This window comes from Candidatus Arsenophonus nilaparvatae, assembly GCF_045346035.1.
GTDB classification, from domain to species: Bacteria; Pseudomonadota; Gammaproteobacteria; order Enterobacterales; family Enterobacteriaceae; genus Arsenophonus; species Arsenophonus nilaparvatae.
This window is the reverse complement of record NZ_CP158507.1, coordinates 1,151,574-1,266,916: the sequence shown is the minus strand read 5'-3', so window position 1 is coordinate 1,266,916 and position 115,343 is coordinate 1,151,574. Positions and strand designations below refer to the sequence as shown.

The window sequence follows — 115,343 nt, the reverse complement described above, 5'->3', positions numbered from 1 at the left end:
TTTACCAAAACAGGATATATCACCTATTCAACTGGCTAAATTACAGGGTAAAAAAAGACAACGCGCATCTGGCCATAGAAAAAATAATATAGAGGATTTAGCAGAATGGTAATGGAAGTTATCAATGTCACCTATAAACAGCATGCCGTGGGTGCTGTAAGTTTTGATACCAGCAAAGGTTTAGGTTTCTTTGAATACGATACCGGTTTTATCAAACAAGGAATCGAATTATCACCGTTGAAAATGCCATTAGCGACGCGAATTTACAGTTTTCCAGAATTGGATTTTAATACTTTTAAAGGATTACCAGGTTTAATCGCTGATTCGTTACCAGATGACTTTGGTAATGCGGTGCTTAATGCTTGGGTGGCAACGATGGGTAAATCGCCTGATACCATCACACCATTACAGCGACTACAATATACCGGAAAAAGAGGAATGGGAGCTCTGGAATACATGCCAGCAACCAGGATAAAAAGTCTCAATGCTTCACAACAAGTTGAAATTAGCTCTCTGGTTGCCATCACTCAGGAGATCCTCGATTCAAGGCAAAAATTTACCGTTGAGCTACACAAAAATGGTCAGGAAGATCGCGAAGCAATGATGGCTCTACTTTCAGTTGGTATGAGTGCTGGTGGCGCAAGACCAAAAGCCGTCCTTGCTTTTAATCAAGATTTCACTCAGGTCCGCTCGGGGCAAACCAATGTTCCAGAAGGTTTTACTCATTATTTAATAAAGTTTGATGGCGTTAGTGAACATAACAAAAATCAACAAACCTTTGGTGATCCAGTCGGTTTTGGTGCAATGGAGTATGTTTATTATTTGCTGGCAAGTCGCTGTGGCATAGAGATGATGCCTTGTCAGCTATTGCCTGAAGGTAATAGACGCCACTTTATCACTGAGCGCTTTGATCGTTTTGGTAATAAAAAACGTCATGTACAAACTTTAAATGGCCTTGCTCATGTTGATTACAAAAAACCAGGTTCTTTTTCCTACGCTGAGCTATTCGGTGTTGCCAGACAATTAAAACTTTCAGCCAAAGAGGCAGAACAGCTACTAAAAAGAATGACCTTTAATATTGTCGCTCGCAACCATGATGATCACGCTAAAAATTTTTCTTTTATGCTAAAAGGAGATAAATGGATGTTAGCACCTGCCTATGATTTAGCTTATAGCTACAAGCCCGGTAGTAAATGGGTAAATAGTCATTGGATGAGCTTAAACGGAAAACCTGACAACTTTTCTCGCCAGGATTTTTACTCATTAGAAAAGTTAAGTCCCTTGTTTAGTCGAGAAGTGATCCACAGAATTATTGATGAAACGATAGAGACAGTTTCTGATTGGCGAAAACTGGCTGTTGAGTTTGAAGTGCCTAATTTGCTAGCTCAGGAAATCGACGGAAATTTATGCTTAAATATCTAGCATCGAGTCTATTAGTTAATCGACGCTCACTTAGCTGTCCGGAAATAATCCGGACAGTTTAGCTAACTTTTAATGCTTGATTGCCGTTGCTGTTGCCATAGCTGATAAAGTTCAACTTGTGGCGTTAATTTTAATTGAATAAACGCAAAATCTTGCTGTTGCTGCGGTGGTGATCTTAATTGTTGGGCTAGCTGCTCAGTAGAAAGGCCAAAAGGCGCGGCATCTTGATTGGAATAAGCATAAAAAACACGCTTGATCCCCACCATTCTTATCGCCGCTAAACACATTGGGCAAGGTTGTCCACTGGCATAAACCGTGCAATCGGCTAAATTAACTTTACCTAACGCTTTACTCGCGGCTCTTAATGCCTGTAGCTCAGCATGCGCGGTTGGATCACCTTGTTGTACTATCTGATTAACACCGCAAGCAATTATAGTATTATCTTTGACAATCACTGCACCAAACGGTCTGCCGCCTGCTCTAATATTCTCTTTGGCTAAATTAATTGCTTTTTCTATAAACTGTTGGTCACTCATTTTTTTGCTCCTGCATTTTGTGGCATTTACCCAAATTATTGATAATTTTTTATTTAACTAACCTCAATGGCCTATTGCCTAAATTATCAGTTAAATTAACATTAGCACCATTATTAATTGTTGTTGCACCATCCTAGCATAACCAGCCTCCGTCAAATTTTACTAATTTGTTAAAATAGCTATTAATATATAACGCTAAATTTCGATTAATTTTGTAAATTCAAATGACTATTGAGTATAAAAATAAGTCTAAATTCTCAAATACAATTAATTGCAAAAAATTTATTTTTTATTATTAAGTTTACGTTAATAAATAAAATTGAAATTAATTTTCATTTTATTCGATAAATTATATAAAAATTATTTATTTTCAATATGTTATTTTGATGGGAATTTTTGATTTTCATCAAAATAAAGTCAACATTCAGTATTATTAATAAAACTTTATGTCATAGTATTTACAGGCATAAAATCCTAACCTGCCTATAATTACTTCATTGATATATACATTTATAAAAATTTAATGTTATTCAATCGAATAAAAAAGTTTTACTTCAAAAAACTAACAATATTAATTACAGGATAAAATATGAAACATTTAAAACATTTTATTATTTGGCTATGTTGTCCGCTATTTTTTTTTATTATTATAACCCCAGCCTACTCACAGCAATCAGCAATTAAAGTCACCATCCTCGGTACTGCCGGGCCAGAATATTTTCCCGATCGTTCAGGTATTTCAACATTGATTGAGGCTAATGGCCAAAAATTTCTGTTTGATGTCGGTCATGGTACCAATGAGCAACTTTATAAAAGTCGCATTAATCCAAAAGACATTAATCGTATTTTCCTCACCCATTTACACAGTGACCACTATAATGGTTTAGCGGATGTTTGGCTTACGCCTTGGTTTCTTCTCGGTCGAACTAATGGGATTGAACTATGGGGACCTGATGGAACCTCGGAGATGGTTCAAGGAATGCGTCAAATGTTTGCTCATGATATGAACAAACGAGTAGATAAATATAATCTGTTAAAAAATTTAGAAATAACCATACATCCATTGAAAGATGGCGTTATTTATAACCAAGATGGTATTAAAATTACCGCATTTCCTGTAGAGCATGGCGATGGCAATCCTGCATTTGGTTTTCGATTTGACTATGCGGGCCATAGCGTCGTTATGTCGGGCGATACAACCTATCATCAAAATGTCGTGAAATATGGTACCGGAGCCGATCTACTTATCCACAACGTTGTGGCTTATAATGATCAACTAAGCAAATTACCAGAAATGAAAGAAGTGATGAAAAAACTGGCCACACCGGAGCAAGCAGCTAAAGTCTTTCTGGAAACTAAACCCAAAATGGCGCTCTATTCACATATTGTGACGAAAGGATTAGGTACTAAGCAAGGCGATAAAATAATCATGGAGCGTACACGCAAAGCTGGTTATACCGGCCCACTAATTATGGGTATCGATAGAATGCGTATATTGATTGGTAATGAAATAAAAATCTTACCACCTCAGTCCTTAGCTAATCTTCCCCCTCTTGATAGTAAAGAGCAAATTTTCCCTTAAAGCAGAGAAAATTTAGTAAAACATCACCAATATAGCCATATATTAACGGGAATTTTAATCGAACAAGGATGTTGAATAATATGGATATTTATTTCATCAGAATATTGATATTAAGCATTAGCTGAGCACAATAAAATTATTCACCCGGTTTGACCAAGAGCTAATATAGAAATACTCACTAGCTAAGATCAGCAATTAAATAGATGCTAAAAATAAAATTTAATAATAGAAATAAATTAAATAATAATATTAATGGCCAGTAATTTTTACCAATTAAAATAAATTACGTTTAATAATATACCTAATTTGAAATTATTATTTGTCAATTTCTGCAGAAAAACTCATCAAAAAAAAATCCAACCAATTCACATAACTACTTATTATTTGTTTATTAAATTTAAATCAACAAATAATCACTATACATAATACGATTGAAAAATAATAATCATCATGCATCTATCAATTGGTTAACAATTATTTATCAATAAAACACTATTTATTAATGATTATGATTTAATAAGGAGATTAACTATGGCGGTTGTTAGTAAATTTATTCGTGATCTTGATCCAAGAAAAGATATGGAAGAACAGTTGAAAGAGACACTCAATATTCTAGTCAAGTTGGGAGAAGCCAAATTAGAGAATTTCAAACATGAAATGAATAATTCTTGGCATCAAAGTGATGAAGATAGCCTAGCGCCAGGAGTCACCAAAGATTTTCAAACCGAACGCATGCATGTCATGACCAAAACAGATAGTAAAGATGCCGTTGGTAGTGCCATTGCTAAAACTATCGAATCAGCTTTTTCGCTTTCGAAAGAACCGAATGGCCAAAATGTAGGAAAATTTATCGAAGAGCTGGCAACAAATGGTTTAGATGCGGTATTAGGTTCTGGTTCCGCTTCTGAAGACCAATATAAACAGTATATTATTTATCCGGATAAGGATTTTTTATGTCGCTGTGACATCTGGTATTGGCGTTACAGTATTGAGTCGAAAGGCTTTCAAGAAAAACTAGAACATGTCGTTATTTATCGAATGCAATATGGTGCTGTTGATATTTCACGGGTCGATCCATTTGCTGTCGCCCACTGGTTTAATAAATGGAGCTTAGATACAGAATCGGCAAAAACAACACTTGATCAAGTGGAGGAATTGATGAAGGCTGCTGAACGAACCAAAAAATTATCCGCTCCAATACCTGCAATAGCAATGACAACACCGATCCCAGCTCTAACTTGCCCGCATGTTTCCTTAGAAGAACTACGCCATCAATTATTACGTACCAGAAACTTAAAACATAATTTAGATTTTATCGATTATCCCTAATGATAAAAGCCATCCATTGTTGGATGGCTTCTGGTCTCAACATAAACACAATATTAGTTCGATATCATAGTGATTAAAGCCTTTTAACTCCATTTTGAGCTATTAATATAGATACTTAAAATCGACATAATTAAAATAAATGGCCTATTAACCAGTGTATTCAATCACCGATATTTTTATAAAGAAAATTAATTGTTGCGAAATATTTACTATTGTTATCATTTGGTATATTAAATGTTATTATTTCCTGTTAAAAATAAAGGACTTTTAATGCCAACTATAGGCTCAACCCTACCACCTTCCTGGTTATCACCTACAGCAGACCTTTTACAACATAATAAAAATAACATTGAGAACACGGCGGGTGATAAAGTCGATTTGGATAACCCAATCCAACCAGGTAAAAAAACATCATTAGATACAGCAGAATATGAAGAACCAGCCACTTCAGCTGAAAGTAGCCGCAATATTGCTTTTGAGCAAGCAGATAATAGCACCAACACTTTGTTAATGAAGCCTACCCCGCAGGTTAATATTACTTTACCCGCTTCAGAAACCACCTTCTTTTATCAACTAGCCTATCGTGAACAAAACCGACTTTTACATCTATTATTGGCGCAGGAGAATGATAGCGTCAACCAGCAGAATAAAAGCCTGCCAGTAGGTAATCTGGTTAATGATGTCATTGATTATCTGACTAAATATAAAAACGATGAAGAAAAAATAGCAATCCTTATTAAGCAATTATTAATCCCATTAAATGAATATGGATCTGGTGAAGGAGAAAAAATTTCGCCAGAACGCCAACAAGCAATTATTGCAGATTGGTTACAATTGGCGGTATTAGGAATGTCTTCAGATAGATGGTGTGCCAAACAACTGACAGAGAATAAATCAAAGCCTATTTCATTACTAAATTATGCAAATTTTAAAAAATACTATTTGGACAAATTAAATAGTAAAACGGAATTTGGTTACCTCTCTGCTGAAGCTAAAAGCTATTATCAACAAAATATTCTGCATCGGGTCATGCCAACATTGATGTTGCAGCTTAACATTCCTCTTGAAGACGAACGACTACAAAATATGACGTTAGATCAACCGGAATGGGGATATTTACATGCCGGTGCCATGCTTATGGAAGAAAATGGCACTAAACTTGATCAAATGCTGCTGGATGACATTATCACCATTGGCATGTACTGGAAAGTCTTTTGCAGGCAGGAAAAACGCCAGCCGAATATTCCCACTATTTTAATTTACCTGCCATAATCCACAACCAATTAGATCCTGAGAACATAGAACAGCTAACACAAATAAGTGAACAAGAAAGCGGCGCTATTTATCAGCAATATTTTAATTACTTACATCAATTCAGCCAAAATAATCCTTTTATTCAACTCAGTCATTTATTGCAAGACTGGCAAAGCCGGCCTGAGCTCGCTCGCCAGCAATTAAAGCAACGTGATATTGCTGAAGATTGGTTAAATGACTACTTATACAAGAATAGAGAGGTTGAATATCGCAACACTCAAGATGAAATAACGTTATTACCCAATATCGATGAGATTTTTAAACAGCAAAATCAACATATTACTGATGCTTTTAAGCAAACAGAGTATGTTCTTTTACCTCAAGTGTTTAATTCACTGAGTGAAGAAAAACAACTATTTATGCAACAAGCAGAAATAAATCAACTCAAAGTTGAATATAATGCCCGCGATAATAACATTCATTCTCTGCCACCTGGCGTAGCTGGACTAGTGGCTGAAGATGGACTGATTATTCCTGTGCCTGATGCAATTGATATGCTGATGTGTTCGTTTAATGGAGAAGAGCGTATTTATGCCCTGGAAAAAGATCAAAAAATGGGGAACTATAAATTATCGCGAGTTGACCGCAATCGAGATCTAATCTTTAACTTGATAAAAGATCACAAAAATACCCGTAATAACAAAAATTTTGCTTTGAAGATCCACTCTCCTTCCTTACTAAAAAAAGCAACAGAACAGCCGAAAATAGCATTAGAAAAACTGGCTGAATTACATGCTAACAAGCTATTTAAAAAATTAGATGATGAAGGTTACCAAAAAACCACCCAGCAAAAAGTAGCGGCTTTTTTCTTAAGTCTCATTCCTTTTTATAGCTGCATTACCGAAGCGCAAAAAGGCAATATTAGAGAAGCTATCGTGGCTGGGGTATTTGATATCTTAAGTTTTTTACCCTTTTTGGGCAAAGGACTACAAATTGGTGGACGATTTAGTATTGCGATGGGAGAAGCCACCACTCAAGGGCTTAAAATCGCAGCAAAACAGGCAACGATTGCACAGGCCTTAAAGCAAGGTGGCAAACAGTTTGTAAGTGTTGGCATTCCTCATATAACAAAAAGTGTACCAGCAGAAGCCTACATTGGATTAGGTATTGATTTTATTCGTAGCGCAGATCCGGGATTTGAATTGCTGGCATCGGGAGGTTTAAAGGGTATCAATAGCTTAAAAGATGCAACAATTAAATTAAACCAAAAAAATTATCGCTTAGCTCCCCTAGTCGAAGCCCTGGAAAAACAAGTAAAAAATTTGCCGCAAACATCAATTAAATCATTCAAGATCGAAACAGCCTATCGCCCTGAGTTAAAAACAGAAGTTTTAGTCGTTAATATTGGTAAAAAACAGAATAAAGATATTTTTGTGCAGATAAACTCAGTAACCGGTGTCATTTATGGTCGAAAATATCACCGTGATGCTGCTGGTAATTTGGCATTAGCTCCCGTTCGACTGCAAGAACGCCTTTATCATTTAAAAACCCAAGGTTTGGGCGGTAAAGGATCTAAGATGGCTGCACAAAATTGGCGAACAGAAGAAAAAGCTTTGTCTAGCAAAAAAATACAGAAAGCAAGACTTAAGGGATTTAAAGCATTATATGAAATATTAACCACTCCTAATGACGTGATGGATCTGGCGGGAAAAAATTTAAGCTCTCTTGATCTGGCACGTATCTTAAAAGGCAAAAGAGATTTTTGTCAGGCTAGACTACATAACGCTGATTTTACTAAATCCAATTTGACTGAGGTTAACCTGACTGAAGCTAACCTATCTAACACTAATCTAACAGAAGCTAATTTGAGCAAAGCTAATCTAACTAAAACTGAACTAACGAAAGCTAATCTTACTAAGTCCAATTTGACATCAGCTAACCTAACTCAGGCTAAATTAATTGATGCCAAAATGATAGCGGCTAACCTATCAAAAGCTGATCTGACTCATGCTGTAATGATGAATGCTGATTTAGCTCACGCTGACTTATCTTTCACTACCATGTTAGCATGTCTAAGATTAGCGTCAGTCAAGTCAGCCATTCGCATTGTTGCTAATGTTAGATTAGCGTCAGATAAATTAGTTTCTATCATTTTCGCTTCAGTGAAATTAGCGTGACTTAGATTAACTTGCATCATCCACGCCTTGGTTAGAACACTTTTATTTAGGGTAGTTTCTATCATTTTAGCCCTAGTTAATTTAGCCTCTTGCAAGTTGGCATTAGCCAAATTAGATTCGCTTAGATTACTAGCAGTTAGGTTAGCTTTAGTCAGATTAGAGTCAATTAATTTAGCGACAGTTAGATTAACGCCGTTCATTTCAGCTTGAGTCAGGTTAGCATTCGTTAAGTTAGCGCCGATCATCTTAGCTTCAGTTAGAATAGTATTGTTCAACTGAGTTCCTAACATGATAAAAACTAACTTATCTCAGGCTAATTTAACTAATGCTAAGATGAACTCCGTTAATTTAACTGACGCTAATTTAACCGAAGCTAACATGCTAAGTGCTAAGCTAATTTTCGCTAAGATGATTAAAACAAAGATGGCGAGAGCTACCCTAACTAAAGCTAATCTAGCTCAAGCTGCAATGAACGGGGCAGATTTGTCCCAAGCTAAGATGATAGAGGCAAACTTAACCCAAGCTAACCTGACTGCAGCCAATATGACAGAGGCTACTTTGAATAAAGCTCACCTGACTGAAGTTAAAATGATAAAAGCAAATTTGAGTCACGCTAATCTAACAGAAGCTGATTTGACCACCGCTAACTTAACCCAAGCTAAAATGATAAAAGCAAATTTGAGTCACGCTAATCTGACAGAAGCTAATTTGACAAGTGCTGATTTGAAAGAAACTGATTTGACCACTGCTAATTTAACTAAAGCTGACCTAACTTATGCCTGGCTGAAAGAAGCTAACTTAACTAACGCTAACCTCTCTTCAGCCACAATGATAGCAACAAATTTAACTCATGCTAATCTAACCGGCGCTAAAATGATGGGGGCTAATTTGTCTAATGCTAACCTATTTTCAACTGATATGAATAGCGTTGATCTAACTGATGCTAATCTGACTCAAGCCTGGATGATAGAAACTAACTTAACTAATGCTAACCTAACTCAAGCTAAGATGATATTAACAGATTTGACTCACGTTAATTTAACTAAAGCTAAAATGAACGGGGCTAATCTGTCTCAAGCAACTTTATCTTCAGCTCAAATGAACTTCGTTGATTTAACTGATGCTAATCTGGCTGACGCTCGTTTGAGTGGAACTAATTTGGCAGGCGCTAACCTCAGCCACACTAATTTAACGCATGCCAATCTAACGGGCGCTAATCTAACAGATACCAACCTGACTAACGCTAATCTAACTAATGCTAATCTAACTAATGTTAACTTAAGCAATATTGATTTACATTCGGCCATTTTAGAAGAGCTCGATATTAATAACACTAATTTTGCTGGTGCTAACTTAAACAATACGTTAACTTTAGCGCTCCCTAACAATTGGAGTGCAAGAAACCTAGAGACTAAACTTAATCACTTCAATCATCAAGGTAGTCTATTAACCAGTATCGCAAGTATTGACGATAGATATAATGAATTAAAAATCAAGTTGGCTTGGCAGTTAATCAGTTCATTAAAAGCATCTAATGTTAATCTAAAAGAAGTTACTCTACCACTATTAAACATTTTTATAAAAACCCCGTTTAGTACCGATAAGAACATTAGCACCTTTGTGAATCAACTAATGAGTGAGCAGCAAAAAAACAATCCATCAAACATGCTAAGGACATTGGAACAACAAGCTGGCATGGCTAATGACTTGCTCAATTATTTCAACCAACAGCCGCAACTGATGGCATCCAAGGAATTTAATAATACCTTTATATCCGCCTTACTGACAGCCAGAACTCAAGGGATTAATATAGTAAATGGGATCACAATCGATAGCCTATATGAAAAATATTTAAACTTGCCAAAAATTCAGCAACTAGTCAAACAAGAGGAAATTAAAGGTGTTTTTGGTGATTATGAAGGCAATGCCGATTGGGCAGATACACATGCAGCAAATTACCTACTTTTATCACCGACAAAACCAGGAAGAACGTTAATCGTTTCTGAAAATATTCTCAATAACATGCTACACCCTAACCAGGACACAAAATGGGATAACATCGTTCTTTTTCAGGATGGTAAATGTTTAAGCCCGACTGAATACAATCTGACACAATGTTATCAACAAGAATTTCCGCTGTTCTCAATTCCCTTCAAAGATGGGCATTATCAGGACCCATTGCATAAGCTGATTGAAACATTGGATTTAGGTGAACGCTTTAAGCCACTATTTCTTGATGCGCTTAACTCCAAGAGCCATAACACCAAGCTAGTAGATGATATTGTTCAACAGGAATTAAATAAAATATTTTCTCGTGTGATAGATGCCGAAGAGTATCAATTAAAAGAGCAAAATTATGACCAAATTATCAATTTATTTCATTTAACATCTAGTACCAATAGAGAAAAAGCGGAGCATCTGTTCTCATTAGCCACTGTTTTTAGCCGGTATACAAGTAAGGTATTCTTTGGTACCGAAGTTAACTCCCCAATAATACTTAGATATTATGCCTACGCTTTAATGGAAAAAGCCCATCAAATTGATCCCTCTTTACTATCTGATAGGTTTGCTGAATGGAAGAAACAATTACTCGGAATCGGAGTAGCAAACAATTCCACTTGTACCAATATTTTATCTGACGATATGACTATTTACGCAAGACAGCATTGTAATGACACGTTTAAAAAAATTATTCCTCCCGCCTGGCGATAATGCTATTAAAGCTAAATGCTAATGAAACACTTAATAAAAAAAGCCCCCTCATCGAGGGGGCAATCGTTAAATTCAGTCGATATATCGTTATCAATATAAATAACTGTTTATTCCATTACATTCATCAGATAGTGACTAGCGCTAAGTGATGCCTTCGCCCCTTCTCCTGCCGCAATGATGATCTGTTTATAAGGCACAGTTGTGCAATCGCCGGCAGCAAAGATACCTTTTATATTGGTCTCGCCTTTTTCATCAACCTTGATTTCACCGATTGCATTACGTGCAATTACGCCATCTAACCAATGGGTATTAGGTAGTAAACCAATTTGGACAAAAGTTCCAGCAACCGCTAAATCATGGATTGAACCATCCTGCCGATTTTTATATTGTAAGCCAGTCATTTTGACACCATCCCCTTTGACTTCAAGGGTTTCGGCCTGCAAAATAATATCCACGTTACTTAAACTCGCTAGTTTCTGTTGCAACACTGCGTCGGCTCTCATTTCTGGAGCAAATTCTAATAAAGTAACATGCTCAACAACTCCGGCAAGATCAATCGCGGCTTCAACGCCAGAATTACCTCCACCAATCACAGCAACTCGTTTACCCTTAAATAATGGCCCATCGCAATGGGGGCAATAAGTTACTCCTTTGGTACGATATTCTTTTTCGCCTGGCACATTCATATCACGCCATTTAGCCCCTGTGGCAATAATAATGCTGCGGGAACGCAAAGTAGCACCCGATACTGTTGCAATTTTATGCAACTTATCAGCCGCATCGGCGGGAATGAGTTTTGCTACCATTTGTGAGTCGATAATATCAATATCATAATCATTGACATGGCCACGTAGTGCAGTAGCTAATTTGGGTCCTTCGGTTTTTGACACAGAAATATAATTTTCAATATCAATAGTATCTAAGACCTGCCCACCAAAGCGTTCGCCGATAATACCGGTACGAATACCTTTACGAGCCGCATAAATAGCGGCTGAAGCACCGGCCGGTCCGCTACCAACAATCAAGACATCATAAGGCAATTGCTGATTTAATTTTTGGACAGTATTTTTTTCAGCATTAACATCAATTTTAGTGACAATGTCACTTAAAGTCATCCGCCCCTGCTCAAACTCTTTGCCATTTAGAAACACAGCAGGCACTGCCATAATATTCCGTTGCTGAACTTCAGACTGAAAAATAGCGCCATCGATGGCAGTATGCGTAATATTAGGATTCAAGACCGCCATTAGATTTAAAGCTTGAATTACATCCGGGCAATTATGACATGACAATGAATAATAGGTTTCAAAATGAAACTTTCCCTCTAATTGACGGATCTGCTCTAACAATTCTACCGCTTCTTTCGCTGGATGGCCGCCAACTTGCAATAATGCCAAAACTAATGAGGTAAATTCATGACCTAATGGCAAGCCGGCAAACCGTAATCCGCTATTTTTACCTGGATTAGTAATTAAAAATGAGGGTTTACGTACTGTTAGATTATTGTCTTTATTAAAAGTTATTTTATCTGACAGTGTACTAATGTCCTGTAATAATGTGCTTATCTCGGTAGATTTTTCACTATCATCTAAGGTTGCTATCAACTCAACTGGCTGGGTTAATTTTTCTAAATATAGTTTAAGTTGAGATTTCATGTTGCTATCAAGCATTGCTTTATCCCCGAAAAAAACGGGTGCTAATGCACCCGAACACAGTAAAATTATTCACAAAAAATTTTAATTAAATTTTTCCTACCAAATCGAGTGAAGGTGATAAGGTTGCTTCCCCTTCTTTCCATTTAGCTGGACATACTTCCCCTGGATGGCTTGCTACATATTGCGCCGCTTTAATTTTACGTAATAAATCGGATGCATCACGCCCAATACCTTCCGCAGTAATTTCAACTGCCTGGATGATACCTTTTGGATCAACAATAAATGTGCCACGATCTGCCAATCCTAATTCTTTTTGTTCATCATTTTCTTGATATTTGCGCATCACTTCAAAATTACGTGTTAATGTCCAACTAGGATCGCCAATCATGGTATATTTAATTTTACCAATCGTGTCTGAATGACTATGCCACTCTTTATGAGTAAAATGGGTATCCGTTGAAACAGAATAAATTTCGACGCCTAGTTTTTGAAACTCGTCATAGTGATCAGCTAAATCACCTAATTCAGTTGGGCAAACAAAGGTAAAATCAGCAGGATAAAAGAAAAAAATGCTCCATTTGCCTTTAATATCTTTTTCAGATATATCGATAAATTTTCCATCTTTAAAAGCGGTATTTTGAAAAGGTTTAATTTCTGTATTAACCAAAGACATTTTGCTGCTCCCTTCTATTTGATAGGTATTTAATATATAAACATAAAAGTATTATGTCTAATTCCTTTTTACTATTAATTCAATAGGTATTACCTATTGTAAATAAATATAATATAAAAAAAACCGATGAATAAATCGATTTTGATTTGAGAAATAATGCGTCAGATTAACTTTAAGAATATCAATTAGAACATGATAAGCACCAGCGCAGACATGACTAATTACTGGCAAAGTTATTAGACGATTTATGTGCAGTGACCAGAATATTATAAGTACAAAAAAATGACTGCTTTGGCACATGATAAAAACTTTGAGGCTGGCTAACAGGTTGAATAACAATATCACCGGCACGCAATAATTGCTTTTTTCCCCAGCTATTAATAAAGGTAAACGCCGATTCGGTTTCAGGTACAATAAAATAATTCATCATTTTACCGGTCGGAATAAAACGTAAATAATTGGGCTTGCTTGATACGGTAACAGGATCATGATAATACTGGTGAAATTTTGCTTTTTCAACCAAATATTGCTCATTACCTGTGGCAGGACAAATATTTTCCACCACCCAATCACCCTCCTCGGCGGGCGACGATATTACCTCAGTTCCAACGCCTTTAATGATTGTCTTAATAATTTCACCCGGCGCCGCAAGTCGCGCATAGACCGACTTACTTTTTTGAGCAATGCCAGTTAAACCTTTTTGTTGTGCTTGCTTGAAATAAACCACAATATCTTTAGTTGGATACTGTTCTAACGAAGCTTGTTCATCATAGGCTAAAGCTGGTAAAGGTAATAATATTAGAAGTAATTTCAGGTAATTAGACTGTTTATTCATATAATTTAACCATAAATTTTTAACTACAGAGTAGCTCTCAATAAAGTGAAAATAATGCTTAAAATACCAATATTAAAAGTGTTCATTAACTAATACTAATTTACCAATTAAAGCTCCTGACTCCATAAAACGATGCGCTTTTTCTGCTTGTTCTAATGGATAAGTTTTAGCAATAATGGGTTTTATCTTACCTGAATTAATCAGCGGCCAAACCTTATTTTCTAATGCTGTTGCAATCGCTATTTTTTCCGCTAAAGTTCTTGCTCGCATTGTTGAACCAGTATGAACTAATTGTTTAACCATTAATGGCATTAAATTTAACTGCTGAGGTGCCCCACGCATCATACCAACTTGAATGATACGGCCATGTTTAGCGGCAATTTGATAATTTTTATTAACATAATCGCCACCAATCAGATCAACCACCATATTGACCCCTTTATTTTGGGTATATTCAGCTATTTTTTCAGCAAAATCTTCTGTCATATAGTTAATAACTTTATCAGCACCTAAAGAAGATGCCACCTTCATTTTTTCCACTGAACCAACAGTAGTAAATACTTTAGCACCAAAAATTTTTGCTAACATGATGGTAACACTACCAATACCAGAGGTGCCACCATGAACGAGAACAGTTTCATTTTTTTTGAGTTGACCAATTTGGAAAACATTAGCCCAAACAGTAAAAAAGTTTTCTGGCAATGCCGCCGCCGCTTCGATATAACTAAGATCACCAACAGGTAAAGTGATCGCTTCATGTACCAGACAATATTCAGCATATCCTCCACCGGCAACTAAAGCACAAATTTTATCGCCTTTTTTCCAACGCTGACAACCTTCTCCAACACTAACTACCTGACCGGCAATTTCTAATCCTGGTATTGGAGATGCATCCGTTGGTGGTGGATAAACCCCCATACGCTGAAAAATATCAGGACGATTGACACCCGCGGCGGCAACTTTAACAAGTAAATGTGATTTTGGTGGTTTTATTAGTGGTAATTGGGTGGGACTAAGCTTTTCCGGCCCGCCAGGTTCAATAATTTCAATAGCAAGCATCGTTTTTGGTAAAGGGTCTATGAGGTGCGGCATTCAGTAATAACTCCATTGCTGAGTCAATCAACTAATTATTGTACTTGAGAGCCGTAAAATTTTCCTCTAATAATTTAACCAATATTTAATATAATATTTTGGTAAAATAGAAAATAAAACAATAGTTTGATTAGAAATACCACTGCGCAATTAAATCAAATTCAGTTAATTTATAATTAATACCATCTATTTCATTAAGAAATCTCGTCCCAAAACTAACTTTATGATTTATTTTATAATTTATATTAAATTCAATCTCCATAGCATCAAAATTTTTCATTCTATTTAATTCTTTGTGACTAGAAAACTGGCTTAAATTATTAAAATAAAATTTCTTTGTGCTATTGGTAGTAATAAAATTGCCGTTCAACTTATCATTTATATTATTTTTTTGTTGTTTTAAACACCTTTTAGTGACGGCGTCACTTACCGAGTTACATATATTATTTATTGTTAAACTGGATAGCAGATTATATTGGTTTTTAATATCAATGAAATAACTTATATAACATTTCATTGACATGGGATTTATTTGCGTTTTTTGGTTAGTATGGAAAGTTGGCATTAGCCTTTTTTTTGACTAAAAATGTCTTTTTCATTACTAATCGAAGGATCAAAATTACCAGACCAGTGTTGCCGCTCTGAGAATGGACATGATATTGTTTGCGCAGAAGAAAAAAACAGCATTGCAGCATAGCAGTTGTTAATCTGCAACACGATGATAATAGCAATGCCTAATTGCCAACCTTTCACTCTTCACTACCTGTTTAGCTATTCTCTATAAAAAAATAATAAAAAACCAATAAAACTATTTCTATAAGTTATTAATTGATTAAATTTAAAAAAACGTCGGTTTTAATCATATATTGATTAATAAAATCTATCGATATCAATATGTTTTATAATAAAAAAACCTTATTAAGTAATATTATTAGAAAATAAATTTCACTAAAAACAAATAAATAAAGTTTAAAGTGAAAAATAATAACATTTTTAAAGCTAATTAAAATTTAATATATTATTAGACAAAATTTGATTTTATTTTTACTTTTCTATAAGTTATACAATTAGTTTAAGTAAAATAAATGACTGTCAAGTGAACTGCATATATTGATAATATTAGTTAAATAACAATACAACTAATTATTAATTCTTTTACTCAAGCTTAGAATATGTGTTAAAATTGACTAAAATCAATATTTCTTATCATAATGAGTCAAGTAATATGATCCCAGAAAAACGCGTTGTTCGCCGAATCCAGTCTGGTGGCTGCGCTATCCATTGCCAGGACTGCAGTATTAGCCAGCTTTGTATTCCATTCACATTGAATGAACATGAACTGGATCAACTCGATAATATTATTGAACGTAAAAAACCAATCCAAAAAGGACAGACTCTATTTAAAGCAGGTGATGAGTTAAAATCACTGTATGCCATTAGATCTGGTACCATAAAAAGCTATACCATTACCGAGGAAGGTGATGAACAAATTACCGGTTTTCATTTAGCAGGTGATCTTGTAGGTTTTGATGCTATTATCAATCATAAACACTTAAGTTTTGCCCAAGCTCTTGAAACTTCAATGGTTTGTGAAATTCCTTTTGAAACACTAGACGATCTTTCCGGTAAAATGCCTAATTTGCGACAGCAAATAATGAGGTTAATGAGCAGTGAAATTAAAGATGATCAAGAAATGATATTACTGCTTTCGAAAAAAAATGCTGAAGAAAGATTAGCTGCTTTTATTTATAATCTGTCACGCCGTTTTGCTCAACGTGGTTTTTCAGCTAAAGAATTCCGCCTAACAATGACTCGAGGTGATATTGGTAATTATCTTGGATTAACCGTTGAAACAATTAGTCGTCTGTTAGGTCGCTTCCAAAAAAATAATACTCTCAGCGTTAAAGGTAAATATATTACAATTAATGATATGTATAAGCTGACCCAAATTGCAGGTAAAACCTCAGCCTAAACAACAACATAAATGTAAGTCAGATCACATTAACATATTATTTTTTTGTGATTTGGCTATGTTACTATCTATTATCCCAACTCATATTGGTTTATCTTTAGTGATATAAATGTTGCCTAGCCTCTAAGAGGAACCATTATGGCTAATTACCGTAATCTGTTAGTTGCTATTGATCCAAATCAGGATGACCAACCTGCACTTCGACGTGCTGTATATATAGTACAACGCAATGGTGGACGCATTAAGGCTTTCTTGCCCATCTATGATCTCTCTTATGATATGACAACCTTATTATCCCCTGAAGAACGCAATGCTATGCGCAAAGGCGTTATTAGTCAGCGAAAAGTATGGATAAAACAGCAAGCACACTACTATTTAGAAACCGGTATTGATATTGAAATTAAAGTAATATGGCATAACAAGCCATATGAAGCGATTATTCAAGAAGTTATTGCTGACAAACATGATTTATTATTAAAAATGGCGCATCAAAATGATCGTTTTGATGCCATGATATTCACTTCCCTTGATAGGCATCTACTTCGTAAATGCCCTTGCCCAGTCTGGATGGTAAAAGATAAAGTATGGCCTAATGATGGCGCTATTGTTGTTGCAGTTAATTTATCTAATGAAGAATCCTATCACGATAAACTTAATATTAAACTCATCAAAGAAACGGAAAATATCAGCCATCAGATTGTTAAAAATCCACATATTCATCTCGTTAGTGCCTACCCTGTCGCGCCAATAAATATCGCTATTGAATTACCAGATTTTGATCCAAATATCTATAATCAGGCTCTACGGGCACAGCATCTTGTTGCAATGAAAAAATTAAGGCAAAAATTTACCATTGATGAAAAATATACCCATGTTGTTGAAGGATCCGCTGAGAAAAAAATCCCTGAAACCTGTGACGAATTACATGCAGGTATTGTTGTATTGGGTATTTTAGGCAGAACAGGTATTTCAGCGGCGTTTTTAGGCAATACTGCTGAACAGATCATTGATAAGTTAAAATGTGATTTATTGGCCATTAAACCGGATGGTTTTGTCTGTCCAATAAATCCAGCAAATGATTAACAACCCAATGGCCCATTCAAATAGGGCCATTATTATTAAAAAATTTATAAAGCACGCAAAATAGCTTCTACGCTAACTTTGGCATCACCGAATAGCATTTGGGTATTTTCCTTAAAAAATAACGGATTCTGAACGCCTGCATAACCGGTATTCATCGAGCGTTTAAATACAATAACATTTTGCGCTTTCCAAACCTCCAGGACGGGCATTCCCGCTATTGGGCTATTGGGATCATCTTGTGCGGCTGGGTTAACGGTATCATTTGCCCCGATCACTAATACCGTGTCTGTATTAGCAAAATCATCATTTATTTCATCGAGCTCTAACACGATGTCGTAAGGTACTTTCGCTTCAGCTAATAATACATTCATATGACCAGGCAGGCGTCCGGCAACAGGATGGATCGCAAAGCGAACATTAATCCCTTTTTCGCGTAATTTTGCCGTAATATCGTGAATCGGGTATTGAGCTTGAGCCACCGCCATACCATAACCGGGAGCAATAATTACCGAATGGGAGTTTTTTAACAACTCAGCTACTTCATCCGCTGTAGTTTCCCGATAATTTCCCAAGCTATGTTCATCATCGACTAATATCCCGTCAGTGCCAAACCCGCCGGCTATAACACTAATAAATGAGCGATTCATGGCTTTACACATAATATAAGATAAAATAGCACCTGAAGAACCCACTAGCGCGCCAGTAACAATTAGCAAGTCGTTACTTAGCATAAAGCCTGCAGCAGCAGCGGCCCATCCTGAATAAGAGTTTAGCATTGATACCACAACCGGCATATCAGCACCACCAATTGAGGAGACTAGGTGCCAGCCAAATGCTAATGCAATGATGGTCATCATTAATAAGACAAATACTTGCAAACCAGTAGCTGTCGTTTTTACGAAAATAAATAGCAAAATAAATGAAATTAATAACGCCAATAAATTAAGTTTATGACGATTAGGAAGCATTAAGGGTTTAGACGCTATTTTGCCGCATAATTTACCATAAGCAACAATTGAACCAGTAAATGTTACCGCCCCAATAAAAATACCCAGGAAAATTTCTGTCAGATGAATATTCTCCATGATCCTATCTGAGAATACATCGTGAGCAATAAAGCTATTAAAACCAACTAAAACAGCAGCCAAACCGACAAAACTATGTAAAATAGCAACCAATTCTGGCATCTCAGTCATGGCGACTTTATTTGCTAAACGCACCCCAATAAGTCCACCAATAACCATTGCAATAATAATCCAGCCAATATTATGCGCATCGGAACCTAAGATTATTGCAATTAAAGCGATTGCCATTCCGGTAATACCTAATATATTACCCCGCTTAGAACTTTCGTGACGAGACAAACCTGCCAGGCTGAAAATAAATAAGATGGCCGCCACGATATATGCCGCTGTTACCATTCCACTCGACATCATTTTAACTCCTTATCCTTTACGAAACATTTTCAGCATACGTTGCGTGATTGTAAATCCACCAAAAATATTGATACTGGCTATAAGTACTGCAATAAATGAGAAGAAAGTGACCCAACCTCCACTACCAATTTGCAGCAATGCGCCCACCACAATAATACCGGAAATCGCATTGGTTACTGACATAAGCGGTGTATGCAGTGAATGGCTGACGTTCCATACTACGTAGTAGCCAACAACACACGCCAGCGCAAACACGGTAAAGTGAGAAAGGAAGTCTTTAGGCGCTATACGCGCAAAACTACCAAAAAGTATAATCGCCAACAGCAGAGAAATATATTTTAACCAAGGAGAGATTTTTTTTACTACTGGTTTTTCTTCATATTTTATCAGTTGATTTTTTGTTTGTGGTTGTTGAGATACAGGAATAGGAGGAGACGGCCAGGTAATTTCACCTTCTTTAATAACAGTGACTGCGCGTACAACAATATCATCAAAATCAATGGTTAGTTGCCCATTGTTTTCTTTACAAAGCAACTTGATTAAATTAACAATATTAGTCGCATAAAGTTGTGAGGATTGTGTCGGTAAACGGCTGGGTAAATCGGTATAGCCAATAATTTTAACCTCATGATCAGTCACAATCAGTTTATCTGCCTGGGTTAACTCACAATTACCGCCCGACTGCGCTGCTAAATCAACGATTACACTACCAGGCTTCATCGAGTCAACCATCTCTTTAGTAATCAACTTTGGTGCAGGTTTTCCTGGTATCAATGCGGTGGTAATAATAATATCCACTTCTTTTGCTTGCTTAGCAAATAAAGCCATTTCCGCTTGAATAAATGCCTCGGACATCTCTTTAGCATAACCATCACTGCGTACCTGATCCTGTTTAAAGTCCAATTCAAGATACTCAGCCCCCATGCTTTGTACTTGTTCTTTTACTTCTGGCCTGGTATCAAATGCCCGCACAATAGCCCCTAGACTACCCGCTGCGCCTATCGCTGCTAAACCGGCAACCCCGGCGCCAATAACCATGACTTTAGCTGGCGGTACTTTGCCGGCGGCAGTAATCTGGCCAGTAAAAAAACGTCCAAATTGATAAGCAGCTTCTACCACCGCCCGATAACCTGCAACATTAGCCATAGAGCTTAAAGCATCAAGTGACTGAGCCCTGGAGATACGTGGCACTGCATCCATTGCTAATACAGTGATTTTACGAGCTGCTAATTTTTGCATTAAATCTGGCTGTTGTGCCGGCCAAATGAAGCAAATTAATATTGCACCTTCTTTAATAAGGGCAATTTCAGCTTCTAGCGGCGCATTAACTTTAAATATAATATCTGCATTCCATACAGATTGTTGCTCGACAATTTCAGCACCTGCTTGCTCGAAAGCAGTATCTTCAAAACTAGCAAGCTGACCAGCTTCTCGCTCAACGATGACAGAAAAACCTAATTTTATTAGCTGCTTTATTGTTGATGGTGTTGCTGCAATACGTGTTTCATTGGTAATTCTTTCTTTTGGTACACCAATATGCATAATGATCCCTTATCTAGTTCAAAATTGCTTGATGTTTATTCCCTACTAACATAACTAATTATATTATATATATCTGTCATATTGAGTGAAAAAACATTATTGAAACCTACTGAAAATAGTAATCATGAGCCATAATCTATCGGATTCCTACGACATTAAATTAAATTTTTTTGTCAAAAAATGATATTAGTCAAATAGCTTAAGACTTGATATTAATTTATAAAAATAATTAGCAAAAGTAGTGAGTATTCAACTAAATTAATAGTTTCATAAGAAAACAATGGGACAATTGCAGTTATTACATGTAATAATTATTATCTGTATGATACGACTATTAATTCAGCATTTTGATAGTAAATTGTGTAATGCGGAAGGATTTTGTATGAAGCTGAAAATAACGGCCATCACAACTGCGGTACTTTCACTAAGCAGTATAATAACTGTGCAAGCCGCTGTAGAATTAACACCGGAACAAGCTCAAGAATTAAAGCCTTATCAAAGGATCGCTGTCACAGGCCGCTTTAATGCCATCTATGAAGCATCCGATGCAGTTTCTCGTCGAGCGGATAAAGAAGGCGCCTACTCTTACTATATTCAAAGCCTAGATGATGTAGGCGATAGTGGTAATTTACGAGTAGTTGCTGATTTGTATCGTAAAGATGCTGTAAAAGTAACCAATCCCCCCTATCGTATCTTTGCTGGCATCAAAGAATTGCCGAAAGCAGAAGCAGTAAGATTATTGCCATTTGATACTGTTACTGTCAGTGGTTTGTATAGCTCTGAAGCCGCACTTAATGAGGCGCTAGCTAAAAAAGCCAAGCAAAAAGGTGCTGCTTATTTTTATGTCGTCCGCAATGTTGCTTTAAATGATGGCGGTAACACACTTGCTACTGCTTATATTTATGCCGCAGATGCACCAAAACGAATAGTGCAAAATGATAATGCCGTAGTACCTGCCGATACAGAAACGGGTAAAGCTTTATTAGCTAAAGGAGGTGAAGAAGCTAAAAAAGTTAAAATACCTGGTGTGGCTTCATCTTCAGCGCCAAAGGAAAACGTAGGCCGCTTTTTTGAAACGTCAATGTCAGGTCCGGGTAAAACGGACGTAACGCTACCTAGTGGATATCATATTGAAGAAGTAAATAAAGCAGCAGCTGCGCAAATGGTTCCTTTCGATTCAATTACTTTCTCCGGTTTCTATACTTCCACTCCAGAGATAAGATATCAAATTGCGAAACGTGCAGAGAAAAAAGGGGCAAAATATTTTCATATCACACGTGAATGGCAAGCTAATGGTGGTAGCGTTACTATTAGTGCAGATCTGTATAAATAATAAAAAATCACAATATTATCTTACAGTTAGATAAATAAGTATTTAACGGACTCAATTGTCCGTTTTTCTTTTCAGAAAGAGATAAAATAATAAATAACTGTGCTTTAATAACCAACAAAACGAATATTTTTTTCTTTTTTATGCATATTCAACGATTGCATATCATGTTCCATAACCGTAAAATTCTGCTAAATTTTCTCTTTCTATCTAATTCAAGTCAGTTTGGTTTTTTACTATCTAAACAAGTTGTTATTAATGGCATAAACCAAATTATGGCAAATAGATTTTAGGATATTTTCTTTGAACAATAAAAAATTAAATTTGACGGCTTTAACCGCATTAGTATTAAGTTCAATGGTTGGAGCCGGTGTGTTTAGTCTGCCGCAAAATATGGCTGAAGTCGCTAGCCCCCTAGCACTTATGATAGGCTGGAGTATCACAGGTATTGGTATTCTATTTCTTGCCATATCTTTGCTATTACTTTCACGTATTAGACCGGATCTAGATGGAGGAATTTATACATACGCCAAAGAAGGTTTTGGTGAACTAGTTGGTTTTTGTTCAGCCTGGGGCTATTGGCTATGTGCTGTTATCGCTAATGTTTCCTATTTGGTGATCGTCTTTGCAGCCCTGAGTTTTTTTACTGATCACTCAGGTAATGTGGTTTTTGGTGATGGTAATACTTGGCAATCTTTGATCGGTGAGTCTATCTTACTATGGATCATTCATTGGTTAGTATTAAGAGGTACACAGACTGCCGCCGGTATCAATAAATTAGCGACTTTAGCTAAATTAATTCCCCTGAGCCTGTTTATCATCCTTGCTATTTTTGCGTTTAAGATAGATATCTTTAAATTTGATTTTAGTGGTGCTGAAATGGGCATACCAATTTGGCAACAAGTCAAAAATACCATGCTAATTACGTTATGGGTATTTATTGGTATCGAAGGGGCTGTGGTTGTTTCAGCACGCGCTCAAAGACGTAAAGATGTTGGTTTAGCAACGTTACTTGCCGTAATCTCAGCCTTAAGTATTTATATATTAGTTACCTTGCTCTCCTTAGGTATCGTTCCCAGAGCAGAACTTGCTGCAATGAAAAATCCCTCAATGGCATCACTTATGATCCATATGATGGGAAATTATGGCGAGATTATTATTGCCGCTGGTTTGATTGTTTCTGTTTGCGGTGCATATTTAAGCTGGACAATAATGGCGACAGAAATTCCTTATATTGCTTCGCTTCATGGTTCATTTCCTAAAATATTTAAATCTCAAAATAAAAATAATGCCCCCTCTTCATCTCTTTGGCTTACAAACGGTGCTGTACAATTAGCGTTAATATTAATTTGGTTGAGTGGCAGTAACTATAATATGTTATTAACGATAGCCTCAGAAATGATTTTGGTGCCTTATTTTTTAGTCGGTGCTTTCCTAATCAAAATCTCTTTTGAGCGTGCTAGCAAAGGATTACTTATTATTGGTGCAGTAACTAGTTTATATGGCTTATGGCTACTTTATGCTTCTGGAACAATCAATCTACTGTTATCTGTTATTCTATACATGCCCGGTTTATTTATCTTCCTCTATGCGCAAAACCAAAACAATAATAAAAAATCACTCAGCCGATTAGAAAGAAATGCAATAATTATAATTATTTTCTCTTCTATCCCCGCATTTTGGTATTTACTTCATATTTAATTAACGAGATTTAACAATAACCAACATAGTTGCCATCAGGTGACTATGTTGATTTTTCTATTAATATAGTAAATTTTCAACTTAAAGGTTCCTGGCTAGAGGGGAGTTTATTTTTTTATCTGCAAAAGTATGTTGTAACTAAATAAAGGTTAAACTCTGATTTTGTAGGCCTTCTATTAATAACAAGCAAAATTGGCCATCTATTATAAATGGTATTAACAAAATAATTTTTTAGTAAAATTAAAATACATTAATGTCTATCTTGCATATTTTATAAAATAACTATTGTTTAATAACTACAGAAAAAAATTATTTTATAATTAGAAAATTAGTTTTTTAATTCAATGCATTTAATATTATTTTAATACCTTATATTCTTTATTTCACTCAGCCTAAAGAAAAAATAATTATTATTTCTATACTAAAATACCTCTTGTTTAAAATAAAAATAACAGTATTCTTAAAAAGAAAACAGCAATGATATTTTTATTCAAAAAATAAAAGGTTAAAAGTATGCGTAAATTACTAATGACTAGTTTTTTATCAATTTTTTATTTGACCCAATTTACTGCTCATGCATCAGATGGAAATATAAAATTCACCGGTGAAATTATTCAATCGTCTTGTACGTTTAAAGCACTTACTAAAGATCAAACCGTATCATTAGGCACTGTGGCAACAAATAGCTTTAAAAAAGTACATGACACAGCCTCACCAACCGTTTTTAATATTGAAATCAATAATTGCCCTAATAATAGTCAAGAGGTTTTTGTTATATTTGATGGTGTTAAAGATGAAATAAATAATGAGTTGCTAGCTATTAAGGAAGGAGATGGCTATGCAGCAGGTGTTGCTATTGGAATATATAATAATAATAGTGAACGTTATATTCCGTTGAATCATAAAACTGGCGTTTATCCTATTACCGATAAAACAGCTATCTTAAAATTTATTGCAAAATATGTTGCAACAGAAAATATTGTTTTACCAGGGAAAGTAGAAGCTAATGCTAATTTTACATTAGTATATAACTAATAAAACAGAAAAAATAGCAAAAATAGCAAAAATAGCAAAAATAGCAAATTTGCTATTTTTTCTGCGCTATTTATTTTTTAATTAAATAAAATTATCATATAGAAATAAGATTATTTTAGCATTTCCATATTTTATCATTTTATCATTTTATCATTTTATCATTTTATCATTTTATCATTTTATCATTTTATAGAATATAAACACGTTAATTTAATTCAAAAAGAAAATAATATTAAAATAAAAAATAAATAACTCAATATTAATTCACGGTTAAAATTTAACGTTACTCTATCTAGCTATAATTTCATTTTATTTTCTATAATTATATTTTTTTATGAAAAATAGCATTAATCATTAAATAAAAATTATGATCTATTAAAAAATATCTATTGTTTTTTAAAAAAAACATTAATATTCCCCTGATTGAAAATAATTTATTATGTTTTTACAAAATTAATTAGTTTTGTAATCATATAATATAAATCATTTAGTTGAATTATGTTTTTATTAAATAAAGGATAAGTAATAATATGCGTAAGTTATTTATGGCATTATCATTGTCAGTGGTTTCTTTGTGCCAATTTTCTGCTTATGGCAGTGATGGCTCTATCGTTTTCAATGGAGAACTTACTGGTTCTACCTGCCAGGTCACCGCAAATAGTAAAAATCAAACAGTTATCTTAGACACACTATCAATAAATAATTTTCAAAAGAAAAATGATACATCTATTGGCAAACCTTTCAATATTGCTCTATCCAATTGCCAATCAACAGACAATATCAGTGTTATATTCCATGACGCTACACATGGTCTTACAAATGATGGGTTGATAGCCAATCAAACTGGTGATGATTATGCAAAAGGTATCGCAATTGGTGTTTATGATACTAAAAATAACCTTATCAAAATGAATGAAAAAATATTTACAGATAATAACAATAATACCCACAATTTAGCACTTATCGCAAAATATGTCGCTACAGCAGATAAAGTTGAAGCAGGACTAGTCGCTTCAGCGGTCAGCTTTACCATAACTTATTAACAAGCTAATAGTAGGAACAATAAAAATTTTTTTATTGTTCCGATCTTACGAGATAAAAAGATGCGATATTTTTTATTATCATTAATTATGGCCATGTTTTCTTCGTTATCATTTGCTAATGTGATTATCGGAGGTACCCGCGTTATTTATCCTTCTGATATGCGTGAAGTTTCTATTGCGATAAACAATTTAGACAAAGAGGCTTTATTTTTAATTCAATCATGGGTTGAAGACGAAAATGGTAATAAAGTAGATGATTTTATTATAACACCACCGTTATTCAAATTATTGCAAAAAAAAGAAAATAAAATAAGAATTATAAATTCAACGAATAAATTACCAAATGATAGAGAGACTGTCTATTGGTTAAATATAAAATCAATTCCAGCATTGAAAAAAAGCGACCAAAACCGCTTAAGCATTATATTAAAATCACGAATTAAACTTTTTTATCGTCCTAAAGAAATAATTACAGAATTGGCTGAAACATATAAAAAAATAGAGTTTAAACGACTAAACAAACAACTTATTGTTCATAATCCTACTGCATTTTATATTAATTTTAATTCGATAAAATTAGGAAACTTTAAAATTGAATCGCCTGGTATGTTGCCACCTTACAGCCAGAAAAAATGGCCAATTAAGCAACATGGTAATAACAAAATTGACTGGTCATATATCAATGATTACGGTGCTGTTATCGAAATACATACTCTATTAAATGATAATAATGATGAATATAAAAAATAGAATTAAATATTACACCTCTCCAATCTACTTTAGTCTATTATTTAATATTTCATTTAATTTGCATGCTAAAAATGATGACTATTATTTTGATTTGGAGGCAATAGAATATGATAAAAAATCGCCCATTAATCTTACTCACTTTCTGAAAGATGAAAATCAATTACCTGGTGTATATAGAGTTGATGTTTTTCTTAACAACAAAAATGTAGCCACCCAAGATATTACTTTTATCAATGATGAACAAGGTAAGCTCTACCCTGTTGTCAATAGTAGTATATTAAATAGCTGGGGAATTGATGCTAATTTTATTAAGCAAAAAATTATCGATCAATTAGCTAACGATACCATGATTGATTTTTGGCAACAAAATAAACTAGCGATTAGTGCTGAATTTGATTTTAATCAGCAAAGTTTATATCTCACTTTTCCACAAATAGCAGTTATAAAAAACCAACAGGTATCATCATGGCAATCAGGGGTGCCAGTATTTTTTGTTAATTATCGTTATCAGGGTGCCAATACATGGATAAAAAAAGGTACTGATAAGCAAAATCATTTTATTGGCTTGCTCATCGGCGCTAACTGGCAAGCCTGGCAATTGCGCCATTATGGTAGCTACTCTTCTCATTATCGATGGCAAAATTATCGCACCACACTTTCCCGTGATATTCATGCAATCCATAGCCAATTAAATCTCGGTGAAAATTATACCTCTTCAATACTGTTTGATCGCTTTCAATTTAAAGGCTTACAATTACAAAGTGACGATAGCATGCTACCCGACAACGCCAAAGGTTACGCTCCAGTGATCCATGCTATTGCCGAAACATATGCAACTGTCACTGTATTGCAAAATAATATTCCCATCTATCAAACTTATGTGCCGCCGGGCCCTTTTGTCATTAACGATCTGCTTCCCTCTTATTCTAACGATAAACTTAAGATAATTATTGATGAAAGTAATGGTAAACAAAGAATAATTTATCAACCCTACGCAACTTTACCCAATATGCTACGGGTTGGTCGTTTTCGCTATGCACTTAATCTTGGGCAATATTCCCCCTCGAAGATCAATGCCTATAAAGCCAAATTTATACAGTTTGATTATCAATATGGTTTATCAAATTACCTAACTCATTATGGTGGAATTATTATTGCCAACAATTATTGTTCAAATGCGTTAGGATTTGGTGTTAATGTCGGTCAACTGGGTGCTGTTACTTTCGATGCTAGCTATGCAAAAGCAAAAGAAGTAATAGATTCATATGACGGAGGTTACGCCTATCGTTTTCAATACGGCAAGTATTTTTCTACCACCAGTACCCAATTAACGTTAGCAGGCTACCGATATAGTGAAAAAGACTTCTTAACATTTAGTCAAGCTAATCAACTTAAAAATGCCTCTTTTCCGCTTTATTACCACGCTAAGAAAAGCCAATTGCAATTTAATATTAGGCAATCTTTAGCTAGTTGGGGTACTCTATATTTATCAGCTTATCAGAAAAACTATTGGAACTATGATGATACAGAAGCAAGCTACTCGATTAATTATAGTTCTCGGATCTGGGACTTAGATTATACAATCAACTATAGCTATACTAAGTCCAGACGAGAACAATCAGCTGATCAGATCCTGTCTATCAACTTGCAAATTCCCTTTAAGCGATGGTTAAAGCGAACCTGGGGAAGCTATGGTATACAAAATAGCTTTAATCAGCGTCTTCTTCAGCAAATAAATATTCACCACTCTCCATTTGCTGATGAAAGCTTATTTTTAACCCTTCAACAAAACTATGAACAACAGTATGAAAATCATACTAATTCTATTAGTAGTGCACTTTATGGCCAATATCGAAATCAATATGCAATCCTCAATTTAGGCTACAATCACGACCCCCATCAAAACCAATTAAATTATGGTCTGCAAGGCAGCTTGGTTGCCCATCCTTATGGATTAACCTTAGCCTAACCTATCGGTGAAACAGCAGCATTAGTGATTGCAAAGGACGCAGTTGGGGTAAAACTAGAAAATCATTCAGGTATAAAAACTGACTATCAAGGTATCGCTATCATTCCCAATATTAGTAGTTATCGGACAAACCAAATTACTCTCGCAACCGAAACACTACCAGATGGTGTTGATATTGAATCTAATATACAAACAGTGACCCCTACTCGTGGCGCAATCGCCATAGCCCATTTTGCTACCCAAGTTGGCTATAGAGTAATTTTTAAACTTCAGCATCATAGTAAGACTATTCCATTTGGCGCAATTGCAACTTTAACAGATAAAACCACGATAGCGACTACTGGGATCATAGATGATCGGCAGCAGCTTTATTTAAGTGGGGTCCCCGCTCAAGGTGAATTCATTATCACAACTGGAGATAACAATTATCACTGTTCATATGCACTACCTGATGATGCCATACTAGCTAAAGTTCACAAAATTACCGCCATCTGTCAATCAAAGGAGTGAAAATGACAAGCCCTTCAACTAAAACAATGATCCTGGCTTTCTTGCTACTTGGATTATTCTCTCTAAACGCTCATGCCTCAGGCTGTAACTACATGTCAGGTTCGCGATCAGTAGACATTTTTATTCCCTTGCCAAATGAAATTGTGGTCTCACCTACATTACCTATAGGTAGCATTATTACGAAATCTTCTGGATCGATTTCAAGAAGCAATCATAGCGGTTTTATCATCTGCCAATCAGAGCAAATCAAACATCATTGGAAAAATAATAAGCATTATTCAATGATGTCATCATCCGATGATATTTACCCAACAAATTTAAGGGGTATCGGGTTAAAAATTATCTACCATGATGGCAATATGCAACCCTATGTTGTTCCGTGTTCTAGCCAATCTACTCATAAAGTATTTTGTGGAGAAGACTTCTATAGAATCGAAGTGCAACTGATAAAAACAGCTGAACAGGTAGAGGCCGGTGATATTCCCCAACATCAGCTCACTGAAGCAACTATTGGTAATTTACCGATAGTAAATTTCAAATTGAGAAATATTAAAATTATCGTTCCTAAAGTAAGCTGTTTTATCAATAATAAAGTATTAGAGATAAATTTAGGTCGCCTAAAAACAACTGTTTTTAACGGCATGTATAGTACGGCCAGCAAAAAAACATTTTATCTCGAATTAAGCTGTACTCAACCATCAACAGTTGAAATAAAAATGGAAGGAGATACATTACCGTCAACTGATGATAAAATTTTAGCGTTAAATAAATATAATGCGGCAAAAGGTATTGGCTTACAGATTATATATGAAGATAACCCCATCCAATTCAACCACTGGTTTTCATTAAAAAAAGTGCCTGACACCGAAAGTATTCCACTGCCGTTTTACGCGCAGTATATCCAAGTTGCTGAACGAGTAACACCAGGTCAAGCGAACGCCCTAGTCACTTATCACATTAAATATCATTAAAAAGGGGTGGTAACACCACTTTTTTACCCTACTCTGGCAGTAATGAAATTTGCGCCATTGCCTGTAGAATACGTTTATCTGAAATAGGATAAGGGGTGCCCAGTTGTTGAGCAAATAGGCTTACCCGTAATTCTTCCATCATCCAGTATATTGCTTGTACTTCAGGCAACTCTCTTTGTACGCTAGACAACTTAGCTAACCAACCCTGCCATTGCTGTTTAATATGCTCAATACGCAGCATATGCGCGCGATCACGGTTTGGATCAGCGACTAACTTTTCCAAACGACGCTCTATCGCATTAAGATAACGAATAATATCAGGCAGTTTTTGCCAGCCATGAGATGTAACAAAACCTTTAAATATTAATCCACTAAGTTGAGTTTTAATATCAGAAAATGGCAGTGCCAAATGAATGTCGACCCGGCCTTTTAAACGCTTATTAATTGCAAATGCACGAGTTAAAATCATTTCAACCTGTTTAGCTATCTCAACCACTACCTCATTAAGCTCAGCACGAACATAAATTTCCAGTCGCTGATAATCTTCTGCTGTCCATATCAGACCACCAAATTGAGCAATTAATTTATCCACTCCACAGCTGATACAATCATCAATTAGCTCAAGAACTTTGCCAAAAGGATTGAAATAAAGCCCGAGTTTGGATTTATTTGGCAATTTTTCATGCAGGTATTTTATCGGTGAAGGAATATTCAGCAGCAATAGTCTCCTTAATCCTTTATTCATCGCCTGTTGCTGCTCTAGTTGAGTTTCAAACATGCGAATTGCAACGCTATTTTTTTCATCCACCAGCGCCGGATAAGCTTTAACCAGATAACTACCACGCTTTTGTTCATAAAGCTGAGGCAAAGTACCAAAATTCCATATGTGTAACCCACTTTGCTCAATACTTTCATTAACAACCGCAGCTAATGTTTGTTGAACTTGCTGTTTTAATTGTATTTTCAACGATGTTAAATCACGGCTTGCGGCAATAGTCTGATTATTTTCATCGACAATATGAAATGTCATTTTTAAATGATCAGGTAATTGATCCCATTGCCAGGCGTCGGCGTCAATAGTAACACCTGTCATACGACGCAATTCACGGGTTAGACAATCTAACAATTTTCCTTGCGGCGCAGGTATTCTCTCTAAAAATGCTTTAGCATAATTTGGGGTCGGCACAAAGTTACGCCGTAACACTTTAGGTAAGGATTTAATCAGCGCGATAACTAACTCTTCGCGTAATCCCGGTATTTGCCAATCAAAACCTTCATCTTTCACTTGATTGAGTACCGATAGTGGAATATGAACCGTGACGCCATCAACCGCACTACCAGGCTCAAACTGATATGTTAACTGCAATTTAAGCGCATCTTGTTGCCAATAATTGGGGTATTCTGCCAGGCTAACGTTATTAGTTGTTGCCCGCATTAACATATTTTTGTTAAATGTCAGTAGCTCAGGCTGTGTTTTACTCACCACTTTCCACCAGCGATCAAAGTGGCGGGAAGAGACAACCTGACTACTAATTCGCTGTAGATAAAAATCAAACAGCGTGTCATCGTCAACCACAATATCGCGGCGACGGGATTTATGCTCTAACTCTTCTACTTCAGCTAATAATTTTAAGTTTTGTTGGTAAAAGGTGTGGCTGGTTCGCCAGTCACCCTCAACCAATGCATGGCGAATAAAAAGCTCACGACACAATTGCGGATCAATTTTACTGTAATTAACCTGACGGCCAGTTACGATAGGTAAACCCAATAGCGTTACACTTTCCGACGCCATAACCGCACCTTGCTTTTTTGACCAGTGCGGCTCGCTGTAATGATATTTGACTAAATGCCCAGCCAGTGGCTCGATCCAGTCAGGTTCGATTATCGCCGCAATACGTCCCCAAAGCTTATTCGTTTCAACTAATTCTGCCACCATGACCCACTTAGGTGGTTTTTTAAATAAGCCAGAAGCAGGAAAAATCATAAATCGCGCATTTCTGACAGCTAAAAACTCTGCTTTATCAACCCCTTTTTGGCCAATATGAGAAAGCAGACCTGCCAGTAGCGAAATATGAATAGCCTGATAATCGGCAGGTTCGCTATTTACCGCAATACCCAACTCTTTAATTACTTGACGCAGCTGGCTATAGATGTCCTGCCACTCCCTTAAGCGCATAAAATTAAGTAGATCTTGTTTACATTGCTTACGAAATTGCGCATTGGATAAAATAGTTTGTTGCTGTTTAACAAAATCCCATAAATTTAAATAGGCCAGAAAGTCCGAACGTTTATCGATAAAGCGATGATGCTTTTCATCTGCTATTTGTTGTTTATCAAGTGGCCTTTCACGAGGATCCTGGATAGAAAGCACGGAACTTATCACCATAATTTCTCGCACACATCCATGCTTTCTGGCCTCTAAAACCATACGTCCCAAACGTGGATCGAGCGGCAGTTGTGCCAACTGACGACCAATTTCAGTCAGTTGATAATTGCCACCAGTAGCAGTTTTATTAGCAATAGCGTTTAATTCTTCGAGTAATCGAATGCCATCTTGAATATTACGTTTATCGGGCATTTCAATAAAAGGAAATTGATTAATATCACCTAGTCCAATCGCCATCATCTGCAAAATAACCGAAGCCAGATTGGTACGTAAAATTTCAGGATCGGTATACATTGGGCGAGCTAAAAAATCTTCTTCCGAGTACAAGCGAATACAGATCCCTGCAGAGACGCGACCACAGCGCCCTTTACGCTGTTCAGCCGAAGCTTGTGAAATTGGTTCAATTGGCAAACGCTGTACTTTTGTGCGATAACTATACCGGCTAATGCGCACATAGCCGGTATCTATCACATATTTAATACCAGGAACGGTCAATGAGGTTTCTGCCACATTGGTCGCTAATACGATCCTTCTGCCTGGATGAGATTGAAAAATACGGTTTTGTTCGCTGTTAGACAAACGAGCAAAAAGCGGTAATATTTCGGTATGTTTTAAATTCAGCTTATTTAATGCTTCGGCGGTATCGCGGATCTCACGCTCACCACTCATAAAAATCAAAATATCGCCAATAGCATGTTGACTTAATTCATCAATCGCATCGATTATGCCATCAAGCTGATCGCGATGACTATCGTTGCTGTCACCAATAATTGGCCGATATCTAACTTCTACTGGATAAGTTCTTCCTGATACCTCAACAATCGGCGCGTGATCAAAATGTTGGGAAAAACGCTCGGGATCGATGGTCGCGGAGGTGATAATAACTTTTAAATCAGGGCGTTTCGGTAATAATTGGCGTAAATAGCCCAGAATAAAATCAATGTTTAAGCTGCGTTCATGCGCCTCATCAATAATTATCGTGTCATATTGCAGTAATAATTTATCATTAAGTAATTCTGCTAATAAAATTCCATCTGTCATTAATTTAATGAACGTATTATCACTTACCTGATCATTAAAACGGACTTTATAACCAACAGCACTACCTAAAGGGATATTAAGCTCCTCAGCGATCCTGTTAGCAACTGAGCGCGCAGCCAATCTACGAGGTTGGGTATGACCAATTAAGCCTTTTATCCCTCGGCCAAGCTCTAGACAAATTTTGGGGATCTGGGTTGTTTTGCCCGACCCCGTCTCACCAGCAATAATGACCACTTGATGATCACTGATCGCCTGATAAATTGCCTGTTTTTTCTCAATGACAGGGAGATTTTCTGGATAAATAATTACTGGAAGAACGCTTTGCCGCTGAGCAATTTTTTTCTGCCCGGCAGCAATATCTGTTTTAACTAATTCAATAACCGATTGGCGGGATTTTTCATTTTTTATTTTCTTTATCCCTGCCAAGCGTTTTTTTAATAACAATTGATCACGCAATAATAGCTTTCCAATATCAGCATATAATGCTATTAAATCAGAGTTCACGTTTAATTAGACCTTACTGAAGGGGCATATTTGCTGAGTTGACCATCAAAACACGATGTCACTGACACATACTCTTCTTTGCCAAAATAATAGAGTGCTATAGTATCTTATTTTTGTGTCCAGCGACCATTAATACCTAATACATATTCACCTTTTTTCGCCCCATCTATTAATTTTTGGCCGGCAATTTTGGCCACTTGCTCAGTCTTCAGTTGATTACTTTGCGCAATTTCAGCATATTTTTGTTCACGAGCCTGATTAATGCTGTTAACCAATGCGTTCACTTCAGCATTATCTTTTGCCACTGTTGCCAGATAACCGGTTAAGGTTTCGCCGACCAGCCCACGCTGCTTAGCTTCGCTAATTGATAAGCTCAAGGCGGAAAAACTGACAACAACACTCATCAATATCAATAAAAAAGGTAAAATATATTTTTTCATCATGTCATCTGTTATCCAAAAAGATCACTATTATTTTTTAGTAACCCCTCAACCTGGCGATCAACTTTAATTTTAATTTCATGTTCAATTTTGACATTCATATTAATATTTATTGGCTTATCGGGTGTTGCCACCTCTAACCGAACGCAACTTGTTAATAAAAATGCCGCTGATAAGTTCAGCATATACCAAATTTGCCTTTTCATTACTGATTTTCACCTTTTTTTAGCGAAATATTTTTTTCTAACCAATCACCTAAATTATTAGCAAATTGTAGACTGCGCCACAATTGAAAGATATTTTCTTGATGGCGATAATTTAATCTAACTTGTCGATTTTTGCTTTCTAAAGGATTAACGCCATGAATTTGAGCATTGAGCGTGATATCCCCCAGATTACTCAGACTAATTTCGGTTTGGCTACGATTTATTTCCAAATAGCGTAACCAGGCCATAGCAACTCTAGCAGATAAATTATTTTCACCGATAGAATCCACTAACTCTTTTCCTAATCTTAAGGTAATATTGCCTGAGTTTGCTAGCCACCCTTCTTTCACAATCCAATCCGGGTTATTCAGGAAGAAAGGTAATTGACCACTTATTTTTCCTGACATCGCAACCTGAGTCGTGGTTCTAAGGCGAGTTAATAATTGACTTAAATCTATTCGATCAATAGTGAGTATGGCTGGCGCTATTTGCGGCCAACGTAATTTAGCTAACCGAACAGCTCCGCCTAACAAATCAACATTAACTGCCCGTAACACTAAAGGGAATTTTGCGCTAGCTGGATAATAGCCATAAAGATCAGCCGTTATATTACGCATATCAAACAGACTTTTTACCTGTTTGATCCTAATTTGGATCGGTGACTTGGTCCCCAGCTGCCAGCGACTATTTTGTAAACGCCAGGGTAAAATAAAATCAATCCCATCAACACTACCATCTTTTAACCACAATCCAGCATTAGTAACCGACCAATGGCCACCAGCGATCACCCCTTGGCCTTGCGCTACAGAAAACGCAGCTTGAGCATAAAAATTACCTTCTCGCAAGGTGATAGCCAAATCTGCCGGGATCAACGATTGAAATGCTAATACACTCTGATTTTGCCAACGCGCATTTCCTCTTAATCGTATACCATCCCAACGGATAAAAAATGGAATTGGACCTATTTGTTGCGCTGATAGTGCTCCGGATAATTGGAAATCTGCTGGATTGCGACCAGTTACTTTAGCCGTAATCGCGGTTGCTGGTAAAAAGCTCTCTTGACCAAACTGTATTCGATTAGTACGTAAAATAAGCTCACCAGTAAAATTAGCGCGCTTAGCATCACGTTGCCATTTTAAGGGTTTTGATAGCGTTAAACGGGGATGAAACATATTAACCATCTCATACTGAATTTTATCAAATCCGGTATTCAATCTGTTTACCACCAATAAAGAGTTAATCCAGTAACCATCACCGCTAAGATCCCAATTGGCATTAAGGGGGGGTAATTGTGCATGGCCCCAATAACGCCATCGCCATTGACCTTGGTCTGGTTTAAAATTATTGGCTTGCCCATCAAAATGTAATTTTACCTTACCCCAATAACTGTCAGTTGTATCAGCAATTGCCTGCAAACGCCCAGTTACCCCTTGTGCCGTCAAATAAGTGCCCGCTAACGGTAGACGTAATTCATCAAGCATTAATGTTTTATTTATCTTGCCATACACTCTAATTAATGATGATAGTAAAAAAGTAATACGCGGAGAGAGCAATGGACCTGAAATCAGGGTTGGGGTTCGCATATCAATAATCAGATCATTAATTTTAACCTGTCCCATTAATTGAAATGGAATATGGCTATTTAGCCAATCTAATTTACCCTGCTCAATAGTCAGCACCAAATTAGCTTTACCTTCCCCGCCCGTCGTCAACATATTAGCGCGACCACTAATACGCATATCAGCTAAATTATCACGCCAATTAGCCAGACGAAGATCGATTTTTCCTGATAATAATTGATCACCATTTTGCCAACGCCAGTTTCCTTGCTTAACAGTCAAATACTGGTCATCTAATTGCCAGGGCAAAAAGAGTAATGGCATTTGAGACTGCTGTTCTGTTAGCTGTAAAATCCCTGAGCGATTTGCCCAATTTAATTGTGCAATCACCGGTTTAGCATAGTGATTAGTCGTAAAAATCGCGTCAATCTTTCCCTGTTGGGGAATTAATGTCGAACTCAAGGGTAGCGAGATATTACCGGTTAAATTAACCGTATCTTCATTCAGCCGAAGAAACATATGCTCTATATTGAAATAATCTGCCGTGGTTGTTCGTGCCACAAATTGCACATTTTGTCCTTGATAATCGATGTGCAAGTGATGACTTTGACTTACTTGTAACTGAAGTTTGCCAGCCAAAAATGGCCAAGGATGTAAGACGAGTTGTTCAATTGTTAATTCCATTGACGGGATTGTGGTTAAGATCTGTTTTATATCTATTTCAGATTGTGTAGCTTGATCGTCTGTTAACTGGGATAAGCAATTATTGTCACTCACTAACGATTGAGCATGAATTATCCATTTTGTTGGCCATTTAGTTGCTAAAGAAACAGTTAATTGATCCACCTTGACCCATTCACAGCTGCCTAGTGCAATTTTCATATCGGCTACAACAATCCCTTGGCCGGTGATTTTCGGTAATGTCATTGACAATGTTGCACCTTTGGGTAGCCATAATTGACTGACTCTAGGTAACCAATGGGGGATTGAAAACCAGCTGGTGATAACAATAAAAAACAAGATTATGAATAGCAAAATAATATATTTTATTAATTTAGGCACTCTACTATTCCTTTGTTTTAATTAACCTCATTAAAACCATAATAATGGATCTTTAATATTGATCCATCTTATTAATAGATTTACAACACAACTACATTAGCGATGTTATCAACAAATTTTTATCCATCGATTCATATAATCCTCTATTTGTGCCATTCTATTAACACTAAGCACATTTATCGCTATAGGTGCAAAAGTTATACTCATTTTATATTGGAGCCTCCAATGAAAGTCGTTTCTTATAGTACAAAACAATACGACCGCATTCATTTCGATCAAATCAATAAACAGGGTCATTTTAATTTTGATATCGAGTACTTTGATTTTCCACTCACCCCGCAAACTGCTAAAAATGCTGCAGGTGCTGATGCGGTTTGTATATTTGTTAATGATGATGCCAGTCAAGCAGTACTTAAAGAGCTTGCAAAGCTGGATGTTAAAATTTTAGCTTTACGTTGTGCCGGATTTAATAATGTCGATTTAGTTGCGGCAAAAAAATTGGCCATTCAAGTTGTACGCGTACCTGCTTATTCTCCCGAGGCTGTTGCTGAACATACCGTAGGTTTAATGCTTTGTCTAATATAGACGTATTCACCGCGCTTACCAACGTACTCGGGATGCCAATTTTTCATTGGAAGGATTAACCGGTTTTAACATGCATAATCGTACTGCTGGCATTATCGGTACCGGTAAAATCGGTTTAGCAACATTGCGTATTCTTAAAGGTTTTGGTATGAAACTACTTGCTTATGATCCCTACCCCAATGAAGCAGCATTAGAGCTTGGTGCTGAGTATGTTGATTTAGATGCTTTATTAAAGCATGCCGATATTATTAGCCTCCATTGTCCATTAACAAAGGAAAATCATCATTTACTCAATGAACAATCCTTCAATAAAATGAAAGATGGGGTTATGGTGATCAATACCAGCCGCGGCGGTTTAATTGATTCTAATGCAGCAATCGAAGCACTAAAACAACAAAAAATTAGCGCCTTAGGGATGGATGTATACGAAAATGAACGTGAGTTATTTTTTGAGGATAAATCGAATGATGTGATCCAAGATGACGTTTTTCGCCGCTTATCTGCCTGCCATAATGTCCTATTCACTGGACACCAAGCTTTTTTAACCGAAGAAGCGCTCAATAATATTAGCGAAACAACGCTACAAAATATTAAACAGATTGCTCAAGGAGAGCCGTGTGCTAATAAAATTGAAGGTTAATCTTTAACATTAAGACAATATTTATTGCTAGGGTTTCTGGCAGCTGATTGCCATGAGTGCTTTAGGGCGCTTATGGCACAAAACTATCACTAATTAACCAATGAATAATCCAAAGTGAAATACCAGCAGCAACTGGCGCCAACGGCCTAGTAACTTCCAGTTGTCGATTACTGAATATAACCGCCATAATTGCTAATTGGTTTCTAGTTAACTTGAGTGAATTAGCCATCACTACGGATACTATTAACTAATTTTAGATGACTAATAAAATAATCAAGTTAATAATATTAATTAATCAACTTTTCCAGTCGTATTTCTCCATTTTGCAAATTTTCAACCGGCAACCAACCCAGTTTTTGATAAAAACCGCAGGCACGACTCGCAGCATCAGTCGTTAACCAAATTTTTTTATATTGTTGAAAAAGAAACGTTTCAGCTTTGGTTAATAAAATTTTGCCGAAACCTTGCCCGGCAAACTCAGGACGAACAAATAAAGCAAAAATACTGCCTTGTTCCATATCCACCATAGAGAAACCGATAGGATTGCCAGCTATTTCCGCAATCCAGGCACAAGGTGACGCAGACAAAATATCGCGTAATGCGTCAGGTGTAATTCCTTTATCAATAAGTTGTTTTTTGGAAAGGTGATTTTCTTTTACACTGGTTCGAATAGCAAAAAGGGACGCAATATCATTAACATTAGCTAATCTGACATATTGCTCTAAATAATGGTTTTCCATTTTTTTCTCTAGGATCAAAGGGTATTAATAATATGATCTTCCCAATCCATCACCTCAATTTCTCTAACCGCAATATGCCGAACGGATATTTTAGCTTGGTGCATAGCTAATTTTGAACCGGTTTTTAATGGATGCCAGGCTGGCAGCGGTTTTCCTTCAGCAATTAAACGATAAGCACAGGTGTTAGGTAACCAACGGAAGGTAGTCAAATTATCCTTTGTCAATTTGATACAATCTGGTTCATAACGAAATCTTTCTGCATAGTTTTTGCACTGACAGCTTTTAAGATCTAATTGATCACATGCCACGTTGGTGAAATAAATTTCATCGGTATCGGCATCCAGTAACTTATGCATACAGCATTGCCCACAACCGTCACATAATGATTCCCACTCTTCATCGGTCATCTGTTCTAACGTTTTGCGCTGCCAAAAAAACTGAGACATATAAAATAAAAATCCTCTTATTAGATAACTCGTGTTTTTAAAATTCGATCATTTAAATGAAGAGTAAGCTCGTCGTTCACTTCTAGTGGGCCAACACCTTTGGGTGTGCCTGTTAAAATAACATCCCCAGGGCGTAAAGTAAAAAAACGCGATATATAACTGATCAAAGGTAATATGGCTGTCAGCATATCGGCGGTGTTTCCTTCCTGTCGTATTTCGTTATTAACCAATAAACTTAAGCTCGCTTTTTGTGGGTCACCAAACTCATGAGCAGCAATAAATCCGGATATTGGGCAAGCACCATCAAAAGCTTTAGATTTTTCCCATGGCTGGCCAGATGTTTTTAATGTTTGCTGTAAATCACGTAAAGTCAAATCAAGTGCCACGGCAAACCCTTTAATTGCTGATTTAATTCTCTCTTGATCATTTTCCTGTTTCAGCGTCGTGCCAATCAAAACAGCTAACTCGATTTCATGATGTACTGTGCCTAGCCCTTTTGGCAACAAAATAGGTTGAGTGATATCACAAAGCGCAGTTTCCGGCTTAATGAAAATGACCGGCTCTTTATGCTGCTTTGCGTTCATTTCTTGCACATGTTCGGCATAATTACTGCCTACACAAACCACTTTATTAGCAGATACATCCAGCAAAGCGCCCTGCCAATCATGGTGTTGATACATAGTCTTACTCCTATTTATTGTTGCTTATACTCAATTTATTATATTTGTTGAGCAATACCGTCAGCCATTAAACAGACAGATAATGAAAAATAGTAAGAACGATTCCACTGCATAATGGTGCGAAAATTATCGGTCACCAGATAGATCCTGCCTTGCGGATCTTTTGGAATAATTAACCAAGTCTGTGTAGTTAACGCCAAATTAGCCATCACAGGAACTTCTATGCCAAGCTTTTTCCATTGTTCTACCGATTTTCCTTTTTTCTTTATCCCTGCGAAACCAACATCAAAACCTATTGGTAACTTAACCTGTGTGCCCCAAGGTAAATAAGTTTGCCAACCTTCATACCTAAGGTAATTGGCAATTGAAGCAAAAACATCTGCTTTATTGTGCCAGATATCAATCTGACCTTTACCACTACCATTTATAGCATATTGTAGATAAGAGATGGGCATAAACTGAGTTTGTCCCATTGCACCGGCCCAAGAGCCTTTTAAACGCTGGTTTTTCGACACATAGCCTTTATCCATAATTTTGAGTGCAGCCATCAGTTGTTTACTAAAAAAAAGTTCTCGGCGGCCATCAAAGGACAAAGTGACTAAGGCGAAAATCACATCTTCTTGCCCTTGGATTTCACCAAATTTACTCTCTAATCCCCAAAGTGCAACAATATATTGCACCGGAATACCAAACCGCTTACTGGTTATATCCAGTTGATGCTTATTATTATGATATTGCTGTATTGCCATGCTAATACGGGATGATGGTAAAACTTTTTGTAAATAATTTTCTAAATTGACGTTAGCACGCTTTTCCGGCTGTCTACGATCTGCGGCCACAATTCGCTGAACAAAATAAATATTGGCAAAAGCCCTAGCGATCGTTGCTTCGCTTATTCCTTGTTGCCTTGCCATTTGCTTTAAATATTGAACATAAGCTGGAAATTGCGCCAAACTACGTTTTTTATGCGGAAATACCTTACTTAAAGAAATTTCACTAGATTGCGCTGCTATTGCTTGCGGTACTGATATCAAGAAAATCACTTTAGGCAGCATTGCGATGAGCAAATCACCTATCAATAAGAGACTACCAATTACTGTATAAATAAGTTTGAGTCTCATAGCGATAATCCTCAAAAATTTTTAATTCAGTATTATCTTATTTTTGCTCTGCCAGTAGTTGATTTTCCAATTTGTCAATCAGATAGCGATAATCTTCCATTATATTTTCAACCGGAGGCGGAAACTGAAGATAATAACCAACCTCGATAAGCTCCCGTTTAACCCTATCAATATCAGCATTGGCTAATTTTTTTCGATCTGTCAAACTGAGAGTCATGACAAATCGGGGAGTACCAAATTGCTGTAATAATGGTTTGGGAACGCGGGAAAAATTGTCTTTTTTTTCTACAAAAAGATAAGTTTGTTCCTTCTTTGCACTACAATAAATGACACAAAACATTCAATTTAGCTCTTTTTTATTAACACTTTTGACTTGCCTGACTAATTAAGTAACTATAACATAATATTGTATTTCCTTATATCATCGTCCAAAATTCCACTATGGGTCAGTTCAACATGCTGAGTCGAATGCAGATGACACAATCACCAATCGAACTAAAAGGCAGTAGCTTCACTCTCACCGTTCTTCATATTCATAATGAAGATCCTGAAGCTATTAAAAAAGCAATTCAGGAAAAAATTGACCAAGCGCCTGATTTTTTGAGAAATGCCCCTGTTGTCTTCAATGTTGCTGGTCTATTACCACCCATGTTCGTTCAGGACAACGCATATATGCCGCTAATTGTGATTTAATTGTTAACGCTAATGTTAGTGCTGGTGCTGAATTGATTGCTGATGGCAATATACATATTTATGGCATGATGCGTGGTAGAGTACTTGCTGGCGCATCTGGCGATAATGATTGTCAAATTTACTGTACACACTTACAAGCGGAATTAGTTTCTATTGCTGGACAATTTTGGTTAAGTGAACAAATTCCTGCAGATTTTATCGGGAAAGCAGCTAGACTTTGTTTGGTAAATAATGAATTGACGATTAATAATATCATTTAGACCTTATTACAGGAATGACTTCATGGCACGCATTATTGTTGTAACCTCAGGTAAAGGTGGCGTTGGCAAAACTACTTCCAGCGCAGCCATCGCTACCGGCCTGGCCCAAAGAGGAAAAAAAACCGTTGTGATCGATTTTGATATTGGTCTACGTAACCTCGATTTAATTATGGGATGCGAACGCCGCGTAGTGTATGATTTTGTGAATGTGATCCAAGGTGATGCCACACTCAACCAAGCACTTATTAAAGATAAAAGGACTGAAAATCTTCATATACTTCCTGCTTCACAAACGCGTGATAAAGATGCATTAACACGTGAAGGCGTTGAAAAAGTGCTAAATGGACTAAAAAAATTAGATTTCCAATTCATTATCTGCGATTCACCCGCAGGTATCGAAAGTGGTGCATTGATGGCACTTTATTTCGCCGATGAAGCAATTATTACCACCAACCCTGAAGTCTCTTCTGTACGTGATTCAGATCGCATACTCGGTATTATCGCTTCTAAATCACGCCGTGCAGAACGTGGCGAAGAACCCGTCAAGGAGAAACTTTTGCTTACCCGTTATAATCCAGGTCGTGTCACTCATGGTGATATGCTGAGTATGGAAGACGTACTTGAAATTCTGTGTATCCCACTGATTGGTGTGATCCCTGAAGATCAATCCGTTTTACGTTCCTCTAACCAAGGAGAGCCTGTTATTCTCGATGCCAAATATGATGCAGGCAAAGCATACAGTGACTGCGTTGATCGAATTTTAGGTAAAAACCGCCCTATTCGTTTTATTGAAGAAGAAAAAAAAGGCTTCTTAAAGCGCTTGTTTGGAGGATAAAATATGGCCTTATTAGATTTTTTCCTGTCGAAAAAAAAATCAACGGCCAATATTGCCAAGGAAAGGCTACAAATTATTGTTGCCGAACGCCGACGTAATGACTGTGGGCCGGCTTACCTACCCGCAATGAAACGTGATATTTTAAAGGTCATTTGTAAATACGTCCAAATTGATCCAGAAATGCTCACAGTACAATTTGAACAAAAAAATGATGATATCTCGGTTTTAGAGTTAAATGTAACTTTACCTGAAACGGACGAAAAAAAATAAAATAGCTAATTTTTAACACCAAGTGCCCATCAATAATGATGGGCTTGTGCCATAATGACTTAAAAATAAATATTTTTATTGCTTAATTTTAACAGTTCCATTTCCTTTGCTTATCATTTCACTAGTAAAAGCATTTCCATTTACAAAATCGCCTGTGATTATTTTTCCCCTATTAACAATGAGATAATTTTTCCTGGCTTGCTTTAAGATCTGGTACTCACTTTTTATTTGATTATTAAATTGATAATTTTTTGTTATTCGATTAATGACCTCCCTAATATCTCTTACTTTATAAACATTAAAATAAAATAATGAATTAATATTTATCTCCGCAGCATTTCTAAATGAACCACCTGTTACATAAACATTCATTTCATTAGCGCTTAATTGACTACCTTGTTTTATTTGAAATTTTGAATAACCAAAATCATCAACTAACCAAGGTTTAAAATAAGATAAATTTATATGAGCATTTTTATCATTAATATTATTATACTCTATAAAAAACGGCATATTACCTGTTCGATAAGTTATTCTATCTGCTTTAATTTGCGTGTTAGCATTAATAATATTATTATAAGCCAATACCTCGATATCTTTAATATTATTAAAATTAATATTTCCGGAAAAACTAATCGACTTATTCATTGATTGATTTAATTTAATATTATCAATTTTTTCATATAACCCAAGATTAATTTTGCCAGCCAGCAAAGTTACCCGATCAGTGCCAGAAAATGAACAGCTTATGCAACTAATTCCCTGCTGGTTAGCAATCAGAATAGCTGCTTTTGTTCCTAGAATAGCTAATTCTCCCAACAGCCTGGTTTTTTCATTGCTATCAATTTCAGCAATAATTAATTTAGCACTGTTCTCAATATTATTATTAAAATAAATCCCTTTTTTGCCTATATCCATTTTGTTAAAAAAAATATGGGATACTCCTTTATTATCAACAGGATTAATATTAATAACTGGTTTATTTTTATTAGTAGAGTCGGATAGTAACCTATTTAATTTACTATAGCTTTTATATTTAGTGATACTAGCAGTAGAATTTTTTATATTATTTTCATCAATAATGATATATGTACCATCATCTTTATATTTATTATTGGTTTTTAATTTTTTATTTTCCGTTGGTAACCTATCTTTTATAAGATGGAGATCATCGGCATAACTATTAAAAATTATTGTTATCGCCATTATAAATATCAGTGTTGTTTTCATTCCAGCCTCGTAATAACCTGGTTATAATAAAATAAAATTATTTATATTGTTATAAAAAATAACTTATTTAAATTAATAGAAAGAGAAACTCAGAAAGAAAAGATATTTTTAATCTCATGTCTCAAGATACAGCTTTAAATTAATTACACTATACCTCAGACAAACTAATTCAAAGATTTATTACAAATCAATGAATTAGTTCAATTAATAAAAAGATAACAACAAATACATTTTAAAAATAAATCAGCTAACAATATAATTCCAATAATCGCTTTAAGGGAACACTTAATAATTGCCCACGCCAGCCAGCCAACAAATCGGGCTTATAGTCTGATTTTTTCAACCCCCAATGGAACGCTAGCAGTTGATTAATCTGACGTCGAGAAGCTAATAACTCTGAATTCAACTCTGCTTGTTCACCAATTTGTTTAGTTAAAGTTTTAACCGCCTTAAATGCCTCTCGATATTGAGGATGATTGATAAGATGATAAAGCGGCTGTGGACAGGCATTTTCCTCAATATCACAACAGTTTGCGACAATTTGCAACACATCCTGACCATGGCAGCGGATCTCCTGCCCAGTTAAACCAAGAGTATGCAGTTGTGTCAATGAATTAGGCAAATAACGCGCTATTTTCCATAGATGTTCTTCTCTAACAATAAAATTGACCGCTAAATCACGCCGTCGAGCCTGATTAAGACGCCAGGCTGCTAATTGTTTAAGACAGGCAAGCTGTTGAGCCCGCAATTGCCAACTATTTTTAATACTTTTATATGCATCTGCGGGTGATAATATCTCTTGTCGACGTAACAAAATCCGCTGGCATTCATCGGTTACCGCCGGTAAATAGCCTAATTGATTAATCAACGACAGTAGTTTTTCGGCTAAAGGTAATAAAAAAAACACATCAGCGGCCGCATATTGACACTGTTTATCACTCAACGGCCGAATAAGCCAGTCTGTTCGTGATTCACTCTTATCTAACGTAATCGTTAAATATTCATTCACTAAGCTTGCAAACCCGCTAGAAATGGGATGACCAAGAAATGCTGCCATAATCTGGGTATCTAACATCGGCTGTGGAACACAAGCCAAATGATGTAAAAATACTTCTATATCTTCACTACCAGCATGCAAGATTTTAGTCACTTTGCCATCTGTTAATAAATTTCTAAACGGCTCCATATTAGTAATGGCAATAGGATCAATTAATGACAGTTGCTCGCCGTCATATAGCTGAATAAGACCAAACTGTGGATAATAAGTTTTTACGCGTACAAATTCTGTATCTAAAGCTATTTTGTTAGCCTTCGCTGCTGCTTGACAAACTTTCTTAAGTTGAGCATCTGTGGTAATCAACTGATAATTCAAAACGTCTTTCTCTTTGTGATTTATTTTTAACAACATCACTCTTGGCCGCCATTTTAGCGATGCTGTTTATCAAAATTTACTATCTAATGTTTGTGTTACTTGATGATTTTCTGTCGCTGTCTGATATTTTTTCTGCTCTTCTTCTCTTAATTGCCGTCGTAAAATTTTACCTACATTCGATTTAGGTAACTCAGAGCGAAACTCAAAAAACTTAGGCACTTTATAGGCGGTCAAATATTGACGGCAATAGATTTTTAATTCTTCAGCAGTCAAAGCAGGATCAGTCGATACCACAAAGACTTTGACCGCTTCACCAGTATTCTCATCTACCACACCAATTGCTGCATTTTCAATGACTTTGGGATGATTAGAGATAACTTCTTCAATTTCACTCGGGTATACATTAAAACCAGAAACTAAAATCATATCTTTTTTGCGATCAACAATTTTAATAAAGCCTTTTTCATCGATCTTGGCAATATCACCGGTCGCTAACCAACCATCTTTCATCACTTCGTCGGTCATAGCCGGAGAGCGCCAATAACCCTTCATGACTTGAGGACCACGTACCAACATCTCACCGGGCTGGCCAATTGGAACTTCATTACCACTATTATCAATAAACTTGACTTCAGTTGAAGGCATAGGCAACCCAATGCTACCATTATATTTACTTAAATTGTATGGGTTAACCGTCACTAATGGCGAACACTCAGTTAAACCATAGCCCTCCAGTAAACACTTGCCCGTCAGTTGTTGCCACTCTTCCGCTACTGTTTTTTGTACCGGCATACCACCGCCAATAGAAACATTCAAATGGGAAAAATCAAGTTTTCTAAATTCTTCATTATGCAACCAGGCATTAAATAATGTATTAACACCTGTAATGCCAGTAAAAGAATAACGCGCAAGTTCTTTAACCGTTGCGGCAACATCCCGCGGATTAGTGATCAGCAAATTAGTACCGCCAATTTTAACAAATAACAAACAATTTACTGTCAAAGCAAAAATATGATACAGCGGCAACGCCGTCACAATAATTTCTTTACCTAACTGCATGGCAGGCAAATAAGTAGCTCTGCCCTGCTCAACATTTGCCAACATATTATAATGGCTAAGCATTGCGCCTTTTGCTGAGCCAGTGGTTCCGCCGGTATACTGGAGAAAAGCCAAATCTTCGCCAGAAATATCAGGTTTCACATATTGCATACGATAGCCTAATTGCATAACACGGCGAAAAGAGATCGCTTGTGGCAAATAATATTTAGGTACCAAACGTTTTATATATTTAACAACAAAATCAACAATCGTCCCCTTTGGCCGAGACAGTTGATCGCCTAAACGGGTCAGGATGACATGTTTAACTTGGGTATTAAAAACGACTTTTTCTAATGTATGGGCAAAATTTGATACGATAACAATCGCAATAGCCTCACTATCACTAAGTTGATGTTCTAATTCTCTTGGGGTATAAAGCGGATTAACATTAACGACAACCATACCTGCACGTAAAATACCAAAAAGTGCAACCGGATACTGTAATAAATTAGGTAGCATCAGCGCAATACGAGCGCCTTTTTGCAGACCTAAGCCATTTTGTAAATAGGCCGCAAACGCTCGACTACGCTCTTCCAGCTTACGATAGGTCATTATTTCACCCATATTAATGAAAGCTGGGCGATCCGCATATGCTGTAACCGCATTTTCTAGTAAGTCTGCTAATGATGTTTCAGATACCGGTCCTATTTCTGCCGGTACATCAGATGGATAATTTTTTAGCCAGATTTTTTCCACTGTAACACTCCTGATTTGAAACTAAGTGAAGTAACCGACAAAAATTAATTTGTTAACAAAATACTAACTCAGCATACTAGTTTGAGAACCGTTCTGTGCTAATGCTGGGATATGTATCACTATTTAATTTCAAATCTCGAATAAGTTTAAACTAAGCTAATTTATCAACTTCTAGATTTTGATTAATTTTCAGTTAGTTATAAAAATTAGCGTAATAATTATATATAAGATTAATTATATATCATTCGACTTTTTTTCGAAAAAACAATGCTTTTTATCATATTAGCGCATAACCGCACCTTTTAGCAGCGCAAAATCTGCTCAGACTAAAAACCAATCAGGGTAAATATGGCAAAATATTTACCCTGACTGATTGATAAAACTAATAATTATTCGGTTAAATAAGTTCGTATTTCAGCCTCACCAACAGGATAACCCCAAGGGCCCCAATTCCAATAATAAGGCGAATTAGGATAGTTTGGATACCATGGCGATCCATATCCCCAACCTGAAGGTGGTAATACAACTGATTGCATTTGATTCCAACGTTGATAACCTGATACAGCAATCTTGACATACTGGTAGGAAACTAAATCAATTTTGCCCTCTTCAATGCCAGTAATTGTCCCAACGACAGTAATATAGTGACCGCTAAAATCTGATGGCTCCAAAAAACGGCCAATATAAGCATAGATACGTCCTACCGATGGTGTATTTAACCTTGGCGCAGCGTCATATTTACTTAATGGCATCACTGCTATTTCAAGCCGAGTTTGGTTATTGTTGTTTAAAACAGAGATCACCTTACCGCCAAAGCGCCCTTCTTGACCAATATAAAGCTCAGGGGCCTCACGCACTGCTGATAAACTTTCAACCGGTGTTTGTGTCGTTCCCTTAATTGACGCGGGAATTGAAACACAGCCAGCTAATAAAACAACACCAGCCAACAGAGCAACCTTTATGGCAGCCTGGTAGTTTAACTTTATTTTCATAAACCACCCCTTAAAACGGCATAATAATTTTAAACAAGTATCAACGGCCGGGTAATTTTTTCCAACTAACCTCATTACGTAAATAAACCGGCTGGGCTTCTTCAGCGTCAACTGTTTTACCTTGTTGCCACTCTGGTAGAGCTAACAGCAACATATCTTGCGCATCAGGTAAAGAAATACCACTTTCCAATAAATTTAAATTTGTCGTTCTTAATATAGGATAGGCTGACCAACCTGTCCCGGCAATAGCCCATTGTCCACTTAAGCCATTTATTTTGGCTAAAAACTGCTCTGGCTTGAGTACTGCCTCACTTTCTGCACCTTGCCAAAACCCATCTGGTTTAAGTTCATAACAAGCAGAATAAATTTCGCCCATTCTGGCATCTATCGCTACCAGTACTTTTTTTGCACCTAATTGACGATAAGCGCCTTGCGCCATAGTTAACAGCGAAGAGATACCTATCATCGGTAAATTAGCCCCAAATGCCAATCCCTGAGCAATACTGACAGCAATACGAACGCCAGTAAAACTGCCTGGCCCACGTCCAAAAGCTAAAACATCGATATGTGGTAAATCCAGATGCGCATCAATAAGACACTGCTCTACCATCGGTAATATTTTTTGGGTGTGCTCCCGCGGTGAAACGGCAAATTGAGTAAAAATTTCTCCATCGCGCCATAGGGCGACAGAACACGCTTCAGTGGCGGTATCAATCGCTAATATATGGGTTGCCATATTTTAGATCCTGGCTATTTTTATGACTAAATAATTGCTAATACTAACATATTTTGTTGAATAGGAAGGTATCAATAAGAAAAAACTTATATGTTATCGCCATTATTTATTTAATTAATTAATTAATTAATTAATTAATCACTTAAAGACGTTTTTGCTAAAAAGTCAATCGCTGCTTGCAAACTGCGTGTTCTAGGCGAAGGCGGTAAACTATTTAAAAAAATTTCACCATAAGGTCGCGATACTAATCGTTTATCACAAATAATAATAACCCCTGAATCATTAACATCACGCACAAGCCGGCCAACCCCTTGCTTTAAATTAAGTACCGCATCAGGTAATTGGACATCATAAAATGCATTGCCGCCTTGGAGCTGACAATCTTGCATACGCGCTCGCAATAATGGTTCATCAGGCGACGTAAAGGGTAATCTATCGATAATGACACAAGAAAGAACATCGCCTTTAACATCAACACCTTCCCAAAAACTGCTGGTGGCTATTAATAATGCATTACCTGCTGCTGTAAATTGTGACAACAATCGCGCTTTACTGGTTTCTCCCTGCATCAAAACAGGTAAATTCAAACAATCGCGAAACATTGCTGTTAATTCACGCATCATATGAAGTGAAGTACATAAAAAGAAACAACGCCCCTGATTATGATCGATAACTGGCTTTAGCATGACAACTAATTGTTGAGTAAAGTCAGCTTGATTAATATCTGGCAAATAACGGGGCACACAAAGTAATGTTTGGCGCTGATAGTCAAATGGACTTGGTAAGATTAAATTATTGGCTTTCTCCAATCCTAGACGCTGGCTAAAATAACTTAATTTATCACTGATTGCTAAGGTAGCTGAAGTAAAAATCCAACTGCCTTTTTCAGTGGTTATCATGTCATGAAATTTATCCGCCACCGTTAATGGTGTTAATGCTAATAAAAAATGGCGGCCAAAACTTTCAAACCAATAGCTAAATCCAGGTATTGTTGTCTCTTTTAACCGATTTAAACGATTACGATAAGTCGTTGTTCGATCAAAAATAGCATCTAACGCGATAGAACGCCCCAGCGACAATTTCATCACCTCATAGCTAAATTCCAATGCATCCTCAAGACGCTGCAACACACTGCTAACCGACGGTTGATTAAGTAATTGCTGCAAATCCCCTCTAAATCCATTTTCACCTAATGCTAATCGAAAATCTAAAGTAGCCTGGCTAATGCTATCGGCACACTTTTGTAATTGTATCTGATCACGAATTTCTGTCCGATAAACGAGGGTAATATCACGTGCAAGTTCAAATAATTGACGGCTACTAAGCTGTAGGCCAAAGTATTGACTGGCAATATCGGGGATCTGATGCGCCTCATCAAAAATAACTACCTCCGCTGACGGAAGTAACTCGCCAAATCCAGTATCTTTTACCACCTTATCAGCCATAAATAGATGGTGATTGATAACCACTACATCGGCTTCTAGCGCTTTTTTGCGCGCTTTAAGTACAAAACAACGCTGATAATGTGGGCAATGACTGCCGATACAATTATCATTAGTACTGGTAACTAATGGCCAAACAGCGCTATCTTCAGCTACCTGATGACAATTACTGATATCACCATCTTCAGTTTCTATTGCCCAACTACGTAAGCGAACAATATCAGCAATCATTTCAGCGGCTAGTTGCTCTCCAGCTAATGATTGCTGCTCAAGCCGCTCCAAACACAAATAATTAGCCCGCCCTTTTAATAAAGCGACATGACCTGAATAGGCTAAAGCCGCTTTAATAATCGGTAAATCACGATAATAGAGTTGATCCTGCAAAGTTTTTGAGCCGGTTGAGATCACAACTTTTTTGTTAGAACGTAAGGCCGGCACTAAATAAGCATAAGTTTTACCCGTTCCGGTCCCTGCTTCAACCACAAGCGTCTGTTGAGATTGAATTGCCGTCGTTATGGCGCGAGCCATTTCAATTTGCGCATCACGTGGCCGAAATCCAGGGATGGCACTAACCAATGGGCCATTAATAGAAAAATCGTCTAACACTTTAGTCTCATTATTTTAATTAGCGAAAATATTTTGCTGATGGTTACACTAGCCTAGGTAATAAAAGCTCACTTAGCATTATTATATTAAATAACCTATTACCATGACAAAAAATAGATTTTAGTAGACAATATAGCCATGACTTTATATTTAAAAAATTAGGAATAACAATGTCTATTCAATATCTTGATCCAGAAAATCGCTGGTCAGAAGCTACCATATTTAACAATACCCTCTATTACACCAGCGTTCCTGAAAATCTTGAAGGTGATATTCATCAACAAACAACCAGCGCTTTGCATGCTATTGATAATATTTTAGCTCGCGTCGGTTCAAATAAAAGCCGTATCCTTGATGCGACTATCTTTCTCGCTGATAAAGCGGATCTAGCGGGCATGAACCAAGTCTGGGATAGCTGGGTTGTCGCTGGTAAAGCCCCTGTTCGCTGTACAGTACAAGCAATTTTAATGAATCCCAAATATAAAATAGAGATCAAAATTTTTGCCGCACTGGCGAATTAATAATCTTAAAGGCATTTATTAGAGCCTGCAAACCGGCTCTAATAGCTTGGTAAAAATAAATGAACAGCTTGCTCAATATAGAAATAATTCTATCTTAGCTATGTTGATAAAAAACAGAGTGAGTGAGTTGTCAATAACCTACTTTTGATCTATTCAGAAATAGGCTTTTATTGATTTAAGATAAAATCAGTGAATTTATTAACATAACCATAAATATCAATAGCAAAATCAGATATATCATCATTATTTGTATTAATTAAAAGTCTACTCCAGTGACTTACTGGATCGTAGATAATCTTCATTTCGCCTGGCTTTCTGTCAAAATCATTAACAAAATTAAGAACATGCCGCCCGCTATGGTTAGCGTATAAGATTTTATTTAAACAAGATAGATCAATTTTATCTTCTCCTGTTTGAAAATCCATGATCCTATCCGGGGCACTCGATTTTGAATCTTCAAACGACAGATAAACAAAAATATTTCTTTCTACTGGGCCAGTTCTCAACGGTGAAGAATGATCTACATATTTAAAATCTGCTTGCTGCTCACTATTTTCTGCGTCATTGGTATAATAACTGTCATAAGAAAACAAATTTGTCTGCCTAAATGTTGCATCTCTACCCCAAAGTATGTCTTGCCCTAAGCAACCATAAATAATATCTCCGCCAGCACCACCTTTAATTACATTACTGACATTATTACCAAATATAGTATCTTGCCCATAACCGCCAATCACGTTTTCAATAACCGTATTTTTTGCGATCGAGACATTCTTTATCCATCCTCCGACATTTGAAAATGAACCCGAATTTAAATTAATCAGTTGAGTTTGAGAGTAACCAGAAAAATCTAATGTATCATTCCCTCCTGCATCCCATACTGAGAATATACAACCGATACGTGGGTCACTAATTGTATACCAATCTTTATTAGTGTTGGAATTAAAGCCATAAACATCATCGCCAGTTCGTGTGAGCATATTCGCGCCATAAAGCGCTTGAACAGCCGCAATATCATCTATAAGCGGTGCTGATGCATAAGAACCATGAAAATAACCGCCAGTATTATTTTCTGGCCAATAGCTCATCACACTATACTGACGGCTATCTTCTTCATAGTTACTGTCGGTTCAGTAACAACGGGCTCGTCAGGTTGATTAGTTCCTGTCGCTGTTGGCTGAGTCGTTGCTGTTTCAGTTGGTTGGCTAACAACCGGTTTCGTCGGCTGGTTAGTGGCCGTTACTATCAGTTCGGTAACAACGGGCTCGCCAGGTTGATTAGTTCCTGTCGCTGTTGGCTGAGTCGTTGCTGTTTCAGTTGGTTGGCTAACAACCGGTTTCGTCGGCTGGTTAGTGGCCGTTACTGTCGGTTCGGTAACAACGGGCTCGCCAGGTTGATTAGTTCCTGTCACTGTCGGCTGAGTTGTTGCTGTTTCAGTTGGTTGGCTAACAACCGGTTTCGTCGGCTGGCTAGTGGCCGTTACTGTCGGTTCGGTAACAACGGGCTCGCCAGGTTGATTAGTTCCTGTCACTGTCGGCTGAGTTGTTGCTGTTTCAGTTGGTTGGCTAACAACCGGTTTCGTCGGCTGGCTAGTGGCCGTTACTGTCGGTTCGGTAACAACGGGCTCACCAGGTTGATTAGTTCCTGTCGCTGTTGATTCTGTGATAACCGGTTCGGTAGGTTGTTTGTTATCATTATCAGAAAAAACCACATCTGCCACTTGATAAAAACTATTGCTGGTATCAGCAATCTGCCAAACGCCATAAATTACATGATAACCGGTACGATCTTCAGGTACTTTGCAAGTCATAGTAACGTCTGATTTTGGTATTGCTCCATAATCGTATTGGGAGCAGAAAGGTTCTAAATCAAATGACAAACGTTCTAAAGGTACGCTACTATTCCAACCATTTTTAGTGATATAATAACGCCAGTTTGCTGTACTATGTCGAGCGGTAAGATGCCATAAAAAATCATTGTTTCCTACTTGCATTTCAGTTTTATGCCATCTATCTTTACCCGCTTCGTCTAATTTACTAAATCTTGCAATACCCCCACTAGCTAATTTACCATCCTTAGGGAAATCCTCGTTGTCAGGAAATCCGGTGCGTTGTTCTACACTTTGCGGTTCATATTTTATATCACCACAATTTTCATTTAATGCTTTTATTTCGTTTTTTTTCTTTACGCATTTATATGCCCGGCTTGCAGGGGATTTTATATATCCATGAGCCAATAGATTTGAAGATACAGTTAATATCAAGAACATTATAATAAATTTTTTTAATTTCATAGGTTTTTCCTATTTAAACATTAAATTAGTTAAATATATTAAATAATAATTTTTTCAAAATTATTATTTACTAATATATTGCCTTTAAAGTTTCAAAAGAAATCCCTATAAAACACACAGCTATAAAATATTAATCTATAATAAAAATTCTATTATGGATTTTTATTTAATTTATAGAAGAAAATTTTTCCATTTAATTACATTATAGACTAATTATTTAAATCCTGATCATTAATATTATTTTTCCTAATTAAACAGTTACTATTACTCAATTTATTACTAGGTGATTGTTATTAGCGTGATAATTAGCTGGTTGATGGCATAATTAATTTATTGCATTAAATTAATTTAAACCATCTGCTGATATAATTAGTAAAATTGACAAGCTACATAAAATAAATCCTGGCCATTATAATAGCATTATACTTTATGGCCAGGACTAATTATTATGCCAATTGGTTTTTTATATTGTTATAACATTGAATATACTTATTTCATTAAAAAAAAATTATCTGTTTTAACACGCTGTTATTGTCATTAAAAAATCCCAGGTAGGATCTTCATCGCTACCTTCAAACAGTGGAGCTAAATCAAGTTTAAGTCCACTATCAGTATCGTATTTGAAATCAATAATTTCAACTTTACCGGTGTTTTTATTTTTTGCAGAGGTATAGCTGCCAGTAATTAAGTTATTACCATTAGGATTATATTGTGTACTAATAGCAAAATCGAAAGATGCAGATTCTCCGTCCTCAATACTAAACAGTTTAATTTTGATTGGACCGTTATCTTTTTTGGGCTGGGCGAGGAAATCATGTCCAGGTTTATCACTGCCATCTCTCTGTATTTTTACGTTAAATCCTTGCCAAATATTTAAGGCATTATCATAAACTGCCATACCTACATTATAGTGTTTAAAATTATTATTGCTATATTCTTTTACTTGCGTATATATTTTTTCCATCTTTAATATCCTATTATTCATTCATTATTAATTTTATATGTAAGTTACAGAGTAATTTAAATCGTTTATGATATTCAATTTCATTATTTAAATCACATATTAATTATATTATAAATAAAAAGTTATAAAACATATTATTGCTTATATTTTTGGAATATAAATAAAGAAAAATATCAGCCTCATTTATAAAAAATTTTAAAATGAAGCTAAATATTATAATAAAATCCCATTATTATTTTTTATAAATATTGAAATATAATCCTACAGTTAAGCATTTGGAATTAGATATAATGCTAAATATAAGTCATATATCATATTGAAATAATAGTAATTACTGTCACTAGCTATTATCATATTAAAAAAAGGTTTGTTACTAAATAGGTAGAATAAACAACATTTAAATTTGACATCTGCTGAAACATAGAAAAATATTTAGCTTAAAAAATTGGGAATAAATAATTAAAAATTATTATATCGCTAAACAATTCAAATTTTAACGATGCAATTAATATCTGACAGAACAGAAAATAGTCTATTAAATCTGCATAAATAATCGGCCTGCTGTTATCCTCTCGTAACTATACGCCAACACTGAGTGTTAGCTATATGGCATGAATTAATACAAATAACCCCTCATGGATGGGGTTATTTATGGTTAAAAAAGGGTCGATACATCGAGCGCGGTAAAAATAAATCCTTTATTCTATTAGCCATTACTAATCAGTGTTATGTCCTAGCAGCTGAAATACAATTATGCCAGTTTGATAACGACCATCCCGGTAATCAATAAAATAATACCGCCCCAACCTTTATAATTTAGCCGTTGATTAAACAAAATCCAACCGGCGGCAACCGTGGCTACAACACCAAAAGCCCCCCAAAGTGCATAAGCAATCGAAAGCTCAATACCTTTCACCGCTACAGCTAATGCACTAAAAGCACCTAAAACGGCAATTAAAGATAATAAACCTATCCACAGTCGCTTAAATCCATTTGATAACTTTAAAAAAATATTAGCCACTATTTCTAAAATAACGGCCAGAAATAGAAAGGCACCATGCCACCATTGATATTCCGCTAACATATTATGCCTCCTTAACAACTTTAGTCATTTTATTTAATGGCCTTTTTGGCGTAATTTTTTTTCCCTGTTTTATCGAATGTAGTGTGCTAGTTTTTTTAGTACCCGATTTTATTAGCGCTATACCCACAATAAGTAACGCTAATCCAATAAGTTTCATTGGTGGTAATGATTCATTAAATAACAAAACACTAAATGCTGTTATAAAAATTACCCCAATACCTTCCCAGAGAGCATAAGCTACTCCAAGAGCAACTTTTTTTACTGCCATTGCCAATAATATATAAGATGAAGCAATCATAAAATACATTACCAATAAGCCAGTTATATCACCGCTGACGCTAGAATACTTCATTGATAAAGTACCAATGACCTCTGTGACAATCGCTGATGCTAAAAATATCCAATAAATCATTATATTCTCCTGTTATTGGCAATCATCAAAGCAATAGATAAATACCTAACTTGGTAATAACTAAGTGATGATTTAAATTAAAAGCCCATTTACGGTAAAACCGATTAGCAACAGGAGACGCTACAATGCACCACACCAGTGATGTTCACTAGAAATAATAGATATTTTTGATAAGAAAAGATGATAGCTACTACGTTGATTTTTGACGCTTTTGGCGCTAGACATGATATTTTATTCATGCATCACACGGCCAATCCGTATGATATACTATGAATCCTCACTATTGATAGAATAAATACAAAGCTATTTATATCATAGCCATTGTATTTACTCAAATAATTATAATAAATTCCAGCTAAAATGCAAAAAGCTACCAAAATAAGGGTAATAAACCTGAACACATTACCCTATTACGTAGACAAAAACTATTCGAACTCATTCCATGAACGACCATCTTTGGCGATCATCACATCAGATTCGTCAGCTCCCCATGTACCCGCCTGATAAAGTTTAGGTGGCTGATCATCCTTTGCCCAAGCGTCCATAATAGAATCCACCCATTTCCAAGCTTCTTCTACTTCATCCCGACGGACAAACAGAGCTTGAATGCCACGCATAGCTTCTAGTAATAAACGTTCATATGCATCAGCCAAATGGATTTGATTAAATGTTTCAGAAAAACTCAGATCTAATTTTGTCGTCTGTAAATGATGTTTATGCTCAAGGCCCGGAGCTTTGTTTAAAATTTCAATATCAATTCCTTCATCAGGTTGTAATCGAATAGTTAATTTATTTTGTGGTAGATCCTGATAAGAATCAGAAAAAATATTTAACGCCGGTTTTTTAAAATAAACCACCACTTCAGAACATTTTGCCGCTAATCGTTTGCCAGTTCTTAAATAAAATGGCACGCCAGCCCAACGCCAATCATCAATGTCAACTCGAATTGCTACAAAAGTTTCCGTTTTACTGGATTTATTTGCCCCTTCTTCCGCAAGATAGCCAGCCACTTTTTTGCCTTGAATAGAGCCTGATGTATATTGACCTCGGACAGTTTTTTCACGTATATTACGATAATCAATCCGACGTAATGAGCGCAATACTTTAACTTTCTCATCTCGTATGAGATCTGCAGTTAAATCCGCAGGCGGTGACATGGCAATCATAGTCAAGATCTGTAATTAATGATTTTGGATCATATCACGCATCTGCCCAGCTTGATCAAAGTAACCCCAGCGTCCTTCGATACCAACCTCTTCAGCAACTGTGATCTGTACATGATCAATCGTTCGATAATCCCAATTATTAATAAATAAAGAGTTGGCGAAACGTAAAGCTAATAAATTGAGTACTGTTTCTTTACCTAAATAGTGATCAATACGATAAATCTGGCTCTCTTTAAAATACTTAGCAACCTCATTATTTATATCTTGAGAAGAGGCAAGATCACTGCCTAATGGTTTTTCCATAACAACCCGGTTGGGCTTTTTATTGAGGCCAGCATGGCCTAAGCCATGGCAAACCGCACCAAAAGTCGTTGGTGGCATAGCAAAATAATATATAGCGGGTTTACTATCACCCTCAAGATATTTTGCTAGTGAATTAAATTTGTTCAGATCCTGAACATCTAAATTGAAAAAATCAAGGCGCTTACTTAATTTTTGCCATAAACTGGGCTCGATTTTCTCATTTAGGAAAGTCTCTAACGCATCTTTAGTTTCTTTTATATAGGCGGCAGCATCCCATTCAGCCCGACCAATCCCTATAATACGCGTATCAGGATGGATATAGCCCGTTTTTTCCAATTGATAAAGGGAAGGCAATAATTTGCGGCGAGCCAAATCTCCTTTTGCGCCGAAAATAATTAAATTACATGCCTGAACAGCTTTATTAATTGCCATGATATGGGATTCTCCTTAAAGACCAATTCTATAGTGCTATGATAGCTTCAATCGAGAAAATAAATGTACCTTTTTGACTCGACCAGGTAAACAAAGCCACGATATTTTATTTTGCTCAAAAAATAATTCGCAACAAATTTGATTAGTTATATATAAATTTTAATTCTTCATATTTATTAAACTAAAATGCAAAGTAAATTAGACACCCGTCATATTTTTAATAAAAATTCAGTTAATAACTTCCTTTTTTTCATTACTGACCAAACAGCGCGTAGTATATTTTGACTTAAGTAACAAGATTCCCCCTTTGGCAATATTAGTAAAACGGGTAGCTTTTCAGTATGAACACATTAGAACAAATAAATAATAACTTTGAGTATTTCAGTAAATCAGAAAAAAAAGTTGCCAATTCAATCCTTGATAGCCTGCAAAAAGCGATTCACCTTTGTATTGCAAGCCTAGCTAAATTGGCTAATGTGAGCGAACCCCCTGTAAATCGTTTTTGCTGTAGAATAGATACCAAGGGTTTTCCTGATTTTCAATTACGATTAGCGCAAAACCTCGTCAATGGAGCATCCTATGTTAATCGTTTGGTTGATCAAGATAATACTGTCAGTTGCCATACGCAAAAAGTTTTTGATTCCGCCATCCCGCAATTAGGTATTGTAAAAGATAACCTAAATACCACAAACATTAATCGTGCTATCGATCTATTAACCCAAGCAAACAAGATCGCTTTCTTTGGTTTAGCTGCCTCAGCAGCAGTTACCCATGGAGCTATGAGTAAATTTTTTCGTTTTTATATCCCAGTGCTCTATTTCGTTGATGTCATGATGCAACACATATATTGTATTAACTATCGCTATGGTAACGTTGTGATTTGCATTTTGCCTACTGGGCGCACGCAAAACTTGGTTGAACAAGCTAAAGTTGCTAAAGCCAATGATGCTATAATCATTACTATTACTACCGCTAATTCCTCTCTGGCACAAATCGCTTCCTTATCTATCGCGATTACTGTACCTGAATATACCAATATTTACATGCCGATGGTATCACCACTAGCACAGTTGACATTAATAGATGTGCTAGCAACTGGCTTTATTTTACGTCGAGGGCAAAATTTTAGAGATAACTTAAAGCGCGTAAAAGATATATTACATGATGTATATCCTGATAAACTCTAGTGCTATTTACCTTTAGCAAACAGATCAATATCAGCAAACTATAGATCCGTTCGTTTTACTGCAAAAAATATTCTCTCTAGCTAAGGCATTTAAATGATACAACAGCACACTTTAATAAAGGAATTAATTTCATTTCTATGTAATAACCTATCAACCAACACCAATTTTAATAAGTAACGGAGTCATAAATGTCGAGACGACTTAGAAGAACGAAAATTGTTACTACTCTCGGTCCCGCGACTGATCGTGATAATAACCTGGAAAAAGTGATTAAAGCCGGCGCAAACGTTGTTCGTCTAAACTTTTCTCATGGCTCAGCAGAAGATCACTTACAACGGGCAACAAAAGTACGTGAACTTGCGAAATCATTAGCACAACATGTCGCTATTCTTGGTGATCTACAAGGACCTAAAATTCGCGTTTCAACATTTAAAGAAGGAAAAATTTTCCTTCATATTGGCGATAAGTTTATCTTAGATGCCAATTTAGCCAAAGGTGAAGGTAATCAAGAAAAAGTCGGCATTGACTATCAAGGTTTACCCAATGATGTGGCATCAGGTGATATTCTGTTACTCGATGATGGACGAGTTCAATTAAAAGTACTTACGGTAAAAGATCAGCAAATTCTTACTGAAGTAACTGTTGGCGGACAACTATCAAACAACAAAGGGATCAATAAGCTTGGTGGTGGTCTATCCGCAGAAGCACTAACAGATAAAGACAAAGCCGATATCTTGCTCGCGGCTCAGATCGGTGTCGATTTTTTAGCAGTTTCTTTCCCCCGCTCAGCAGAAGATCTAAATTATGCCCGACGCCTGGCGCGTGAAGCGGGTTGTAATTGTCAAATTGTCGCTAAGGTAGAGCGAGCTGAAGCGGTTGCCAATGACAAAGTTATTGACGAAATTATTTTAGCCTCAGATGTGGTCATGGTTGCTCGAGGTGATCTAGGTGTTGAGATTGGCGACCCTGAGCTGGTCGGCGTACAAAAAAAACTAATACGCCGGGCACGCCAACTAAACCGTATTGCCATCACTGCCACCCAAATGATGGAATCGATGATCACTAATCCGATGCCTACCCGAGCTGAAGTAATGGACGTTGCTAATGCTGTGCTGGATGGCACTGACGCCGTTATGTTATCAGCCGAGACAGCAGCAGGCCAATATCCTGCTGAAACCGTTGAAGCCATGGCTCAGGTTTGCCTTGGAGCAGAAAAGATGGCTGGCATAAATATTGCCAAACATCACCTCGATGATATATTTGACAGCGTTGAAGAAGCGATTTCGATGTCAGCTATGTATGCCGCCAATCACTTAAAAGGAGTAAAAGCGATTATTGCCATGACAGAATCAGGCCGTACCGCTTGTATGATGTCTCGGATCAGTTCAGGTTTACCAATATTTTCTATCTCATATCATGAAAAGACATTAAATCAGTGTGCTCTATACCGTGGCGTAACCCCGATTTATTGTAATAAAGAGACTAATACGATTAATGCTGTTAAATATGCCATTCAATGCCTGCTGGAAAAAAATTATATTGAGCCAGCTGATTTAGTCTTAGTCACCCAGGGCGATCAAATGTGTCAGATTGGTAGTACCAATACCTGCCGAATATTAAAAGTCGAATAATTTCACATCATAAATACATTTAACCCCGTTATATACACGGGGTTTTTAATTACCTAAAATATTACTATCATTTTTTACCGCTTTTTTTTATGACCCAGTCATTATTCTTTCTAATAAATGAATTAGAAAAAAATAATATAAATTAATTGAATATTAAATTAATTAAACTAATAAAATTTAGATTTTAATTGACAAAATATCTGACTTTTTTTACTTTTCTTCCCACTAAAGAAAAAGAGATTCTTTAGCATTTATTTATTAAAGGGATTTGATATGCATAAAAAAATAATTTCAGCTACTGTTTATTAGCTCTTAGTTTATTATCAGCACCAACATTAGCAATTAATCAAGGAATAAAATATAACGGAATAATAATTGATTCTACAATAGAAAAAAACAAATTAAATAAGTTTACAATATCTAATCAAGGTGAAGTTAATATCGACATTAAAGCACCTGATAATAATGGTATATCATATAATCAATATCGGCGATTTAATACTAATAAAGGCGTAACAGTACAACTTAATAACGATGCAAATCAAAATAAAAATATGCTTGCTCAAGGCACACAATCAGCAAAATTAATTATTAATCAAATTAATTCTAGCGAAAAAACAAATTTACATGGTTTGCTAAATATAAAAGGATCTCCAGCAAAAGTTATTATTGCCAATCCTAATGGTATTACCTGCGATGACTGTCAGTTTAGCAATACAACCGGAGTTGATTTGGTTGCTGGCAAAATGAATTATACCAATAACACAATAAACTACCAGACTGATAAAGGAAAAATAATTTTTACTGGTTTAGGAATATGGGGGAATGGAGGTTCGTCAATAAATGAAAAGAACAAATTTTTATCGAACCTCGCTGTATACGCAGGTAAAGTGCGCTTTAATAATGGCGCCAAAGTTAATGTCGCTAAGCAATATTATACTATTGGCAATGTTGAAACTGAAATCGATGCTTGTCATTATGGTAATAGAAAAATTTTAGGATTGGCAGAAGAGAAAACAACATTTTCACTTGCAAAAAATAGCCAAATTTACGCGAATCAACTAAGGATTTTTACGAGTAAAGGCACATATTTAAATAATAAAGGTACGATTGCCGTTGCTGCTAATAAGTGGGATATAGGTAATATGTCGATTAAAGCAGAACGTATCTCTAATAAACATACAATTGCAGCTTATGGCGCTATTGAAGATGATGAATATACTATTCCATCTACAATAAACATTACCACTAAACATTTAATTAACCACCAGGATTCAGGCATTGAAGCATCCGAAGGTAGCGTCACACTCGAGACTTATAAAGGAAACGGTTATTTTAATAAAAATATAAAACAATATTTTCATAAAGTTAATTAATTAGTTAGTTACTTAGCCATAATTTAACTGACTGATAAAATATCTAATAGTTTTTATTAATACGCCTTATTTCATCAAAAATATTATTTTTTTATTACATTTACTCAGGGATATCAAAATATATTATATCTAGTTTTATTGCTATCTTGCACCGCTTGATTTGCTATCAAGCGGTATTTTTATTAATAAAGATCATCGCGGCAATAAGGCTCTATCTCTCCGGCTTTGCGCGTTTTTAATAATTTTAATATCCAGGTATATTGTGCCAGATAGGGTTTAACTAAATATTCCAATTCTTCGTTCATGCGCCTGGCAATATAGTGATTACTTTGCCCAGCAATATCAGCCATTGGCTCACGAATATAGATATGTAATTGGTGAGTTTTATAGTCATAAACCGGAAATAATGGCACAATCTCCGCTTTACAAACCTTCATCAACCGCCCTAGTGCCGGTAAGGTTGCTTTATAGGTTGCAAAAAAATCAACAAACTCACTATGTTCTTCACCATGATCTTGATCTGGTAAATAAAATCCCCAATAACCTTGCCTGACACTAGTAATAAAAGGTTTAATGCCCGCTTCACGAGAATGTAAACGACCACCAAAATGATGACGCGCTTTGTTCCATAAATAATCAGCCACAGGATCCTTTTGATGATGAAACATGGCTGCCATTTTTTGGCCTCGAGCCGCTAATAACATGGCTGGAATATCAACCGCCCAACCATGAGGTACCATAAAAATAATATTACGCTGTTGCTCTTTTAATTGTTCAATAATTTGTTCATTATGCCAATGAGTTCGTGCTAAAGTTTTATCTACGCCGCGTAAAACTAATTCGGCTAATATTGCAAAAGATTGCGGTGCTACAGCAAACATTTCATCAACATATTTCTCTCTTTGCTGCTCTGTCAATTCTGGAAAACAATAAAGCAAATTAATTTTTGCCCGCCTACGCGAGCCTTTTGCTAACTTACCAATTAACTTACCCATTTTTGCCAGTAACAGATCGCGTAACTTAATAGGCAAATAAGCTGTTCCAGCTAATAGCAATGCACCAACCCACATCCCCCAATATCTGGGATGTAGATAAATACGATGAAAGGTAGGAATATAACCAAGTTTACTATCTGTATCCTGTTCTTTATTCATTAGTACACTCAAATACAACGTATAAAAATCTAAAATCTGAGATACATTATAATATTAACCTTATGATTTACAGAAAATAATTATGGCAGTAAATAAAATGCTAGTTCACAACCTAATTAGCTAACAAAAATCATATTAATCGCTTGCCAGCTTCGATTTATTCTCTTTAACGGATGCCAGAAAGAGTTGGCGATCTTTACCTGTTAATCCACCTGAGTGAGGTAAATTAGCTGTTAATGGGTTAACTGCGCGCTGATTAAACCATAACTCATAATGAAGATGAGGGCCGGTAGTACGTCCAGTATTACCTGATAATGCTATGCGTTCACCTCTTTTTACTTTCTGACCTGGTTTAACCAATAATTTACGTAGATGCATATAACGAGTGGTATACTGCCGCCCGTGACGAATAGCAATAAAATTACCGGCCGCTCCACTATATTTCGCCACAATAACTTCACCATCACCAACCGCTAATATTGGTGTCCCGACGGGCATAGAAAAATCAACTCCCTGATGAGGAGCTGGACGCCCTGTTACCGGATTTACACGACGCAAACTAAAAGGAGAAGAGACTCTAAAGGTTTTGGCTGTAGGATAACGTAAGAAACCGCGCTCTAAGCCATTAGCTTCACTATCATAATAGCGACCATTTTCAGCTCGAAAGGCATAGTAATTCTTACCATTAGTTAATAAATGAACCCCCAACAAACGACTCTGTTCACTGTGACCATCAAGCATTTCACGACTTAACAAGACCGAAAATTTATCACCTGACTTTAGCTTACGCAAATCGATCTGCCATTGTAGTGCTTTAGACACTTCACGTGCTTCGTTATATGTTAAGCCCGAATTAACTGCACTAGAGGTAAAATTACCGTTTATTTTACCTTGGATAACCTTATCAGCCCAAACACCTTGACGAATTTGCTTCTCTTCATTAAAAGTGCTAGAGGCACCTTGACGAGTATAAACACGTGTTTCACGCTGTGAAATAATCCATGTCAGTGTCTGTAATTCTCCATCTTTATTCAATTCCCAGCTTAACGTTTGCCCTATTTGCAAATTCCGTAAAGCTCGGTGTTGATTAGAAAGAGCGGCCACATCACCAGCATCTAAACCATACTGAGTTAAAATACTAGTCAGATTATCACCGCTTGAAACAACATGTTCATCAGGTGTATCAGCTCCCTTTTCATCAGTTACCCCTTCATCAGGTAACTGTTCGCTGCTATCGGTGATAATATCATCAGTATCCGAGTTATCTACTTGGCTGGTATTAGTTTCACTTTTATCTTTACTACCAAGAATAATACCTGGTTTTATTGGCGATGATTCTTGAGAAATATTTTCATCTTTATCATCGGGTTGAATAACAACAGGCCGCCAAATTGCGACAGCCAATGTTGCTATGGTTAATGTGCCTAGCATAATTTTATGCGGTTTAGGCAAATTGCCATATACCTGAACGATAGTCTTCGCCATCTGCTGCACGTATTAAATTCCTTCTAGTTCTTATCCAAGCAGCTTTTAAATTGATTAGATAACGCTGTTAAAAATTCTACATAGCTATCCTTACTTAATCCGATGCCGCTCCCTAATGGATCTAATGTCCCCATATATACATCGGTATCTTTTATAACAGCTTTAATCACCGCTGGCCTGAATTGTGGTTCAGCAAAAACACAAACTGCTTTTTTCTGAGCCAACATTGTTCTTATTTGATATAGTCTTTGGGCGCCAGGCTGAATGATAGGATTAATAGTAAAATAACCTAATGAGGCTAAATGATAGCGTTTTTCAAAGTAACCATAAGCATCATGAAAAACAAAATATCGCTTATCTCCAACCGACTGTAACATCTTAGCAATATTTTGATCAGTTTGCGTCAATTTCTCATCGAATTTACGAAGGTTTACGTCCAACTGTTTTTTATATTTAGGATATAAAGCGACTAATCGGTGGTGGATAATGTTAGCAGCAATACGTGCAATGTCTGGTGACAACCAGATGTGCATATTATACTCACCATGTGAATGATGCTCATGATGATGACCATGAGAATTTTTATTATTTACCGCTGTGCTATCTTCGCTGCTTTTCAGTAAGCGTGCTTTTATAGCTGGATCTTCAGCTAATGTGATCCGTTTTTCAGTGGGTAATTGTGCTAATGGTTTCTCTAAAAAAGTTTCTAAATTTGAGCCAACCCAAATGAAAAGATCAGCAGTTTTGATTTTTTCCAGATCGGAAGGTTTTAAAGCATAATCATGGGGTGAAGCACCATCAGGTAATAATATTTGTACCTCAGTAACACCATTAGTAATGGCTGCAGCAATAAAACCTAACGGACGAATTGACGTAACTACATCAGCTTGAGTAGTAGATATGAAACTGAGTAATAGTCCAGCAAGAATATATTTTTTTCCCATAATTTTTTGAACAATTTTTTTTGTTTTGTGTAACATAGAATAGTTTCCATAGACTAATTTTGATAATGTTATATTATAATACTTTAACCATCCTGCAAGAATTATTTACCATGCAAACGCTATTAAGCTTAAAAAATATTGCTGTTAGTTTTGGTTCACACCAAATTGTCGAAAACATCTCCTTTGATCTATATGTTGGAGAAATATTAACACTATTGGGGCCAAATGGTGCTGGTAAATCTACGCTAGCTAAAATACTCCTCGGCCTAATTACCCCTAGTCAAGGAGAAATAATTTACCAAGTCAAATTGCGCATCGGTTATGTGCCACAGAAATTATCGCTGGATATGACAATGCCTTTGACCGTTAAACGTTTTATGACATTAAAACCTGGGGTAAAAACTACTAATATTATTCCTGCATTAATACGTGTCGGCGCCGATCATCTTATCGAGCAACAAATGCAAAAACTATCAGGCGGGGAAACTCAACGTGTTCTACTTGCTCGTGCTTTACTGAATCAACCACAATTACTTGTTTTAGATGAACCTACACAAGGCGTAGATATCAATGGTCAAGTCGCTTTATATAATCTAATCGATAATATTCGTACCGAATCAAATTGTGCTGTTTTTATGATTTCACATGATCTCCACCTTGTGATGGCAAAAACTGATAAAGTACTCTGTATTAATAAACAAATATGCTGCTCTGGCCGGCCAGAGGATGTGGCTTTAGATCCCGAATTTATTGCTATGTTCGGCCATCGTGGGATAGAACAGATCGATATCTATCGCCACCATCATCATAATCATCAATGCGATTTAAATAATGAGATTGATGATAAACCTACAGGGAACTGTCATCATGATTGAACTATTACTACCTGGGTGGTTAGCTGGTATGCTGTTAGCCATTGCCGCAGGACCACTGGGCTCTTTCGTTGTCTGGCGGCGTATGTCATATTTTGGTGATACTCTCGCTCATGCTTCATTACTTGGTATCGCTTTTGGTTTATTACTCAATGTTAATCTGTTTTATGCCGTTATTGCTATCACCCTTCTTCTTGCAATTTTATTAGCCTGGCTAGAAAAGCGCCCACATCTGGCCATCGATACCCTATTAGGCATAATGGCGCATAGTGCCCTATCACTTGGATTAGTCGTCGTCAGTTTAATGGACAATGTTCGTATGGATTTGATGGCTTATTTATTTGGTGATCTATTATCGGTAACTAGCGAGGATGTTTTTTCAATCGCGATAGGTGTTGCTATTGTTTGTTCAATTATTGTCTGGCAATGGCGTAATTTACTGTCAATAACAGTTAATCAAGATTTAGCTTTTGTTGATGGCGTAAAAATACAGCAGCTTAAGGTATTATTAATGCTGGTTACTGCCCTTACCATAGGTATTGCCATGAAATTTGTTGGGGCTTTAATTATTACATCATTATTAATTATTCCTGCCGCTACTGGTAGACGATTTGACAAAACACCAGAGCAAATGGCAGTAGTTGCTATCATTATCGGTATGTTTGCGGTGACGGCTGGACTTGCTCTGTCTGCCTATTACGATACACCAGCAGGGCCCTCGGTTGTGATCTGTGCCAGTGCTTTATTTGTATTAAGTTTATTTATTAAAATAAAAAACTAATCTATTCATACGATAAAATAAATTATTTTTAAAATTAGCTAAACACCCTATTCCCTCACTACAAATCCATCAATTATGACTTGTAGTGAGTTTTTATTTTGCTAATCAAATTAGAACCGGTAACCGATACCAAGCATCCATGTGCCGACTTTTATATTTTTTAAATTAGTATGTTCGAAAGATAATTTGGTATGTTCATATGTAACATCAATAGCTAAATTCTCCACCGGATTAATTTGTAAACCCGCACCATAAACTAATTCAATTTCAGTGTCTTTAAAAGCATTTGCGAATGGTGATTTTGCCTCAACTCTACCACGTGCCGCTCCAATTAAGCCATAGAGACTAATATTGCGATTAAAACGATAGCTAGGACCAAAACTTAATGAAGAATAAATTATATCTACATTAGCAACTTTAATATTATAAATTTTCAAATAATCTTCTTGATTAGTATAAGTCAACGAACCAATAAAACCCCAGTGATTATCAATTTCATAACGATATTTAATATTAATACCCTTTGGTTTATCCTGAAATTCTTCATCTTTAAATTGTAGATGACTTTGTGCATAATCTAGTGATAGAGTATTTTTACTTGCTGCACAGGCATTCGCAGAAACACAGGCAAATATTGTAGCAATGACAGATCTAATAAATATTTTTTTCATTTATCTTCTATTCCTAGTAGAATAATATTTAATTCAATAGTCTTTATAAGATATGAAATAAATCGATTACCCTATATATAAAACTAAATAATTTTTTGTTAAATTTAATTTAAACTGAAAAATAAAATTTGACTGATGATATTTAGTTAGAAGATATATTTAACTTATCATTGATAAATAAGCAGCAATTAAAATAAAAATAAATCGTCCTACTTTAGCTATCGAAACTAAAAATAATGTAGAGGCAAGTTTTAGCTTACCTCCAAAAAAATGACAATTTTATTAAATACAATGATGACAATATTTAGCCAGTTAGTGAAAAATAACTAAGGTTTCATATTAGCATCTATCACTTGATAAAATGCATTACCAGTATCGTAAATTGTCCATACACCTAAAATAACCTGATAACCGGTACGATATGGTACATTACAATCAATTGAGACCTCAAATGAAGGCATTTGCCCCCCATCTGTACGACTGCAAAATGGTTGTAGATCAAATGAGCTACGGGCTAACGGCGCATTAGGATCCCAATTTTGTTTAGTGATGAAATACTCCCAACCGGTAGTTCGATGAGGTGCGGTCAACGTCCAATGGAAAGTATTTTTACCGGGTTAAACATCAACTTTAGTCCAACTAGTAGCAGTCTGTTCATCTAACTCACCAAACCAACGATGTCCAGCACTGGCAATTTTGCCATCAGCTGGCCCATGCCGAGGAAAACCTTTACGACCTTCAACCGATTGTGGTTCAACCATAACCGCACCACAATTACCATTTTTACCTAACGAACACAGATAAGCTCGACTAGTAGGAAAATCGATATAACCATGCATAGGATTGAGGAGAGTATTTGCTCTGGCAAAACTTATAATACTAACATTGCTAATGATAATATTGATAATAATAATTTTATTTTCATTCAGTTTATTCCATAATTAGCTAATTTTATTTATTAAAAAATAGTTAGTAGATATAATAAAAACTACCGTAAAATTATTATTTAACCACGGCAAAAATATCAACAAAAATAATATAATTAATTACATTAATATTAAACTATTGCTTATTCTTGAGAATTAAATATCATCAATTTATATTAATAATGCATTAATTAAATAAGAAGTCCATTGATAATAAAAATAGTTAATAAAAATAACAAATAATAATCATAAATAAATTATTATTTATTCATATATTATAAATAGCAGCCTAACCCGGTGTTAAGCTGTATTGAAAATAATTAGCATGATTATATTAGCGAATTACAAGCAATAAATTTAACCCCATTAATAAACTTAATTAGCATCATCATGATCTTTATTAACCCCAAAATGGCGGTAGGCATGATCAGTCGCAATTCGACCACGGGGAGTACGCTGAATAAAACCTTGTTGAATCAGGAAAGGTTCAAGAACATCCTCTATGGTTTCCCTTTCTTCACCAATTGCAGCAGCCACATTGTCTAATCCTACCGGTCCCCCCATAAATTTATCAATAATAGCAATCAATAACTTACGATCAAGATAGTCAAAACCGGCTGAATCAACATTAAGCATATCTAATGCCTGTGAAGCGATGTCGCCATCAATAATACCATCACCTTTAACTTGGGCAAAATCTCTTACTCGCCGTAATAAACGATTAGTTATCCGCGGTGTTCCCCGTGAGCGCATCGCAATTTGTCTCGCACCGGCATCAGAAATTTCTAACCCCATAAAGTGAGCACTACGTAATACAATCGTCTGTAAATCATCGACATTATAAAATTCAAGACGCTGAACAATACCAAAACGATCTCTAAGCGGGGATGTCAGTGAGCCGGCTCTGGTTGTTGCACCAACTAAAGTAAAAGGAGGTAGATCAATTTTAATTGAACGCGCAGCAGGCCCTTCTCCTATCATTATATCCAGTTGGTAATCTTCCATTGCCGGATAAAGGATCTCTTCTACAACTGGCGATAAACGATGTATTTCATCAATAAAGAGTACATCATGCGGTTCTAAATTGGTTAGCATTGCCGCTAAATCCCCTGCCTTTTCTAACACTGGGCCGGAGGTAGTACGTAAATTTGCGCCCAATTCATTCGCCACAATACCCGCTAATGTCGTTTTACCAAGCCCAGGTGGACCAAAAATCAGCAAGTGATCAAGTGCTTCAGCTCGTAATTTAGCTGCCTGGATAAAGATTTCCATCTGTTGGCAAACCTGAGGTTGCCCGACATATTCAGTAAGGAGTTTTGGTCGAATAGCGCGATCAATCACGTCTTCATCAGGTAAATTCTCAGCAGAAACTAAACGATCAGCCTCAATCATAGGTTTGGTCCTTACTTATTATTTATAATGCAGCTCGCAATGCTTCGCGGATCAATGCTTCACAGTTAGTAGCTCCATTAGCAACTCTGCCGATCATACGGCTCGCATCTTGTGGTTTATAGCCTAAAGAAATTAATGCCGAAACTGCCTCTGCTTCAATATCATGACTATTTTGTTTTGCCGCTGATGAGCCAGGTAAATCTATCGCACTATTATTAAATAGATCGCCATTAAGTCCTTTAAAGCGGTCTTTCATTTCAACCACCAGCCGTTCTGCGGTTTTTTTGCCAACACCCGGTAATTTTACCAAGCTAGAAATCGCTTCTTGTTCTATCGCAGAAACAAATTGATAAGCTGACATACCGGATAAAATGGCCAGCGCTAATTTAGGACCTACCCCATTAACCTTAATTAACTCACGAAATAATGCCCTTTCTTGCTTATCATTGAAACCATATAGTAGCTGCGCATCTTCACGCACGATAAATTGAGTCCATAAGATCACTTCCTGACCAATTTCTGGTAATTCATAAAAACAGGTCATTGGCATATGAACTTCATAACCTACACCATTTAGTTCGAGTAAAACAATAGGCGGCTGTTTTTCCAAAATAGTGCCTCGCAAGCGACCAATCACATCGATTTCCTCTTTTAGGTTATTCTGCTAATGCTTATATTATAAAAAAATACTGGTTTTATATCCAGTTATTAACGCAATCGTCTTTTAGCCAATGATAGTTCTGGCTCACCTATTCGAGCCAAATTTTGATTAAAATGACAATGCGTGATCGCAATAGCTAAAGCATCAGCAGCATCAGCTTGAGGATGCGATAACAATTTCAATATTGAGCAGACCATATGCTGAACTTGTTTTTTTTCCGCCGCTCCCGTGCCAACAACGGATTGTTTTACTTGTCGCGCCGCATATTCAAAAACTGGTAATTGATTATTAACTGCAGCTAAAATCGCCACGCCTCTCGCTTGACCTAATTTTAGAGCAGAATCGGCATTTTTTGCCATAAACACCTGTTCGATAGCAAAACTTTCCGGTCGATATTGGGTAATGATTTCAGTGACACCTGCATAAATACGTTGTAAGCGTGTTGGCAGATCGTCTGCCTGAGTACGTATACAGCCACTACCTATATAGATCAACTGTCGACCTTGTTGACGAATAACACCATAACCGGTAATACGCGAACCAGGATCAATCCCAAGAATAATTGTCATATTCTTGACTCACTGAGTAGGTTAAACATGCAAAGAAAAAGCATACTGATAATCAGCATGCTATCTCTTAATATAAAAAGTTGATTTAATTATAGCTGAGCCGCAACTTCATCTGAAATTTCCCCATTATGATACACTTCTTGTACATCATCAGAATCTTCCAGCATGTCGATTAAACGTAAAAGTTTAAGTGCAGTGTCAGCATCTAAATTCGCTTTGGTTGACGGGATCATTGTCACCTCGGCGGCTTCAGCCTTAAAACCGGCCGCATCTAAAGCATCTTTTACATCACCAAAGCTTTCCAGCGTAGTATAAACATCGATGGCACCATCATCATAAGATTCGACATCATCTGCACCCGCTTCTAATGCCGCTTCCATTAAATTATCTTCATCAATGCCTGGTGCATATGAGATCACGCCACGTTTAGTAAATAAATAAGCAACCGAACCATCAGTACCTAAATTACCACCGCACTTAGTAAAGGCGTGGCGGACATCAGAAACTGTACGATTACGATTATCACTTAAGCATTCAACCATAACAGCCGTACCGCCTGGGCCATAGCCTTCATAAATGATCGTTTCTAGATTATCATTGTCATCACTACCTACACCACGTGCGATTGCTCGATTTAACGTATCTCGCGTCATATTATTAGATAATGCCTTATCAATCGCCGCACGCAATCGTGGGTTTGATGCAGCGTCACCGCCACCTAAACGAGCCGCTGTTACCAGTTCACGAATAATTTTAGTAAAAATTTTACCCCGTTTAGCATCTTGCGCCGCTTTTCGATGTTTAGTATTGGCCCATTTACTATGACCTGCCATGAAATATCTCCCAAAATACGTCAATAAAAATCATTTTAGAACAAATTGTTCAATCGCCTGACGGTTACTCCATGACTTGGTCAATGCTGCTGCCTGAGCAGCAGGTAACCAACGAAAAGCCAAATGTTCTTTCAATAAAAAATCCTGCTCTTGCGGTAAGGCCAAAGAAAACCAATGCTCTTTGCATTGAGTTATACCCGGAGCATAGCGGTGGCGAAATTTTAAAAAAATATCAAAATAGAGACTGTGTTGCAGATCAACTAACATCAAATGCTGTTCGATAATATCAATGCCTATCTCTTCTTTAACTTCACGCAATGCCGTCTCTCTTGGTGTTTCGTTATCCTCAAGACTACCGGTAACTGATTGCCAAAAATCAGGATCATCACGCCGCTGTAGCATCAATACTTGGCGACTCGATTGCACATAAACTACAACTAATACTGATTCCGGCCGTTTATATTGCATAGTATCTATTTAGTTTTTGGAGCAACAGTTATCGCCAATTCCGCTAATGCGGCCGGATTGGCCACACTGGGTGCATCGGTCATCAAACAAGCTGCTGCGGTTGTTTTTGGAAACGCAATCACATCGCGAATATTTTCTGTTCCCGTTAATAACATAACAAGTCTATCTAAACCAAATGCTAAACCGGCATGTGGCGGTGTTCCATATTGTAATGCCTCAAGCAAGAAACCAAATTTATCTTGCTGATCTGATTGGCTAATATTAAGAATTTCAAAAACAGCTTGTTGCATCTTATTATGGTGGATACGCACTGAACCGCCACCAACTTCATAACCATTAATGACCATATCATAGGCATTAGCCACGGCCGCTAGAGGATTGGCTTGTAGTTGCTCCGGGGTAAAATCTTTCGGTGCAGTAAAAGGATGATGCATAGCATGAAGCTCACCATTTTCATCCTCTTCAAACATTGGAAAATCAACAATCCACAACGGTTTCCAGCTATTATTTTGTGTGATTGCTAAATCACGCCCTACTTTCAACCGTAACGCTCCCATTGCATCATTGATAATATATTGTTTACCAGCACCAAATAGCAAAATATCACCCGCTTTAGCTTGGGTACGTGCTAACAAATTATCAATCACCGGTGGTGGTAAAAACTTAGCTATCGGGCTTTGAATATCTACCTGGCCTTCAGTCAGCGAATTAACCTTCATCCAAGCTAATCCTTTGGCGCCGTAAATAGCAACAAATTCAGTATAACCATCAAGTTGTTTACGTGTTAATGTGGCCCCGCCTGGAACACAAAGTGCAGCCACACGGCCTTTTGGATCATTGGCAGCTTCAGCAAAAACTTTAAATTCAACGGCATTGACCAAATTAGCAATATCAACCAATTCTAATGGATTCCGTAAGTCTGGTTTATCTGAACCATAACGTTGCATGGCCTCAGCAAAAGTCATTACCGGAAAAGTGCCTAACTCAATACTTTTATTTTCCTGCCACAATTGACGGATCAAACGCTCCATCACTTCACGAACTTGCTCGGCAGTCATAAAAGAGGTTTCTACGTCGATCTGAGTAAATTCAGGCTGGCGATCAGCTCGTAAATCTTCATCACGAAAACATTTTACTATCTGATAATAGCGATCAAAGCCCGACATCATCAATAATTGTTTAAAAAGTTGTGGTGATTGCGGCAGAGCATAAAACTCACCTTTATGAACGCGGCTTGGAACAAGATAATCACGCGCACCTTCTGGTGTTGCTTTGGTCAAAATGGGCGTTTCAATATCAACAAAACCTTCTGCATCCATAAAACGACGCACAAAACTAGTAATGTTGGCTCGCTCTCTTAAGCGCGTTGCCATTTCCGGCCGCCTTAAATCAAGATAACGATATTTTAATCTTATTTCTTCGGAATTTTGTTGATTGCTATCTATCGGTAATGGTTCAGAACGATTAATAATCGTCAATGCTTGTGCAACAATTTCAATCTCACCGGTCGGTATCTCTTTATTGATTTGTTCACGTTCTCGTACCATACCTGTGATCTGGATACAAAATTCGTTGCGTAACTGTGACGCTTGAGTAAAAAGTTCGGCATGATTTTCCTGCACAAAAACAACTTGAACTAAACCTTCGCGATCTCTCATATCGACAAAAATTAATTTACCTAAATTACGCTGGCGGTTAACCCAGCCACAGAGAGTCACTTTTTGTCCGACGTGAGCAACACCTAATTGCCCACAATAATTTGTCCGCATACGATATCCTTTTACTCATCATACAGAGTCGCTTGCACTAGCCGTTTTAGTGCTATTAATTTAAACATAATCAAAAAATATCGCTATTATACAGAAATTTCTACTGGGAAATAAGTACGCCTTATCATATTGGCCAGATAACTTTTAACGTATTCGCAATCTGAAAGCTTTTTATTGATTTAAATACTATATTTATGGTAACTGTTGAAGTTTTGAGATGTATCATTATTTCACTGTTTTGCCTAATAAAATTGGGGAAAAAAATGGTTAGTTCTCTGTACATTGTATTTAGTGCTTTAATATTGTTTAAGTTATCTTTGGAAGTCATTAAACTCAGAACTCAGTATCAAGTTACTTACGGTGATGGTGGTTTTTGTGAATTACAAACAGCATTACGCGTTCAGAGTAATGCGATTGAGTATATTCCTATCTCTATGCTGTTATTATTGATGATGGAGATGAATGGTGCACCCGTTTGGGCTATTCATCTTTGTGGGTTAATTTTTATCATCGCCAGAATTTTTCATTACTTTGGCCTAAAACATAGAGAACGAACTTGGCGCCATTTTGGCCAAATAACGACTTATAGTTCTATGATTTTGATGATCCTGGTTAACATTTATTATTTGCCTTGGATACAAATTTTTTCGTTTGATCTTTAATACAAGATTTATTTCATTAACATGGTCATCATTATACGCTTTGCCATGTTAATGAGTTTTAATTTATGTCCTAACATAAAATCTGTTAGAATTAATCACCGTTTGCTATTTAATTAATTCACAGGTTATGTCCAGCCAAATTTTAGATAAACAGAAAGACACCTTATTTGCCACTCCTATTGCCAATTTAGGTGATTGGCAATTTGATGAAAAAGTTGCCGAAGTCTTTCCTGATATGATCAAACGTTCTGTTCCTGGCTATTCAAATATTATTACTATGATTGGTATGCTCGCGACACGTTTCGTCACACCCAATAGCACTATTTATGATCTGGGCTGTTCTTTAGGCGCAGCGACATTATCAATTCGTCGTAATATTGAGACTAAAAATTGTAAAATAATTGCTATTGATAATTCAGCGGCCATGATTGAGCGTTGCCAACGAAATGTTGATGCTTACAAAGCGAATACGCCGGTTGAAATCATTAAAGGCGATATTCTCGATATCAACATACAAAATGCCTCAATGGTGGTATTAAATTTTACCTTACAATTTATTGCGCCAAACGTTCGACAACAATTAATTAACCGGATCTACCAAGGACTAAATCCCGGTGGTGTCTTAGTGTTATCAGAAAAATTTAATTTTAGCGACGAGAAAATTGGCAATTTACTGTTTAATATGCATTATGATTTCAAGCGTGCCAATGGCTATAGTGAATTAGAGATAAGTCAAAAACGCAATATGCTAGAAAACAGCATGTTAACGGACTCGATTAGCAAACATAAATCACGTTTGCTCGCAGCTGGGTTTAATCATTGTGACTTATGGTTTCAATGTTTCAATTTCGGTTCACTACTCGCTATCAAGGAACAAGTTTGATGATAGATTTTGGCCATTTTTATCAACAAATCGCCGTAGGATCACTTAGCCATTGGTTAGAAACGCTGCCATGCCAAATTGAACAATGGAAAAAAACCACTCAACATGGGCAATTTAATTGTTGGCAAAAAATAGTGCAAAATCTGCCCGCTATGACACCCGCTCACTTAGATCTAAAAACCGCAGTAATAGCCAAAAATGAGTTACCAATTTGTTTAAAAGATAAGCAACGGATCACTTTACTGCTAAAAAGCCTAATGCCCTGGCGTAAAGGCCCATTTTCCCTTTACGATATTAATATTGATTGCGAATGGCGTTCGGACTGGAAATGGCAACGTATACTGCCTCATCTTTCACCATTAACAGATAAACAAGTACTTGATGTCGGCTGCGGTAATGGCTATCACATGTGGAGAATGGTTGGTGAAGGCGCAAAAACTGTCATCGGTATTGATCCTACCCAACTATTTTTATGTCAGTTTGAAGCCATACGTAAATTAATTGGCAATAATCAACAAGCACATCTATTGCCTCTAGGTATCGAGCAACTACCGACGCTCGCTGCCTTTGATACTGTATTTTCAATGGGTGTACTTTATCATCGGCGTTCACCGTTAGATCATCTCTATCAGCTAAAAAATCAATTAGTTTCCGGTGGTGAGCTAGTACTGGAAAGTTTAGTTATTGAAGGTGATGAAAACCAATGCTTAATACCTGAAGAACGTTATGCTCAAATGCGGAATGTTTATTTTATTCCCTCAGCCAAAATGCTTAAAATCTGGCTAGAAAAGTGTGGCTTTTGCGATGTGCATATTGTTGATCAAACAGTAACAACCGTACAAGAACAGCGAAAAACAGCCTGGATGGAAACCGAATCATTAGCAAATTTTCTTGACTCAAATAACATGCATTTGACAGTTGAAGGTTATCTGGCTCCTCTACGAGCAACTTTAGTTGCCAAAAAAAGGTAAACTTGACGGTATTGAATACCGTCATTGCACTAAACTTATAATCAGTCATTATTAGCAATCGCTAATAAATTTTTCATTGCTTCCACCACATCACTATCTACACAATAATGAGTAAATTCATCCATCTCCATATTGGAACTCATCGTTACCCCTGCTTTGCGGTAGTTCATAGTCGATGGCATTACTCTCCCAGCAGATGTATGTACTTCCGGTAAACCTGCATCAATAAATTTCTGCAAATTTGACAATTTCACCCCAGCACCCGCCATGATTATCGGCCCATTTGGAGTTTTACTAGATAATGCATTTAATTCCTTCAATAACGGTAAACCACATTCCGCATTCTGCTGCTGGCCTGAGGTTAATATACGGGCAATACCGAGTTCTGTCAGCTGTACATAGGCCTGTTTTGGGCTAATGCACAATATCAAACGCACGATGAAAAGTAATCGCCATATCTCCAGATAATGCTTTTAAAATACGCATACGCGGTATATCAATATGCCCTTCTCGATTCAATATGCCATATACCACACCAGGAAAACCTAACTGCCTGATAAATTTAACATCATGTTTAATAGTTTCAAACTCACTATCGCTGTAACAAAAATCCCCTCCTCTAGGACGTACAATTGGATGAACGGGGATCTTTATCGTATCTTTAGCCTGTTTTAAACAACCATAACTAGGCGTTAATCCACCTTCAGCTGGACTGGAACAAAGTTCAATACGATCTGCGCCACATTTTTCCGCAATTAGCGCACATTCAGCTCCATAGCAGCAAATTTCCAGGGTTATCATAATACTGCCACCTCTGATTAATTATTGTTATTTCTATTTTTAATTATCAATTAATAAGCATACTATTCTGCAAATAAAATACCTGTTTTTCAAACAGTAATTGAGACAAGTAATTAATTTTAATGGAAAAGGATAATATTTTATTATAAAAGACCATTAACTTTTGATAACAAATTTTCAATATATTTTTAACTTTTCATGAAGATAAATTTTAATCTGGAAAATAAAGAGACTTAACATAGCCCTTTTTTTAAATTAATATTTCTAATCAAAATTGCAATTTTAGCAGCCGTGTGATTTTTTAAAGTTAGATAAATCAAAAATTCTCTATTGTCATTTAGCAAGATGATAAAAAGCGATCCTATCTGATATTATTTTTACAATAGAGTTATTGATCAAATAGTTGATAGTAGCATGTGAATAGCTAATTATGGTATAAAGCCAGCTATTTTTATCACGATCCTCATAGCTGTATCTGACTAAGTTGAATACGACAGCTATCTTCATCATTAAGGTAATCAGGTGAATATTCAGGCTCTTCTTTCAGAAAAAATTAGTAATGCATTAATTGCCGCAGGGGCTCCTAAAGGTAGTGAGGCTCATATCCGCCCTTCAACAAAAGCCCAATTCGGTGATTACCAAGCTAATGGTGTCATGTCTACAGCTAAAAAAATCGGCATTCCTCCACGTCAATTAGCTGAAAAAATGCTGCCGCTACTAAATCTGGAAAATATTGCCAGTAAAGTTGAAATAGCAGGACCCGGTTTTATTAATATTTTTCTTGATAAGCAATGGATAGCCGAACAAATTGAACTTACCTTGCAACATGAAAAATTGGCAATTAGCACCGTTACGCCACAAACCGTCATTATTGACTATTCCGCTCCCAATGTAGCAAAGCAGATGCATGTTGGTCATTTACGTTCTACTATCATTGGCGATGCTGTTGCTCGTACATTAGAGTTTTTAGGTCATAAAGTAATACGTGCTAACCATATCGGCGATTGGGGTACCCAGTTCGGTATGCTAATTGCGTACTTGGAAAAAGTTCAACAAGAAAATGCTACCGATATGGCTTTAGCTGATCTTGAGACTTTCTATCGTGAAGCTAAAAAACATTATGATGAAGATGAAAATTTTGCTGAACTTGCACGTAATTATGTGGTTAAACTACAATCTGGTGATGAATATTGTCGGAAAATGTGGCGCAAATTGGTCGATATTACCATGGCGCAAAATCAACACACCTATCATCGTTTAAATGTCACACTGACGGAAGACGATGTGATGTGTGAAAGCTTATATAATAATATGCTGCCTGATATTGTCGCTGATTTAACAGCTAAAAAGTTAGCCGTTAAAAGTGATGGCGCTATGGTTGTCTATCTGGATGAATTTAAGAATAAAGACGGTGATGCCATGGGGGTTATCATCCAGAAAAAAGATGGTGGTTATCTTTATACGACAACAGATATTGCCTGCGCTAAATATCGTCATGAAATGTTACACGCTGATCGGGTGTTATATTATATAGATTCACGACAACATCAACATCTAATGCAAGCTTGGGCTATTGTGCGTAAAGCCGGCTATATTCCCGATACAATGTCATTAGAGCATCATATGTTCGGTATGATGCTAGGTAAAGATGGTAAACCGTTTAAAACTCGAGCCGGCGGAACGATCCGGCTCGCCGATTTACTTGATGAGGCAATTGAGCGTGCCAGTGATCTTATCCGGCAAAAAAATCCAGCTATGCCAGAAAACGAGTTACAATTAATTAGTCAGGCGGTGGGTATTGGTGCAGTAAAATATGCCGATCTATCGAAAAATCGTACCACTGATTATATTTTTGACTGGGACAATATGTTAGCGTTTGAAGGTAATACCGCGCCTTATATGCAATATGCTTATACCCGTGTGGCCTCCATTTTTAAACGGGCTAATATTAATCCAACAGCACTAAGCGAGCCGGTGATTTTAGCAAATCAGTATGAACAAGCCTTAGCGACTCGTTTATTACAATTTGAAGAAACAATACTAACCGTTGCTCGCGACGGTTTACCCCATATTATGTGTGCTTACTTATATGATCTGGCAGGTTTATTTTCTAGTTTTTATGAACATTGCCCAATTTTAGGTGCAGAAAATAACGCATCAAAAGAAAGTCGATTAAAACTGGCATTACTGACGCAAAAAACCTTAAAAATTGGTTTAGACACATTAGGGATTGAAACGGTAGAAAAAATGTAATCCCTTATTAGACTATAGGCTGCCAGTAGTGCAGCCTGCTGTCCATGATGCAGCTTAAGACAAAATATTGTAGCGATAAAATGCAGACAGTTAAGCCAATATGATGCTCATAAAATAAAAGAAACAAACGATACGATCATTAATAATGCAACTATCGCAGTACATAAACCATATTTAAAATCGGTATCCATAACCTCACCTCACTATTCTCACTGTCTTAGTCATAAATTAATTAATGAAAAATCATTAAATGTCATAATATCATACAACAATAAAAGCTATTTTCTATTATATCATCTAGTAAAGATTGATTAATACTTTTGTTTTTACTGCAAATCAGACAAAATGATCAGTTTACTGATAACTTAATTATCTATTTTTATAGATCAATAACAGTAATTTTTAAACAATAGTAAAGGAATTGGGAATGACTCAGGGGTCTTTATAATCATGGCAACAATTAAGGATGTGGCAAAGCTTGCGGGTGTCTCAACTACTACCGTATCACATGTAATTAACAATACCCGTTTTGTCGCCGAAGAGACAAAAACGATCGTCAGGGCAGCCATTAAAACACTTAATTACTCTCCCAGTGCAGTTGCTCGTAGTTTGAAAGTTAATCATACTAAATCCATTGGCTTATTAGCCACATCTAATGAAGCCCCTTACTTTGCAGAAGTCATTGAATCAGTCGAAAACAACTGTTTTAGCCAAGGATATACATTGATCCTATGCAATTCGCACAACAACCTAAATAAGCAACAAGCCTATTTACAAATGTTAGCGCAAAAACGGGTTGATGGTTTACTTGTCATGTGCTCAGAATACCCCAACCAACTACTCCAGATGTTAGAGAAATACCGCAATATTCCAATGGTGGTGATGGATTGGGGGCAAGCCCATGGTGATTTTACCGATGTCATCATTGATAATGCAGTTTATGGTGGCTATCTTGCCGGGCGTTATCTTATCGAACGAGGTCATCGTGATTTAGGTATTATCTCTGGACCATTAAAACGCAATACCGGCAATGGCCGGCGGCAAGGTTTTCTCAATGCCATGCAGGAAGCTAACATCCAACCACATAATGAATGGATTGTCGAGGGTGATTTCGAACCAGCTTCCGGCTACGAGGCGATGAAACAAATATTAAGTCTCCAACAAAAACCGACTGCCATTTTCTGTGGCGGTGATATTATGGCGATGGGGGCTATCAGCGCTGCAAATGAATTAGGAATTCGAGTGCCACAAGATATATCTATTATTGGCTACGACAATGTGCGTAATGCGCGTTTTTTTACCCCAGCATTAACTACCATTCATCAGCCCAAAGAACGTCTAGGTCAAATGGCCTTTACCATGTTGCTTGATCGCATTATTAATAAACGCCAAGATGCGCAAACGATTGAAATACACCCAGAGCTTATTGAACGTCGTTCAGTTGTCGATGGTCCATTTATTGACTACCGAAGATGATCCCCGGATTTAAACGCTATCAATCAGTTAACCATTCAGCATTGAGTGTTTCGCTATTACCTAAATAATCCAGTAGCCAACTCAATGTTGGGGAACGTTTTTCTTCATTCCATATGATACAGCACGGACTATCAGGTAAGGGTTGCTTAATCTGCAATGTCTTTAATTCATTTTTGCGGCAAAGTTGCTCTACCCGATGTTTAGGCGCAAATCCTAAACATAATCCATTTTTTAAGCATGCTAAACCACTTTCCCAATCTGGCACAATAAGCCTTTTTTGGTTATCTAATGCCCAAGTATCTCGTTTTGGTAAGTAGCGAGAAGTATCTTCTAAACATAAACTGGGATAGAGACGTAATTGCTGATCGCTAATTAGACCGCTTATGTGTGCTAAAGGATGATTGATACTGACAACACATGACCAGGGCATAAATCCCATATCGCGGAAACTATATCTATCGCCAATCGGTGACACACGGGTTGCACCAATTGCTATATCCACTCGGCCATCGACTAATGCCTCCCATACACCATTATAAACTTCCTGCTGAATAAAAAGTTCAATATCAGAAAAATGGCGATAAAAATCTAATATTAATTGCAATATCCTATCTGGTTTAACTACCCGATCAATGGCAATACTAAATTGTCCATGCCAGCCATTTGCAATTTGTTGACACTGATGACGAGTTTCACGCATTGTTTTAATAATATTACGCGCATTTTTAACGAAGAATTTCCCAGCATCAGTAAGTACAACATCACGATAACGCCGTTCAAATAAAGGAACCGCCAACCACTCCTCCAGTTGCTTTACGGTATAACTGACCGCAGAGGGAACTCTATGTAACTCGGTGGCAGCTGCACTAAAACTGCCCGTTCTCTCAACGGCATCAATCACTTCCAGGGAATACTCTGACCACATAACCCTTCACCTATCAAAATATTTGATAACAATATGCAAATAATAACGCTTCACAACAAAAATTCATCTCTTATACAATAAATAGCGATGTTAAATATTATTTAATTTATTGATACCATATGAATAAAAATAACCCCAATCAAGCCAATTTTGGCTTTATGCTTTATCTTGCTGGTTTAAGTATGCTCGGCTTTTTGGCCATTGATATGTACTTACCGGCTTTTAGTATAATGCAACAACAACTCAACACCTCAGCAAATACCATTAGTGCAAGTCTTAGCCTATTTTTATGTGGCTTTGCCTTTGCGCAACTTAGTTGGGGGCCGCTTTCCGACCGTATTGGTAGAAAACCGGTTTTATTAATTGGCTTGTCTCTATTTATTATTAGTTGTTTGGCAGCACTGTGGATCACTAACGGCACACAATTACTTATTGTGCGATTTATTCAAGGTGTTGGAGTTTGCTCAACCGCAGTAATTTGGCAAGCTTTGGTCATCGATCGTTTTAGCGGTCAATATGCTAAACGGGTCTTTGCTACCATCATGCCTTTAGTTGCACTGTCGCCGGCATTAGCTCCCCTGTTAGGTGCCTGGCTTCTAACTGGTAATAACTGGCAAATGATATTTTTTGCCTTAGCTATCATTGGGATATTGCTTTTTCTGGCCACAATTTTGTTACAGGAAAAAAATATTCTGAAAAAACTGACAAAATAAAATCCACCACCACATTTATCACCTTTCTACATTCTGCTATTTTTAGCGGTAATGTATTAATTTATGCCGCCTGTAGCGCCGGTTTTTTTGCCTGGCTAACGGGATCCCCCTTTATTTTAACTCAAATGGGATATGATCCGCAGGATATAGGCATCAGTTATGTACCACAAACTATCGCTTTTATGTTCGGTGGCTATGGTGGACGTTATTTAATCGCCAAAATAAAAAACCAAATCTTGCTACCAATTATTCTTATCGGTTATGGAATAAGTGTATTTGTCATTTTTATCCTTGCTATCTATTCACAACCTAATTTATTTGCTCTATTACTGCCTTTCTGTTGTATGGCGGCGATGAACGGAGCTTGCTATCCTATTGTGGTATCAAATGCATTAAGTGTCTTTCCTAAAGACAGTGGTAAAGCCGCCGCTTTACAAAATACTCTCCAGCTTGGTTTATGTTTTGCCGCAAGTCTGGCAGTATCTAGCCTCATTGCCAATCCTTTATTAGCAACAAGCGGTGTTATGGTTGCCACTATTATTCCTCTGTTAATTGGTTACTGGCTGCAAAATAGAAAAGCTTCAATTAATACCAAGTCGGGAGCCTTCAAACAGTGAGAAAAATTTTTAAACAAACCCATGTTAGAATCTCTGACGTCAACTGACAGCGTATATTCTAGTCATGAGTAAAATTTTATTTATTGATCAAATGGGAAAGTCCAACTTTCCCATTTCAACGAAGATTGGTTGGCTTAAAATTACAATATCATCCATCTTAAGGTATAAAACAAAATATTAAGCTGTTATTTTAAACTGAGATAAAATCAATAGCGGTAGGAATTTCCCTCCAACTCAATAGGAAAGAAGTTGATGTGGATGAGGGCCCAAATCCGAACAGAATAATCAAATCATCAGGAAAAAGATCTGCACTCGTATTCAATTCTATCAGTGCGAAAAAATTTTGCGCAGGCCCCAAACCACCATATTTATCAAATAGGGTTAAAACTTTATCTTCACTTATTTGAAGAACTTTTGCTGCTGCCTCAGCGACCCAAGACGTTGGATCATAAATGTGAAAATATCGAATATCACTAATATCTTTACCAACATTGCGACACAATTGATAGCAGCTATTAAAAATTGTTTTAGGCAGTTTAGAAAATATAGATCTGCCAGATCCCTTGATAGATTCGACATGATTATCAATAAATATTAAGGGATCATAATCATAGGTTTGAATTGTCTTACTATGGACAAGGGAAATACCTGAGTCGTAACCAAGAATAGCGCAGGCAGCACCATCGCTTAATAAAGAACTTACTGGGTCTTCAGCAGAAAACCAATGAGCATAATTACAGCCAGCGAGTACTGTTACTTGCCTATACTTTGCATTAGAAAACTGGCTCCAACCTAACTCAAGTGCAGTCATTCCACCAGACGTGCCCAAATTGACAGGAATAACCGGACAAACAATATTTAACTGCCGAACAATAGCAATAACTTCTTCATACAGGATGTTCCCAGGCCAAACCAGATTAATAATAATACAATCGAGCTGATTGATATTCATATTCACCTGGTCTAAAGCTTTAGATAAGCAATTTACCATTAATTTAGTCACCGCGTCCTTCTCATCCAGTCGCCATAAACTACGTTTACCAGGTAAATAATTGTCATTTGTTGAAAATATTGTCCTTTTATTATTTTCTCTTAATATGTTTTGCTGCTGATTTGGTAATGCACCAGCACAGGAAATTAACGAAATATTATTAATCATCTATAAATCCTTTAAGCGTTTCAATCCTATCTTTAAGCGGCGGAACTGCATTTTTATCAATTCTGACATCAATTACTGCTGGGTTTCTATTTTTGATCGCCGCAACAATAGCATCCTCTAATTGTTGAGAATTATTGGCCTGATAACCATCTGCCCCTAAAGCACGACCAAACAAGGCAAAATCAGTCACTGGTATATCGCAATCGAGTGGGTCGCTATTTAACATTTCTAGCCCTTGACGGCACATATTATAGCTGCTGTCATTCATCACCAACCAAATGGCAGCAAGATGATAGCGCACTGCTGTGCTGACTTCATTTGCCATTAACATAGCACCATCACCAATAATCCCAATTGCACACTCTTTAAAACCAGCTGCAATACCAACTAATCCACAAGCATAATGCCCCATAGCCCCAAATGCAGTCCCTAGCCGATAACGCCCAGATTGAGAAAATTTCAGGTAGTGACTTGCCCAAAAAAATGAGTTTCCAGCCTCGGCAGCTATGTAGCAGTTATTCTTATTAATCGCGACACGCTGAATGATATTCATAACCACTAATGGATGGATAACTTTATCAGAATCATTATTATCTTTAATAATATAATCAACAAATTCAGCCATCAGAGCTGGGTATTGAACAGCTGGTTTATGAATTACCTTATTCTGAAGTGCACTAAGCAAAGTTTCAGTAAAGCATTGAATGTTACTTTTAAAAACAATCGCATTAGAAGGAAGATTATTTCTTACTTTATCTGCCTCCAGACCGACATAAAATAAATCTATATTGCTAAAATTTTTTTGTAAATAAAATGCGCTCAGTTCGCTAAGACGACTCCCCATAATTACAACCACATAGCGAGAGCTATCACCAGTTATCTGCTTAGTTATTTCTTTACTAATAGAACCTATCCCAGTAGTTCCTACAGAGGCCAGACTATATTCGGAAATGATACCTTTACCTCTCGGCGTTGTTATAACAGCAGAGTTAGTCAATTCAATAATTTTTTGGATATTGTTCCCTGCATACCTGGCTCCAAAGCCTAGCCAGAATAAAGATTTTTTTGCTAATAAAATTTCTATAAGCATAGAAAAATCTATAGAAGAAACTATGTTAGTAAGATTAGCTGTGGTTGGAATATCCGCTAATATGCGTTTTTTTATTGTTAATGTTTGTACTACAGTAGTTAAAAAAACACCGATAACAAAATGTTTATTTGACGCAACTAGTTTCTGGATATCTTCTCTGGCTTGTAAATATTCATCTTCATTTTTAATAACAAATACTTTATCTAAATATCCTTGCCCATCATCCTGCACAAGGGTATTCACATTTAACACTGTTGTTTCCTGCGTCCCCCATAATCCATCATGATATTCTGTGGTAACAGCTGAGATAAATATCACTCTGGCTCCATCAAGCTTTGCCGTTTTTAACCCTGTCAATGCATTACTTATTCCCGGGCCTGCTGTCGCAAAAGATATAGATATTTTATTATGACAAAGACTATATTCTGAAGCGCAAAACACGCTACCCGCCTGGGTGCGGCAATGTATAACATTTATTTTTTTTGATCTAGTAAGCTCTTGCCATATCGGCACTATAAAACCGCCAGATATCCCAAATGCTAAATCAACACCTAAAAATTCGATTAACTCTACCAAATCACGGGCAATTGTTATTTTCATTGTAACCTCTAATAATTTGAATAGATTAAAATGTTCACGCTAGAACTCAAAATTACGATAAAACCACACCACTTTGGTATCCGTTGCTGAATTCCTTCACGTTATCTTTTTGAATTCTTGTTTTTCTATTGGTCACACTATTGTCATTAGCGTTGCTTATGGTTTTCTATCTCAATGATAAATTCTATTGGTTTTTTTGCATTAGCTTGCTGAATGAGGGAATTTACAATCACTATCAATTACTTATGAAGAAAATGAAATAGCAGTCATTTGACAATTTCATTCAATAGCTCAGTCATACTTCTTCTATAAAGACGCTTTTGAATGAGCAATAGCCTGAGCTAGGAAAGGAAAGATAAAACAATTAGCCAACTTGTCTTGGCGAGCCATTTTGAGTGAAGCGATTTGATGTTTATCGAAGAGCTTATTTGCAGATATCACTTAGTTACAGATAAGTAAATTAAACATAGGAAACCACTTTTGACATTAACGCTTTTCTAATAAGAAGAAACCTTGGTCGATTGTTTATCAAATCCTGTTTCTTCTTTTAGCTATTAATTAACTTAATTAAAATAGTGTGACGACTATTTAAAATACGCTCTATGATTATATTTTTTGGGCCATCACTCGCTCAACAGTATCAACTACCGCTTGGGTATGGGCATCAATTTCAATATTAACCTTTTCTCCAAGACGCTTTTCTGCAATTGTGGTGCGCGCAATGGTTTCCGGGATCAGATGGACACAAAAACGATTATTGACCACATCTCCTACAGTTAAGCTAATTCCATCAACGCCGATAAAGCCCTTATGCAAAATATATTTCATTAATTGTTTATCATGCACATAAAACCAAATTTGGAGATTATTTTCAGCTTTAAAAATTTTGGCTACTTCGGCAGTAGTAATGATGTGACCCGACATAACATGGCCACCAATTTCATCACCATATTTTGTTGATCTTTCTAAATTAATCATATCGCCTAATTTTAAACTGCCTAAGTTTGTCAGTCGCAAAGTCTCCTTCATTAAATCAAAACTCACCTTATCGCCATCAATATGGGTAACAGTTAAACAGCATCCATTATTAGCAACAGAAGCACCTGTTTCTAAATCTGCGAGTAATTCAGTGGGAAATTGGACAGTATAAGTACGAAAATTAACGCTATCTTCCACCGCAACTAGTGTTCCTTTTCCTTTCACAATGCCTGTATACATATATTGAGTTCCCAATTTTAATAAAAGATTAAAACTCATTCTACGCTAGTTATGCTAGATAAGCACTCTAGAAACAATAAATATGGCAGCTTTCTATCTATTTATAGCTATAACTTCACCAAATCGATACAATAAGCAAATTTTTAAGGGTTCAATTCTTTTCGTTTTCTATTCATTTTCAATAAGGTATATGGTGGGTGAATAAATATTTTAAAGAGGCACACAGCCTATTAGCATTAGGTATTCCAATTATTCTTGCTCAATTCTCACAAACCGCAATGGGTTTTGTCGATACAGTAATGGCTGGTAAAGTCAGTGAAATAGATATGTCAGCCGTTGCGGTAGGAACGTCTATCTGGTTACCTGCTATTTTGTTTGGCCACGGCTTATTAATGGCTTTAACACCAGTGGTAGCGCAATTAAATGGTTCAGGCCGACGTCAAGTTATCGGCAATCATATACAAAAAGGCTTATGGCTAGCTTTCTTTTTATCACTTTTGGTCATGGCTGTTATTTATAATGCTCACCATATTATAAATAATATGCCTAATATTGATCCTGAACTGGCAAATAAAGCGGTGCGGTTTCTGCGTGCTATTATGTGGGGAGCACCAGGTTATCTTTTTTATCAAGTTTTACGTAGTCAGTGCGATGGGTTATCTAAAACAAAACCCGGTATGTTTATTGGTTTCCTCGGTTTATTTATTAACATACCTATCAACTATATTTTTATCTATGGCCATTTTGGGGCACCAGCTCTTGGTGGCGTCGGCTGTGGGGTAGCCACTGCCTCGGTATATTGGGCTATGTTTCTTTTTATGCGCTGGTATATACGCCATACTCCTTCACAACGTGATATCCGTGCTAATAAACAGTTTGCATTACCTGACTTCTCTTTATTGAAGCGCCTGTTCGCGTTAGGTTTACCTATTGGTCTAGCCTATTTCTTCGAAGTCACTCTGTTTGCTATTGTCGCCTTACTGGTCGCGCCATTAGGTATTATCGCTGTCGCAGGACACCAGGTAGCTTTAAATTTTAGTTCGTTAATGTTTATGTTTCCTATTTCTCTTGGTATCGCAGCAACGATCCGGGTCGGTTATAATTTAGGTAGCGCTTCAACGGAAAAGGCAAAAATATCCGCCTATGCCAGCATTATGGTAGGTTTAACGGTAGCTTGCTGCACCGCAATTGTGACAGTGTCACTTAGAGAGCAGATCGCATTAATGTATAATCGCAATCCGGAAGTCGTCCTATTGGCTTCACAATTGATGTTATTCGCTGCTATCTATCAGATTTCCGATGCTATTCAAGTCATTGGCGCCGGTATATTACGCGGTTATAAAGATACCCGTTCAATTTTCTTTATCACTTTCATTGCTTACTGGCTGCTCGGCCTACCAACAAGTTATCTACTTGGTTTAACTGACTTTATTGTGCCGCATCTGGGACCAAAAGGTTTTTGGATCGGTTTTATTATTGGCTTAACCGCATCAGCTATCATGATACTTTCTCGCATATTGTGGCTTCAACGTCAGCCAAACGAATTTGTATTACGACATTCCTCTCGATAGCTATGTTGTCAAACGGGTATAAGGTATAAAAAATGAAAAATTGCGCTTTTATGCTAAATAGCATTAAATACGAGCAGTTAGACGTAAAATTGCATTTTTTCCCTTGCCAGAACGGCAACTGCTCGTTAATATTCGTTTCCATATTATCGCCATAGCAATTTTTATTGCGTCCGTAGCTCAGTTGGTTAGAGCACCACCTTGACATGGTGGGGGTCGGTGGTTCGAGTCCACTCGGACGCACCAATTGTTAGCGATATTTTTATCTAGTGCGTCCGTAGCTCAGTTGGTTAGAGCACCACCTTGACATGGTGGGGGTCGGTGGTTCGAGTCCACTCGGACGCACCAATTCTGTTTATTCCCAATACCATTTTCAAATTGTAAAGTCAGCCAGCCTGCTTCGATTGGTAATGAAAAAGCGCGGTTACGCTTTTTCATCCAACAAATGATCACTTAACCAGATTTATTTGTATTAAATAGCCCGCTGTGAAAAATCTCGCAAACGAAAACCAAAAATAAACAACGCAGCAAAGTAACTCATTGCACCGGCAAAAACCACCAGTAACAACCGCGTGATCCGCACCAGCATATTTCCCTGCTCCCATGGCGGCATAAAATTTAATAGCAACAACAATACCGCTACCATAACAATTAAAGCGGCGATTAACTTGAGCAAAAATTTTCCCCAACCAACTAAGGGAGAAAAAATTGCCTGGCGACGTAACTGCCAATACAGCATCAAAGCATTAAAGCATGCCGCTAAGCTAATTGATAAGGCCAATCCTGCATGTTTGAGCGAACCAATAAAGGCAAGGTTCATTAATTGTGTCAAAATTAAGGTAATAATCGCGATTTTAACCGGTGTTTTAATATCCTGTCTCGAATAGAACCCTGGCGCTAATACCTTAACGACAATTAACCCCATTAAGCCGACACAGTAAGCAATTAATGCCCGTTGAGTCATTACCGCATCGTAGGCGGTAAAATTGCCATACTGAAAAAGTGACACTGTCAACGGTTCGGCTAGAATAGCCAGCGCAATCGCGCATGGTAGCGCTAATAAAAAGCAAAGCCGTAACCCCCAGTCCATTAGGCGCTGATATTCTTTATGATCACCGGTTGAAAAACTCTTCGCTAGCGAAGGTAATAAAATAGTACCAAGTGCTACTCCTAAAACACCGGTAGGGAGCTCCATCAATCGGTCAGCATAATACATCCACGAGACAGAGCCTGATTGTAAAAATGAGGCAAAAATAGTATTAATAATTAATGAAATCTGACTTACAGAAACACCAATAATCGCCGGCCCCATTAACTTCAATACTCGCCACACACCGCTATTGCGAAAAGAGATACGCGGTAAAACTAACATGCCAATTTTTTGTAAATAAGGTAATTGATACAGCAACTGTAAAATACCACCGGCAAAAACTCCCCACCCTAACGCTATAATAGGTGGTTCACAATATGGCGCCAACAACAGTACTGATATAATCATACTGATATTAAGTAAAGTAGGCGCAAAAGCAGGAACAGAAAAACGGTTCCACGTATTTAAAATAGCACCAGCCAACGATGCTAAAGAGATCAATAAAATATAAGGAAAAGTGATTCTCAATAAACGAACGGTTAAATCAAATTTATCCGGTGTATCAGTAAAACCGGGGGCCGTAATATAAATAATCCATGGTGCCGCTAATATTCCTGCCAATGTAACGATGGCCAAAATTAATGTTAATAAACCGGAAACATACGCAATAAAAGTGCGAGTAGCCTCATCACCTTGCTGGTTTTTATATTCTGCTAAGATAGGGACAAATGCTTGGGAAAATGCGCCTTCGGCAAAAATTCGGCGCAAAAGATTTGGTAATCGAAAAGCAACAAAAAATGCGTCTGTCGCCGCTCCAGCACCAAAAAAACGCGCGATAATCGCATCACGAATAAATCCTAAGATGCGGGAAAACATAGTCATAGAGCTTATCGCTGCTAACGATTTTAGTAAATTCATGCAATAACTTTATAATGATGGCCATAATAGATTGATAAAGTGTATCAGCGACCTGTGAGCATGACCATGAATTAGAATAACTATTTTTACCAAAGCAAAGCGATGTAGCTCAGATTTTCCAACGATGTTTTAATTACCCGTTAAACAAAGTGAGTCTGGTAAACTGTTTTTATATAAAATAATTCAACTCTGATTATTTTTTGTAATGAGTGACATTAAAATATGATCCTGCCATTCACCATTAATTTGTAAATAAGCTTTTGCATATCCCTCTGGCTTAAAACCTATTTTTTTCAGTAAATTACCACTGCGATGATTATGCGGCATATAATTTGCCATAATTCTATGCATCTGCTGTTGTTCTTGCATAAAATGAATCGTTGGCATTAATGCTTCATACATCAAGCCCTTTCCTTGCCACATTTCACAGATTGAATAACCCAGATAACAAGCTTTAAAAGCCCCTCTAATAATATTACTGAAATTAATTACACCAATAACTTCAGTTTGCCGTTTATCTAATAATATAAAATGAAAAGCACTTTTACGACGATGCATTTCTGCCATAATATGCAAACGTTTACTCCAGGCAGCAGGCTGATAATAACTGCTATCACGAATAGGCTCCCATGGCTTTAAAAAATTTTCATTCCGGCAATAATAATCAGCCAGACGATAAGCATCGGTTTCACAAGCTAACCGTAGGAGCAAACGTTCAGTAACAGAATAACATTCAGGCTTTCTGGTTCGATATCCAAACATCGCGGCCAACTCCAGAATATTGGGTGCTGAATATAAATATATTTTGTTTTTACAATAGTAAGTATATCTAATTTACTAGTATTATATTTACAAAATATCACTGTATGATGCCAAATGGTGTTCAATGTCTCCGGTAACGCAAGCGCGAAACCTCGGTAAATATTTTCTTTTACTCGATAATATGTTAGTCGTGTTGGGTTTTTTTGTCGTCTTTCCACTGATATCGATCCACTTTGTTGAGCAATTAGGTTGGCCTGGCTTGGTGGTTGGTTTTGCCCTTGCCCTTAGACAATTATTTCAACAAGGTTTAGGCATTTTTGGCGGTGCTATAGCCGATCGTTTCGGCGCTAAGCCAATGATAGTGCTAGGCATGTTATTACGTGCTATCGGTTTCGCCTTAATGGCCATGGCTACCGTTCCATGGATTTTGTGGCTATCTTGCGTTCTGTCAGCCTTAGGCGGGACTTTATTTGATCCTCCTCGTACCGCCTTAGTCATTAAACTGACCAAACCACATGAACGAGGTCGTTTTTATTCATTATTATTAATGCAAGATAGTGCCGGCGCTGTTCTCGGAGCCCTGCTCGGTGGCTGGCTTTTACTGTATGATTTTCAGTTTGTTTGTTGGGCAGGTACGATAATTTTCATTATCGCAGCCATTTCAAACGCATGGCTGTTGCCTGCTTACCGTATCTCGGCTAGCCGGATATCGATTCGTACCGGGATGGGTAAAGTTTTTCGCGATCAACGTTTTTTAAAATATGTGCTTACTCTGACTGGCTATTTTATTTTATACGTACAAGTTATGTTAATGTTTCCGATTGTCGTTAATGAGATAGCCGGCTCACCGACGGCTATTAAATGGATGTATGCCATTGAAGCCATTATCTCTTTAACTTTACTTTATCCCATCGCCCGTTGGAGTGAAAAGCATTTTCGCCTCGAACAACGGTTAATGACCGGTTTACTTCTGATGAGCCTGGCCATGCTTCCTATTGGTTTTACCCATTCACTGACGCTACTTTTTACCCTGATTAGTCTGTTTTATTTAGGTACCATCACTGCTGAGCCAGCACGTGAAACATTGAGCGCATCACTGGCAGATCCTCATGCTCGCGGTAGTTATATGGGTTTTAGCCGATTAGGCCATGCCTTAGGTGGTGCAATAGGGTTTATCGGTGGTGGCTGGCTATATGATATCGGACATCGGTGGGGTTTACCGGCACTACCTTGGCATCTGTTAACCATAATAGGATTATTAACCTTATGGGCTTTGCACCAACAATTTAATCAGCAGAAAAAAACTATCATTTATAACGATAAATAGTTGTGTACAATCTTGCTATCAAAATTACAGGAGAAAAACAAAACATGAAGCACTTTTTTGTCGGAGCACTATTGTTACTATCTGGAGTGATAGCCGGATGTGATCAATTAACCGAATTCAGTATTAGTGAAGATACCATTAATAACTATCTCAGCAAACATACCCACTATAGTAAAAAAATAGGTATTGCCGGACTTGCTAATGCTAGTATCGATCTAGCCAATCTTGCTACTCAAATTGGTCGGACTGAACCGAATAAAATTACCTTAACTGGAGTAGCTAAAATTAAGCTTGAAACACTATTAGGTTCAACACATGCAGAAGTCTCTTTAGCTATCACTTCACTGCCCTATTTTGACGTAGCTACCGGTGCTATCTATTTAAAAGAATTGACAATCTCTGATCAAAAAATTACACCGGAAAAAATGGCCAGTACAATTACCACAATACTGCCGATTGTTAATAACTCCTTAAAAGCCTATTTTGAAAAAAATCCTGTCTATTTATTACAACCAGAAAAAAGTAAAGCAGAAGCATTGGCCAAGAAAATCGCTAAAGGACTTGAAGTCAAACCGGGTAAGTTATTTATTCCATTAGTAGAATAAATAACTTAGTAGTCAATAGAAAATAACAGGCGCTATGTACTCGCCTGTTAGATTCAAAGAATAAGTTACAGCGTCACTAATTGTCAGCCAGCTCCTCTCGCAATGCAACTAAAGCTTCACGCGTTATCACAACGAGAGTAGGATAAAAATCACTTACTGCATGGGTTTCCACTTGGCTAAAAAATGATTCACTCGCAGGTAAAATAAACTGATCAAATAATTGAATTTGTGTTAATAGCGGATCCTGCGCTGCATTATCCTCCAACCAAGATGCTGCCAATAATAAAGCTGCAAAACGATCAGCTTTTTCCGCTGATAATGGTATTCCATTTGCCACTAAAAATTCATTAACTGCCGTTGCTGATATTTCACTATATTGACTAATGCCGTTAACAATAGCTGAGGTAGGATCAAGAAACAATTGCTTAAAATCTTTAATTACTAACGCTAAATCCTGGCTACTAGCGGCTAGTTGCGTTAATAATTCATCTTGTTCTAAAGGCCAAGATAATTTCAATTGATTTTGACTAATCAATTCAAATAAAGGTTTAGTAATAGGATCCTCTGGGGAACGATTAAACAATGTTCCTAGTATTCGGCAAATCACGGAAAATTCATTCATTATTTTTTCCAACTTATGCTATGCATTTAATAATTTTACTTATTAGTAAGGACAATAAAACCTGGGCGGTAATATCGAATATATTTTCAACAAATTGTTCTTTATTTATCTTATTAACTGCAAAAAAAGACAAAAGTTGCAATATATTATTGACGGTTAGTCTGCTTTTTCCTATAGTAGCGCCCCATCATTCTAGTATCCTACTATATTAAAATGATAACCGGTGAGGTGTCCGAGTGGCTGAAGGAGCACGCCTGGAAAGTGTGTATACGTGAAAACGTATCGAGGGTTCGAATCCCTCCCTCACCGCCATATAAAATATCTGCCAACAACCTATTTTAGTTCCCTCCACAACCTTAAATTGCAGAGCCCTGGCCGCCATACTGACAGAGATATTGATATAACGCATTCATGCCTAACCAACGATTTGCACACCAATCTGGCGCGAGTAAAGTCGGCCGACGCGCATTGGCACAAATACGATGATAAATAATATTTTTTGGTGTGTGACGGATCATTTCTCCGGCCATTTCCACGTACTCAGTTAACTCAAGTGATAACAAACGCCCAGCACGCCAAGCCTTCGCCATTATACTACCATCAACAATATGTAATGGATGCAATTTAATACCATCAACACCAGTATCGATAACACGAGATATTGTTTGCAGATTTTCGCTAGCTGTTTCACCTGGTAGGCCAACAATTAGGTGAACACAAACATTTAATCCCTTTTTGCCGGCAATCTGAGCAATTTTTTGATAACTGGCAAAATCATGGCCTCGATTGATCTTTTTTAGGGTTTTATCATGGGATGTTTGTAAACCTAGTTCCAACCAGATTTCATATCCTTGCTGCTGATATTCTACTAATAAATCCAATACTGGTTGCGAAACACAATCTGGTCGCGTACCGACACAAAGTCCAACAATATTAGCCTGATTTAATGCCTGTTGATATAACGCCTTTAAAATTGAAACTTCAGCATAAGTATTGGTATAAGCTTGAAAATAAGCCAGATAACGTTGAGCACGATGGATTTTTTTTACTTTTTGCGCAATCTGTTGCTGGATGGAAAATTGCTGTTGCTGCTCATCGGAAAAAGAAGCAACATTGCAAAAGGTACAGCCGCCACGTCCTAAGGAGCCATCACGATTAGGGCAATTAAAACCACCGTGCAAACTGATCTTATGAATTTTTTCACCATAGCGGCGCTGAAGATCAGCGCCAAACATAGTAACAACATCATTTAACTGCATAAAATAACAATTAATTAGCGTTATCTAATTGGGCAAAGCTTTTCACCAAATCATCGATAGCTTTAACCTGTTCAAGAAATGGCGCTAATTTTGCTAATGGCAGTGCTGATGGCCCATCACATTTTGCGTTAGCCGGATCAGGATGTGCTTCCAGAAATAATCCCGCTAAACCGACTGCCATACCCGCTCTCGCCAACTCAGCAACCTGTGCACGGCGACCGCTGGAAGCAGAACCAAAAGGATCACGACATTGCAATGCATGAGTAACGTCAAAAATAACTGGAGAACCCTTTGATACATTCATCATGACATTGAAGCCTAACATATCGACAACCAAATTATCATAACCAAAGTTTACCCCACGATCACAGAGAATAACTTTTTCATTACCTGCTTCTTTAAATTTCTCAACAATATTTCCCATTTGTCCAGGACTTACAAATTGGGGTTTTTTAACATTAATGACTGCACCGGTTTTGGCCATCGCTTCAACCAGGTCAGTTTGCCGGGCTAAAAAAGCCGGTAGTTGAATAACGTCAACCACCTCAGCAACCGGTGCCGCTTGCGCTGGCTCATGAACATCCGTAATTACTTTAACGCCAAATGTTTGTTTGATTTCTTGAAAAATTTTCATTCCTTCTTCAAGCCCAGGGCCGCGATAGGAATGAATCGAAGAACGGTTCGCTTTGTCGAAGGAAGCCTTAAAAACATAAGGAATGTTAAGCTTGTCCGTTACGGTGACATAATGTTCGCAAATCTTCATTGCCAAATCGCGCGATTCAAGCACATTCATACCACCGAATAATACAAATGGTAGATTATTTGCCACTTTGATATCATCAATGGCGACTACTTTATATTGCATGCTTTTACCCTTTCTATGACAGCAAATTAGTGACGATTTTTAATGATCAATGCAATATAATCTGCTGCCCTTCTATTGAATAGATTTGCATTTTTATCATTTCAGAAACAGGATCTTCTGGACATTGCTCAACAAAATAATTTAAATCAGAAATGGCAACATGATTACATTCAAGATGAGCAAAAATAAGTCCTCTATCACGTATTTCATAAGGATCTTTCGGATCAAAAATTAATAATGTTTCACAAACTCTTAGCGCTTGTTCCATTTTTTTTTCTTCCATCAACGCTGCTTTTATTGTATCAAACATTTTTCGTATGATAATTCTATGCGCAGTTTCTTCTATGTCTTTTCGCGTCAGATGAGCAAAAGGGCTAATTGTTCCCTTGACCCATAAATCAAGCATCTGCTCGGTGAGCGTTTCACCATTTATCGGGTTAATATACCAATAAGTACCATCTTCTCGGCGAACACATAGAATAAGCTGAGTCAGAAAAATAATCGGTATCACCGGCAACTGCAATTCAGTGGCAACATGCAAAAAAATTGTCCCCAATGAAACAGGTGCCCCCTGTCTTGCTATTAGCACTTTATCCAGCCAAAGGGCCTCAGAAAGCGAATAAACCCCCGTTACACCGCTAAAAAGCCAGTCTCGATAAAACAACTTTAGTAATATAGATATTTGCGTTTCTATATCATCACCAGCTTGTATTGTTTGTCTTGCTTCGGCAACCAGAAGCCTAAGTTGTGCATTGACTTGTTCAACAGGAAAATCTGGCCGAATAATCCGTGAAACAAGTATAATACCTTCGCTCAGTGGTGCTTTATTAAATTCAAAATCAGCTATGGTTTTCATCACATTTCCATTGACCTACTGTAATACGATCATTACCACCATAATCCTGAAAAGTTACTACCTGTTGATAATGATGACAGGAAAATAACTGCCTTACTTGCCTTCCCTGCAACCACCCGTGTTCGAGTAAAAGCCATCCCTTATTAGCTAAATAGTTACGCGATTGTTCAATTATCAATTGAATATCAGCCAACCCATGATTAGCGGATATTAATGCTGTTTTAGGTTCAAAACGCACATCACCTTGTTGTAAATGTGGATCACATTCATCAATATAAGGTGGATTACTGACAATCATATCAAATTGCTGAATAGGTAGTGAACTAAACCAATTACTTTTGCAAAATTGGACATTGTTAATTACCAAATTATTTGCATTAAGTTGGGCTAGCGTAATTGCCGCATCACTAATATCGATACCAACTATCTGCGCTTGTGGACATTCTGATGCTAAAGCTAACGCCACAGCACCGGTACCCGTCCCCAAATCTAATATTTTTACTGCTTGCTTTTCTGGTAATAATTGTAATGCTCGCTCAACTAAGCACTCTGTATCCGCACGAGGTATTAACGTAACAGGTGAAACTTTCATTGGTAACGACCAAAACTCTTTTTCTTCTACTAAATAGGCGATAGGCTCACCCTTAGCCCGACGAGCTAATAGATGTTCAAGCTGTTGTTGTTGCTTAACGGTTAATTCTGTTTCGCCAAATGCAATAAGGAAAGTCCGTGTTTTGCCGGTTATATATTGCAACAAAATTTCAGCATCACGTTTAGCGCTATCACTATGGCAAAGTTTATTAGCCGCATAGGCTAACCAATGCTGATAATTCATTAATCCTGCTCTGATAAAGCAGAGAGTTGATCTGCTTGATATTCGTTAATAATCTGTTGAATTAACATATCTAATTTTCCCTCTATCACTTCATCTAAACGATAGAGAGTTAAATTGATACGATGATCAGTAATGCGGCCTTGGGGAAAATTATAAGTTCTGATCCTATCGGAACGATCACCTGAGCCGAGTAAATTACGGCGCTCAGACGCTTCTGCTTCACGGCGTTTTTGCACTTCCGATGCACGAATACGGGCAGCTAAAACTGACAGCGCTTTGGCTTTATTTTTATGCTGAGAACGTTCATCCTGACACTCGACCACAATTCCAGTTGGAATATGGGTAATACGGATCGCGGAGTCAGTGGTATTAACATGCTGTCCGCCAGCGCCTGATGAACGAAAAGTATCAATTCTTAAGTCACTAGGGTTGATATCCGGTAGCTCTGTTGCTGGAATTTCAGCCAGAATGGCTACTGTACAAGCAGATGTATGAATACGCCCTTGAGATTCAGTCTCCGGTACGCGCTGGACACGATGTCCCCCTGACTCAAACTTTAGACGTCCATACACACTATCACCAGAAACTTTGGCGATAATTTCTTTGTAACCACCGTGTTCTCCTTCACTGGCATTCATAACTTCAATCCGCCAGCGACGGGATTCAGCATAGCGGCTATACATTCTAAAAAGATCACCGGCAAATATTGCCGCCTCATCACCACCGGTACCGGCCCGAATTTCTAAAAAGCAATTTTTTTCATCATCGGGATCTTTTGGTAACAATAAAATTTGTAATTGTTGTTCAAATTCCTCATTACGCTTTTTCGCTTCTTTTAATTCGTCCTGAGCCATCTCGCGCATTTCAGGATCATGCAATAATATTTCAGCCGTCTCAATATCTTGCTGAACAGTGCGCCATAACTGAAAGCATTTGGTTACATCTGTTAACTGAGCATACTCCTTAGACAACGCCCTGAAACGCTCTTGATCTGCGATCACTTCAGCATCAACCAGGTGTGCTTGAATTTCTTCGTAGCGTTCCTGCAATGCTTCTAACTTAGCAATTATTGAAGACTTCATTCGTTATGTTAGACCTTACTAAAGGTAGTTTAATTTTGCTCCAGTCCTAAGCTATCTTTTAAAATATTAAGACGATGAATATCACCATCTGTCGCTGCTTGCTGGAGTGATTTGGTTGGTGTGTGGATCAGGCGATTCATTAACTGATAGGTTAATTGATTGATCACTTGCTCGCTATCTGCACCATTTCGCAGCGAAGCAAGTGCTTTTTCTGCCATTTCAGCCCTAATTTGCTCTGCCTGACCACGATAATCACGAATTGTATTGACTGATGACTGAGAACGCAACCAATCCATAAAATAAGCACTTTCTTGCTCAACAATAAGCTCAGCCTGAACTGCCGCCATTTTCCGTTGTTCGACATTGTGTTGCACAATCGCATGCAAATCATCAACGCTATAGAGATAAATATTATTTAATTTGTCAACATCAGGTTCAATATCTCGCGGAACAGCAATATCAATCAGCAACATCGGCTTATTACGGCGGACTTTCATTGCCCTTTCAACCATCCCTTTACCAATGATCGGTAAAGGGCTGGCAGTAGAACTAATTACAATATCCGCGTCGGCTAAACGGGTATCAATTTCAGCTAAAGTGATAACTTCCGCACCAACTTGATTAGCAAAACGTGCAGCGCGTTCTCGAGTTCGGTTAGCGATAATCAAATGCTTAGCATGATGTTCACGCAGATGGCGTGCAGCCAGTTCGATAGTCTCGCCGGCACCGACCAGTAAAATATGCAATTCAGACAGTGATTCAAAAATCTGACGAGCTAGCGTACAAGCGACAAAAGCAACCGAAACCGCATTAGCACCAATTTCGGTTTCCGTACGAATACGTTTAGCAACTGAAAATGAGCGTTGAAATAAACGCTCCAACTCACTAGATAATTTTGTATAGTGCTGAGATTTAGAAAATGCTTGTTTAACTTGACCTAAAATTTGTGGCTCACCTAAGACTAATGAATCTAATCCACTGGCAACACGCATTAAGTGGCTAACAGCAGCATTATCTTGGTGCCAATAAATACTTGTTTTAACATCATTTAAATTTAAACGATGATAGTTACATAACCAATCAATTAATTGATCTTGTAGGGATTCTTGTGAATCAACGCATAGATAAAGCTCAGTACGGTTACATGTAGAGAGCACAACGCCACTATGAACAAGTGGCTGCTGAAGTAAATTATCCAGTGCGTGTTCAATTCTTTCCGGCCCAAAAATTAACCGTTCACGTAACGTTATAGGCGCGGTTTTATGGTTTATACCGAGTGCAAGTAATGTCATATTCACTAAATCAAGTAACTAAATGGTTTCTAAACATCTGTTAAGCACACAAAAATAAAACCAATAACTTTAATAAGGAAATTTTGAGGTAGTATTCTACTTTATGCAACTAGGCAATTAAAGATGTTAAACTAAGCAAATGAATAATTCGGGCATTTTTTCCCAATTGTAGTTACATTTACCTTAATAATTTTCTGATCGACATCAACAAATTAATACCACTTGTGTGAATAGGAAATATTTAATGATACTCATTGCCAAGCAGTTTGCCAGTTTACGTCACTATTGTTACAAATTTATCCCACTAATTGCTGTTTTTTTGACCGCCTGTACATTCAATCAACAATTAACAACTGAAAAAAACGGCTCAATAACCAATCCATTATGGATAAACCACCAGCAGCAACTGGTCAAGTTGACAAAATTTCAAACCCGTGGTGCTTTTGCCTATATTGGCCCAGATAATAAAACCTATGCCAAATTTTTTTGGCAACAATATACGCTGTCTAATTACCGCCTGTTATTGACCAATCCATTAGGGACAACAGAATTAGAGCTCAATGTAACCCCTGGCGTTACCCAGCTAATGGATAGAGAAGGTAAAAAATATGTCAACCATCATCCAGCACAGATGATTTATCAATTAACAGGGATGGAAATTCCAATTGAAAACCTGCCCTATTGGTTAATCGGTTTACCCACTAATGCCACATCATTCACACTAGACGAAAATGGGCTGTTAAAAACCATCGAATATAGGCAAAATGGCGAAACCTGGCATTTGAACTACCTTGCTTATCATCAGGATAGTCAGCCTAAACTACCTAGCCGGATTGAATTAACACAAGGTAAACAACGTATTAAGTTAAAAATGGACAGTTGGACGCTAAACGAATGACATTAACCTGGCCTTCTCCAGCAAAGCTTAACTTATTTCTCTATATTACCGGCCGTCGAGCTGATGGTTACCATCAACTTCAGACTCTGTTCCAATTTCTTAACTATGGTGATGAAATTACCATCAAACCACGTGAAGATAATCAAATTCGGCTGCTTACACCCTTTACTAATCTGTCAGCAGAAAATAACCTTATTGTTAAAGCAGCGCGCTTATTACAGCGCTATTGCATTGAAGTAGATCGCGCTGATAGTCATCAAGGTGCCGATATTTATGTTAAGAAAAGATTACCCACCGGTGGTGGTTTAGGCGGTGGCTCTTCTAATGCAGCAACCACATTGATTGCCTTAAATCACCATTGGCAAACTCGTATTGATGATAATACCTTAGCCGAGCTTGGCCGTCAGCTCGGCGCCGATGTTCCGGTATTCGTAATAGGTCATGCCGCTTTCGCACAAGGCATCGGTGATCAACTTTTGCCAGCGAGTCCTGCAGAAAAATGGTATTTAGTGGCCCACCCTGGAATAAATATTGCTACCCAACAAATTTTTGCTGATCCGGAATTAAAACGTAATTCCGCAAAACGCTCATTAAGCGCATTGTTACAAGGGCCATACGCAAATGATTGTGAACCAATCGCAAGAAAACGTTTCCCTGAGGTTGAAGAGCTTATTTCATGGCTGCTAGAATATACATCATCACGCCTTACCGGCACAGGTGCTTGCGTTTTTGCTGAATTCGAAACTGAAGCTGCTGCCCGTAAGGTGTTAAATAAAGCCCCAGAGTGGATGCAGGGTTTCGTTGCGCAAGGCGTTAACCAGTCTCCTTTGCATACATTCCGCGCTGGGATTTCCAGATATCGAGATCATCAATAATAATATTTTTTGGTCGATAATATCTTTATAGACGCAAGCCTGAGGTTTTTTACGTGCCTGATATGAAGCTTTTTGCTGGTAATGCTACACCGGAACTTGCTCAACGTGTTGCCAACCGACTGTATACGAGCCTTGGCGACGCTGCGGTTGGTCGTTTTAGTGATGGTGAGGTTAGTGTACAAATTAATGAAAATGTCCGTGGTGGTGATATTTTCATCATACAATCAACGTGTGCCCCAACAAACGACAATTTAATGGAGCTTGTTGTCATGGTTGATGCACTACGCCGTGCATCTGCTGGTCGGATCACCGCTGTCATTCCCTATTTTGGTTATGCACGTCAAGATCGCCGTGTACGTTCAGCACGTGTGCCTATTACCGCTAAAGTAGTGGCCGATTTTCTTTCCAGTGTCGGTGTTGACCGGGTCTTAACTGTCGATCTGCATGCCGAGCAAATCCAGGGGTTTTTTGATGTGCCGGTAGATAACGTTTTTGGTAGTCCGATTTTGTTAGAAGATATGCTACAACAAAATCTAGACAATCCGATCGTCGTTTCACCAGATATAGGCGGAGTAGTACGCGCCCGCGCCATTGCCAAATTATTAAATGATACCGATATGGCCATTATTGATAAACGTCGGCCACGCGCAAACGTTTCCCAAGTTATGCATATCATTGGTGATGTTGCCAATCGAGACTGTGTACTGGTTGATGATATGATAGATACCGGTGGTACCTTGTGTAAAGCCGCTGAAGCACTTAAGGAACGAGGCGCTAAACGGGTCTTTGCATATGCTACCCATCCCATATTTTCCGGTAATGCCGTCGCTAATATTAAAGATTCAGTCATTGATGAGGTAGTTGTTTGTGACACTATTCCCTTATCAGCTGAAATCAAACAGCTCAATAAGGTTCGCTCATTAACGCTATCAGGCATGTTGGCTGAAGCCATTCGCAGGATCAGCAACGAAGAGTCAATCTCAGCGATGTTTGAACACTAAATAATAAATTACGCTCAGTTAAATTTTTAGCTGCCGCATTTATTAACTTAGTACTACCGAAAACCCTTTGATATTTATCACGGGGTTTTTCTTTACTTTAAGATAGATTACCGACGATGCCGCTCGTCAAAATTTCGCAGCCACCAATAACGATCAGCAATGCCCTCATGACCACTCACTCTGGCACCAGCTAACCAAATCAAAGCACCAATAAAAAGACTAATCAGTGATATTTCTGCTAAATATTCGGGTAGATCTAATTGAAAAACATGATTGCAAATATTATATGCAATACTGATCACCATAATTGCCATGCCAGTTACCATCAAGCAATTACCTAATAAAAAAGACTGTTTTCTTTTCATATCATACCCTCCAAAATACTTATCACTATGTACAATATTGAATAATAAAAATACCTACTCCTTTGCTATATTATAGTAATAGTTTTCCGACTCAGATTGAGGAAATGATCACATTAGATAATATTTTATTCACAAATCTATACATAAAACTATTTTTATTGAAAAAATAGTAGCCATTATACAGCTAACCTGATCAACCTATTCTACTGTCATCAAATTTAACTTTTTGTAGTCGGTTGTCAGAAAAGGTAAGCTATGTTCTTTAATTAAAACTGCTCAATAGTGAAAGAATATGGTGAGTAACATAAAACTGATCGTCGGTCTGGCTAACCCAGGTTCTGAATACGCGTTAACTCGGCATAATGCAGGCGCCTGGTATGTTGAATTATTAGCCAAACAACATAATCAATTACTAAAAGAAGAAAGTAAATTTTTTGGTCATACCGCCAGGATCAACTTGGCAAATAATGATGTTCGCTTACTGATACCGACAACATATATGAATCTTAGTGGAAAATCAGTGTTAGCATTAGCCAGTTTTTATCGTATCAAGCCAGCTGAAATTCTTGTCGCCCATGACGAATTAGATTTAATGCCAGGCACTGCCAAAATAAAATTAGGCGGCAGCAATGGCGGACATAATGGTCTTAAAGATATTCAAAATAAACTAGGCAACAACCCTAATTTTTATCGTTTACGCATCGGTATTGGTCACCCCGGCGATAAAAATAAAGTTGTCGGCTTTGTGTTGAATAAACCCACCCTCCGGGAACAAAAATTAATCGATGATACCATTGATGAAGCAATACGTTGTACACCGATCCTGCTTAATGAAGGCGTTAATAATGCAGTAAATCAGTTGCACGCTTTTAAGGCATCGAGTTAATACTATTACATCATATCTTCGGCAAGCTAACTTTTACGTGTATAATCATCGATAAATTCATTCATATTTATCAATTAGCGATACGCGATTGAACAGATAAAAACTAAGGTAACATATTTATGGGATTTAAATGCGGTATCGTTGGTCTGCCCAATGTAGGAAAATCAACGCTTTTTAATGCGCTGACCAAAGCCGGCATCGAGGCAGCAAACTTCCCTTTTTGTACTATTGAGCCTAATACCGGTGTAGTACCGATGCCTGATCCTCGTCTTGATCAATTGGCGCAAATTGTCAAACCACAGCGAGTACTACCGACAACAATGGAGTTTGTCGACATTGCCGGACTGGTAAAAGGCGCATCTAAAGGCGAAGGTTTGGGCAATCAATTTTTAACTAACATCCGTGAAACTGAAGCGATCGGCCATGTTGTTCGCTGTTTCGACAATGATAACATCATCCATGTTGCCGGCCAGGTTGATCCACTAGCAGATATTGATACCATTAATACTGAATTGGCATTAGCTGACTTAGATACCTGTGAGCGCGCTATTCATCGCATTCAGAAAAAAGCTAAAGGTGGCGACAAAGAAGCAAAAATTGAATTAGACATTTTGACAAAATGTTTACCGCATCTTGAAAACGCAGAGATGCTACGAACTCTAGCGTTAAGTAAAGAAGAAAAAGCCGCCATCCGCTATCTCAGCTTTTTAACTCTCAAACCAACTATGTATATTGCTAATGTGAGTGAAGATGGTTTTAACAACAATCGCCATCTAGATGCAGTGCGGGCCATTGCTGAAAAAGAGGGCTCGGTGGTGGTGCCAGTATGTGCGGCCGTTGAAGCCGATATCGCCGAACTGGATGAAGATGAACGCGACGAATTTATGGCTGAGTTAGGTATTGAAGAACCGGGACTAAATCGTGTGATCCGCGCCGGTTATAAGTTACTTAATTTACAAACTTACTTCACTGCTGGGGTCAAAGAAGTTCGCGCCTGGACCATTCCTGTTGGTGCCACCGCACCACAAGCGGCCGGTAAAATTCATACCGATTTTGAAAAAGGTTTTATCCGCGCCCAGACAATCTCATTTGCCGATTTTATTCACTATAACGGCGAGCAAGGCGCCAAAGAAGCCGGCAAAATGCGCGCAGAGGGGAAAGATTATATTGTGCAAGATGGCGATGTAATGAACTTTTTGTTTAATGTTTGATCTATTCTGGCCGGCTTTATGACATCTCAACACAATCTATAAAGACTGCAAAAACACTAAAACCCCACGCAATTTGCGTGGGGTTTTCTATTGATTATGGCTTAATTTTTTATGCTAGCTCAATCAAAGCCGAGTGCAAAATTGAGTATCACTATGATTACAACCCTTGGTTACCGGAAGCGTGCCAAAAGTGTAACCTCTTTCCCATAGTGCCTCACAAATTTTTTGCCATACCACGCGATAGACACGATCTGTCGGATGAGCTTTATCTGAAGTAGACACTTTACTGTTATGACCCATAATAATATCGTAATTACAGCTATCGATAAATTGATTACTGGTTCCAACTTCTTGCACCCCTTCTGATAAATGTAACTTTTCATACAGGTTTGACATCGATTCTGGTTTCAGTAATGACGCCATATCCACGTACATATCGCCATTACTTTCAGCAATCTCTCTTAGTGTGTGGTTAAATAACATCGCCCCACTTTCAAAGTTATTAATTTGTCTCCTAACTTCATCATAAATACGTTTAGCTTTCTTCTCGTTGGTAGACGTTTGATATTTCGCTTTAGCAGAACTAACCATCTCCTGATAACGCGCAGCCGATAGTGGAAGTCCCATATTTATATAAATAAAATGTGCATTACTTGAACCAACAATTTTAACTAATTCTTCTCTACGCTTATGAGCAATTTTAATTGCCACTTTGTGCATCTCGGTGGCAGGCAAACCTGCCGTGTAAAGGTCGTTAGCGCCAAACCAAACAATAAAAAGAAAGTTTTCATTATTTATACCTTGTAATGAGAAATCTTTCTCGAAAGCCTTCACCTCATTTTTCATAGTCGTAAGTGAACATTTGTGTACAGTACCGTAGGGTATTCCCCCCGTAGCACCACCAACGGCGTAATTGGTATATCTAAACCACAGGTCAGAACCGTGTCCCCACCCGGATTCTTGAGAAAATGATTGATGCTTGCTAGTTAACTTTTTCGAAGTGCTAGCATTAGCCATTACAAGTGATCCTCCACCTGTCGCCGCTTCATACATATGATCTGTCCAGTTACGGCAATCACTGTAACGACCTGTCGGATTCACCGTCATGGCACCGAATGCGCTCGCTAGCTTGCCAATAAAGGAACTGGCCATAATACCTGTGTCAGACAAGCTGTCACCGAAAACAATAACATTACGAAATCGTGTGGGTTGCATTCCTTTTCCCTCGCTCGCATTTTAGAGTCATAAAATGATGTCATAGATTAAATAAAACATTCTTGTCAATGATAAGAACGACCGACAATCGCTGTTCTGCCAGTTTGTTTGTCATTTCTTACCGTAAGTTTTATACATCCAACTCGCAGAAATTGAGTGACTTTATTGAATAAATAGAACTATTACGAAAAAACTCGTCAACTATTGCCGGCCTTTTGCACTTGGGTTTACTAACAATTGTTTCAGCCAGGCAAGTGTCAACAGGCAGAAGATATAAAACTGAACTTTGCAACGCTGGCCGCAGGATCAACAACAGAACAAATAAATGGTTAAAACGGTAATTAAAGCAATGATAATGGAGGGCTAAATCAGGCAGAGTATAGCGGAAATTAATCAAAATACCGGTTATATAGATAAGTAACGAATCAATGCAGTGATGACAGTCGGCTACCTGCCACCACTGCTAACCACGCAACTAATAAGATCAGTCACAATAGTCGGAAGCGATTATAAAGTAAAACCCCAAACGACGAAAGAACCAACTGTAAAATCAAGATGATATGCAACCGGTTATTCATTTTGCCAATAAAAATGAGTGATAAAGATACCGCGTGTGTTTGTTATGGTTTGATTCAAAGTTTGGTTTTGCACCGCGTGAAAGAGAATACGGCCATGGATACTAGTTAAGGTCGCGTTGCGTTGGGTATTAATTTTTGTCGCTTCATAGATGCTATCATTATAACTCAATAAATTAATATCATTACCAGCATGAAATTCGGTCACCTTATTTTTTACTTCATGATAGGTACGATGCTCAGTATTTTTAGTTAAACACAATGAATTGCTGATAGCGGTTATGAGAAATACCGGCCTGATTAGGTGCTGTTATATTGATGACAGGAATTTGATTTTTAACAGTTAGTTGAGTTTTATCGTTCGTTCGCTGGTTGGATGGTGGAACTGAAAACCGGTAACAACGGGTAACTGGCGATGAAATAAATTATGTTTCTGCTATAGCAAATATTTTTATTTTTCATAGCATTACCTATATTTTATTTTTACATAAATATGTGTATGAAAGTTACCACCTCAAAATAGAAAGGAAAAATTTAATAGACAATATATAATAATCAATAATTTAATTAGCTATCAAAATATTAATGATTATTTTTTATTTGTAATTCAATATGTTAAATTTAATTAATGCTGTTTAATTTTTATTCCTAAAATTAAGCATAATTTTATGTTTAATAAATTAAATCGTTGCTGTTTGCTAGCCAAATAAATAGCGCTCAGATGATCTGAGCGCTATTCAAATTAACTATAGATTGTTTATCAAAGCTCGTAGGCTAATAAGGCCTTGTGGCAGAGTTCAGAGCGGACACAATCACCAATGGTAAATTTCACGATGGTAACCAAATCGTCACAATCAAAGCGTCGTAACGCATCTTCCAGACCAGACATAATCCCTAACGGCAAGTCACATTGGGAAACATCGCCATTGACGACGACAGTCACATTTTCTCCTAAGCGAGTTAAAAACATTTTCATTTGATTTGCCGTCACATTTTGGGCTTCATCCAGTATCACAAACGCGTTTTCAAAGGTTCGGCCACGCATGTAAGCAAAAGGTGCAATTTCTACTTTGCCTATTTCTGGCCGTAGACAGTATTGTAGAAAAGAGTGTCCCAATCTTTTGGCTAAAATATCATATACCGGCCTAAAGAATGGTGCGAATTTCTCTGCCATATCACCCGGTAAGAAACCTAAATCCTCCTCTGCTTGCAAAACCGGGCGAGTTACAATAATTTTATTGATTTCTTTATTAATGAGAGCATCAGCAGCCATTGCAGAACTAATAAATGTTTTACCGCATCCTGCTTCACCATTTGCCAAAATCAATTTTTGCCACTTAATAGCTTCAATATATTTTCTTTGTGCTTCACTGCGAGGAATAATGGGGGAACGATCACGAGTTTCACATGCCATACCAATGGTTTCAATACCTGTAAAATCAGCAAAAGATGCCACATTGTTGATCTCTTTTAAACGAGACGAGCGACTCTCTTTTCTTAAAGATCTTCTTAATTCTCGGCGTGCTCTTGTTGCAGCTTTCTGTCTACTCATAGTTTTACCTTTCGATAGTCTATATGTCAATGGTAATAATATTTGAATATCTACACAAAAAAGCTATTTAAAACAGAGGATTGTCTCCAATTTTATGATTTGCATGAAAAAACCGGTTACAAATTTCTCCATCTTGCATGTTATGGATAACTTATAACCGGTTAATGACTGAAGAGTATACTTTAAACATTTTATCATCTATATCCCCTATGCTGAACATCATCAAACACAGAACTACGACTATAAAACATCCTCAAGAGCTTAATATTATTTTATATCCATTAATTGACTATAAAAATATTTTAACATCTCTGATACAAAAAATATTGTCGATTATTGCTTGCCTGTCAACTTTATTACGCAAACAATTACTTCAAGTCACCTGATAATTTATTAATAACCGCAGTTAATGTGAACAACTTGATAATATGCTATTTGTTTGATAATAGGTGTTTTTTTATTGTCGCGGGCAATTTTTGGCTAATCGATAACCCGCAGCAATAGCGGCCTGCTCATTTTCAAAAACAATACTATTTTTGGCTGATAAAACCTTATATCCCTGACAATGAGAAAAATGGTATATTTGGCTAATTTGATTACCTTTAATCGCGGCAGTAAGATAATTGCGCGCCATAGCAGAAATATTACTTTTTGTTTTAATTGCTTTTTTTTCTATTTCAGCAGTTGCAACTGACAAACCGGCCGCCTGATTTCTATGGCCTAATTGCCAGGTTAATTCACCGGTTACAAACGGGTTATAGTGCCCGGTAATTTTGCCAATTCGCTCATTTTGCAACTTTTCCCAACGATTAACCGGAAATTGTCGATCCCAGGCCATTAATAGCTGTTGTTGTTGCTTTGACATAGTAAGATTATATCGGTCATACATATAGAACATTACACGAGCAACCTGGCCTTTTACTTCATTTCTAGGCTCAAAAATACGATTTTTAAAATCCACCCGGCTTTGGCATTGGCCATAAGGCGATAAAACTGACGAGGCTAGTTGACCATAATTAAAATTGCTTCTATCACCATTTACTTCACCAATAGAAGGCGCAATGTTATACAGATCGGCTTCGATGGCGCGAAAAACAGGATCTGTCTTGACACAATTCTTTCGTCCCCCTTTTTGCCAACATTGGCGCTGATGACCAAATACCCATGCCGGCACAATATGTTCCCACTCTATTCGCTGTGCTCTATTTATTTGTTTTCTTACTTGATAACCACAGCTAGTTAAATCTACCCTACCACCACTTTTACCCATCCATTGCCATTGACATCCACAATAGAGCGTTCCTTGATTTCCACCAGTTTGATCAAAATAAATTTCATTACGGGCAATTTTTTTTGCTTCATCAAAACTAATCGGTGTTGCTAATAAATTAAATGGCGCACAAAAAACTACCATCACGGTAATTATTACCGTTAAAAAATGTATTAATTTCAAAATTAACATCCTGGTTAAAATTAATAAATAAATCGACTATTTTAGTCATATAATTTTTTCATTATTATCGACAGCTGTATGAAAAAATTTAATTTTATTTTCTTATTTTATGTGATGAATATCTATAAAAACCTTATCTTTTTTTTTGTATAAAAATATAATTAACTATTTAAAATAGGTTATTTAAAAATAAAATTTAATTTTCATTTAGGAAATAAAATGAATACATTAATAAAACATTTAAAAGAAGAGTTAATTGATGTGACAAAAAAACATGCTCAAGAAAATGATGTTAAGGTCATTATTGCTAAATATTCAGAAGAAGAACTTAATATTCAAATTATAATATCCGGTGAGCAACAATTTGATATTACCTTAAATTCAATACAAGATTAAACTCGTGGACGCTTACGATATAACCATAGTCCAGGAATAGATAAACCAACCGATAAAGCACCGACAATAAATAAGGTTTTAATGAAATGTGTTACTAATGTCTCAAGTAACTCAGCGTTATAGCCCAAATGAGCAATTTTTACTAACGATATCATCGCTATATAAGCACTTATACCTGGAAACATAGGAATAATCGCAGCAACAGTAAACACTTTAGGATGTGCCAACCACCAGCGTGACCATTGAATACCAATAATGCCAATTAAAATTGCCGCGCAAAAACTTGCCCATTCAATACTAAAGCTCATTTCCATCAGTATCATACGAAAACCATAACCTATAGCTCCCAGTAAAGCACAATATTTTAACGCCCGTACTGGCACATTAAAGACCATGGCAAAACCGGCTGCAGGTATGGCAGCTAATAACATTTTTTCAATTAAGGTGAGTAAAAATATTATGCCCAATTTCTTAATCCCCAAACCGCCATAGCCATGGTTATACCGATACAAGTCGCTAATGTCAGCAAACTCGCCATTGCCCAACGCGCTAATCCAGTATTAATATGACCTTTAAACATATCTGCCACAGAATTAATTAATGGAAATCCAGGAACTAACAGTAAAACACTGGCTGCCATTGAAATCGTCGATGCATTGGAAAAATAAGGAATATTTAATACAAAACCAGATACTGTAGTAGCCACAAAGGCGGTAATACAAAAATTAATCAATGGATTCATATATTGGGCTGTAAGAATTTGTCGAATGTACATTGCACAACCGCTGGCAATAAATGTGACAAAGCAACCATCCCAGCCACCCCCATTCAGCTTACAAAAACAGCCACAGGATAATCCAATCATAAGCACTAGTAACCAACGAGGATAACGTAGTGGTTTTATTTCAGCCAGACGCTGCTGAACCTTATCGCAATCTAACAATTTATATTCAGCCAATATCACCGTATGCTGAACCTTAGTCACCACATGCATATTTATGCCATGATCAATATTTTTACGGGTTGACGTCATACAGCGACCGTTAATTACAGTTGTTAAAACAATCGCATTAGAAGATATTGCGCTATCAACTTGATCCACGCCTAAGGCAATACCTAATCGGGTTGATAATTGTTCCACTAACATACTTTCAGCGCCGTGTTGAAAAAGGAGCTGAGCGCATTGAATACAAAGGCGAGTAATTTTTCTCTGCCTTTCTGTTTCAGTATGATAATTAGATTCAATATATTCCATTTTGTAGCCTATAAACTTGCAGAATTTTATTAATAGTAATAATAACAATTAAGTTATTGCTCAGTAGCAGACAACATAATTAATAGCGCTCTTTTTAGATCAAAATTAGCAATACTCTTCACAAATAATCTGATTTACAACAACGAATAATTACTACGATTTTTTTCATTTACTATAATTAACTTAACTAAAAAGCAGGTAAATTAACTAATTTTTTGCATTATAATAATATTAGCTACCGAACTATCAATATCGAAATCGGGGCATTAGAAACAATAGCCGAAGCATTCGAACCTAGCAAATGCGTGGCAATATTTGGTCGACGGGAGCCAACTACTATCAAATCAGCGCCTATTTTTTCTGCTTCTGATAAAACTTTATCTCTAGGTGACCCCATCTCAACCAAGTAAGAAATTTTTTCTTTAGGATAGTCAATATGCTTAACTATTTGTTTTAATTGTTTTTCTGAACTTTCGATCGTTTTCTTGGCAAAATTAGCTAATAAATCATAATGATAACTATAACTCATTGAATAACGAGACATATCAGGAGCAACATGCAAGAAATGCAATTTAGCATCAGATAATCTAGCAATATAAAGCGCATGTTTGAGTGCTTTTTTTATTAGTTCTTTTTCTGAGATATCAATTGGAACGAGAATTATTTTATACATATTTACTCCTTCAAACGATAAGCACTAAATCTTAGTTTCCTTTATCATTAATATAAAATACTGCACACTAAAGCCATAAAATTGATCAAATTAACTGTTAAAATAATAAATAATTAACTTGTAATTTTGATGATTGATTGTTATCTCACCACCAGTACAGAGGTTTTTGCATAACGTACAACACCCGCTGCTGTCGAACCTAACAGATGAGTTGTTATATTGGGACTTCTTGAACCAAGAATGATGATATCAGCGTTAATTTCATCCGCTCGACTGACAATTTCATCACGTGGAGAACCAAAAGCAATAGTATAGCCCAGGCGATCAGCGGGTAGATCGATCGGTTCAAGTAGGTTTTGCATATCATCCTCTGCTTTTAGGGTAGCACGATCTTTT

General features: G+C 37.0%; 98 protein-coding genes, 3 tRNA genes and 9 pseudogenes (2 of these 110 cut by a window edge). 45 read left to right on the top strand and 65 right to left on the bottom strand.

What is annotated here, in order from left to right; translation table 11 throughout:
* Window positions 1-112, top strand: partial view of a helix-turn-helix transcriptional regulator gene (locus WH390_RS06115; protein ID WP_202962593.1) — the 3' end only. 218 nt of this gene lie to the left of the window's left edge; the window shows 112 of its 330 coding nt (coding positions 219-330); its start codon lies beyond the left edge, outside the window; the stop codon is at window positions 110-112.
* Window positions 112-1,422, top strand: coding sequence for a type II toxin-antitoxin system HipA family toxin (locus WH390_RS06110; protein ID WP_238565695.1), 1,311 nt, complete (start codon window positions 112-114; stop codon window positions 1,420-1,422). The genes WH390_RS06115 and WH390_RS06110 overlap by 1 nt, the downstream gene beginning before the upstream one ends.
* A 62-nt stretch (window positions 1,423-1,484) precedes the next feature.
* Here the strand turns inward: WH390_RS06110 and WH390_RS06105 are convergent, their stop codons facing one another.
* Window positions 1,485-1,958 carry a nucleoside deaminase gene (locus tag WH390_RS06105; RefSeq protein ID WP_032115860.1) on the bottom strand — a complete coding sequence of 158 codons (474 nt, stop codon included), beginning with the start codon at window positions 1,956-1,958 and terminating at the stop codon, window positions 1,485-1,487.
* A 589-nt stretch (window positions 1,959-2,547) separates the two neighbouring features.
* Between WH390_RS06105 and WH390_RS06100 the strand changes: the two genes are divergently transcribed.
* From WH390_RS06100 to WH390_RS06085, 4 genes and pseudogenes are all read left to right on the top strand, one after another.
* Window positions 2,548-3,540, top strand: a complete 993-nt coding sequence (locus WH390_RS06100) for an MBL fold metallo-hydrolase (RefSeq protein WP_052044910.1) — start codon at window positions 2,548-2,550, stop codon at window positions 3,538-3,540.
* 531 nt (window positions 3,541-4,071) lie between these two features.
* Entirely contained in the window at window positions 4,072-4,869 is a 798-nt protein-coding gene (locus WH390_RS06095) for a hypothetical protein (protein ID WP_032115861.1), read from the top strand.
* Between the two features lie 270 nt (window positions 4,870-5,139).
* Window positions 5,140-6,141, top strand: coding sequence for a hypothetical protein (locus WH390_RS06090; protein ID WP_148305580.1), 1,002 nt, complete (start codon window positions 5,140-5,142; stop codon window positions 6,139-6,141).
* Between the two features lie 401 nt (window positions 6,142-6,542).
* A pseudogene (locus tag WH390_RS06085) lies at window positions 6,543-8,168 on the top strand (pentapeptide repeat-containing protein); the annotation flags it as partial.
* Here the strand turns inward: WH390_RS06085 and WH390_RS06080 are convergent.
* Window positions 8,159-8,590 carry a pentapeptide repeat-containing protein gene (locus WH390_RS06080; RefSeq protein ID WP_072012865.1) on the bottom strand — a complete coding sequence of 144 codons (432 nt, stop codon included), beginning with the start codon at window positions 8,588-8,590 and terminating at the stop codon, window positions 8,159-8,161. The pseudogene WH390_RS06085 and the gene WH390_RS06080 overlap by 10 nt on opposite strands.
* Here WH390_RS06080 and WH390_RS06075 point away from each other — a divergent pair.
* A complete protein-coding gene (locus WH390_RS06075) occupies window positions 8,589-11,012 on the top strand; it encodes a pentapeptide repeat-containing protein (RefSeq protein ID WP_052044912.1) in 2,424 nt (807 codons plus the stop codon). The genes WH390_RS06080 and WH390_RS06075 overlap by 2 nt on opposite strands.
* Before the next feature lie 107 nt (window positions 11,013-11,119).
* On the opposite strand, the gene ahpF is transcribed toward WH390_RS06075, so the two are convergent.
* The 5 genes from ahpF to WH390_RS06050 all read right to left on the bottom strand — a co-directional run bounded on the left by ahpF (window position 11,120) and on the right by WH390_RS06050 (window position 16,020).
* Window positions 11,120-12,682 (bottom strand): alkyl hydroperoxide reductase subunit F, encoded by a 1,563-nt coding sequence (ahpF, locus tag WH390_RS06070; RefSeq protein ID WP_032115863.1) that lies wholly within the window; start codon window positions 12,680-12,682, stop codon window positions 11,120-11,122.
* A 70-nt stretch (window positions 12,683-12,752) separates the two neighbouring features.
* Complete coding sequence (gene ahpC, locus WH390_RS06065; protein WP_032115864.1) at window positions 12,753-13,340, bottom strand: alkyl hydroperoxide reductase subunit C; 588 nt, start codon at window positions 13,338-13,340, stop codon at window positions 12,753-12,755.
* Window positions 13,341-13,557: 217 nt separating this feature from the next.
* A complete protein-coding gene (locus WH390_RS06060) occupies window positions 13,558-14,175 on the bottom strand; it encodes a hypothetical protein (RefSeq protein ID WP_032115865.1) in 618 nt (205 codons plus the stop codon).
* Between the two features lie 72 nt (window positions 14,176-14,247).
* Complete coding sequence (locus WH390_RS06055; protein WP_406850701.1) at window positions 14,248-15,267, bottom strand: NAD(P)H-quinone oxidoreductase; 1,020 nt, start codon at window positions 15,265-15,267, stop codon at window positions 14,248-14,250.
* A gap of 564 nt (window positions 15,268-15,831) precedes the next feature.
* Window positions 15,832-16,020 (bottom strand): hypothetical protein, encoded by a 189-nt coding sequence (locus tag WH390_RS06050; RefSeq protein ID WP_032115868.1) that lies wholly within the window; start codon window positions 16,018-16,020, stop codon window positions 15,832-15,834.
* 472 nt (window positions 16,021-16,492) lie between these two features.
* Here WH390_RS06050 and WH390_RS06045 point away from each other — a divergent pair, with 472 nt between their 5' ends.
* The gene (locus WH390_RS06045; protein ID WP_032115989.1) at window positions 16,493-17,239 is read left to right on the top strand and encodes an FNR family transcription factor; all 747 of its coding nucleotides are present in this window, start codon (window positions 16,493-16,495) and stop codon (window positions 17,237-17,239) included.
* A 138-nt stretch (window positions 17,240-17,377) separates the two neighbouring features.
* Window positions 17,378-18,322, top strand: coding sequence for a universal stress protein UspE (gene uspE, locus WH390_RS06040; RefSeq protein WP_032115869.1), 945 nt, complete (start codon window positions 17,378-17,380; stop codon window positions 18,320-18,322).
* 44 nt (window positions 18,323-18,366) lie between these two features.
* Here uspE and pntB read toward each other — a convergent pair whose 3' ends face one another.
* Entirely contained in the window at window positions 18,367-19,755 is a 1,389-nt protein-coding gene (gene pntB, locus WH390_RS06035; RefSeq protein ID WP_032115870.1) for a Re/Si-specific NAD(P)(+) transhydrogenase subunit beta, read from the bottom strand.
* Window positions 19,756-19,767: 12 nt separating this feature from the next.
* Window positions 19,768-21,300, bottom strand: a complete 1,533-nt coding sequence (gene pntA, locus WH390_RS06030) for a Re/Si-specific NAD(P)(+) transhydrogenase subunit alpha (protein ID WP_032115871.1) — start codon at window positions 21,298-21,300, stop codon at window positions 19,768-19,770.
* A 382-nt stretch (window positions 21,301-21,682) separates the two neighbouring features.
* On the opposite strand from pntA, the gene ydgH reads away from it, so the two are divergent.
* From ydgH to WH390_RS05990, 8 genes and pseudogenes are all read left to right on the top strand, one after another.
* A complete protein-coding gene (gene ydgH, locus WH390_RS06025; protein ID WP_032115990.1) occupies window positions 21,683-22,633 on the top strand; it encodes a DUF1471 family protein YdgH in 951 nt (316 codons plus the stop codon).
* A gap of 354 nt (window positions 22,634-22,987) precedes the next feature.
* On the top strand, window positions 22,988-24,331 hold the full coding sequence (locus WH390_RS06020; RefSeq protein ID WP_052044922.1) for a basic amino acid/polyamine antiporter: 1,344 nt from the start codon (window positions 22,988-22,990) through the stop codon (window positions 24,329-24,331).
* Window positions 24,332-24,844: 513 nt separating this feature from the next.
* Complete coding sequence (locus tag WH390_RS06015; protein ID WP_032115873.1) at window positions 24,845-25,366, top strand: fimbrial protein; 522 nt, start codon at window positions 24,845-24,847, stop codon at window positions 25,364-25,366.
* A gap of 530 nt (window positions 25,367-25,896) precedes the next feature.
* Window positions 25,897-26,409 (top strand): fimbrial protein, encoded by a 513-nt coding sequence (locus WH390_RS06010; RefSeq protein WP_032115874.1) that lies wholly within the window; start codon window positions 25,897-25,899, stop codon window positions 26,407-26,409.
* 60 nt (window positions 26,410-26,469) lie between these two features.
* Window positions 26,470-27,159 carry a molecular chaperone gene (locus WH390_RS06005; protein WP_032115875.1) on the top strand — a complete coding sequence of 230 codons (690 nt, stop codon included), beginning with the start codon at window positions 26,470-26,472 and terminating at the stop codon, window positions 27,157-27,159.
* Window positions 27,131-29,350 (top strand): annotated as a pseudogene (locus WH390_RS06000) (fimbria/pilus outer membrane usher protein); the annotation flags it as partial. The gene WH390_RS06005 and the pseudogene WH390_RS06000, both read left to right, overlap by 29 nt.
* Window positions 29,324-29,638 carry a FimD/PapC C-terminal domain-containing protein gene (locus WH390_RS05995; protein ID WP_238565696.1) on the top strand — a complete coding sequence of 105 codons (315 nt, stop codon included), beginning with the start codon at window positions 29,324-29,326 and terminating at the stop codon, window positions 29,636-29,638. The pseudogene WH390_RS06000 and the gene WH390_RS05995, both read left to right, overlap by 27 nt.
* Window positions 29,639-29,640: 2 nt before the next feature.
* On the top strand, window positions 29,641-30,609 hold the full coding sequence (locus WH390_RS05990) for a fimbrial protein (protein WP_032115876.1): 969 nt from the start codon (window positions 29,641-29,643) through the stop codon (window positions 30,607-30,609).
* 28 nt (window positions 30,610-30,637) lie between these two features.
* On the opposite strand, the gene hrpA is transcribed toward WH390_RS05990, so the two are convergent.
* The 4 genes from hrpA to WH390_RS05970 form a co-directional block, all read right to left on the bottom strand.
* The gene (gene hrpA / locus WH390_RS05985) at window positions 30,638-34,540 is read right to left on the bottom strand and encodes an ATP-dependent RNA helicase HrpA (RefSeq protein ID WP_032115877.1); all 3,903 of its coding nucleotides are present in this window, start codon (window positions 34,538-34,540) and stop codon (window positions 30,638-30,640) included.
* Window positions 34,541-34,647: 107 nt separating this feature from the next.
* On the bottom strand, window positions 34,648-34,980 hold the full coding sequence (locus WH390_RS05980) for a YdbL family protein (RefSeq protein WP_032115991.1): 333 nt from the start codon (window positions 34,978-34,980) through the stop codon (window positions 34,648-34,650).
* 11 nt (window positions 34,981-34,991) lie between these two features.
* The gene (locus WH390_RS05975; protein ID WP_032115878.1) at window positions 34,992-35,186 is read right to left on the bottom strand and encodes a YnbE family lipoprotein; all 195 of its coding nucleotides are present in this window, start codon (window positions 35,184-35,186) and stop codon (window positions 34,992-34,994) included.
* The gene (locus WH390_RS05970) at window positions 35,186-37,807 is read right to left on the bottom strand and encodes a YdbH family protein (protein ID WP_032115879.1); all 2,622 of its coding nucleotides are present in this window, start codon (window positions 37,805-37,807) and stop codon (window positions 35,186-35,188) included. The genes WH390_RS05975 and WH390_RS05970 overlap by 1 nt, the downstream gene beginning before the upstream one ends.
* A 225-nt stretch (window positions 37,808-38,032) precedes the next feature.
* On the opposite strand from WH390_RS05970, the pseudogene WH390_RS05965 reads away from it, so the two are divergent.
* A pseudogene (locus WH390_RS05965) lies at window positions 38,033-39,032 on the top strand (2-hydroxyacid dehydrogenase).
* 70 nt (window positions 39,033-39,102) lie between these two features.
* Here WH390_RS05965 and WH390_RS05960 read toward each other — a convergent pair.
* The 6 genes from WH390_RS05960 to WH390_RS05935 are packed head-to-tail and all read right to left on the bottom strand — an operon-like array spanning window position 39,103 to window position 42,359.
* Complete coding sequence (locus tag WH390_RS05960; protein ID WP_187290958.1) at window positions 39,103-39,261, bottom strand: hypothetical protein; 159 nt, start codon at window positions 39,259-39,261, stop codon at window positions 39,103-39,105.
* A gap of 58 nt (window positions 39,262-39,319) precedes the next feature.
* Complete coding sequence (locus tag WH390_RS05955; protein ID WP_032115880.1) at window positions 39,320-39,772, bottom strand: GNAT family N-acetyltransferase; 453 nt, start codon at window positions 39,770-39,772, stop codon at window positions 39,320-39,322.
* A 14-nt stretch (window positions 39,773-39,786) separates the two neighbouring features.
* On the bottom strand, window positions 39,787-40,218 hold the full coding sequence (locus tag WH390_RS05950; RefSeq protein WP_032115881.1) for a YcgN family cysteine cluster protein: 432 nt from the start codon (window positions 40,216-40,218) through the stop codon (window positions 39,787-39,789).
* 20 nt (window positions 40,219-40,238) lie between these two features.
* On the bottom strand, window positions 40,239-40,898 hold the full coding sequence (locus WH390_RS05945) for a fumarylacetoacetate hydrolase family protein (RefSeq protein ID WP_032115882.1): 660 nt from the start codon (window positions 40,896-40,898) through the stop codon (window positions 40,239-40,241).
* Window positions 40,899-40,936: 38 nt separating this feature from the next.
* Complete coding sequence (locus WH390_RS05940; RefSeq protein ID WP_032115883.1) at window positions 40,937-42,019, bottom strand: lytic transglycosylase domain-containing protein; 1,083 nt, start codon at window positions 42,017-42,019, stop codon at window positions 40,937-40,939.
* Window positions 42,020-42,056: 37 nt separating this feature from the next.
* On the bottom strand, window positions 42,057-42,359 hold the full coding sequence (locus WH390_RS05935; protein WP_032115884.1) for a YcgL domain-containing protein: 303 nt from the start codon (window positions 42,357-42,359) through the stop codon (window positions 42,057-42,059).
* Window positions 42,360-42,493: 134 nt separating this feature from the next.
* Between WH390_RS05935 and minC the strand changes: the two are divergent.
* The 3 genes and pseudogenes from minC to minE all read left to right on the top strand — a co-directional run bounded on the left by minC (window position 42,494) and on the right by minE (window position 44,077).
* Window positions 42,494-42,972, top strand: a pseudogene (gene minC, locus WH390_RS05930) (septum site-determining protein MinC).
* Between the two features lie 22 nt (window positions 42,973-42,994).
* Window positions 42,995-43,807, top strand: a complete 813-nt coding sequence (minD, locus tag WH390_RS05925; protein WP_032115885.1) for a septum site-determining protein MinD — start codon at window positions 42,995-42,997, stop codon at window positions 43,805-43,807.
* 3 nt (window positions 43,808-43,810) lie between these two features.
* Window positions 43,811-44,077 carry a cell division topological specificity factor MinE gene (gene minE / locus WH390_RS05920; RefSeq protein ID WP_032115886.1) on the top strand — a complete coding sequence of 89 codons (267 nt, stop codon included), beginning with the start codon at window positions 43,811-43,813 and terminating at the stop codon, window positions 44,075-44,077.
* Between the two features lie 75 nt (window positions 44,078-44,152).
* On the opposite strand, the gene WH390_RS05915 is transcribed toward minE, so the two are convergent.
* The 6 genes from WH390_RS05915 to WH390_RS05890 form a co-directional block, all read right to left on the bottom strand.
* The gene (locus WH390_RS05915; protein WP_052044915.1) at window positions 44,153-45,307 is read right to left on the bottom strand and encodes a filamentous hemagglutinin N-terminal domain-containing protein; all 1,155 of its coding nucleotides are present in this window, start codon (window positions 45,305-45,307) and stop codon (window positions 44,153-44,155) included.
* Window positions 45,308-45,554: 247 nt separating this feature from the next.
* Window positions 45,555-46,679: a ribonuclease D gene (gene rnd, locus WH390_RS05910; protein ID WP_032115993.1), complete on the bottom strand. Its 1,125-nt coding sequence runs from the start codon at window positions 46,677-46,679 to the stop codon at window positions 45,555-45,557.
* A gap of 69 nt (window positions 46,680-46,748) precedes the next feature.
* Complete coding sequence (gene fadD / locus WH390_RS05905; protein WP_052044916.1) at window positions 46,749-48,473, bottom strand: long-chain-fatty-acid--CoA ligase FadD; 1,725 nt, start codon at window positions 48,471-48,473, stop codon at window positions 46,749-46,751.
* A gap of 389 nt (window positions 48,474-48,862) precedes the next feature.
* Window positions 48,863-49,465 (bottom strand): Slp family lipoprotein, encoded by a 603-nt coding sequence (locus WH390_RS05900; protein WP_032115887.1) that lies wholly within the window; start codon window positions 49,463-49,465, stop codon window positions 48,863-48,865.
* 40 nt (window positions 49,466-49,505) lie between these two features.
* Window positions 49,506-50,201 (bottom strand): tRNA (adenosine(37)-N6)-threonylcarbamoyltransferase complex dimerization subunit type 1 TsaB, encoded by a 696-nt coding sequence (gene tsaB, locus WH390_RS05895; protein WP_032115888.1) that lies wholly within the window; start codon window positions 50,199-50,201, stop codon window positions 49,506-49,508.
* 134 nt (window positions 50,202-50,335) lie between these two features.
* Window positions 50,336-52,249 carry an ATP-dependent DNA helicase gene (locus WH390_RS05890; RefSeq protein WP_032115889.1) on the bottom strand — a complete coding sequence of 638 codons (1,914 nt, stop codon included), beginning with the start codon at window positions 52,247-52,249 and terminating at the stop codon, window positions 50,336-50,338.
* 170 nt (window positions 52,250-52,419) lie between these two features.
* On the opposite strand from WH390_RS05890, the gene WH390_RS05885 reads away from it, so the two are divergent.
* Complete coding sequence (locus WH390_RS05885) at window positions 52,420-52,770, top strand: RidA family protein (protein WP_032115890.1); 351 nt, start codon at window positions 52,420-52,422, stop codon at window positions 52,768-52,770.
* Between the two features lie 167 nt (window positions 52,771-52,937).
* Here the strand turns inward: WH390_RS05885 and WH390_RS05880 are convergent.
* The 6 genes and pseudogenes from WH390_RS05880 to zwf all read right to left on the bottom strand — a co-directional run.
* Window positions 52,938-53,894: pseudogene (locus tag WH390_RS05880) on the bottom strand (M10 family metallopeptidase C-terminal domain-containing protein); the annotation flags it as partial.
* Entirely contained in the window at window positions 53,858-55,039 is a 1,182-nt protein-coding gene (locus tag WH390_RS05875; protein WP_406850723.1) for a lytic polysaccharide monooxygenase, read from the bottom strand. The gene WH390_RS05875 and the pseudogene WH390_RS05880, both read right to left, overlap by 37 nt.
* A gap of 541 nt (window positions 55,040-55,580) precedes the next feature.
* On the bottom strand, window positions 55,581-56,027 hold the full coding sequence (locus WH390_RS05870) for a hypothetical protein (protein WP_032115891.1): 447 nt from the start codon (window positions 56,025-56,027) through the stop codon (window positions 55,581-55,583).
* A 751-nt stretch (window positions 56,028-56,778) separates the two neighbouring features.
* Window positions 56,779-57,111, bottom strand: a complete 333-nt coding sequence (gene mdtI / locus WH390_RS05865; protein WP_032115892.1) for a multidrug/spermidine efflux SMR transporter subunit MdtI — start codon at window positions 57,109-57,111, stop codon at window positions 56,779-56,781.
* A 1-nt stretch (window position 57,112) separates the two neighbouring features.
* The gene (mdtJ, locus tag WH390_RS05860; RefSeq protein WP_052044919.1) at window positions 57,113-57,523 is read right to left on the bottom strand and encodes a multidrug/spermidine efflux SMR transporter subunit MdtJ; all 411 of its coding nucleotides are present in this window, start codon (window positions 57,521-57,523) and stop codon (window positions 57,113-57,115) included.
* Window positions 57,524-57,948: 425 nt separating this feature from the next.
* Window positions 57,949-59,424, bottom strand: a pseudogene (zwf, locus tag WH390_RS05855) (glucose-6-phosphate dehydrogenase).
* 341 nt (window positions 59,425-59,765) lie between these two features.
* Here zwf and hexR point away from each other — a divergent pair.
* From hexR to WH390_RS05840, 3 genes are all read left to right on the top strand, one after another.
* Window positions 59,766-60,611 (top strand): transcriptional regulator HexR, encoded by an 846-nt coding sequence (hexR, locus tag WH390_RS05850; protein ID WP_032115893.1) that lies wholly within the window; start codon window positions 59,766-59,768, stop codon window positions 60,609-60,611.
* A 188-nt stretch (window positions 60,612-60,799) separates the two neighbouring features.
* Complete coding sequence (gene pyk, locus WH390_RS05845; RefSeq protein WP_032115894.1) at window positions 60,800-62,242, top strand: pyruvate kinase; 1,443 nt, start codon at window positions 60,800-60,802, stop codon at window positions 62,240-62,242.
* A 341-nt stretch (window positions 62,243-62,583) separates the two neighbouring features.
* A complete protein-coding gene (locus WH390_RS05840; protein ID WP_081932904.1) occupies window positions 62,584-63,618 on the top strand; it encodes a filamentous hemagglutinin N-terminal domain-containing protein in 1,035 nt (344 codons plus the stop codon).
* 182 nt (window positions 63,619-63,800) lie between these two features.
* On the opposite strand, the gene lpxM is transcribed toward WH390_RS05840, so the two are convergent.
* The 3 genes from lpxM to znuA all read right to left on the bottom strand — a co-directional run bounded on the left by lpxM (window position 63,801) and on the right by znuA (window position 67,237).
* Window positions 63,801-64,772 carry a lauroyl-Kdo(2)-lipid IV(A) myristoyltransferase gene (gene lpxM / locus WH390_RS05835; RefSeq protein WP_032115896.1) on the bottom strand — a complete coding sequence of 324 codons (972 nt, stop codon included), beginning with the start codon at window positions 64,770-64,772 and terminating at the stop codon, window positions 63,801-63,803.
* 135 nt (window positions 64,773-64,907) lie between these two features.
* Complete coding sequence (gene mepM, locus WH390_RS05830) at window positions 64,908-66,257, bottom strand: murein DD-endopeptidase MepM (protein WP_187290959.1); 1,350 nt, start codon at window positions 66,255-66,257, stop codon at window positions 64,908-64,910.
* Between the two features lie 23 nt (window positions 66,258-66,280).
* Entirely contained in the window at window positions 66,281-67,237 is a 957-nt protein-coding gene (gene znuA / locus WH390_RS05825; RefSeq protein ID WP_032115898.1) for a zinc ABC transporter substrate-binding protein ZnuA, read from the bottom strand.
* A gap of 74 nt (window positions 67,238-67,311) precedes the next feature.
* Here znuA and znuC point away from each other — a divergent pair, with 74 nt between their 5' ends.
* Both znuC and znuB read left to right on the top strand, forming a co-directional pair.
* On the top strand, window positions 67,312-68,076 hold the full coding sequence (znuC, locus tag WH390_RS05820; RefSeq protein ID WP_032115998.1) for a zinc ABC transporter ATP-binding protein ZnuC: 765 nt from the start codon (window positions 67,312-67,314) through the stop codon (window positions 68,074-68,076).
* A complete protein-coding gene (gene znuB / locus WH390_RS05815) occupies window positions 68,069-68,854 on the top strand; it encodes a zinc ABC transporter permease subunit ZnuB (RefSeq protein ID WP_032115899.1) in 786 nt (261 codons plus the stop codon). The genes znuC and znuB overlap by 8 nt, the downstream gene beginning before the upstream one ends.
* A 110-nt stretch (window positions 68,855-68,964) precedes the next feature.
* Here znuB and WH390_RS05810 read toward each other — a convergent pair whose 3' ends face one another.
* The 8 genes and pseudogenes from WH390_RS05810 to aspS form a co-directional block, all read right to left on the bottom strand.
* Window positions 68,965-69,525: an Ail/Lom family outer membrane beta-barrel protein gene (locus WH390_RS05810; protein ID WP_032115900.1), complete on the bottom strand. Its 561-nt coding sequence runs from the start codon at window positions 69,523-69,525 to the stop codon at window positions 68,965-68,967.
* A gap of 326 nt (window positions 69,526-69,851) precedes the next feature.
* A pseudogene (locus WH390_RS05805) lies at window positions 69,852-70,454 on the bottom strand (lytic polysaccharide monooxygenase).
* 372 nt (window positions 70,455-70,826) lie between these two features.
* Window positions 70,827-71,843: a Holliday junction branch migration DNA helicase RuvB gene (ruvB, locus tag WH390_RS05800; protein WP_032115901.1), complete on the bottom strand. Its 1,017-nt coding sequence runs from the start codon at window positions 71,841-71,843 to the stop codon at window positions 70,827-70,829.
* A 22-nt stretch (window positions 71,844-71,865) separates the two neighbouring features.
* On the bottom strand, window positions 71,866-72,480 hold the full coding sequence (ruvA, locus tag WH390_RS05795; protein ID WP_032115902.1) for a Holliday junction branch migration protein RuvA: 615 nt from the start codon (window positions 72,478-72,480) through the stop codon (window positions 71,866-71,868).
* A 71-nt stretch (window positions 72,481-72,551) separates the two neighbouring features.
* Complete coding sequence (gene ruvC / locus WH390_RS05790) at window positions 72,552-73,073, bottom strand: crossover junction endodeoxyribonuclease RuvC (RefSeq protein WP_032115903.1); 522 nt, start codon at window positions 73,071-73,073, stop codon at window positions 72,552-72,554.
* 89 nt (window positions 73,074-73,162) lie between these two features.
* Complete coding sequence (locus WH390_RS05785; protein ID WP_032115904.1) at window positions 73,163-73,906, bottom strand: YebC/PmpR family DNA-binding transcriptional regulator; 744 nt, start codon at window positions 73,904-73,906, stop codon at window positions 73,163-73,165.
* Between the two features lie 30 nt (window positions 73,907-73,936).
* Window positions 73,937-74,374 (bottom strand): dihydroneopterin triphosphate diphosphatase, encoded by a 438-nt coding sequence (gene nudB, locus WH390_RS05780; protein WP_032115905.1) that lies wholly within the window; start codon window positions 74,372-74,374, stop codon window positions 73,937-73,939.
* Window positions 74,375-74,379: 5 nt separating this feature from the next.
* Window positions 74,380-76,143 (bottom strand): aspartate--tRNA ligase, encoded by a 1,764-nt coding sequence (gene aspS, locus WH390_RS05775; protein WP_032115906.1) that lies wholly within the window; start codon window positions 76,141-76,143, stop codon window positions 74,380-74,382.
* 263 nt (window positions 76,144-76,406) lie between these two features.
* Here aspS and WH390_RS05770 point away from each other — a divergent pair, with 263 nt between their 5' ends.
* The 3 genes from WH390_RS05770 to cmoB all read left to right on the top strand — a co-directional run bounded on the left by WH390_RS05770 (window position 76,407) and on the right by cmoB (window position 78,659).
* A complete protein-coding gene (locus tag WH390_RS05770; protein WP_032115907.1) occupies window positions 76,407-76,805 on the top strand; it encodes an MAPEG family protein in 399 nt (132 codons plus the stop codon).
* Window positions 76,806-76,932: 127 nt separating this feature from the next.
* Complete coding sequence (gene cmoA, locus WH390_RS05765; RefSeq protein WP_032115908.1) at window positions 76,933-77,688, top strand: carboxy-S-adenosyl-L-methionine synthase CmoA; 756 nt, start codon at window positions 76,933-76,935, stop codon at window positions 77,686-77,688.
* A complete protein-coding gene (gene cmoB, locus WH390_RS05760; protein WP_032115909.1) occupies window positions 77,688-78,659 on the top strand; it encodes a tRNA 5-methoxyuridine(34)/uridine 5-oxyacetic acid(34) synthase CmoB in 972 nt (323 codons plus the stop codon). The genes cmoA and cmoB overlap by 1 nt, the downstream gene beginning before the upstream one ends.
* A 41-nt stretch (window positions 78,660-78,700) precedes the next feature.
* Here the strand turns inward: cmoB and cutC are convergent.
* Window positions 78,701-79,460: pseudogene (cutC, locus tag WH390_RS05755) on the bottom strand (copper homeostasis protein CutC).
* A gap of 522 nt (window positions 79,461-79,982) precedes the next feature.
* Between cutC and argS the strand changes: the two are divergent.
* Both argS and purR read left to right on the top strand, forming a co-directional pair.
* A complete protein-coding gene (argS, locus tag WH390_RS05750) occupies window positions 79,983-81,713 on the top strand; it encodes an arginine--tRNA ligase (RefSeq protein ID WP_406850700.1) in 1,731 nt (576 codons plus the stop codon).
* A gap of 450 nt (window positions 81,714-82,163) precedes the next feature.
* Window positions 82,164-83,189 carry an HTH-type transcriptional repressor PurR gene (gene purR / locus WH390_RS05745; RefSeq protein WP_032115911.1) on the top strand — a complete coding sequence of 342 codons (1,026 nt, stop codon included), beginning with the start codon at window positions 82,164-82,166 and terminating at the stop codon, window positions 83,187-83,189.
* A 19-nt stretch (window positions 83,190-83,208) separates the two neighbouring features.
* Here the strand turns inward: purR and punR are convergent, their stop codons facing one another.
* Window positions 83,209-84,114: a DNA-binding transcriptional activator PunR gene (punR, locus tag WH390_RS05740; RefSeq protein WP_406850699.1), complete on the bottom strand. Its 906-nt coding sequence runs from the start codon at window positions 84,112-84,114 to the stop codon at window positions 83,209-83,211.
* Window positions 84,115-84,233: 119 nt separating this feature from the next.
* On the opposite strand from punR, the pseudogene punC reads away from it, so the two are divergent.
* Window positions 84,234-85,444, top strand: a pseudogene (gene punC / locus WH390_RS05735) (purine nucleoside transporter PunC).
* A 190-nt stretch (window positions 85,445-85,634) separates the two neighbouring features.
* Here punC and WH390_RS05730 read toward each other — a convergent pair.
* The 3 genes from WH390_RS05730 to WH390_RS05720 all read right to left on the bottom strand — a co-directional run bounded on the left by WH390_RS05730 (window position 85,635) and on the right by WH390_RS05720 (window position 89,511).
* Entirely contained in the window at window positions 85,635-86,603 is a 969-nt protein-coding gene (locus tag WH390_RS05730) for a 3-oxoacyl-[acyl-carrier-protein] synthase III C-terminal domain-containing protein (protein WP_032115913.1), read from the bottom strand.
* Window positions 86,596-88,293, bottom strand: a complete 1,698-nt coding sequence (locus WH390_RS05725) for a thiamine pyrophosphate-binding protein (RefSeq protein ID WP_032115914.1) — start codon at window positions 88,291-88,293, stop codon at window positions 86,596-86,598. The genes WH390_RS05730 and WH390_RS05725 overlap by 8 nt, the downstream gene beginning before the upstream one ends.
* Before the next feature lie 606 nt (window positions 88,294-88,899).
* The gene (locus WH390_RS05720) at window positions 88,900-89,511 is read right to left on the bottom strand and encodes a riboflavin synthase (RefSeq protein ID WP_032115915.1); all 612 of its coding nucleotides are present in this window, start codon (window positions 89,509-89,511) and stop codon (window positions 88,900-88,902) included.
* Between the two features lie 197 nt (window positions 89,512-89,708).
* Between WH390_RS05720 and WH390_RS05715 the strand changes: the two genes are divergently transcribed.
* From WH390_RS05715 to WH390_RS05705, 3 genes are all read left to right on the top strand, one after another.
* The gene (locus WH390_RS05715; protein ID WP_032115916.1) at window positions 89,709-91,082 is read left to right on the top strand and encodes an MATE family efflux transporter; all 1,374 of its coding nucleotides are present in this window, start codon (window positions 89,709-89,711) and stop codon (window positions 91,080-91,082) included.
* A 166-nt stretch (window positions 91,083-91,248) separates the two neighbouring features.
* Window positions 91,249-91,325, top strand: a tRNA-Val gene (locus tag WH390_RS05710).
* Between the two features lie 25 nt (window positions 91,326-91,350).
* A tRNA-Val gene (locus WH390_RS05705) sits at window positions 91,351-91,427 on the top strand.
* A 124-nt stretch (window positions 91,428-91,551) separates the two neighbouring features.
* Here WH390_RS05705 and murJ read toward each other — a convergent pair.
* Both murJ and rimJ read right to left on the bottom strand, forming a co-directional pair.
* Window positions 91,552-93,087: a murein biosynthesis integral membrane protein MurJ gene (gene murJ, locus WH390_RS05700; protein ID WP_032115917.1), complete on the bottom strand. Its 1,536-nt coding sequence runs from the start codon at window positions 93,085-93,087 to the stop codon at window positions 91,552-91,554.
* Between the two features lie 183 nt (window positions 93,088-93,270).
* Complete coding sequence (rimJ, locus tag WH390_RS05695) at window positions 93,271-93,849, bottom strand: ribosomal protein S5-alanine N-acetyltransferase (protein WP_032115918.1); 579 nt, start codon at window positions 93,847-93,849, stop codon at window positions 93,271-93,273.
* A gap of 124 nt (window positions 93,850-93,973) precedes the next feature.
* On the opposite strand from rimJ, the gene mdtH reads away from it, so the two are divergent.
* Both mdtH and WH390_RS05685 read left to right on the top strand, forming a co-directional pair.
* Window positions 93,974-95,176, top strand: a complete 1,203-nt coding sequence (gene mdtH, locus WH390_RS05690) for a multidrug efflux MFS transporter MdtH (RefSeq protein ID WP_032115919.1) — start codon at window positions 93,974-93,976, stop codon at window positions 95,174-95,176.
* A gap of 44 nt (window positions 95,177-95,220) precedes the next feature.
* Window positions 95,221-95,781, top strand: a complete 561-nt coding sequence (locus WH390_RS05685) for a lipoprotein (protein ID WP_032115920.1) — start codon at window positions 95,221-95,223, stop codon at window positions 95,779-95,781.
* A gap of 76 nt (window positions 95,782-95,857) precedes the next feature.
* Here the strand turns inward: WH390_RS05685 and WH390_RS05680 are convergent, their stop codons facing one another.
* Window positions 95,858-96,403, bottom strand: a complete 546-nt coding sequence (locus tag WH390_RS05680) for a molecular chaperone (protein WP_032115921.1) — start codon at window positions 96,401-96,403, stop codon at window positions 95,858-95,860.
* Between the two features lie 222 nt (window positions 96,404-96,625).
* Between WH390_RS05680 and WH390_RS05675 the strand changes: the two genes are divergently transcribed.
* Window positions 96,626-96,715, top strand: a tRNA-Ser gene (locus tag WH390_RS05675).
* Between the two features lie 44 nt (window positions 96,716-96,759).
* On the opposite strand, the gene WH390_RS05670 is transcribed toward WH390_RS05675, so the two are convergent.
* The 6 genes from WH390_RS05670 to hemA are packed head-to-tail and all read right to left on the bottom strand — an operon-like array spanning window position 96,760 to window position 102,592.
* Window positions 96,760-97,662 carry a TIGR01212 family radical SAM protein gene (locus WH390_RS05670; protein WP_032115922.1) on the bottom strand — a complete coding sequence of 301 codons (903 nt, stop codon included), beginning with the start codon at window positions 97,660-97,662 and terminating at the stop codon, window positions 96,760-96,762.
* A 10-nt stretch (window positions 97,663-97,672) separates the two neighbouring features.
* Window positions 97,673-98,527, bottom strand: a complete 855-nt coding sequence (gene kdsA / locus WH390_RS05665; protein ID WP_032115923.1) for a 3-deoxy-8-phosphooctulonate synthase — start codon at window positions 98,525-98,527, stop codon at window positions 97,673-97,675.
* 46 nt (window positions 98,528-98,573) lie between these two features.
* Window positions 98,574-99,383, bottom strand: coding sequence for an invasion regulator SirB1 (sirB1, locus tag WH390_RS05660; protein WP_032115924.1), 810 nt, complete (start codon window positions 99,381-99,383; stop codon window positions 98,574-98,576).
* Window positions 99,367-100,218, bottom strand: a complete 852-nt coding sequence (gene prmC / locus WH390_RS05655; protein WP_032115925.1) for a peptide chain release factor N(5)-glutamine methyltransferase — start codon at window positions 100,216-100,218, stop codon at window positions 99,367-99,369. Before prmC ends, sirB1 begins: the two co-directional genes overlap by 17 nt.
* Entirely contained in the window at window positions 100,218-101,300 is a 1,083-nt protein-coding gene (gene prfA, locus WH390_RS05650) for a peptide chain release factor 1 (protein ID WP_032115926.1), read from the bottom strand. Before prfA ends, prmC begins: the two co-directional genes overlap by 1 nt.
* Window positions 101,301-101,329: 29 nt before the next feature.
* A complete protein-coding gene (gene hemA / locus WH390_RS05645; RefSeq protein ID WP_032115927.1) occupies window positions 101,330-102,592 on the bottom strand; it encodes a glutamyl-tRNA reductase in 1,263 nt (420 codons plus the stop codon).
* 244 nt (window positions 102,593-102,836) lie between these two features.
* Between hemA and lolB the strand changes: the two genes are divergently transcribed.
* The 3 genes from lolB to prs are packed head-to-tail and all read left to right on the top strand — an operon-like array spanning window position 102,837 to window position 105,366.
* A complete protein-coding gene (gene lolB, locus WH390_RS05640) occupies window positions 102,837-103,490 on the top strand; it encodes a lipoprotein insertase outer membrane protein LolB (protein ID WP_052044920.1) in 654 nt (217 codons plus the stop codon).
* A complete protein-coding gene (ispE, locus tag WH390_RS05635) occupies window positions 103,487-104,365 on the top strand; it encodes a 4-(cytidine 5'-diphospho)-2-C-methyl-D-erythritol kinase (RefSeq protein ID WP_032115928.1) in 879 nt (292 codons plus the stop codon). Before lolB ends, ispE begins: the two co-directional genes overlap by 4 nt.
* A gap of 53 nt (window positions 104,366-104,418) precedes the next feature.
* On the top strand, window positions 104,419-105,366 hold the full coding sequence (gene prs / locus WH390_RS05630; RefSeq protein WP_032115929.1) for a ribose-phosphate diphosphokinase: 948 nt from the start codon (window positions 104,419-104,421) through the stop codon (window positions 105,364-105,366).
* Between the two features lie 107 nt (window positions 105,367-105,473).
* Here prs and ychH read toward each other — a convergent pair whose 3' ends face one another.
* On the bottom strand, window positions 105,474-105,731 hold the full coding sequence (gene ychH, locus WH390_RS05625; RefSeq protein ID WP_032115930.1) for a stress-induced protein YchH: 258 nt from the start codon (window positions 105,729-105,731) through the stop codon (window positions 105,474-105,476).
* A gap of 295 nt (window positions 105,732-106,026) precedes the next feature.
* Between ychH and pth the strand changes: the two genes are divergently transcribed.
* Both pth and ychF read left to right on the top strand, forming a co-directional pair.
* Complete coding sequence (pth, locus tag WH390_RS05620; RefSeq protein ID WP_032116000.1) at window positions 106,027-106,617, top strand: aminoacyl-tRNA hydrolase; 591 nt, start codon at window positions 106,027-106,029, stop codon at window positions 106,615-106,617.
* 119 nt (window positions 106,618-106,736) lie between these two features.
* Window positions 106,737-107,828: a redox-regulated ATPase YchF gene (ychF, locus tag WH390_RS05615; protein ID WP_032115931.1), complete on the top strand. Its 1,092-nt coding sequence runs from the start codon at window positions 106,737-106,739 to the stop codon at window positions 107,826-107,828.
* Window positions 107,829-107,951: 123 nt separating this feature from the next.
* On the opposite strand, the gene WH390_RS05610 is transcribed toward ychF, so the two are convergent.
* From WH390_RS05610 to WH390_RS05595, 4 genes are all read right to left on the bottom strand, one after another.
* Window positions 107,952-109,043 (bottom strand): SGNH/GDSL hydrolase family protein, encoded by a 1,092-nt coding sequence (locus tag WH390_RS05610; RefSeq protein ID WP_032115932.1) that lies wholly within the window; start codon window positions 109,041-109,043, stop codon window positions 107,952-107,954.
* Between the two features lie 570 nt (window positions 109,044-109,613).
* Window positions 109,614-109,880, bottom strand: coding sequence for a hypothetical protein (locus WH390_RS05605; RefSeq protein ID WP_032115933.1), 267 nt, complete (start codon window positions 109,878-109,880; stop codon window positions 109,614-109,616).
* Between the two features lie 498 nt (window positions 109,881-110,378).
* Window positions 110,379-111,170, bottom strand: coding sequence for a phosphate starvation-inducible protein PhoH (gene phoH, locus WH390_RS05600; protein WP_032115934.1), 792 nt, complete (start codon window positions 111,168-111,170; stop codon window positions 110,379-110,381).
* Window positions 111,171-111,627: 457 nt separating this feature from the next.
* Complete coding sequence (locus WH390_RS05595; RefSeq protein ID WP_032116001.1) at window positions 111,628-112,626, bottom strand: endonuclease; 999 nt, start codon at window positions 112,624-112,626, stop codon at window positions 111,628-111,630.
* Between the two features lie 216 nt (window positions 112,627-112,842).
* On the opposite strand from WH390_RS05595, the gene WH390_RS05590 reads away from it, so the two are divergent.
* Window positions 112,843-113,019, top strand: coding sequence for a hypothetical protein (locus WH390_RS05590; protein ID WP_187290960.1), 177 nt, complete (start codon window positions 112,843-112,845; stop codon window positions 113,017-113,019).
* Here WH390_RS05590 and WH390_RS05585 read toward each other — a convergent pair.
* The 4 genes from WH390_RS05585 to WH390_RS05570 form a co-directional block, all read right to left on the bottom strand.
* Window positions 113,016-113,486 carry a threonine/serine exporter gene (locus WH390_RS05585; RefSeq protein ID WP_032115935.1) on the bottom strand — a complete coding sequence of 157 codons (471 nt, stop codon included), beginning with the start codon at window positions 113,484-113,486 and terminating at the stop codon, window positions 113,016-113,018. The two genes, WH390_RS05590 and WH390_RS05585, sit on opposite strands and share 4 nt — an antisense overlap.
* Window positions 113,477-114,274 (bottom strand): threonine/serine exporter ThrE family protein, encoded by a 798-nt coding sequence (locus WH390_RS05580; RefSeq protein ID WP_406850698.1) that lies wholly within the window; start codon window positions 114,272-114,274, stop codon window positions 113,477-113,479. Before WH390_RS05580 ends, WH390_RS05585 begins: the two co-directional genes overlap by 10 nt.
* 235 nt (window positions 114,275-114,509) lie before the next feature.
* A complete protein-coding gene (locus tag WH390_RS05575; protein ID WP_032115937.1) occupies window positions 114,510-114,947 on the bottom strand; it encodes a universal stress protein in 438 nt (145 codons plus the stop codon).
* Between the two features lie 140 nt (window positions 114,948-115,087).
* Window positions 115,088-115,343: the 3' portion of a universal stress protein gene (locus WH390_RS05570; protein ID WP_032115938.1), read on the bottom strand. 173 nt of this gene lie beyond the right edge of the window; only the last 256 of its 429 coding nucleotides appear in the window; the start codon falls outside the window, past its right edge — the gene reads right to left on this strand; the stop codon is at window positions 115,088-115,090.

Bases quoted from the DNA above. Each gene is read 5' to 3' on its own strand.
- ydgH (WP_032115990.1), top strand. From the start codon at position 21,683: ATGAAGCTGAAAATAACGGCCATCACAACTGCGGTACTTTCACTAAGC.
- kdsA (WP_032115923.1), bottom strand. From the start codon at position 98,527: ATGCAATATAAAGTAGTCGCCATTGATGATATCAAAGTGGCAAATAAT.
- ahpC (WP_032115864.1), bottom strand. From the start codon at position 13,340: ATGTCTTTGGTTAATACAGAAATTAAACCTTTTCAAAATACCGCTTTT.
- WH390_RS05590 (WP_187290960.1), top strand. From the start codon at position 112,843: ATGAATACATTAATAAAACATTTAAAAGAAGAGTTAATTGATGTGACA.
- sirB1 (WP_032115924.1), bottom strand. From the start codon at position 99,383: ATGAAAACCATAGCTGATTTTGAATTTAATAAAGCACCACTGAGCGAA.
- WH390_RS06055 (WP_406850701.1), bottom strand. From the start codon at position 15,267: ATGCCGCACCTCATAGACCCTTTACCAAAAACGATGCTTGCTATTGAA.
- WH390_RS06010 (WP_032115874.1), top strand. From the start codon at position 25,897: ATGCGTAAGTTATTTATGGCATTATCATTGTCAGTGGTTTCTTTGTGC.
- minE (WP_032115886.1), top strand. From the start codon at position 43,811: ATGGCCTTATTAGATTTTTTCCTGTCGAAAAAAAAATCAACGGCCAAT.
- znuA (WP_032115898.1), bottom strand. From the start codon at position 67,237: ATGTTACACAAAACAAAAAAAATTGTTCAAAAAATTATGGGAAAAAAA.
- WH390_RS05730 (WP_032115913.1), bottom strand. From the start codon at position 86,603: ATGATTAATAATATTTCGTTAATTTCCTGTGCTGGTGCATTACCAAAT.
- WH390_RS05885 (WP_032115890.1), top strand. From the start codon at position 52,420: ATGTCTATTCAATATCTTGATCCAGAAAATCGCTGGTCAGAAGCTACC.
- phoH (WP_032115934.1), bottom strand. From the start codon at position 111,170: ATGAGTAGACAGAAAGCTGCAACAAGAGCACGCCGAGAATTAAGAAGA.
- nudB (WP_032115905.1), bottom strand. From the start codon at position 74,374: ATGCAATATAAACGGCCGGAATCAGTATTAGTTGTAGTTTATGTGCAA.
- WH390_RS05915 (WP_052044915.1), bottom strand. From the start codon at position 45,307: ATGAAAACAACACTGATATTTATAATGGCGATAACAATAATTTTTAAT.
- pntB (WP_032115870.1), bottom strand. From the start codon at position 19,755: ATGTCGAGTGGAATGGTAACAGCGGCATATATCGTGGCGGCCATCTTA.
- WH390_RS05680 (WP_032115921.1), bottom strand. From the start codon at position 96,403: ATGAATGAATTTTCCGTGATTTGCCGAATACTAGGAACATTGTTTAAT.
- WH390_RS06090 (WP_148305580.1), top strand. From the start codon at position 5,140: ATGCCAACTATAGGCTCAACCCTACCACCTTCCTGGTTATCACCTACA.
- WH390_RS05950 (WP_032115881.1), bottom strand. From the start codon at position 40,218: ATGTCTCAGTTTTTTTGGCAGCGCAAAACGTTAGAACAGATGACCGAT.
- WH390_RS05975 (WP_032115878.1), bottom strand. From the start codon at position 35,186: ATGAAAAGGCAAATTTGGTATATGCTGAACTTATCAGCGGCATTTTTA.
- WH390_RS06110 (WP_238565695.1), top strand. From the start codon at position 112: ATGGAAGTTATCAATGTCACCTATAAACAGCATGCCGTGGGTGCTGTA.
- rimJ (WP_032115918.1), bottom strand. From the start codon at position 93,849: ATGTTTGGATATCGAACCAGAAAGCCTGAATGTTATTCTGTTACTGAA.
- mepM (WP_187290959.1), bottom strand. From the start codon at position 66,257: ATGGCGAAGACTATCGTTCAGGTATATGGCAATTTGCCTAAACCGCAT.
- prfA (WP_032115926.1), bottom strand. From the start codon at position 101,300: ATGAAGTCTTCAATAATTGCTAAGTTAGAAGCATTGCAGGAACGCTAC.
- cmoB (WP_032115909.1), top strand. From the start codon at position 77,688: ATGATAGATTTTGGCCATTTTTATCAACAAATCGCCGTAGGATCACTT.
- WH390_RS05610 (WP_032115932.1), bottom strand. From the start codon at position 109,043: ATGCAACCCACACGATTTCGTAATGTTATTGTTTTCGGTGACAGCTTG.
- hexR (WP_032115893.1), top strand. From the start codon at position 59,766: ATGAACACATTAGAACAAATAAATAATAACTTTGAGTATTTCAGTAAA.
- aspS (WP_032115906.1), bottom strand. From the start codon at position 76,143: ATGCGGACAAATTATTGTGGGCAATTAGGTGTTGCTCACGTCGGACAA.
- punR (WP_406850699.1), bottom strand. From the start codon at position 84,114: ATGTGGTCAGAGTATTCCCTGGAAGTGATTGATGCCGTTGAGAGAACG.
- WH390_RS06100 (WP_052044910.1), top strand. From the start codon at position 2,548: ATGAAACATTTAAAACATTTTATTATTTGGCTATGTTGTCCGCTATTT.
- WH390_RS05720 (WP_032115915.1), bottom strand. From the start codon at position 89,511: ATGTATACAGGCATTGTGAAAGGAAAAGGAACACTAGTTGCGGTGGAA.
- WH390_RS05955 (WP_032115880.1), bottom strand. From the start codon at position 39,772: ATGGAAAACCATTATTTAGAGCAATATGTCAGATTAGCTAATGTTAAT.
- WH390_RS06060 (WP_032115865.1), bottom strand. From the start codon at position 14,175: ATGAATAAACAGTCTAATTACCTGAAATTACTTCTAATATTATTACCT.
- purR (WP_032115911.1), top strand. From the start codon at position 82,164: ATGGCAACAATTAAGGATGTGGCAAAGCTTGCGGGTGTCTCAACTACT.
- WH390_RS05725 (WP_032115914.1), bottom strand. From the start codon at position 88,293: ATGAAAATAACAATTGCCCGTGATTTGGTAGAGTTAATCGAATTTTTA.
- WH390_RS05785 (WP_032115904.1), bottom strand. From the start codon at position 73,906: ATGGCAGGTCATAGTAAATGGGCCAATACTAAACATCGAAAAGCGGCG.
- mdtH (WP_032115919.1), top strand. From the start codon at position 93,974: ATGTCTCCGGTAACGCAAGCGCGAAACCTCGGTAAATATTTTCTTTTA.
- znuB (WP_032115899.1), top strand. From the start codon at position 68,069: ATGATTGAACTATTACTACCTGGGTGGTTAGCTGGTATGCTGTTAGCC.
- hemA (WP_032115927.1), bottom strand. From the start codon at position 102,592: ATGACATTACTTGCACTCGGTATAAACCATAAAACCGCGCCTATAACG.
- tsaB (WP_032115888.1), bottom strand. From the start codon at position 50,201: ATGGCAACCCATATATTAGCGATTGATACCGCCACTGAAGCGTGTTCT.
- WH390_RS05580 (WP_406850698.1), bottom strand. From the start codon at position 114,274: ATGGAATATATTGAATCTAATTATCATACTGAAACAGAAAGGCAGAGA.
- WH390_RS06005 (WP_032115875.1), top strand. From the start codon at position 26,470: ATGCGATATTTTTTATTATCATTAATTATGGCCATGTTTTCTTCGTTA.
- WH390_RS05770 (WP_032115907.1), top strand. From the start codon at position 76,407: ATGGTTAGTTCTCTGTACATTGTATTTAGTGCTTTAATATTGTTTAAG.
- uspE (WP_032115869.1), top strand. From the start codon at position 17,378: ATGGCTAATTACCGTAATCTGTTAGTTGCTATTGATCCAAATCAGGAT.
- ychF (WP_032115931.1), top strand. From the start codon at position 106,737: ATGGGATTTAAATGCGGTATCGTTGGTCTGCCCAATGTAGGAAAATCA.
- mdtI (WP_032115892.1), bottom strand. From the start codon at position 57,111: ATGTTAGCGGAATATCAATGGTGGCATGGTGCCTTTCTATTTCTGGCC.
- WH390_RS06015 (WP_032115873.1), top strand. From the start codon at position 24,845: ATGCGTAAATTACTAATGACTAGTTTTTTATCAATTTTTTATTTGACC.
- lpxM (WP_032115896.1), bottom strand. From the start codon at position 64,772: ATGAATAAAGAACAGGATACAGATAGTAAACTTGGTTATATTCCTACC.
- WH390_RS05980 (WP_032115991.1), bottom strand. From the start codon at position 34,980: ATGAAAAAATATATTTTACCTTTTTTATTGATATTGATGAGTGTTGTT.
- WH390_RS05990 (WP_032115876.1), top strand. From the start codon at position 29,641: ATGACAAGCCCTTCAACTAAAACAATGATCCTGGCTTTCTTGCTACTT.
- WH390_RS06020 (WP_052044922.1), top strand. From the start codon at position 22,988: ATGGTTGGAGCCGGTGTGTTTAGTCTGCCGCAAAATATGGCTGAAGTC.
- pntA (WP_032115871.1), bottom strand. From the start codon at position 21,300: ATGCATATTGGTGTACCAAAAGAAAGAATTACCAATGAAACACGTATT.
- cmoA (WP_032115908.1), top strand. From the start codon at position 76,933: ATGTCCAGCCAAATTTTAGATAAACAGAAAGACACCTTATTTGCCACT.
- WH390_RS05870 (WP_032115891.1), bottom strand. From the start codon at position 56,027: ATGGAAAAAATATATACGCAAGTAAAAGAATATAGCAATAATAATTTT.
- ruvB (WP_032115901.1), bottom strand. From the start codon at position 71,843: ATGATTGAGGCTGATCGTTTAGTTTCTGCTGAGAATTTACCTGATGAA.
- WH390_RS06080 (WP_072012865.1), bottom strand. From the start codon at position 8,590: ATGTTAGGAACTCAGTTGAACAATACTATTCTAACTGAAGCTAAGATG.
- WH390_RS05960 (WP_187290958.1), bottom strand. From the start codon at position 39,261: ATGGCTAATTCACTCAAGTTAACTAGAAACCAATTAGCAATTATGGCG.
- ruvC (WP_032115903.1), bottom strand. From the start codon at position 73,073: ATGACAATTATTCTTGGGATTGATCCTGGTTCGCGTATTACCGGTTAT.
- WH390_RS05945 (WP_032115882.1), bottom strand. From the start codon at position 40,898: ATGTATCAACACCATGATTGGCAGGGCGCTTTGCTGGATGTATCTGCT.
- WH390_RS05685 (WP_032115920.1), top strand. From the start codon at position 95,221: ATGAAGCACTTTTTTGTCGGAGCACTATTGTTACTATCTGGAGTGATA.
- mdtJ (WP_052044919.1), bottom strand. From the start codon at position 57,523: ATGATTTATTGGATATTTTTAGCATCAGCGATTGTCACAGAGGTCATT.
- WH390_RS06045 (WP_032115989.1), top strand. From the start codon at position 16,493: ATGATCCCAGAAAAACGCGTTGTTCGCCGAATCCAGTCTGGTGGCTGC.
- WH390_RS05575 (WP_032115937.1), bottom strand. From the start codon at position 114,947: ATGTATAAAATAATTCTCGTTCCAATTGATATCTCAGAAAAAGAACTA.
- WH390_RS05810 (WP_032115900.1), bottom strand. From the start codon at position 69,525: ATGAAAAAAATATTTATTAGATCTGTCATTGCTACAATATTTGCCTGT.
- prmC (WP_032115925.1), bottom strand. From the start codon at position 100,218: ATGAATTATCAGCATTGGTTAGCCTATGCGGCTAATAAACTTTGCCAT.
- WH390_RS06105 (WP_032115860.1), bottom strand. From the start codon at position 1,958: ATGAGTGACCAACAGTTTATAGAAAAAGCAATTAATTTAGCCAAAGAG.
- lolB (WP_052044920.1), top strand. From the start codon at position 102,837: ATGATACTCATTGCCAAGCAGTTTGCCAGTTTACGTCACTATTGTTAC.
- WH390_RS05670 (WP_032115922.1), bottom strand. From the start codon at position 97,662: ATGCAGTTAAATGATGTTGTTACTATGTTTGGCGCTGATCTTCAGCGC.
- WH390_RS05935 (WP_032115884.1), bottom strand. From the start codon at position 42,359: ATGTTTTGTGTCATTTATTGTAGTGCAAAGAAGGAACAAACTTATCTT.
- ychH (WP_032115930.1), bottom strand. From the start codon at position 105,731: ATGAAAAGAAAACAGTCTTTTTTATTAGGTAATTGCTTGATGGTAACT.
- murJ (WP_032115917.1), bottom strand. From the start codon at position 93,087: ATGAATTTACTAAAATCGTTAGCAGCGATAAGCTCTATGACTATGTTT.
- WH390_RS05900 (WP_032115887.1), bottom strand. From the start codon at position 49,465: ATGAAAATAAAGTTAAACTACCAGGCTGCCATAAAGGTTGCTCTGTTG.
- ispE (WP_032115928.1), top strand. From the start codon at position 103,487: ATGACATTAACCTGGCCTTCTCCAGCAAAGCTTAACTTATTTCTCTAT.
- ahpF (WP_032115863.1), bottom strand. From the start codon at position 12,682: ATGCTTGATAGCAACATGAAATCTCAACTTAAACTATATTTAGAAAAA.
- pyk (WP_032115894.1), top strand. From the start codon at position 60,800: ATGTCGAGACGACTTAGAAGAACGAAAATTGTTACTACTCTCGGTCCC.
- WH390_RS05875 (WP_406850723.1), bottom strand. From the start codon at position 55,039: ATGTTCTTGATATTAACTGTATCTTCAAATCTATTGGCTCATGGATAT.
- znuC (WP_032115998.1), top strand. From the start codon at position 67,312: ATGCAAACGCTATTAAGCTTAAAAAATATTGCTGTTAGTTTTGGTTCA.
- WH390_RS06075 (WP_052044912.1), top strand. From the start codon at position 8,589: ATGATAAAAACTAACTTATCTCAGGCTAATTTAACTAATGCTAAGATG.
- minD (WP_032115885.1), top strand. From the start codon at position 42,995: ATGGCACGCATTATTGTTGTAACCTCAGGTAAAGGTGGCGTTGGCAAA.
- WH390_RS06095 (WP_032115861.1), top strand. From the start codon at position 4,072: ATGGCGGTTGTTAGTAAATTTATTCGTGATCTTGATCCAAGAAAAGAT.
- WH390_RS05940 (WP_032115883.1), bottom strand. From the start codon at position 42,019: ATGAGACTCAAACTTATTTATACAGTAATTGGTAGTCTCTTATTGATA.